Annotated in this window: 108 protein-coding genes, 1 tRNA gene and 2 pseudogenes; 73 read left to right on the forward strand and 38 right to left on the reverse strand. The window is 67.9% G+C overall.

Features of this window, described 5'->3' with window-relative positions; translation table 11 throughout:
- Window positions 1-67: 67 nt before the first annotated feature.
- The 9 genes from CWS39_RS17100 (at window position 68) to CWS39_RS17140 (ending at window position 7,422) form a co-directional block, all read left to right on the forward strand.
- On the forward strand, window positions 68-1,045 hold the full coding sequence (locus CWS39_RS17100; RefSeq protein ID WP_199178162.1) for a Ppx/GppA family phosphatase: 978 nt from the start codon (window positions 68-70) through the stop codon (window positions 1,043-1,045).
- Between the two features lie 22 nt (window positions 1,046-1,067).
- Window positions 1,068-2,024: a hypothetical protein gene (locus CWS39_RS17105; RefSeq protein WP_102144127.1), complete on the forward strand. Its 957-nt coding sequence runs from the start codon at window positions 1,068-1,070 to the stop codon at window positions 2,022-2,024.
- Window positions 2,025-2,034: 10 nt separating this feature from the next.
- Window positions 2,035-2,880 (forward strand): sugar phosphate isomerase/epimerase family protein, encoded by an 846-nt coding sequence (locus CWS39_RS17110; RefSeq protein WP_102144128.1) that lies wholly within the window; start codon window positions 2,035-2,037, stop codon window positions 2,878-2,880.
- Between the two features lie 17 nt (window positions 2,881-2,897).
- Entirely contained in the window at window positions 2,898-3,704 is an 807-nt protein-coding gene (locus tag CWS39_RS17115; protein WP_102144129.1) for a thioesterase family protein, read from the forward strand.
- An 18-nt stretch (window positions 3,705-3,722) separates the two neighbouring features.
- On the forward strand, window positions 3,723-4,595 hold the full coding sequence (gene proC, locus CWS39_RS17120) for a pyrroline-5-carboxylate reductase (protein WP_102144130.1): 873 nt from the start codon (window positions 3,723-3,725) through the stop codon (window positions 4,593-4,595).
- A 139-nt stretch (window positions 4,596-4,734) separates the two neighbouring features.
- On the forward strand, window positions 4,735-4,992 hold the full coding sequence (locus tag CWS39_RS17125; RefSeq protein WP_102144131.1) for a helix-turn-helix domain-containing protein: 258 nt from the start codon (window positions 4,735-4,737) through the stop codon (window positions 4,990-4,992).
- A 93-nt stretch (window positions 4,993-5,085) separates the two neighbouring features.
- A complete protein-coding gene (locus CWS39_RS17130) occupies window positions 5,086-5,187 on the forward strand; it encodes a 30S ribosomal protein bS22 (RefSeq protein WP_003402602.1) in 102 nt (33 codons plus the stop codon).
- A 51-nt stretch (window positions 5,188-5,238) separates the two neighbouring features.
- On the forward strand, window positions 5,239-6,324 hold the full coding sequence (locus CWS39_RS17135; protein WP_102144132.1) for an SDR family oxidoreductase: 1,086 nt from the start codon (window positions 5,239-5,241) through the stop codon (window positions 6,322-6,324).
- Between the two features lie 36 nt (window positions 6,325-6,360).
- Window positions 6,361-7,422, forward strand: a complete 1,062-nt coding sequence (locus CWS39_RS17140; protein ID WP_102144133.1) for a lysophospholipid acyltransferase family protein — start codon at window positions 6,361-6,363, stop codon at window positions 7,420-7,422.
- 23 nt (window positions 7,423-7,445) lie between these two features.
- On the opposite strand, the gene CWS39_RS17145 is transcribed toward CWS39_RS17140, so the two are convergent.
- A complete protein-coding gene (locus CWS39_RS17145; protein ID WP_102144134.1) occupies window positions 7,446-7,985 on the reverse strand; it encodes an FAS1-like dehydratase domain-containing protein in 540 nt (179 codons plus the stop codon).
- Window positions 7,986-8,051: 66 nt separating this feature from the next.
- Window positions 8,052-8,930 (reverse strand): HAD family hydrolase, encoded by an 879-nt coding sequence (locus tag CWS39_RS17150; protein WP_102144135.1) that lies wholly within the window; start codon window positions 8,928-8,930, stop codon window positions 8,052-8,054.
- Window positions 8,931-8,968: 38 nt separating this feature from the next.
- Here CWS39_RS17150 and CWS39_RS17155 point away from each other — a divergent pair, with 38 nt between their 5' ends.
- The 13 genes from CWS39_RS17155 (at window position 8,969) to CWS39_RS17215 (ending at window position 18,361) form a co-directional block, all read left to right on the forward strand.
- Window positions 8,969-9,226, forward strand: coding sequence for a glutaredoxin family protein (locus CWS39_RS17155; protein ID WP_102144136.1), 258 nt, complete (start codon window positions 8,969-8,971; stop codon window positions 9,224-9,226).
- A 52-nt stretch (window positions 9,227-9,278) separates the two neighbouring features.
- Window positions 9,279-10,616: a glutamyl-tRNA reductase gene (locus CWS39_RS17160; RefSeq protein ID WP_102144137.1), complete on the forward strand. Its 1,338-nt coding sequence runs from the start codon at window positions 9,279-9,281 to the stop codon at window positions 10,614-10,616.
- 24 nt (window positions 10,617-10,640) lie between these two features.
- Complete coding sequence (gene hemC / locus CWS39_RS17165; protein WP_199178172.1) at window positions 10,641-11,570, forward strand: hydroxymethylbilane synthase; 930 nt, start codon at window positions 10,641-10,643, stop codon at window positions 11,568-11,570.
- Window positions 11,571-11,586: 16 nt separating this feature from the next.
- Window positions 11,587-13,272 (forward strand): bifunctional uroporphyrinogen-III C-methyltransferase/uroporphyrinogen-III synthase, encoded by a 1,686-nt coding sequence (locus tag CWS39_RS17170; protein ID WP_102144139.1) that lies wholly within the window; start codon window positions 11,587-11,589, stop codon window positions 13,270-13,272.
- A gap of 2 nt (window positions 13,273-13,274) precedes the next feature.
- Complete coding sequence (gene hemB / locus CWS39_RS17175) at window positions 13,275-14,255, forward strand: porphobilinogen synthase (RefSeq protein ID WP_102144140.1); 981 nt, start codon at window positions 13,275-13,277, stop codon at window positions 14,253-14,255.
- Window positions 14,252-14,662, forward strand: a complete 411-nt coding sequence (locus tag CWS39_RS17180) for a hypothetical protein (protein ID WP_102144141.1) — start codon at window positions 14,252-14,254, stop codon at window positions 14,660-14,662. Before hemB ends, CWS39_RS17180 begins: the two co-directional genes overlap by 4 nt.
- Window positions 14,663-14,681: 19 nt before the next feature.
- A complete protein-coding gene (locus CWS39_RS17185; protein ID WP_102144142.1) occupies window positions 14,682-15,062 on the forward strand; it encodes a hypothetical protein in 381 nt (126 codons plus the stop codon).
- On the forward strand, window positions 15,059-15,535 hold the full coding sequence (locus tag CWS39_RS17190) for a DUF3093 domain-containing protein (RefSeq protein WP_102144143.1): 477 nt from the start codon (window positions 15,059-15,061) through the stop codon (window positions 15,533-15,535). Before CWS39_RS17185 ends, CWS39_RS17190 begins: the two co-directional genes overlap by 4 nt.
- Window positions 15,532-15,765: a hypothetical protein gene (locus CWS39_RS17195; RefSeq protein WP_102144144.1), complete on the forward strand. Its 234-nt coding sequence runs from the start codon at window positions 15,532-15,534 to the stop codon at window positions 15,763-15,765. Before CWS39_RS17190 ends, CWS39_RS17195 begins: the two co-directional genes overlap by 4 nt.
- Window positions 15,766-16,159: 394 nt before the next feature.
- Window positions 16,160-17,017 (forward strand): oxygenase MpaB family protein, encoded by an 858-nt coding sequence (locus CWS39_RS17200; protein ID WP_102144145.1) that lies wholly within the window; start codon window positions 16,160-16,162, stop codon window positions 17,015-17,017.
- The gene (locus tag CWS39_RS17205; protein ID WP_102144146.1) at window positions 17,004-17,597 is read left to right on the forward strand and encodes a TetR/AcrR family transcriptional regulator; all 594 of its coding nucleotides are present in this window, start codon (window positions 17,004-17,006) and stop codon (window positions 17,595-17,597) included. The genes CWS39_RS17200 and CWS39_RS17205 overlap by 14 nt, the downstream gene beginning before the upstream one ends.
- Before the next feature lie 35 nt (window positions 17,598-17,632).
- The gene (locus CWS39_RS17210) at window positions 17,633-17,842 is read left to right on the forward strand and encodes a hypothetical protein (RefSeq protein WP_102144147.1); all 210 of its coding nucleotides are present in this window, start codon (window positions 17,633-17,635) and stop codon (window positions 17,840-17,842) included.
- 36 nt (window positions 17,843-17,878) lie between these two features.
- The gene (locus CWS39_RS17215) at window positions 17,879-18,361 is read left to right on the forward strand and encodes a pyridoxamine 5'-phosphate oxidase family protein (RefSeq protein ID WP_102144148.1); all 483 of its coding nucleotides are present in this window, start codon (window positions 17,879-17,881) and stop codon (window positions 18,359-18,361) included.
- Window positions 18,362-18,365: 4 nt separating this feature from the next.
- Here the strand turns inward: CWS39_RS17215 and CWS39_RS17220 are convergent, their stop codons facing one another.
- The 4 genes from CWS39_RS17220 to CWS39_RS17235 are packed head-to-tail and all read right to left on the reverse strand — an operon-like array spanning window position 18,366 to window position 22,014.
- Complete coding sequence (locus tag CWS39_RS17220) at window positions 18,366-20,966, reverse strand: LuxR C-terminal-related transcriptional regulator (protein ID WP_102144149.1); 2,601 nt, start codon at window positions 20,964-20,966, stop codon at window positions 18,366-18,368.
- 40 nt (window positions 20,967-21,006) lie between these two features.
- Window positions 21,007-21,390 (reverse strand): nitroreductase family deazaflavin-dependent oxidoreductase, encoded by a 384-nt coding sequence (locus CWS39_RS17225; protein WP_102144150.1) that lies wholly within the window; start codon window positions 21,388-21,390, stop codon window positions 21,007-21,009.
- 2 nt (window positions 21,391-21,392) lie between these two features.
- Entirely contained in the window at window positions 21,393-21,776 is a 384-nt protein-coding gene (locus CWS39_RS17230; RefSeq protein WP_102144151.1) for a nitroreductase family deazaflavin-dependent oxidoreductase, read from the reverse strand.
- Window positions 21,777-21,807: 31 nt separating this feature from the next.
- On the reverse strand, window positions 21,808-22,014 hold the full coding sequence (locus CWS39_RS17235; protein WP_102144152.1) for a helix-turn-helix domain-containing protein: 207 nt from the start codon (window positions 22,012-22,014) through the stop codon (window positions 21,808-21,810).
- 212 nt (window positions 22,015-22,226) lie between these two features.
- Between CWS39_RS17235 and CWS39_RS17240 the strand changes: the two genes are divergently transcribed.
- The 8 genes from CWS39_RS17240 to CWS39_RS17275 all read left to right on the forward strand — a co-directional run bounded on the left by CWS39_RS17240 (window position 22,227) and on the right by CWS39_RS17275 (window position 30,078).
- Window positions 22,227-22,979, forward strand: coding sequence for a hypothetical protein (locus CWS39_RS17240; RefSeq protein WP_142386863.1), 753 nt, complete (start codon window positions 22,227-22,229; stop codon window positions 22,977-22,979).
- 161 nt (window positions 22,980-23,140) lie between these two features.
- Window positions 23,141-24,451 carry a glutamate-1-semialdehyde 2,1-aminomutase gene (gene hemL, locus CWS39_RS17245; protein WP_102144154.1) on the forward strand — a complete coding sequence of 437 codons (1,311 nt, stop codon included), beginning with the start codon at window positions 23,141-23,143 and terminating at the stop codon, window positions 24,449-24,451.
- Window positions 24,448-25,056, forward strand: a complete 609-nt coding sequence (locus CWS39_RS17250; RefSeq protein ID WP_102144155.1) for a histidine phosphatase family protein — start codon at window positions 24,448-24,450, stop codon at window positions 25,054-25,056. Before hemL ends, CWS39_RS17250 begins: the two co-directional genes overlap by 4 nt.
- 32 nt (window positions 25,057-25,088) lie before the next feature.
- On the forward strand, window positions 25,089-25,652 hold the full coding sequence (locus CWS39_RS17255) for a TlpA disulfide reductase family protein (protein ID WP_199178173.1): 564 nt from the start codon (window positions 25,089-25,091) through the stop codon (window positions 25,650-25,652).
- Complete coding sequence (locus tag CWS39_RS17260; RefSeq protein WP_102144157.1) at window positions 25,649-26,419, forward strand: cytochrome c biogenesis CcdA family protein; 771 nt, start codon at window positions 25,649-25,651, stop codon at window positions 26,417-26,419. The genes CWS39_RS17255 and CWS39_RS17260 overlap by 4 nt, the downstream gene beginning before the upstream one ends.
- Before the next feature lie 101 nt (window positions 26,420-26,520).
- Window positions 26,521-28,041 (forward strand): cytochrome c biogenesis protein ResB, encoded by a 1,521-nt coding sequence (locus CWS39_RS17265; protein WP_233213547.1) that lies wholly within the window; start codon window positions 26,521-26,523, stop codon window positions 28,039-28,041.
- A complete protein-coding gene (gene ccsB / locus CWS39_RS17270) occupies window positions 28,038-28,985 on the forward strand; it encodes a c-type cytochrome biogenesis protein CcsB (RefSeq protein WP_102144159.1) in 948 nt (315 codons plus the stop codon). The genes CWS39_RS17265 and ccsB overlap by 4 nt, the downstream gene beginning before the upstream one ends.
- A complete protein-coding gene (locus CWS39_RS17275; protein WP_102144160.1) occupies window positions 28,963-30,078 on the forward strand; it encodes a MinD/ParA family ATP-binding protein in 1,116 nt (371 codons plus the stop codon). Before ccsB ends, CWS39_RS17275 begins: the two co-directional genes overlap by 23 nt.
- Here CWS39_RS17275 and CWS39_RS29210 read toward each other — a convergent pair.
- Complete coding sequence (locus CWS39_RS29210; RefSeq protein ID WP_199178164.1) at window positions 30,075-30,236, reverse strand: hypothetical protein; 162 nt, start codon at window positions 30,234-30,236, stop codon at window positions 30,075-30,077. The genes CWS39_RS17275 and CWS39_RS29210 overlap by 4 nt on opposite strands.
- A gap of 48 nt (window positions 30,237-30,284) precedes the next feature.
- Between CWS39_RS29210 and CWS39_RS17280 the strand changes: the two genes are divergently transcribed.
- Together CWS39_RS17280 and CWS39_RS17285 are read left to right on the forward strand one after the other, a co-directional pair.
- The gene (locus tag CWS39_RS17280) at window positions 30,285-30,578 is read left to right on the forward strand and encodes a DUF4229 domain-containing protein (protein ID WP_102144161.1); all 294 of its coding nucleotides are present in this window, start codon (window positions 30,285-30,287) and stop codon (window positions 30,576-30,578) included.
- Window positions 30,575-31,609 (forward strand): aminotransferase class V-fold PLP-dependent enzyme, encoded by a 1,035-nt coding sequence (locus CWS39_RS17285; protein ID WP_102144162.1) that lies wholly within the window; start codon window positions 30,575-30,577, stop codon window positions 31,607-31,609. Before CWS39_RS17280 ends, CWS39_RS17285 begins: the two co-directional genes overlap by 4 nt.
- Window positions 31,610-31,683: 74 nt before the next feature.
- Here CWS39_RS17285 and CWS39_RS17290 read toward each other — a convergent pair whose 3' ends face one another.
- The 6 genes from CWS39_RS17290 to CWS39_RS17315 are packed head-to-tail and all read right to left on the reverse strand — an operon-like array spanning window position 31,684 to window position 36,605.
- Complete coding sequence (locus CWS39_RS17290) at window positions 31,684-32,382, reverse strand: hypothetical protein (RefSeq protein ID WP_102144163.1); 699 nt, start codon at window positions 32,380-32,382, stop codon at window positions 31,684-31,686.
- Entirely contained in the window at window positions 32,379-33,302 is a 924-nt protein-coding gene (locus CWS39_RS17295) for a vWA domain-containing protein (protein ID WP_102144164.1), read from the reverse strand. The genes CWS39_RS17290 and CWS39_RS17295 overlap by 4 nt, the downstream gene beginning before the upstream one ends.
- On the reverse strand, window positions 33,299-34,288 hold the full coding sequence (locus CWS39_RS17300) for a hypothetical protein (protein ID WP_102144165.1): 990 nt from the start codon (window positions 34,286-34,288) through the stop codon (window positions 33,299-33,301). Before CWS39_RS17300 ends, CWS39_RS17295 begins: the two co-directional genes overlap by 4 nt.
- Complete coding sequence (locus CWS39_RS17305; RefSeq protein WP_102144166.1) at window positions 34,279-34,752, reverse strand: hypothetical protein; 474 nt, start codon at window positions 34,750-34,752, stop codon at window positions 34,279-34,281. Before CWS39_RS17305 ends, CWS39_RS17300 begins: the two co-directional genes overlap by 10 nt.
- Window positions 34,742-35,602, reverse strand: a complete 861-nt coding sequence (locus tag CWS39_RS17310; protein WP_102144167.1) for a DUF58 domain-containing protein — start codon at window positions 35,600-35,602, stop codon at window positions 34,742-34,744. Before CWS39_RS17310 ends, CWS39_RS17305 begins: the two co-directional genes overlap by 11 nt.
- Before the next feature lies 1 nt (window position 35,603).
- On the reverse strand, window positions 35,604-36,605 hold the full coding sequence (locus tag CWS39_RS17315; RefSeq protein ID WP_102144168.1) for an AAA family ATPase: 1,002 nt from the start codon (window positions 36,603-36,605) through the stop codon (window positions 35,604-35,606).
- Window positions 36,606-36,704: 99 nt separating this feature from the next.
- Between CWS39_RS17315 and CWS39_RS17320 the strand changes: the two genes are divergently transcribed.
- Together CWS39_RS17320 and CWS39_RS17325 are read left to right on the forward strand one after the other, a co-directional pair.
- A complete protein-coding gene (locus CWS39_RS17320) occupies window positions 36,705-36,896 on the forward strand; it encodes a helix-turn-helix domain-containing protein (protein ID WP_431306145.1) in 192 nt (63 codons plus the stop codon).
- 2 nt (window positions 36,897-36,898) lie between these two features.
- Complete coding sequence (locus tag CWS39_RS17325) at window positions 36,899-37,462, forward strand: Clp protease N-terminal domain-containing protein (protein ID WP_102144216.1); 564 nt, start codon at window positions 36,899-36,901, stop codon at window positions 37,460-37,462.
- An 81-nt stretch (window positions 37,463-37,543) separates the two neighbouring features.
- Here CWS39_RS17325 and CWS39_RS17330 read toward each other — a convergent pair whose 3' ends face one another.
- A complete protein-coding gene (locus tag CWS39_RS17330; protein WP_233213552.1) occupies window positions 37,544-38,704 on the reverse strand; it encodes an MCE family protein in 1,161 nt (386 codons plus the stop codon).
- A gap of 246 nt (window positions 38,705-38,950) precedes the next feature.
- Window positions 38,951-39,820, reverse strand: a complete 870-nt coding sequence (locus CWS39_RS17335; protein WP_102144217.1) for a 1,4-dihydroxy-2-naphthoate polyprenyltransferase — start codon at window positions 39,818-39,820, stop codon at window positions 38,951-38,953.
- Window positions 39,821-39,857: 37 nt separating this feature from the next.
- Here CWS39_RS17335 and CWS39_RS17340 point away from each other — a divergent pair, with 37 nt between their 5' ends.
- From CWS39_RS17340 to merB, 10 genes are all read left to right on the forward strand, one after another.
- A complete protein-coding gene (locus CWS39_RS17340; RefSeq protein ID WP_102144171.1) occupies window positions 39,858-40,082 on the forward strand; it encodes a hypothetical protein in 225 nt (74 codons plus the stop codon).
- Window positions 40,079-40,510: a GNAT family N-acetyltransferase gene (locus tag CWS39_RS17345; RefSeq protein ID WP_102144172.1), complete on the forward strand. Its 432-nt coding sequence runs from the start codon at window positions 40,079-40,081 to the stop codon at window positions 40,508-40,510. Before CWS39_RS17340 ends, CWS39_RS17345 begins: the two co-directional genes overlap by 4 nt.
- 13 nt (window positions 40,511-40,523) lie before the next feature.
- Window positions 40,524-41,303, forward strand: a complete 780-nt coding sequence (locus tag CWS39_RS17350) for an S-methyl-5'-thioadenosine phosphorylase (protein ID WP_199178175.1) — start codon at window positions 40,524-40,526, stop codon at window positions 41,301-41,303.
- Window positions 41,300-42,331, forward strand: coding sequence for an NAD-dependent epimerase/dehydratase family protein (locus tag CWS39_RS17355; RefSeq protein ID WP_102144174.1), 1,032 nt, complete (start codon window positions 41,300-41,302; stop codon window positions 42,329-42,331). Before CWS39_RS17350 ends, CWS39_RS17355 begins: the two co-directional genes overlap by 4 nt.
- Before the next feature lies 1 nt (window position 42,332).
- Window positions 42,333-43,151 (forward strand): alpha/beta hydrolase, encoded by an 819-nt coding sequence (locus CWS39_RS17360; protein WP_102144175.1) that lies wholly within the window; start codon window positions 42,333-42,335, stop codon window positions 43,149-43,151.
- Window positions 43,152-43,245: 94 nt separating this feature from the next.
- Entirely contained in the window at window positions 43,246-43,638 is a 393-nt protein-coding gene (locus CWS39_RS17365; protein ID WP_158240352.1) for a hypothetical protein, read from the forward strand.
- Window positions 43,639-43,790: 152 nt separating this feature from the next.
- Window positions 43,791-43,973: a hypothetical protein gene (locus CWS39_RS17370; protein ID WP_142386864.1), complete on the forward strand. Its 183-nt coding sequence runs from the start codon at window positions 43,791-43,793 to the stop codon at window positions 43,971-43,973.
- A 124-nt stretch (window positions 43,974-44,097) separates the two neighbouring features.
- Window positions 44,098-45,216: an NAD(P)H-dependent flavin oxidoreductase gene (locus tag CWS39_RS17375; protein WP_102144178.1), complete on the forward strand. Its 1,119-nt coding sequence runs from the start codon at window positions 44,098-44,100 to the stop codon at window positions 45,214-45,216.
- Between the two features lie 41 nt (window positions 45,217-45,257).
- Window positions 45,258-45,677, forward strand: a complete 420-nt coding sequence (locus CWS39_RS17380) for a MerR family transcriptional regulator (RefSeq protein ID WP_102144179.1) — start codon at window positions 45,258-45,260, stop codon at window positions 45,675-45,677.
- 6 nt (window positions 45,678-45,683) lie between these two features.
- A complete protein-coding gene (merB, locus tag CWS39_RS17385) occupies window positions 45,684-46,493 on the forward strand; it encodes an organomercurial lyase MerB (RefSeq protein WP_199178165.1) in 810 nt (269 codons plus the stop codon).
- A 3-nt stretch (window positions 46,494-46,496) separates the two neighbouring features.
- On the opposite strand, the pseudogene CWS39_RS17390 reads toward merB, so the two are convergent.
- Window positions 46,497-46,910 (reverse strand): annotated as a pseudogene (locus CWS39_RS17390) (DUF5990 family protein).
- A gap of 109 nt (window positions 46,911-47,019) precedes the next feature.
- On the opposite strand from CWS39_RS17390, the gene CWS39_RS17395 reads away from it, so the two are divergent.
- Together CWS39_RS17395 and CWS39_RS17400 are read left to right on the forward strand one after the other, a co-directional pair.
- Window positions 47,020-47,667 carry a glycosyltransferase family 2 protein gene (locus tag CWS39_RS17395; protein ID WP_102144180.1) on the forward strand — a complete coding sequence of 216 codons (648 nt, stop codon included), beginning with the start codon at window positions 47,020-47,022 and terminating at the stop codon, window positions 47,665-47,667.
- Window positions 47,664-48,320, forward strand: coding sequence for a TIGR04282 family arsenosugar biosynthesis glycosyltransferase (locus tag CWS39_RS17400; protein ID WP_102144181.1), 657 nt, complete (start codon window positions 47,664-47,666; stop codon window positions 48,318-48,320). The genes CWS39_RS17395 and CWS39_RS17400 overlap by 4 nt, the downstream gene beginning before the upstream one ends.
- On the opposite strand, the gene CWS39_RS17405 is transcribed toward CWS39_RS17400, so the two are convergent.
- On the reverse strand, window positions 48,301-49,656 hold the full coding sequence (locus CWS39_RS17405) for a hypothetical protein (RefSeq protein ID WP_102144182.1): 1,356 nt from the start codon (window positions 49,654-49,656) through the stop codon (window positions 48,301-48,303). The two genes, CWS39_RS17400 and CWS39_RS17405, sit on opposite strands and share 20 nt — an antisense overlap.
- A gap of 149 nt (window positions 49,657-49,805) precedes the next feature.
- On the opposite strand from CWS39_RS17405, the gene CWS39_RS17410 reads away from it, so the two are divergent.
- From CWS39_RS17410 to CWS39_RS17425, 4 genes are read left to right on the forward strand one after another with little or no spacing between them, the layout of a single operon-like run.
- Window positions 49,806-50,771, forward strand: coding sequence for a phosphate/phosphite/phosphonate ABC transporter substrate-binding protein (locus tag CWS39_RS17410; RefSeq protein WP_102144219.1), 966 nt, complete (start codon window positions 49,806-49,808; stop codon window positions 50,769-50,771).
- Window position 50,772: 1 nt separating this feature from the next.
- Window positions 50,773-51,573 (forward strand): phosphonate ABC transporter ATP-binding protein, encoded by an 801-nt coding sequence (gene phnC, locus CWS39_RS17415; protein ID WP_102144183.1) that lies wholly within the window; start codon window positions 50,773-50,775, stop codon window positions 51,571-51,573.
- On the forward strand, window positions 51,573-53,165 hold the full coding sequence (gene phnE, locus CWS39_RS17420; RefSeq protein WP_102144184.1) for a phosphonate ABC transporter, permease protein PhnE: 1,593 nt from the start codon (window positions 51,573-51,575) through the stop codon (window positions 53,163-53,165). The genes phnC and phnE overlap by 1 nt, the downstream gene beginning before the upstream one ends.
- Window positions 53,141-54,142 carry a zinc-binding dehydrogenase gene (locus CWS39_RS17425; RefSeq protein WP_102144185.1) on the forward strand — a complete coding sequence of 334 codons (1,002 nt, stop codon included), beginning with the start codon at window positions 53,141-53,143 and terminating at the stop codon, window positions 54,140-54,142. Before phnE ends, CWS39_RS17425 begins: the two co-directional genes overlap by 25 nt.
- Before the next feature lie 2 nt (window positions 54,143-54,144).
- Here CWS39_RS17425 and CWS39_RS17430 read toward each other — a convergent pair whose 3' ends face one another.
- Window positions 54,145-54,759 carry a pyridoxamine 5'-phosphate oxidase family protein gene (locus tag CWS39_RS17430; protein WP_102144186.1) on the reverse strand — a complete coding sequence of 205 codons (615 nt, stop codon included), beginning with the start codon at window positions 54,757-54,759 and terminating at the stop codon, window positions 54,145-54,147.
- A 77-nt stretch (window positions 54,760-54,836) separates the two neighbouring features.
- On the opposite strand from CWS39_RS17430, the gene CWS39_RS17435 reads away from it, so the two are divergent.
- Window positions 54,837-55,025, forward strand: coding sequence for a hypothetical protein (locus CWS39_RS17435; protein WP_102144220.1), 189 nt, complete (start codon window positions 54,837-54,839; stop codon window positions 55,023-55,025).
- Here the strand turns inward: CWS39_RS17435 and menE are convergent.
- The 4 genes and pseudogenes from menE to CWS39_RS17450 all read right to left on the reverse strand — a co-directional run bounded on the left by menE (window position 55,022) and on the right by CWS39_RS17450 (window position 57,636).
- Window positions 55,022-56,140 carry an o-succinylbenzoate--CoA ligase gene (gene menE, locus CWS39_RS17440; RefSeq protein ID WP_102144187.1) on the reverse strand — a complete coding sequence of 373 codons (1,119 nt, stop codon included), beginning with the start codon at window positions 56,138-56,140 and terminating at the stop codon, window positions 55,022-55,024. The two genes, CWS39_RS17435 and menE, sit on opposite strands and share 4 nt — an antisense overlap.
- A gap of 20 nt (window positions 56,141-56,160) precedes the next feature.
- Window positions 56,161-56,253 (reverse strand): annotated as a pseudogene (locus tag CWS39_RS30325) (DUF3349 domain-containing protein); the annotation flags it as partial.
- A 58-nt stretch (window positions 56,254-56,311) separates the two neighbouring features.
- The gene (locus CWS39_RS17445; RefSeq protein WP_102144188.1) at window positions 56,312-56,698 is read right to left on the reverse strand and encodes a VOC family protein; all 387 of its coding nucleotides are present in this window, start codon (window positions 56,696-56,698) and stop codon (window positions 56,312-56,314) included.
- Window positions 56,699-56,751: 53 nt separating this feature from the next.
- Entirely contained in the window at window positions 56,752-57,636 is an 885-nt protein-coding gene (locus tag CWS39_RS17450) for an SDR family oxidoreductase (RefSeq protein ID WP_102144189.1), read from the reverse strand.
- Between the two features lie 80 nt (window positions 57,637-57,716).
- Between CWS39_RS17450 and CWS39_RS17455 the strand changes: the two genes are divergently transcribed.
- On the forward strand, window positions 57,717-58,211 hold the full coding sequence (locus tag CWS39_RS17455) for a pyridoxamine 5'-phosphate oxidase family protein (RefSeq protein WP_102144221.1): 495 nt from the start codon (window positions 57,717-57,719) through the stop codon (window positions 58,209-58,211).
- A 57-nt stretch (window positions 58,212-58,268) separates the two neighbouring features.
- Here the strand turns inward: CWS39_RS17455 and CWS39_RS17460 are convergent, their stop codons facing one another.
- The gene (locus tag CWS39_RS17460; protein ID WP_102144190.1) at window positions 58,269-59,192 is read right to left on the reverse strand and encodes a 1,4-dihydroxy-2-naphthoyl-CoA synthase; all 924 of its coding nucleotides are present in this window, start codon (window positions 59,190-59,192) and stop codon (window positions 58,269-58,271) included.
- A 55-nt stretch (window positions 59,193-59,247) separates the two neighbouring features.
- Between CWS39_RS17460 and CWS39_RS17465 the strand changes: the two genes are divergently transcribed.
- On the forward strand, window positions 59,248-59,523 hold the full coding sequence (locus tag CWS39_RS17465; RefSeq protein WP_102144222.1) for a hypothetical protein: 276 nt from the start codon (window positions 59,248-59,250) through the stop codon (window positions 59,521-59,523).
- Here the strand turns inward: CWS39_RS17465 and CWS39_RS17470 are convergent.
- Complete coding sequence (locus CWS39_RS17470) at window positions 59,520-59,969, reverse strand: nitroreductase family deazaflavin-dependent oxidoreductase (protein WP_199178167.1); 450 nt, start codon at window positions 59,967-59,969, stop codon at window positions 59,520-59,522. The genes CWS39_RS17465 and CWS39_RS17470 overlap by 4 nt on opposite strands.
- A complete protein-coding gene (locus CWS39_RS17475; protein WP_102144192.1) occupies window positions 59,969-60,655 on the reverse strand; it encodes an HAD family hydrolase in 687 nt (228 codons plus the stop codon). The genes CWS39_RS17470 and CWS39_RS17475 overlap by 1 nt, the downstream gene beginning before the upstream one ends.
- 22 nt (window positions 60,656-60,677) lie before the next feature.
- Here CWS39_RS17475 and CWS39_RS17480 point away from each other — a divergent pair, with 22 nt between their 5' ends.
- Window positions 60,678-61,211, forward strand: coding sequence for a class I SAM-dependent methyltransferase (locus tag CWS39_RS17480; protein WP_233213549.1), 534 nt, complete (start codon window positions 60,678-60,680; stop codon window positions 61,209-61,211).
- Here CWS39_RS17480 and CWS39_RS17485 read toward each other — a convergent pair.
- A complete protein-coding gene (locus tag CWS39_RS17485; protein ID WP_102144223.1) occupies window positions 61,208-62,413 on the reverse strand; it encodes an RNA polymerase sigma factor in 1,206 nt (401 codons plus the stop codon). The two genes, CWS39_RS17480 and CWS39_RS17485, sit on opposite strands and share 4 nt — an antisense overlap.
- 108 nt (window positions 62,414-62,521) lie before the next feature.
- Between CWS39_RS17485 and CWS39_RS17490 the strand changes: the two genes are divergently transcribed.
- Together CWS39_RS17490 and CWS39_RS17495 are read left to right on the forward strand one after the other, a co-directional pair.
- Window positions 62,522-62,731, forward strand: coding sequence for a hypothetical protein (locus CWS39_RS17490; RefSeq protein WP_233213550.1), 210 nt, complete (start codon window positions 62,522-62,524; stop codon window positions 62,729-62,731).
- Complete coding sequence (locus tag CWS39_RS17495; protein ID WP_102144194.1) at window positions 62,715-63,317, forward strand: nucleoside/nucleotide kinase family protein; 603 nt, start codon at window positions 62,715-62,717, stop codon at window positions 63,315-63,317. The genes CWS39_RS17490 and CWS39_RS17495 overlap by 17 nt, the downstream gene beginning before the upstream one ends.
- Window positions 63,318-63,431: 114 nt before the next feature.
- On the opposite strand, the gene fadD8 is transcribed toward CWS39_RS17495, so the two are convergent.
- Both fadD8 and CWS39_RS17505 read right to left on the reverse strand, forming a co-directional pair.
- Window positions 63,432-65,066 (reverse strand): fatty-acid--CoA ligase FadD8, encoded by a 1,635-nt coding sequence (gene fadD8, locus CWS39_RS17500; protein WP_102144195.1) that lies wholly within the window; start codon window positions 65,064-65,066, stop codon window positions 63,432-63,434.
- Window positions 65,067-65,197: 131 nt separating this feature from the next.
- The gene (locus CWS39_RS17505; RefSeq protein WP_102144196.1) at window positions 65,198-65,656 is read right to left on the reverse strand and encodes a YciI family protein; all 459 of its coding nucleotides are present in this window, start codon (window positions 65,654-65,656) and stop codon (window positions 65,198-65,200) included.
- A gap of 160 nt (window positions 65,657-65,816) precedes the next feature.
- On the opposite strand from CWS39_RS17505, the gene CWS39_RS29645 reads away from it, so the two are divergent.
- A complete protein-coding gene (locus tag CWS39_RS29645; protein WP_233213551.1) occupies window positions 65,817-66,278 on the forward strand; it encodes a PA2928 family protein in 462 nt (153 codons plus the stop codon).
- A 728-nt stretch (window positions 66,279-67,006) separates the two neighbouring features.
- Complete coding sequence (locus CWS39_RS17515; RefSeq protein ID WP_102144225.1) at window positions 67,007-68,575, forward strand: long-chain-fatty-acid--CoA ligase; 1,569 nt, start codon at window positions 67,007-67,009, stop codon at window positions 68,573-68,575.
- Here the strand turns inward: CWS39_RS17515 and CWS39_RS17520 are convergent.
- On the reverse strand, window positions 68,572-69,012 hold the full coding sequence (locus tag CWS39_RS17520; protein ID WP_102144197.1) for a hypothetical protein: 441 nt from the start codon (window positions 69,010-69,012) through the stop codon (window positions 68,572-68,574). The genes CWS39_RS17515 and CWS39_RS17520 overlap by 4 nt on opposite strands.
- Window positions 69,009-70,220: a WXG100 family type VII secretion target gene (locus CWS39_RS17525; RefSeq protein WP_102144198.1), complete on the reverse strand. Its 1,212-nt coding sequence runs from the start codon at window positions 70,218-70,220 to the stop codon at window positions 69,009-69,011. Before CWS39_RS17525 ends, CWS39_RS17520 begins: the two co-directional genes overlap by 4 nt.
- Before the next feature lie 64 nt (window positions 70,221-70,284).
- On the opposite strand from CWS39_RS17525, the gene CWS39_RS17530 reads away from it, so the two are divergent.
- Genes CWS39_RS17530 through CWS39_RS17555 form a run of 6 tightly spaced genes read left to right on the forward strand, consistent with a single transcriptional unit; the run spans window position 70,285 to window position 76,070 of the window.
- Window positions 70,285-71,250 carry an o-succinylbenzoate synthase gene (locus CWS39_RS17530; RefSeq protein WP_102144226.1) on the forward strand — a complete coding sequence of 322 codons (966 nt, stop codon included), beginning with the start codon at window positions 70,285-70,287 and terminating at the stop codon, window positions 71,248-71,250.
- Between the two features lie 53 nt (window positions 71,251-71,303).
- Complete coding sequence (locus CWS39_RS17535) at window positions 71,304-72,272, forward strand: GlxA family transcriptional regulator (protein WP_199178168.1); 969 nt, start codon at window positions 71,304-71,306, stop codon at window positions 72,270-72,272.
- 12 nt (window positions 72,273-72,284) lie between these two features.
- Complete coding sequence (locus CWS39_RS17540; protein WP_102144199.1) at window positions 72,285-73,031, forward strand: DJ-1/PfpI family protein; 747 nt, start codon at window positions 72,285-72,287, stop codon at window positions 73,029-73,031.
- Window positions 73,032-73,084: 53 nt separating this feature from the next.
- On the forward strand, window positions 73,085-73,873 hold the full coding sequence (locus CWS39_RS17545) for an alpha/beta fold hydrolase (RefSeq protein WP_142386865.1): 789 nt from the start codon (window positions 73,085-73,087) through the stop codon (window positions 73,871-73,873).
- Between the two features lie 53 nt (window positions 73,874-73,926).
- A complete protein-coding gene (gene menD, locus CWS39_RS17550; RefSeq protein WP_102144228.1) occupies window positions 73,927-75,549 on the forward strand; it encodes a 2-succinyl-5-enolpyruvyl-6-hydroxy-3-cyclohexene-1-carboxylic-acid synthase in 1,623 nt (540 codons plus the stop codon).
- A complete protein-coding gene (locus tag CWS39_RS17555) occupies window positions 75,546-76,070 on the forward strand; it encodes a DUF3592 domain-containing protein (protein ID WP_102144201.1) in 525 nt (174 codons plus the stop codon). Before menD ends, CWS39_RS17555 begins: the two co-directional genes overlap by 4 nt.
- Here CWS39_RS17555 and CWS39_RS17560 read toward each other — a convergent pair.
- Both CWS39_RS17560 and CWS39_RS17565 read right to left on the reverse strand, forming a co-directional pair.
- Window positions 76,031-76,684, reverse strand: a complete 654-nt coding sequence (locus tag CWS39_RS17560) for a thioredoxin domain-containing protein (protein ID WP_102144202.1) — start codon at window positions 76,682-76,684, stop codon at window positions 76,031-76,033. The genes CWS39_RS17555 and CWS39_RS17560 overlap by 40 nt on opposite strands.
- An 18-nt stretch (window positions 76,685-76,702) precedes the next feature.
- Window positions 76,703-78,091 carry an FAD-dependent oxidoreductase gene (locus CWS39_RS17565; RefSeq protein ID WP_102144203.1) on the reverse strand — a complete coding sequence of 463 codons (1,389 nt, stop codon included), beginning with the start codon at window positions 78,089-78,091 and terminating at the stop codon, window positions 76,703-76,705.
- A gap of 118 nt (window positions 78,092-78,209) precedes the next feature.
- On the opposite strand from CWS39_RS17565, the gene CWS39_RS17570 reads away from it, so the two are divergent.
- From CWS39_RS17570 to CWS39_RS17580, 3 genes are all read left to right on the forward strand, one after another.
- A complete protein-coding gene (locus CWS39_RS17570; RefSeq protein ID WP_102144204.1) occupies window positions 78,210-79,337 on the forward strand; it encodes a glycosyltransferase family 4 protein in 1,128 nt (375 codons plus the stop codon).
- Between the two features lie 21 nt (window positions 79,338-79,358).
- Entirely contained in the window at window positions 79,359-80,048 is a 690-nt protein-coding gene (locus tag CWS39_RS17575) for a demethylmenaquinone methyltransferase (protein ID WP_102144205.1), read from the forward strand.
- A gap of 155 nt (window positions 80,049-80,203) precedes the next feature.
- Window positions 80,204-81,991: a hydroxysqualene dehydroxylase gene (locus tag CWS39_RS17580; protein ID WP_102144206.1), complete on the forward strand. Its 1,788-nt coding sequence runs from the start codon at window positions 80,204-80,206 to the stop codon at window positions 81,989-81,991.
- Between the two features lie 113 nt (window positions 81,992-82,104).
- On the opposite strand, the gene CWS39_RS17585 is transcribed toward CWS39_RS17580, so the two are convergent.
- Window positions 82,105-82,317: a hypothetical protein gene (locus CWS39_RS17585; protein WP_102144207.1), complete on the reverse strand. Its 213-nt coding sequence runs from the start codon at window positions 82,315-82,317 to the stop codon at window positions 82,105-82,107.
- Between the two features lie 120 nt (window positions 82,318-82,437).
- Window positions 82,438-83,658, reverse strand: a complete 1,221-nt coding sequence (gene menJ, locus CWS39_RS17590; RefSeq protein ID WP_102144208.1) for a menaquinone reductase MenJ — start codon at window positions 83,656-83,658, stop codon at window positions 82,438-82,440.
- A gap of 21 nt (window positions 83,659-83,679) precedes the next feature.
- Here menJ and grcC1 point away from each other — a divergent pair, with 21 nt between their 5' ends.
- From grcC1 to CWS39_RS17605, 3 genes are all read left to right on the forward strand, one after another.
- Complete coding sequence (gene grcC1 / locus CWS39_RS17595) at window positions 83,680-84,687, forward strand: nonaprenyl/(2E,6E)-farnesyl/geranylgeranyl diphosphat synthase (RefSeq protein WP_199178169.1); 1,008 nt, start codon at window positions 83,680-83,682, stop codon at window positions 84,685-84,687.
- Window positions 84,688-84,753: 66 nt separating this feature from the next.
- Window positions 84,754-85,635 (forward strand): zinc metalloprotease HtpX, encoded by an 882-nt coding sequence (htpX, locus tag CWS39_RS17600; protein ID WP_102144209.1) that lies wholly within the window; start codon window positions 84,754-84,756, stop codon window positions 85,633-85,635.
- 116 nt (window positions 85,636-85,751) lie between these two features.
- Window positions 85,752-86,816, forward strand: coding sequence for a helix-turn-helix transcriptional regulator (locus CWS39_RS17605; RefSeq protein WP_102144210.1), 1,065 nt, complete (start codon window positions 85,752-85,754; stop codon window positions 86,814-86,816).
- Here the strand turns inward: CWS39_RS17605 and CWS39_RS17610 are convergent.
- The gene (locus CWS39_RS17610; RefSeq protein ID WP_102144211.1) at window positions 86,784-87,956 is read right to left on the reverse strand and encodes a flavin-containing monooxygenase; all 1,173 of its coding nucleotides are present in this window, start codon (window positions 87,954-87,956) and stop codon (window positions 86,784-86,786) included. The genes CWS39_RS17605 and CWS39_RS17610 overlap by 33 nt on opposite strands.
- 176 nt (window positions 87,957-88,132) lie before the next feature.
- Between CWS39_RS17610 and CWS39_RS17615 the strand changes: the two genes are divergently transcribed.
- Window positions 88,133-88,645: a hypothetical protein gene (locus tag CWS39_RS17615; protein WP_199178170.1), complete on the forward strand. Its 513-nt coding sequence runs from the start codon at window positions 88,133-88,135 to the stop codon at window positions 88,643-88,645.
- On the opposite strand, the gene CWS39_RS17620 is transcribed toward CWS39_RS17615, so the two are convergent.
- Both CWS39_RS17620 and CWS39_RS30055 read right to left on the reverse strand, forming a co-directional pair.
- Window positions 88,642-89,667, reverse strand: a complete 1,026-nt coding sequence (locus CWS39_RS17620; RefSeq protein WP_102144213.1) for an NAD(P)H-dependent glycerol-3-phosphate dehydrogenase — start codon at window positions 89,665-89,667, stop codon at window positions 88,642-88,644. The genes CWS39_RS17615 and CWS39_RS17620 overlap by 4 nt on opposite strands.
- A 51-nt stretch (window positions 89,668-89,718) precedes the next feature.
- Window positions 89,719-89,853 carry a hypothetical protein gene (locus CWS39_RS30055; RefSeq protein ID WP_255413025.1) on the reverse strand — a complete coding sequence of 45 codons (135 nt, stop codon included), beginning with the start codon at window positions 89,851-89,853 and terminating at the stop codon, window positions 89,719-89,721.
- Window positions 89,854-89,958: 105 nt separating this feature from the next.
- On the opposite strand from CWS39_RS30055, the gene CWS39_RS17625 reads away from it, so the two are divergent.
- Window positions 89,959-90,762: a transglutaminase-like domain-containing protein gene (locus CWS39_RS17625; RefSeq protein WP_199178171.1), complete on the forward strand. Its 804-nt coding sequence runs from the start codon at window positions 89,959-89,961 to the stop codon at window positions 90,760-90,762.
- Here the strand turns inward: CWS39_RS17625 and CWS39_RS17630 are convergent.
- On the reverse strand, window positions 90,759-91,250 hold the full coding sequence (locus CWS39_RS17630) for a YajQ family cyclic di-GMP-binding protein (protein ID WP_102144215.1): 492 nt from the start codon (window positions 91,248-91,250) through the stop codon (window positions 90,759-90,761). The genes CWS39_RS17625 and CWS39_RS17630 overlap by 4 nt on opposite strands.
- A gap of 105 nt (window positions 91,251-91,355) precedes the next feature.
- Between CWS39_RS17630 and CWS39_RS17635 the strand changes: the two genes are divergently transcribed.
- Window positions 91,356-91,441 (forward strand) — tRNA-Tyr (locus CWS39_RS17635).
- Window positions 91,442-91,738: the final 297 nt, after the last annotated feature.

Consider the following 91,738-nt stretch of genomic DNA (forward strand, 5'->3'; position numbering starts at 1 on the left):
AAAACGAGGTGTGCACCAAACCCGGGATGCTTCAGAATCCGCCGGTAGACCGGATAGGTTGTGATACGTGCGATTGGGCGTGCTCGACGTGGGCAGCAATACCGTTCACCTCCTCGTGGTGGACGCGCGCCGCGGTGGCCATCCGACGCCGATGAGCTCCACCAAGGCGTCGCTGCGGCTCGCCGAGGCCATCGACAGCTCCGGCAAGCTGACCCGCAAGGGTGCCGACAAGTTGATCGACACCATTGACGAGTTCGCCAAGATCGCCGCCAGCTCCGGCTGCGCCGAGCTGATGGCGTTTGCCACCTCCGCCGTCCGCGATGCCAAGAACTCCGAGGACGTGCTCGCCCGGGTGCTCGCCGAGACGGGCGTGTCGCTGCAGGTGCTCAGTGGCGTCGACGAGTCGCGGCTGACGTTCCTGGCGGTGCGCCGGTGGTACGGCTGGAGCGCCGGCCGGATCATCAACATCGACATCGGTGGGGGTTCGCTGGAACTGTCCAACGGCGTCGACGAGGAGCCCGAGGTGGCGTTGTCGCTGCCGTTCGGCGCCGGCCGGCTGACCAGGGAATGGCTGCCCGACGACCCACCGGGCCGCCGGCGGGTCGACATGCTGCGCGACTGGCTGGCCACCGAGCTGGCCGACGCCGCCGCCACCATGCTCAAGGCGGGCAGCCCCGACCTCGCGGTGGCAACGTCGAAGACCTTCCGGTCGCTGGCCCGCCTCACCGGCGCCGCCCCGTCGGCGGCCGGGCCGCGGGTAAAGCGGACACTCACCGCCACCGGTCTTAGGCAGGTCATAGCTTTCATATCTAGGATGACGGCGGCTGACCGCGCCGAATTGGAAGGGGTGAGTGCCGAGCGAGCGCCACAGATCGTGGCAGGCGCGTTGGTAGCCGAGGCGAGTATGCGAGCGCTGTCGATCGAATCCGTCGACATCTGCCCCTGGGCGTTGCGGGAGGGGCTGATTCTGCGGAAACTCGACAGCGAAGCTGACGGAACCGCCCTGGTGGAGACGTCCGTGCGGGATGCTGGACGTGAGAATTAGCTCGGCCTAAAGGCAACAGACAATGACAGGACCAGAAGACAGCCACAGCGGCACCCGGCCGATCTCGGTCGCCGAGTTGCTGGCAAAGAATGGGACCATCGGCGCCCCGCCAGTCGGCGGCCGGCGCCGGCGGCGTCGTGGCAACTCCGACGCCGTGACCGTCGCGGAGCTCACTGGCGAGATCCCGATCGTTGCTGAGGACGAGGACGAAGCCGACACCGAGAGTCATCGCGTCTCCGAACACACCGACGTCATCGGCCCCCTGCCGAAGAACGGCGCAGCCGCACCCGAAGCCGAAGCGGAAGCCGATTACGAGGCGCATCTCGAGGCCCGCGACGTCGAACCCGAGCCGGTGGAATTCGAGCCACGGCCGCATCGCCCGCATTACGCCCATGCGCTGCGACGCCATCGGCCCAGCGGCAGCGGCGCCGAACAGATGAGCCCCGATCCCGTCATCGACGACGACGATGACCTGCTCGACTCCACGGTGGACCTGGCCGAGCCGCCCGAGATCGACTACGAGGACGACGACGCCGTCGACGTCGAGGAGTCCGGGACCGAGCAGAAGCGGTCCTACCTGAAGTCCACGCTCGGCCCGTTGTTCGGCGGCCAGACCGTCGCCGACGACATCGCGCGCCGTGGTCCGTCGTCAAGCATCGACGACACCGACCTCGAAGACTTCGAGGACGAGGCCGAGGTGGCTCCGCCGTCGACGAAATCGGCGCTGGTCCAGGGCGCTGTGATCGTCGGGCAGTGCATTCTCGCGGTGGCCTTCGGCGCCGGGCTGTTCATCGCGTTCGACCAACTGTGGAAGTGGAACAACATCGTCGCGCTCGTGCTGTCCGTATTGGTCATCCTCGGCCTGGTGGTCGGCGTGCGGGTGGTCCGCAAGACCGAGGACATCGGCAGCACTTTGATCGCGGTGGCGGTCGGGGCCCTGGTGACATTGGGGCCGCTGGCGCTGCTGCAATCGGGGTAGCCCCAACAACGTGCGCCCTGCCATCAAGGTCGGTCTGTCGACGGCCTCGGTCTATCCACTGAGGACCGAGGCCGCCTTCGAGTACGCGGCACGGCTGGGGTATGACGGCGTCGAGCTGATGGTGTGGGCCGAATCGGTCAGCCAGGACATCAAAGCCGTCGCCAAGCTCTCCGACAAGTACGACGTGCCGGTGCTGTCGGTGCATGCGCCGTGCCTGCTGATCTCGCAGCGGGTGTGGGGCGCCAACCCGATCCCGAAGTTGGAGCGCAGCGTGCGCGCCGCCGAACAGCTGGGCGCGCAGACTGTCGTGGTGCATCCGCCGTTTCGTTGGCAGCGCCGCTACGCCGAGGGGTTCTCCGAGCAGGTGGCCGAGCTCGAGGCGTCCAGCGACGTGATGATTGCCGTGGAGAACATGTTTCCGTTTCGGGCGGACCGCTTCTTCGGCGCCGGGCAGACGTCGATCGAGCGGATGCGCAAGCGCGGCGGCAGGCCCGGACCGGGCATCTCGGCGTTCGCGCCGTCATACGACCCGCTGGACGGCAATCACGCCCACTACACGCTGGATCTGTCGCACACCGCGACGGCCGGGACCGATGCGATCGACATGGCCCAGCGGATGGGTGACGGGCTGGTGCATCTGCACCTGTGCGACGGCAGCGGCGCATCGACCGACGAGCATCTGGTGCCCGGCCGCGGCACCCAGCCGACCGTCGAGGTCTGCGAAATGCTGGCCGCCAGTAACTTCGCCGGCCACGTGATCCTCGAGATCACCACCTCGGCGGCGCGCACCGCCGCCGAACGCGAAGCGCTGCTGACCGAATCGCTGCAGTTTGCCCGTGCGCACCTGCTGCGCTGAGAACCCGAAGGACATCCATGGGATCAACCTTGTTCACCGACGCGATGGAACTCACCCCGGCGGGCGACGGCGTGTATGACGGTGAGCTGAACGAGCATTGGACCATCGGGCCGAAGGTGCATGGCGGGGCGATGCTGGCGCTGTGCGCCAACGCCGCCAGGACCGAACACGGCGACGGAGCCCAGCCGATCGCCGTGTCCGCCAACTACTTATGGGCTCCTGACCCCGGGCCGATGCAACTCGTCACGACGCTGCGCAAGCGCGGCCGCCGCGTCAGCCTCGTCGACGTCGAACTCAACCAGGGTGAGCGCACCGCCGTGCGGGCCTCGGTGACGTTGGGCGAGCCCGAACACCATGTGCCGCCGCTGTTGTCGCACAACCCCGTCGTGCCGTTGATGACGCCCGAGCCGCCGGCGGGTCTCGAACCGATCGGCCCCGGCCATCCGATGGCCGACATCGTGCACCTGGCCCACGGATGCGACATCCGCCCCGCCCTGGACACCCACGGGCCGCGCTCCGACGGCGGGCCGCCGGTCATCGAAATGTGGGTGCGGCCCAAAGACGCCTCGCCCGACGTGCTGTTCGCGCTGCTGTGCGGCGACGTGCCGGCGCCGGTGACGTTCGCGGTCAACCGCCGCGGCTGGGCCCCGACGGTGCAGCTCACCGCCTATCTGCGGGGCCTGCCCGCCGACGGCTGGCTGCGCGTCATCTGCACCACGGTGCAGATCGGGCAGGACTGGTTCGACGAGGACCACATCGTCGTCGACTGCGAAGGACGCATCATCGTGCAGACGCGGCAGCTGGCGATGGTGCCCACGCAATAGCGTGCGATGCTTTCCCGCATGGCCAGAATCGCGATCATCGGCGGCGGAAGTATGGGCGAGGCACTGCTGTCCGGGCTCTTGCGGGCCGGGCGGCAGGTCAAGGATCTGGTGGTGGCCGAGAAGTCCCCAGATCGCGCGAAGTACCTCTCCGAAACCTATTCGGTGCTGGTGACTTCGGTGCCCGACGCTGTCGACACCGCCACCTACGTCGTGGTCGCGGTGAAACCCGCCGACGTGGAAAGCGTGGTATCCGAGATCGCCGAGGCCGCCGCGCACGCCGAAACCGGTATGGCAGAACAGGTTTTCGTCACCATCGCCGCCGGGGTGAGTACCGCCTATTACGAAGCCAAGCTGCCGGCGGGCGCACCCGTCATCCGGGCGATGCCCAACGCACCCGTCGTCGTCGGTGGCGGTGTCAGCGCACTGGCCCCGGGCCGATTCGCCACCGCCGAGCAACTCAAAGAGGTGTCGGCGATCTTCGACGCGGTCGGCGGGGTGCTGACGGTGCCCGAATCGCAGCTCGACGCCGTCACCGCCGTGTCGGGGTCGGGCCCCGCGTACTTTTTCTTGATGGTCGAGGCGTTGGTGGATGCCGGCGTCTCGGCGGGTCTGTCCCGCGCGGTGGCCACCGATCTCGTCGTGCAAACCATGGCCGGCTCGGCGGCGATGCTGCTCGAGCGTCTCGACCAGGCGCAGGCCGAGGGCGACGCCGCGATGGGCACCGCGCTGGACACCACCCCTGCGCAATTGCGCGCCACAGTTACCTCGCCCGGCGGTACCACCGCTGCTGGTCTGCGTGAACTCGAACGGGGCGGTTTGCGGGCAGCGGTCGCCAGTGCCGTGGAAGCCGCAAAAACCCGCTCTGAGCAGTTAGGAATTACATCAGAGTAGTTCAACAATTTCTTACGGATTAGCCCACACCCGTCGCAGTAACCCCACCTGCCACGCTATTCTCCCTGTTGTATGCGCGGGTTGGCGCCAGCGGTGGGGAAGCCGCTGGAACTGCCCGTGCCTGATTGATTGGGTTGCGATGACGTCTATGAACGGGCCATCGGCGCGGGATTCGGCTGGCGGTAAGCATGCGCGTGACACCGGGCCGGCCGAGCCGCCACGAGCTCAATTTCTTACCGTCGCCGAAGTGGCCAGCTTGATGCGGGTCAGCAAGATGACGGTGTACCGGTTGGTGCACAACGGCGAGCTGCCCGCGGTGCGGGTCGGCCGCTCATTCCGGGTGCACGCCAAGGCGGTCCACGATCTGCTGGAGACTTCGTACTTCGATGCCGGCTGATGCCGTAGGCGTTTTCCGGTTACGCAGGCCGCCCAGGTAAGGTGTGCGGGTTCAGTCATACGGTCTGTTAGGTAAGCGGAGACACCGGGGTTTATGGGTTCAGTCATCAAGAAGCGGCGTAAGCGCATGTCGAAGAAGAAGCACCGCAAGCTGCTTCGACGTACCCGGGTGCAGCGCAGAAAACTTGGCAAGTAGCTCCCAGCAGCTCGGCAGGTAGTTGTGCGCCACGGCCGTTAGGCTTGCCCAATGGATTCTGGGGGCCACAATGGAGCAGACACCACCGACACCGTGCATTACCCGAAGGTGGTGCTGGTCACCGGTGCGTGCCGTTTTCTCGGCGGTTATCTGACCGCACGGCTGGCGCAGAACCCGTTGATCAACCACGTGATCGCCGTCGACGCGATCGCGCCCAGCAAGGATCTGCTGCGCCGGATGGGCCGCGCCGAGTTCGTGCGCGCCGACATCCGTAACCCGTTCATCGCCAAGGTGATCCGCAACGGCGACGTCGACACCGTGGTGCACGCCGCCGCGGCGTCCTATCAACCACGCTCCGGTGGGCGCGCAACGCTCAAGGAGCTCAACGTGATGGGCGCCATCCAGCTGTTCGCGGCCTGCCAGAAAGCCCCGTCGGTCAAGCGCGTCATTCTCAAGTCCACCTCCGAGGTGTATGGCTCCAGCTCGCACGACCCGGTGGTCTTCACGGAGGACACCAGCGCGCTTCGACCGCCGGGGGAGGGCTTCGCCCGCGACAGCATCGACATCGAGGGCTACGCGCGCGGTCTGGGCCGGCGTCGGCCCGACATCGCGGTCACTATCCTGCGGCTGGCCAACATGATCGGCCCCGCCATGGACACCGCGCTGTCGCGGTACCTGGCCGGCCCCGTGGTGCCGACGGTCGTCGGCCGGGATCCCCGCCTGCAGCTCCTGCACGAACAAGACGCCCTGGGGGCGCTCGAGCGCGCGACGATGGCCGGCAAGGCGGGCACGTTCAACATCGGTGCGTCGGGCATCATCATGATGTCGCAAGCCATTCGGCGATCCGGTCGCATCCCGCTGCCGGTGCCGCGATCCGCGCTGTGGGCGGTGGATTCGCTGAGGCGCGCAACCCGCTACACTGAACTGGATCGTGAGCAGCTCGACTACTTGAGCTACGGCCGGGTCATGGACACCACGCGAATGCGCAACGACCTAGGTTATAGCCCCAAGTGGACGACCGTGGAGGCATTCGACGATTACGTCCGCGGCCGTGGATTGACTCCGATCGTCGACCCGCGATGGGTACGCTCAATGGAGAGTCGCGCCGTGGCGGTGGCGCAACGTTGGGGGCGTTGATCATGACTCTATTCCGGGGCGGGAGAAGGTAACGACGTGGCGGGCGAATCTAAGGCGAAAGTGATTCCGCTACACGGCAATTCGGGCCGAACATCGGCTCAGCGGCGGGCTGCCCAGCGCGCCGACGGGCGCCGGCATCCGTCGTTGCTGTCCGACCCGGGCAGCCGCGCGACGGCCGAGCAGATCGCGGCGGTGGTACACGAGATCGACCAGCGCCGTAGCGCTGCGGGCGCACCGCCGGAGCAAGAGGCACCCAACGAACTCGCCAAGAAGATCGCCGCTGTCGGTGAGTTCATCCGCAAACGGATGACCGGCGATTACACCGTCGACGAGTTCGGGTTCGACCCGCACCTCAACAACGCAATCTTCTTGCCTTTGCTGCGGACGTTGTTCAACAACTGGTTCCGCGTCGATGTCAGCGGTATCGAGAACCTGCCCGAGACCGGCGCGGCACTGGTCGTCGCAAACCATGCCGGCGTCCTGCCGTTCGACGGGCTGATGGCGTCGGTGGCCGTGCACGACAACCACCCGACGCACCGGGATCTGCGGCTGCTGGCCGCCGACATGGTCTTCGACCTGCCGATGTTCGGGCAGGCCGCGCGCAAGGCCGGCCACACCATGGCCTGCACCGTCGACGCGCACCGGCTGCTGGCCGCCGGCGAGCTCACCGCCGTCTTCCCGGAGGGCTACAAGGGCCTCGGCAAGCACTTCAAGGACCGCTACAAGCTGCAGCGCTTCGGTCGCGGCGGATTCGTCTCCGCGGCGCTGCGGGCCAAGGCGCCCATCGTGCCGTGCTCGATCGTCGGCTCCGAGGAGATCTATCCGATGATCGCCGACGTCAAGCTGCTGGCCCGGCTGCTGGGGCTGCCGTACTTCCCGATCACGCCGCTGTTCCCGCTGGCGGGCCCGCTGGGTGTGGTGCCGCTGCCGTCGAAATGGCACATCTCGTTCGGCGAGCCGATCTCGACGGCCGATTACGACGAGTCGGCCGCCGACGACCCGATGGTCACCTTCGAGCTGACCGACCAGGTCCGCGAGACCATTCAGCAGACGCTGTATCAGCTGCTGGCCAACCGCCGGAACATGTTCTTCGGCTGACGCCCCTACCGCTCGCCGGGAAACTAGTCGGCCTTGGCGCTTTGCTTGGCAATCATGGCCGCGATGGCTTCATCGCGACGGGCCTTGATCTGCGCCGCCACCTCGTCGGCCTCGCCGGAGTCCTTGGCCTCGCCGAGCACCGTGACGATGCTCGTCAGCACCGGCTTGCCGTCGGCGTCGGTGACCTCACCGCGCAACTCGCAGACCACGGTGCCGTGCGACTCGATCACCGAATCCAGATAGGAATCGAAGAACAGCTTGTCCCCGGCCAGAATTGGCCGATAGAACTTCAGCTTCTGATCGCGGTGCAGCACCCGCTCCATGTTGATCGGCACATCGAAGTGATTGAAGATCTCCAACTGCACGCGCCGCCCGGCCACCGCGACGAACGTCAGCGAGGCGATCAGCTCGTCGTAGCCGCACTCCTTGGCGGCGTCCTCGCTGTAGTGAGCTGGGTGCTCGTCCTTGACCGCCTTGGCAAACTCGCGGATCTTCTCCCGGCCGACCTCGAAATAGTCCGGGTACCGGTAGTGAGTTCCGATGATGTCCTTGGCGATGCTCATGCCTGGGTTGGCTCCCCGCTCGTGATCTCCCTGCTGGTCTGGCTGCGCGAGCCTATCAACGGCCGCTCAACTGCCATCTCCGCGGCGCGACACCACTGCAGCCAGCGCACCGCCCAGCGCGCCCAGCGCCACCGCCGACGGCACCCCGATGCGGGCGGCCTTGCGGGCGGTGCGGAAGTCGCGGATCTCCCAGCCGCGCTCACGGGCGACGCTGCGCAGCGCGGCGTCGGGGTTGATCGCCACGGCGGTGCCGACCAGCGACAACATCGGCACGTCGTTGAAGCTGTCCGAATAGGCGGTGCAGCGCTTGAGGTTCAGGCCCTCGCGGATCGCCAGCGACCGCACGGCATGCGCCTTGCCGGTGCCGTGCAGGATGTCGCCGACCAGGCGGCCGGTGAACACGCCGTCCACCGATTCGGCGACGGTGCCCAGCGCGCCGGTGAGCCCGAGCCGCTTGGCGATGATGTTGGCCAGCTCGAACGGCGTCGCGGTGACCAGCCACACCTGCTGGCCGGCGTCGAGGTGCATCTGCGCCAGCGCGCGGGTGCCGGGCCAGATCTTGTCGGCGATGATCTCGTCGTAAATCTCCTCGCCGAGTGCCTCCAGTTCGGCCGTCGAGCGACCCTCGATGAACGCCAACGCCTTTCGCTTACCCGCCGCGACGTCGTCGCTGTTCTCGCGGCCGATGAGCTGAAACTTGGCTTGTGCGTAGATGAATCGGCCCAGATCGCCGTAGGTGAAGTACTTGCGCGCGGCCAGCCCACGGGCGAAATGCACCAGCGACGAGCCGTGCACCAATGTGTTGTCGACGTCAAAGAACGCCGCGGCGGTCAGATCCGGCGGCGGGGGCGGCGGAGTGGTCGGCGCCTCGGCCGCAAGATCGGTCACGGCGGCCTGCGCGCTGGCTTCGCCGGCGAGCTGCTGATCACGACCGTTTTCGGACACGAAACAACCCTAGGTCACCCGGCGCGGATACTTGCGGTGTGGATCGCCAGGTGACGTTGTTGACGCGCGACGGGTGCAGCATGTGCGACCGCGCGGCCCGCCGGCTCGCCGAACTCGCCGACGAGCTGGGCTTCGAGCTGACGATGACGGACGTCGACGCCGCCGCGGCCGCCGGCGATTCGGCGTTGCGCGCCGAGTTCGGCGACCGGCTGCCCGTGGTGCTGCTCGACGGGGTCGAGCACAGCTACTGGGAGGTCGACGAACCACGGCTGCGCGCCGAAATGCAGCGCAGCTAAATTTGGTGGCCAGAGGGTTAACGATTACCGTGGTTGACGTGGTGATGAAGCCATGAGCGTGTTGCTGTTCGGGGTTTCGCACCGCAGCGCGCCGGTGTCCGTGCTGGAGCAGTTGAGCACCGATGAGTCCGATCAGGCCAAGATCGTCGATGCGGTGCTGCAATCCTCCTTGGTGACTGAGGCGATGGTGCTGTCCACCTGCAACCGTGTCGAGGTCTACGCCGTCGTCGAGGCCTTCCACGGCGGCCTGTCGGTGATTGGTCAGGTGCTCTCCGAGCACTCGGGCATGAGCCTGGGCGACCTCACCAAATACGCCTATGTGCGCTACGCCGAAGCCGCCGTCGAGCATCTGTTCGCGGTGGCCAGCGGGCTGGATTCCGCGGTCATCGGCGAACGCCAGGTGCTGGGACAGGTGCGCCGCGCCTACGCCGCCGCCGAGGCCAACCACACCGTCGGACGCACCCTGCACGAACTGGCCCAGCGCGCGCTGAGCGTCGGCAAGCGCGTACACACCGAAACCGCCATCGACGCCGCCGGCGCCTCGGTGGTCTCCGTCGCGCTGGGCACGGCCGACGAACGGCTCGGCGGGCTGGCGGGCCGCACCGCGGTCGTCGTCGGTGCCGGTTCGATGGGCGCGCTGTCGGCCAAGCATCTGGTGCGCGCCGGCGTGGAGCGCGTGCACGTGGTAAACCGGTCACTGCCCCGCGCCCGCAGGCTGGCCCATACCCTGCGTGAACTTGGCGTCGTCGCAGACGCATTCCCGCTCGACCACCTTCAACCGGTGCTCACCGATGCCGACGTCGTCGTGTGCTGTACCGGCGCGGTGCGTCCGGTGGTCTCGCTGGCCGACGTCCATCATGCGCTGGCCCGCCGCGAGCACCAGCTGGTGATCTGCGACCTCGGCATGCCACGCGACGTCGACCCCGCGGTGGCCGGGCTGCCCGGCGTGTTCGTCATCGACATGGACCGGATTCAGCGCGAGCCGTCGGCCCGGGCCGCGGCGTCGGATGCTGAGGCCGCCCGCAAGATCGTCGCCGCCGAAGTTGCCAACTACCTGGCCGGACAGCGGATGGCCGAGGTCACCCCGACCGTCACCGCACTGCGGCAGCGCGCCGCCGACGTGGTCGAAGCGGAGTTGCTGCGGCTGGACAACCGGCTGCCCGGGCTGGACTCCGCGCACCGCGACGAAGTCGCCCGCACCGTGCGTCGCGTCGTCGACAAGCTGCTGCACGCCCCGACGGTGCGGGTCAAACAGCTGGCCAGCGCTCCTGGCGGCGACAGCTACGCCGAGGCGCTGCGCGAACTGTTCGAACTCGACCCGCAGGCCGTCGATGCCGTGGCGGGGCCCGAATTGCCAATCATCACAACCGATCCCGACAAACACGAGTAACGCTTGACGCATAGCGACGCCACTATCCGGATCGGCACCCGGGGCAGCCTGCTGGCGACCACCCAAGCTGGCGCCATCCGCGACGCCCTCGTCGCCAAGGGGCACGCCGCCGAGCTCGTCATCATCACCACCGAAGGCGACCGGAACACCGGACCGATCGCCAACATCGGCGTGGGTGTCTTCACCGCGGCGCTGCGCGAGGCCATCGACGACGGCCGGGTGGACATGGCCGTGCACTCCTACAAGGATTTGCCGACGGCCCCGGATCCGCGCTTCGTCATCGCTGCGGTACCCCCGCGTGAAGACCCCCGCGACGCGTTGGTGGCCCGCGACGGGCTGGTGCTCGGCGAGTTGCCGGTCGGCTCGACGATCGGCACATCGAGCCCGCGGCGGGCCGCGCAGCTTAGAGCATTGGGTCTCGGTTTGGAAATCCGCCCCCTAAGAGGCAACCTTGATACCAGGTTGAACAGGGTTACGAGTGGTGATCTCGACGGCATCGTGGTCGCGAGGGCGGGATTGGCCCGCATCGGACGACTGGCCGATGTCACCGAGACTCTCGAGCCGGTGCAGATGTTGCCAGCGCCGGCTCAAGGCGCCCTCGCGGTCGAGTGCCGCGCGGACGACACCGAGCTCGCCGCGCTGCTGGCGGAGTTGGACGACGCCGACACCCGCGCCGCGGTCACCGCTGAACGGGTCCTGCTCGCCGAACTGGAGGCGGGCTGTTCCGCGCCGGTGGGAGCGATCGCTGAAGTGGTCGAGTCCATCGACGAGGACGGCCGCGTCTTCGAAGAGCTGTCGCTGCGCGGCTGCGTGGCGACGCTGGACGGATCCGACGTGATCCGTGCGTCCGGCATCGGAACTCCGGACCGGGCACGAGAACTGGGTGCCTCGGTGGCCGCGGAGCTGTTCGAACTGGGTGCACGCGAACTCATGGCGGATCGCACTGAGCAGTAGAGCGGAGTGACGAGAGATGACGACCCGAGGGCGTAAGGCGAAGCCCGGCCGCATCACGTTCGTGGGCTCGGGACCGGGTGATCCGGGCCTGCTGACGACGCGGGCGTGCACCGTGCTCGCCAACGCCGCGCTGGTGTTCACCGATCCCGACGTGCCCGAAGCGGTGCTGGCGCTCGTCGGCTCCGAGCTGCCCCCGCCGTCGGGACCCGAACAGGCCGAGGGCGCCAGGGCCGACAAGGCCGACAAGGCCGACGACCAAGCCGACGCGCCGCAGGCGGACGACACCGCCGAGGCGGCTCCGGCGCTTCCAGGTGGCCCCGATATCCGTCCCGCACTGGGCGATCCGGCCGAGGTGGCCAAGACGCTGGCCGCCGAGGCCCGCGCCGGCGCCGATGTCGTTCGACTGGTGGCCGGCGACCCCCTGTCGGTGGACGCGGTCATCACCGAGGTGACGGCGCTGGCGAAGACCCACCTGAATTTCGAGATCGTGCCGGGCCTGCCCGACACCACCGCGGTGCCGACGTATGCGGGCCTGCCGCTGGGCTCCTCGCACACCGTGGCCGACGTCCGCGGCGACGTGGACTGGGCGGCCCTGGCCGCCGCGCCCGGCCCGCTGATCCTGCATGCCACCGCTTCGCATCTGCCCGACGCGGCGCGCACGCTGATCGAATACGGTCTGGCCGACACCACACCCGCGGTGGTGACCGCGAATGGGACGACGTGCCAACAGCGTTCGGTCGAGACAACACTCGCGGGCCTGCTCGACAAGAACACGCTCGCCGGCACCGAGCCCGCCGGGCCATTGGCCGGCCCGCTGGTCGTCACGATCGGCAAGACCGTGGCCAACCGGGCGAAGCTGAACTGGTGGGAGAGCCGCGCCCTGTACGGCTGGACCGTGCTGGTACCGCGCACCAAGGATCAGGCCGGCGAGATGAGCGAAAGGCTGGTCAGCCACGGCGCGTTGCCGATCGAGGTGCCGACCATCGCCGTCGAACCGCCGCGCAGCCCCGCGCAGATGGAACGCGCGGTCAAGGGTTTGGTCGACGGCCGGTTCCAGTGGGTGGTGTTCACCTCCACCAACGCGGTGCGTGCGGTGTGGGAGAAGTTCAACGAGTTCGGCCTCGACGCGCGGGCGTTCTCCGGCGTGAAGATCGCCTGCGTCGGGCAGGCCACCGCGGACAAGGTGCGGGCCTTCGGCATCAACCCCGAGCTGGTGCCGTCGGGCGAGCAGTCGTCGCTGGGCCTGCTCGACGAATTCCCGCCCTACGACGAGGTTTTCGACCCGGTCAACCGAGTGCTGCTGCCGCGCGCCGACATCGCCACCGAGACGCTGGCCGAGGGTCTGCGCGAACGCGGTTGGGAGATCGAGGATGTCACTGCCTACCGGACGGTGCGCGCCGCACCTCCACCCGCGCACACCCGCGAGATGATCAAGACGGGCGGCTTCGACGCCGTGTGCTTCACGTCCAGCTCGACGGTGCGCAATCTGGTGGGCATCGCCGGAAAGCCGCACGCGCGCACCATCGTTGCCTGCATCGGGCCCAAAACCGCTGAGACCGCAGCGGAATTCGGGCTGCGGGTCGATGTGCAGCCGGAGGTCGCAGCCGTCGGTCCGCTGGTCGACGCGCTGGCCGAGCACGCTGCGCGGTTACGCGCCGAGGGTGCGTTGCCGCCTCCGCGCAAGAAGAGCCGCCGGCGGTAGTCATGAGTTTTCCGCGTCACCGACCCCGGAGGCTGCGGTCTACTCCTGCGATGCGCCGTCTCGTCGCGCAAACCGCCTTGGAGCCACGGCATCTGGTGTTGCCGATGTTCGTCGCCGACGGGATCGCGGAGCCGCGTCAGATTGCTTCGATGCCCGGCGTCGTGCAGCACACCCGGGACTCGCTGCGCCGGGCCGCCGCCGACGCGGTGGCCGCCGGGGTGGGCGGGCTGATGCTGTTCGGCGTGCCGCGCGACGAGGACAAGGACGCCACCGGATCGGGTGGCGTCGCGGAGGACGGCATCCTCAACGTCGCATTGCGGGATCTGGCCAAGGATCTCGGCGACGACACCGTGCTGATGGCCGATACCTGCCTCGACGAGTTCACCGATCACGGCCACTGCGGGGTACTCGACAACCGCGGCCGCGTAGACAACGACGCTACTAATGCGCGCTACGTGGAACTGGCTGTGGCGCAGGCGGAATCGGGCGCGCACGTCGTCGGGCCCAGCGGCATGATGGATGGCCAGGTGGCCGCCATCCGCGACGGGCTGGATGCGGCCGGGCATACTGACGTCGCGATCCTGGCGTATGCGGCGAAGTTCGCGTCGGGCTTCTACGGGCCGTTCCGCGAGGCAGTGGCCTCCAGCCTGCGCGGAGACCGCCGCACCTATCAGCAGGATCCCGGCAATGCCCGCGAAGCCCTGCACGAGGTGGCGCTCGACATCGACGAGGGCGCCGACATCGTGATGATCAAGCCGGCGATGGGCTACCTCGACGTGGTGCGCGCCGCCGCGGACATCTCTCCGGTGCCGGTGGCCGCCTATCAGGTCTCCGGTGAGTACGCGATGATCAGTGCCGCCGCCGCCAACGGCTGGATCGACCTGCAGACGGTCGCGCTCGAGACGCTGACGGGCATCCGGCGGGCCGGTGCCGACATCGTCTTGACCTACTGGGCGGCCGATGTGGCCGATTGGCTGGCGTGACGGACGAGGAAAACACCCGGCCGCTGGATGTCGATACCGGGTTTTGGCTGTGGGTCGCTGCGCTGCCGCTGATGGTGATCGGTTATGTCGTCAACGTGGTAGCGGGCCCGGTGCGGCAGCCGTCGGCGATCGTGCTGGCGATCTCCGGGATCTTCGTGGTCGTGTTAGCGGCCGTCGTGGTGACCTTCTTGATCCTCATGCGGCACGGATACCGTTGGGCCCGAACATTGTTGACCGGCGGCGGGCTCGCGTCGGTGGTGTATACGGCCAGCAGCTTGTTCAGCGTCGATCGCGCGCCGGTGCCCGCCGTCATCTACGCGGTGAGCGCGATCGTCGGATCGGTGCTCATCGCCGGAGGGATGTACCTGCTGCACCGCAAGGACGCCCACGGCTACTTCACCCGCTGACCAGTTAGGCTTCGCAGTCATGTCAGCACCACAGCCGCGGCCGCGTGTCGTCACCGCTGCGTTCTGGTGCTGGCAAATTGCGGCGGTGCTGCTGATCGTCGGCGGCCTGCTCGTCGTCTTCGCCCACCTACCCGCAGTTCAGCGGGGTAGTGGGGGCATCACGGTGCTCGCGGGCGCCGGGATGGCGTTTCTGGCCGGCCGCAGCCGAACCGGCGACAGCCGGTTTCGCCGGGCAGCGATCGCGCTTTCACTGGCGACTGTCGTGTTGCTGCCCCTGCTGGTGATGTTCGGTGTCGTTCACGTATTGACATTGCTGGCGGTGCTGGTGCTCATCGCGGGAACCGTCCTGATCACCCGGCCCGCCGCAGCCGCATGGTCCGAACCGGGGAGTCCACAATGACCGAGCGCACCGCGCCACCCGAAGTCCTGTTCTACGAACAAGGCGCCAGCTGGTGGTGGCTGCTGGCCGGGCCCGCATCGGCCATCGCGATGGGACTCATCCAGCACTCAGCCGGATACGGCGTGCAGTTGTTCATCCCCGGGATGTTCCTGGTGCTGGTGGGCGGGTTCCTGGGCATCCAGGTCAAGGCGGCGCGGATCCACACCTCGGTGGAGCTGACGCCGGAAACGCTGCGCCAGGGCACCGAGACGATCCGGATTTCCGACATCGTGAAGGTCTACCCGCCGGCGACGGGCGCCGAAGAGCAGAAGTGGCAGTCGGCCCGTGCACTGGGCGAGCTGACCGGCGTTCCCCGCGGCCGCACGGGCATCGGGCTCAAACTCACCAACGACCGCACCGCCCAGGCGTGGGCCCGCCGCCACGCCGAATTGCGGGCACTGCTGACCCGGTTGGTCGACGAGAACACGCCTTGAGGTCCCGGCGTCGCGCGGTCATCGAGCTGCTGTTGGCCTACGCCGCGGCGGCCGGCTGCGTGTTGAGCTGGCTGGCCGCCCGGTCGACGGTAATCGTCGCGCCCGTGCTAGAAGGCGAGCCGCAGACGGCGTCCACGGTGTACTCGGCGCCGCTGCTGGTGTTGTCGTTACTGCTGGCGACGGTGGCCGGGGTGCTCGGCGTTGTTGGTGTAGCGGGGCTGCGGCGCTGAGCGGGCTTGCGCCGTCCTTCCCCCAATACGACTGTTCTCGCGCGCGTCAACCGATGCTGACGCGATTTCCGGGGACATGCCCGCCGGGACGCGCGTCAGCCATTGTTGGCGCGCTTCGGCGAGAGATCGCTTTTTCTCGCGTCAGCGTAGGTTGACGCGATTCAGAGACGTGTATCCAGAGTTCGCGCCGCCGAGGCGCGTCCTGGCTCACTAGGTGGAGGATCGAAGCCACCAGGTGACTCGGATCCTCCACTTAGGGTTCGTCTGACCCACGGATCAGTCAGAAGAGCCGCAATTGTTGACGCGGATTTCCGGTACATGCGCACTGGCGCGTCACCAGTGAGCCTGCTCACAACGTTTGGTACAAAGTGCGAAATCTGTAACACTGTTCCGCATGACCGAATTGGCCGAGCGCTCCGAACACCTCGACGACGCGTTGCCGCTGGGTCCGCAGTCGCTGGTCTGGCGGTATTTCGGCGACAACCGGATGTTTCTGATCGGCCCGCGGCCCGCAGTGCTGCAGAACATGCTGGCCGAGCTCGGCCAGGGCGTGCTGGACCACTCGGTGTTCTTCTCCGATACCGCCGCGCGAGTCAAGCGCTCGCTACCGCCGATCTTCATGACCGTGTACGGCTCCGACGACGACAACCCCGGTCAGCAGGTCCGCGACTTCCACACCGGCATCAAGGGCACCATGCCGGACGGCGCCCGCTACCACGCGCTGGATCCCGAGACATACTTCTGGGCCCACGCCACGTTCGTCGAGCAGGTGCTGTACTTCGCCGACACCTTCGTCAAGCGGCTGAGCCGCGAGGAGAAGGAGCAGATCTACGCCGAGTCGAAGACGTGGTATCGCCGTTACGGCGTCAGCGACCGCCCGATGCCCGCCGATTACGCGGAATTCGAGAAGTACTGGGACCGCATGCTCGACGAGATCGTCGTCGCGCACAAGACCGCGCTGTACGGCGTCGGCTATGTGACCAAGGGCTTCCCGTGCCCCAAGGGGGTGTCGCCGGCGGTGTGGCGGTTGATTTCGCCGGTGTTCAATCCGATCGCGGCATTTCTGACCACCGGCGGGTTGCCGCCGCGGGCGCGCACGCTGCTCGGGCTGCCGTGGAGCGAGCGTCAGGAACGGCGCTATCAGCGCTTCGCCGCCCTGTGGCGGTCGCGGCCGGTGAATTGGCTGTGGGATCATCTGCCGATGCGGCTGCGCTACAACCGATACGCCCAAAAAGGCTATGCCGGGGCCTGATCCCGCCACGCGGGCCATCCTGGACGCCGCCGTCGCCGAGTTCGAACGGCACGGCTTTCGACGGGTGGCGCTCGAGGACGTGGCGCGTCGCGCCGGCGTCAGCCGCACCACCATCTACCGCCGGTTCGCCAACCGCGACGAGCTGGTCGCCGCGGTCATCGAACGCGAGAACGCGGCGTTGTTCGCCGACATCGCCGCCGAGCTGAAACAGGCTGGGCCGCAGGCGAATTACTATGTCGAGGCGTTCACGCTGTCGATCGTGAAGTTCCGTCGGCACCGGGTGCTGGACCGGATGATCAGCGATGACCCCGGCTTCGTCATGCAGTTGGCCCACCAGCACTGGCCTGCGGCGATCGAGCGGATGGCCGACGCGCTGCGGGTGATCTTCCCGCCGAGGTTCGCCGAGCGGATCGGCGAGCAGGCGGTCAACGAGCTGGCCGACACCATCCTGCGCTACGCCGCGATGGCGCTGCTGCTGCCGAGCGCGCAGCCGCTGGAGACCGCCGACGACATCCGGGCCTTCGCCGCCCAGCACTTTCTGCCGAGTTTGCCCGCGGCGCTGCGTACCGTGCCCGCCTAAGTTTCGTAGTTCGGCGATGCGGGCAGCCCTGTGTCATGGGTACTGAACAACCGCATCAGACGACCGAAAAGCCAGAGGTCACCGAGGAACACAAGCAGCAGGCCAAGGACATGGCCAAGGCGTACGAGGAAGACCGCCCCACGACGACGCTGCCCGGCACCGGCGGGGCGGTGTCCGGTACGGCCGTCAACGACTGGGTGGACGACGAGGGCAAGCCGAAGTTCGGCAAAGAGGGCGACGGGTAATCGCCTTTCGGTGGAAGCGTCCTACAGTGGGGACTCGTGACGCCGTTGGAGCAGATTGCGCCCGCCTTCATCGAGATGGCCCATTCGATCGTGTGGGCCTCGGCGGCCACCGTCGACGCCGACAGCCGGCCCCGCACCCGCATCCTGCATCCAATCTGGGAGTGGGACGGCACCGACATGTTCGGCTGGATCGCGACGGTGCCCAGCCCAATCAAGAAGGCGCATCTGGCCGTTCATCCGGACATGTCGCTGAGTTACTGGACGACGAGCCACGACACCTGCAGCGCCGACTGCCTGGTGGAGTGGTACTCCGACGACGAAACCCGCAGGGCGGTGTGGGACAAGTTCGCCAACGGGCCCGAGCCGGTGGGCTATGACCCGTCCATCATCCCGATGTGGAGCGACGGGCCGACGTCCGACCAGTTCGCCGTGTTGCGGCTCTCGCCCTACCGGCTACGGGTCATGCCCGGCACTGTGATGACCAAAGGCGAGGGCGACGTGCTCAGCTGGCACGCCTGAGCCGTCAGGTGCCCTGCAGGATCGCGATCAGCTGTTCGCGGCTGTTGGCGCCGACGCGTTGCGACGCGCGGAACAGGTGCCCTTCGACGGAGCGGATCGACATGGTCAGTCGGTCGGCGATCTCCTTATTCGAGAGTCCTTGCGCGGCAAGCGAAATGATTTCGCGCTGACGGACGGTGAACGGCTGCGGCGTTGACGCCGCCAGCAACGCGGGCGTGCGGGCGCCCTGGCATTCAGCCGCGAGACGCTGCGCGGTGGCCGACGCGCTCAGTGCCGCGCCGCGCAGGCCGGCTTGTTGGAATGTGACGACGGCGTGCGCGGCGGCGTCGGCGGCGGCGAGGCGATCGCCGAAGCTCTCGTATCGGTGTGAGGCGTCGAGCAGTGCGTCGCCGTCACCCGCCGCGAGCGCCGCAGCGTGAGCAGCGGCAGCGGGCGCACGTGGTCCTTGCACCACGCCCGCGAGGTCGGCCAGCCTGGCCGCGGTGCTGTGGTCGCCGAACTGCGTCGCCGTCTGCAGAAGCACGACCTCCCACGCGGGGCGGTCAAGGTCGCACTCCTTGGCCGCCGCATCGCGCATAATCGAAACCGCCTGCGACACAGCACCTTCGGCGGCACACACCCACGCCTGCGCGAGAGATCGATACGGGTCGAACATGCACGCCTCGGGGTCGAGGGCCCACCAGTTGATGGCGTCGAACTCCCGGCGTGCATCCGTCGCCTGCCCGGCCATCGCGATCACCGTCGCCAGCCACGACTGCCCGAACGATTTGAGCATCCGCCCGCTGTCGCCAGGCCCGAGATTCGCAAGGGCGTCTCGCAATGAACGCCGCGCGTCGTCCAGCGCGCCGTGGCTCATCGCGCATAGGCCGGCCATCGCGCTGTGCCACGACTCTTCGAATGGAACGTCTTGGGTATCGCGCCGGATCCGGGCAACGACGGCATCCGATTCCGTGAGCGCACCCCCGAGTCGGTAGCCGTGAGTCTCCTGAAACGCCAACCGGTTCCGCAGATGCGACGCCTGCGGCGAACGTTCAGCGCCGGCGTAGCCGGCATTTGCCTCGGACTCGATCTCGTCGATGCGCCCGAGATCGCCCAGCCCGGTGACCAACGCCCAGGCCAATAGGATTCGCGCGATGTCGCCAGGTGGGGAACTGGCCGCGGCGGTGTACGCCATATCGACTGCGGCTCTGGAGCGACCGCGAACCAGCGCGATCAATGCCCGCAGTGCAGTGGCAATCGGCTGCAGGGCTTCATCATCTGCGGGCAGCAGCTCGAGTTCGCGTTCGGCGCTGGCCACTTGACCGAGCACCACCGCGAAGTTGCGCGCGCGGATGACCGCGATCTGGCTGCGCAGCGGGCCGTCGGTCTGCTCGGCGAGGTCGGCCAGAATCGACTCCGCCTCTTTGCCGCGCTCCTGCCAGGTGATCGCCATCGCGTGCAGCAGCTTGGCGCCTGGGCCACCGCCGGCGGCGACCGCGCGCTCGGCAAGGGTTTCTGCGAGCCGATGGTCCAGCAGTTGCATGGCGGCCGACGCGGCGGCCAGCAACAGCTCCGAGTCGGGCGTGAGATCCGATTCCATGGTGAGCACCGCGCGTCGCACCAGAGCCCGCGGATCCGTGTCGCCTCGTCGGGCCAGTTCGTCGGCGATGCGCCCACGCAGCCGGCGCATCTGCAGGGATCCGGTGCGACGTACCTCGCCGAGCAGGGGATGCGCGAGCCGCGCGGACGCCGGTCGCACGCTGGTGTCGATGCTCACCAGCCCAAGGGATTCGGCGTCGGCGAGTGCGTCCGCGTCCGTCACCGCCGCCAGCAGATCGGTGTCCAACGGCTCGGCCACGGCGAGGGCGTCGAGAATCTCGAGTACGGATTTCGGCACGTGGGCCATCCGGGCCTCGACGAGCTCCATCAGCGACGGGGAGAGCCGGGGTTGCCCGTCCCACCGCCACACCCCCGAGCGCTGGGTCATGCGCCCGGCGTGCACCTCGTTGTCGAGGAGGTGACGCAGGTACAGCGCGTTGCCCTGGGTGTACTGCCAAAGTCGTTGCGCGCTGAAGGAATCCACCGGACCGTTGAGGACATGCTCCACCAGTCCGGCGATCTCCGGGGGTGAGAGCGGCTGCAGCTCAAGGCGTTCCAGATGTTGGTCTTTCCAGATCGAAGTGATGGCATCGGGTGCGGATTCTCCGGAGCGGATGGTCAGAATGACGGTGGCCAGGCGGCGGGTGACGAGCTGGTGAACGGTGAACGCCGACAGATCGTCGAGCAGATGCGCGTCGTCCACACCGACGATCACCTCACGAGCATCGCCGATGAGCCCGTCGATCACCTCGCGCACGCGGCGCAGAGGATCGGGGCCGAAGTCGCTGGCGATGTCGGCGAAGACCGCCAGCGGCACGCTGCGCGCCGAGGAGGTGCCCACGATCCAGTGCCGGCGCGCGCTGCGTGAAGCACACTGCGCGACGGCTTCGCGCGCAAGCCGCGTCTTGCCGATACCGGCAGAGCCGGACAATACGATCCCGCGGGCGCGGTCGGCGACGGCTCGCGTGGCGTCGGCGATGACGCCAAGCTCCTCCGAGCGACCGACCAGGGGCCACTGGCGGATCACCGGCAGATTCTAAACCCGCGCGGCGGTATAGATCTTGAATTCAGGCGCGGCGCAGCAGCAGCGTGTACTCGACGCCGGTGCGCTTCAGCAGCTGTCGCCAGGGCGATTTCAGCAACGCCAGCGCGTCGCGGGTCGGAACGATCCTCGGATCGGCGACGTCGAACGTCCGCCCGGCGATTTTCATCCGTCCGCCGCCGGCGGCCTGCAGGTTCTTCAACCAATCGCGATCGGGCTGATACGGCAACAGGATCGCGATGCCGTCGTCGACCGTGCGGAACGCCGACACCGGTGTGCGGTAGGTTCTGCCGCTTCGGCGCCCGACGTGTTCGACGACCGACCATGCCGGCAGCCAGCCGGACAACGGCAGCACCACGCGATTGGTCACCCGCCGGTTGAACCTGGCGTGTTCGCGGGAGAACAGCACAGCTAGCGGACCTGTCGCAGCAGCACGGCCTGTTCGAACGGCAGCCGCGCGAAGATCGGCCCCCAGCGGCCCTTCACCGACTGCGCCGCTTCGGCTTTCGACACCACCCGCGGGTCGGTGAGCTCAATCGTCTTGCCGTACCGCCGCATGCGGCCGCCGCCCGCGGCCTTGAGATTCTTCAGCCAGTCGCGGTCGGGGCCGTAGGTGAGCATGATGGCAACGCCGTCGTTGGTGCTGAACACGCTCAGCGGCGTGCGGTAGACCTTCCCGGATTTGCGGCCGACGTGCTCGAGGATGCCGAACGTCGGCGCCCACCCCGCCCACATCCGCTGAATCGGATTCGTCACATACCGGTTGAACCGGGCCAACCACTGAGGCAGCTGCATACGACCATCCAACTGGTGCGGGTCGCTTAACTCAAGCCTGCGGATCCGAGGATCCGCGCAAGAGCGAGATCAATTGTTCGCGGCTGTTGGCGCCGACGCGTTGGCTGGCGCGGAAGACGTGTCCTTCGACTGAACGGACTGACATGGAGAGCCGGTCCGCGATCTCCCTGTTCGACAGCCCTTGTGCAGCAAGGGAGATGATTTCGCGCTGACGGGCGGTGAACGGTTGCGGCAGCATTGCAACCCGGAGTGCCGGAGTGTCGGCCCATGGCATTCTGCGGCCAGGCCCTGGATGGACGCGGACGCGGTGCTGGTGACGCGCGGGGCCGCTAGCTCGGCCGCCCTACCGCTGTGACCGCACGGAACTGGGGTAGTCGCTTACCCCATCGGGTTCGCCACAGCCTGCCTAGATTCCTGACGTCGGGAGTTCGCAACCTGGAAGGAACGTCAATGGGTGAGCACAGGGCAATGTCTGGGCGCAGGGGGCGGCTGACCGGCGGGCTCCTGCTCGGCGCGGTGGCCTCGGGCACGTTGGCTGTCGCCTCATTGAGTTCGGCCGGGACGGCCAGCGCCACCTGCGCGTCGATCAGCGGATTCAACAACGGAAACGGCTGCGAGAGCACGCCGACGAGCTTCGCGATCGGGCTGGGTCCCAACGCTCAGGCGAGTGCGCAAGGCGTCTCCAACACCGCGATTGCGATCGGCGCAGACTCCAAGGCCTTCGCAACGGGCGCCGGCAACTTCGCCAGGGCAAGCGGCACCGGCGCCGGTGCGCTCGCCGAGGGCTTCGCCAACTCGGCCGTGTCGAACGGGTCCGGAGCGACGGCGTTCGCGGTGGGATTCAACAACGTCGCCGTGGCGAACGGCACCGACGCCGTGGCCCAGGCGGGCAGCTCCCGCGGGTCCGACCTCGGCAACGTGGCGATCGCGACGGGAAGCCCTGGTCCGAACAGGGGCAGTATCTTCGGGCCGGACTCGGATCATCCGACGATCGCCGTTGCGACCGGCTACTTCAGCAGGGCCAACGCGATCGGCGACGGCAGCGTCGCCATTGCCGCCGGTGGCGTCAACAACCGGGCGCTGACGGTCGGCAACGGCAGCAATTCGCTGGCGGGCGCCTTCCCGACGGGGTCGCTCAGCAATAAGTTCGCCGCCGCGATCGGCGACAACAAGAACGCCACCAACACGGTCGTCGGCCCGTAGCCAGGTGACCGCGAGACTGTTGTTATCGAGACAAAGAGCGAGTAGAGGCCTCGATAACGACAGCCTCGCGAGGAGGGGTGGGCGCACATTGACGGGCGCGCAGCGAGGGCGAACTACACCCTGTAGTTGACGGCTTTGGTCCAGCTGGGACACTGGGGGCCATGCGTGTCGACCAAACGCAGATCGAGCGATCGGCCCAGCTCTTCGCCGATGCATGCGCCGTCATCCCCGGCGGGGTGAACTCGCCGGTGCGCGCCTTCAGCGCGGTCGGCGGCACCCCGCGGTTCATCACGAGCGCGAACGGCTACTGGCTGACCGACGCCGACGGCAACCGCTACGTCGACCTGGTCTGCTCGTGGGGACCGATGATCCTCGGCCACGCCCACCCCGCCGTCGTGGAGGCGGTGCAGCGCGTCGCCGTCGACGGCCTGTCTTTCGGCGCGCCGACGCCGTCGGAGACCGAGCTGGCCGCCGAGATCATCGACCGCGTCGCCCCCGTCGAGCGGGTGCGCATGGTCAACTCCGGCACCGAGGCCACCATGAGCGCCATCCGGCTGGCCCGCGGCTACACCGGGCGCGCGAAGATCATCAAGTTCTCCGGCTGCTACCACGGCCACAGCGATGCGCTGCTGGCCGACGCCGGCTCCGGCGTCGCGACATTGGGTCTGCCCTCCTCGCCGGGTGTCACCGGCGCCGCTGCCGCCGACACAATTGTGCTGCCCTACAACAACATTGCCGCCCTGGAGGAGGTGTTCGGCCGCTTCGGCGACGAAATCGCCTGCGTCATCACCGAAGCCAGCCCGGGCAACATGGGCGTCGTGCCACCGCTGCCCGGGTACAACGCCGCGCTGCGCCGTATCACCGCCGAGCACGGCGCATTGCTGATTCTCGACGAGGTGATGACCGGCTTCCGGGTGAGCCGATCCGGTTGGTACGGCGTCGATCCCGTCGACGCCGACCTGTTCACCTTCGGCAAGGTGATGAGCGGCGGCCTGCCGGCCGCGGCGTTCGGCGGCCGCGCCGAGGTGATGGAGCGGCTGGCCCCGCTGGGGCCGGTGTATCAGGCCGGCACGCTGTCGGGCAATCCGGTCGCGATGGCCGCCGGGCTCGCCACGCTGCGCGCCGCCGATGACGCCGCCTACGCGAAGCTGGACGCCAACGCCGACCGACTGGCCGGGCTTCTGGGTGACGCGTTGACGGATGCCGGTGTGGCCCACCAGATTCCGCGGGCCGCCAACATGCTGTCAGTGTTCTTCTCAGCAACGCCGGTGACGGACTTCGCGGCCGCCCGGGCCAGCGAAACCTGGCGTTTCCCCCCGTTCTTCCATGCACTGCTCGACGCCGGCGTGTACCCGCCGCCCAGCGCGTTCGAGGCGTGGTTCGTCTCCACCGCGCTGGACGAGGACGCCTTCGAGCGCATCGCCGCCGCCCTGCCCGCCGCCGCGCGTGCCGCCGCCGAGGCCACCGAATGACCGAGAAGACGATCGTGCACGTGATGCGTCACGGGGAGGTGCACAACCCGAAGGGCATCCTCTACGGGCGGTTACCCGACTACCACTTGTCGGAGCGCGGGCGCGCACAGGCCGAGGCCGTGGCCGAATGGTTGGCCGACCGCGACATCGTCTATGTCGTCGCCTCGCCGTTGGAACGCGCCCAGGAGACCGCCGCGCCGATCGCGGCACGGCACAACCTTTCGGTTGACACCGACGACGAACTGATCGAATCGCTGAACGTCTTTCAGGGCGAACGGGTTTCACCCGGCGACGGTGCACTGCGAAACCCGCGCAACTGGTGGCATCTGCGCGACCCTCGCACGCCGTCATGGGGTGAGCCGTACAAGGAGATCGCCGCGCGGATGACGTCGGCGTTGCACCGGGCCCGAAGCAAGGCGGCGGGCCATGAGGCGGTGTGCGTGAGCCATCAGCTGCCCGTCGAGACGCTGCGCCGGGCGATCACCCATAAGCCGCTGCACCACTTCCCGACTCGGCGGTTGTGCAATCTGGCCTCGCTGACATCCTTCTATTTCCATGACGACGAGTGCGTCGGCTGGGGATATGCGGAGCTGGCCGGGAAGTGAAGCGATGGGCGGCCTTACTGGCGGGCGCGGCGATGATCGCGCTCGGCGGCTGCTCCACCGGTGACGACGCCGTCGCCCAAGGCGGCACGTTCGAGTTCGTCGCGCCCGGCGGCAATACCGACATCTTCTACGACCCGCCCGAAAGCCGCGGCCGCCCAGGCCCGCTGGCCGGTCCTGACCTGATGGATCCAGCGAAAACGATTTCGCTCGACGACTTCACCGGCAAGGTCGTGGTGATCAACGTGTGGGGCCAGTGGTGCGGGCCGTGCCGCACGGAAATCACCCAGCTGCAAAAGGTTTACGACGCCACCCGCGGCCAAGGTGTCGCTTTCCTCGGCATCGACGTGCGGGACAACAACCGCGACGCTGCACGCGATTTCATCATCGACCGCAAGGTCACGTTCCCGTCCATCTACGACCCGGCGATGCGCACCATGATCGCGTTCGGCGGCAAGTACCCGACCACGGTCATCCCGTCCACGGTGGTGCTCGATCGCCAGCACCGCGTCGCGGCGGTGTTCTTGCGTGAGCTGCTGGCCGAAGATCTGCAGCCCGTGGTGCAGAGGCTGGCCGCCGAGCCGGGGCCCCGGGCATGACCGGGTTCGCCGAAATCGCCGCTGCGGGACCAGTGTTGCTGGCGCTGGGCGTCAGCGTGCTGGCCGGATTCGTCTCCTTCGCGTCGCCCTGTGTGGTGCCGCTGGTGCCGGGCTATCTGTCGTATCTGGCCGCGGTGGTGGGCGTCGAGGAGCAGCCCGCGGCGGTGGCAGTGCGCACGGCGCGGCTGCGGGTTGCGGGGGCCGCGGCGCTGTTCGTCGCCGGCTTCACCGTGGTGTTCGTGCTCGGCACGGTGGCGGTGCTGGGCATGACGACGACGTTGATCACCAATCAGCTTCTGCTGCAACGCATCGGCGGTGTCATCACCATCGTGATGGGGCTGGTGTTCGTCGGCTTCATCCCCGTGATGCAGCGCGAGGCCCGGTTCCACCCGCGGCTGTTGTCCACCCTGGGCGGCGCGCCACTACTCGGTGCGGTGTTCGCGCTGGGCTGGACTCCGTGCCTGGGCCCGACGCTGACCGGCGTGATCGCCGTCGCATCGGCCACCGACGGCGCCAACGTCATGCGCGGCGTCGTGCTGGTCGTCGCCTACTGCCTGGGCTTGGGAATTCCGTTCGTGCTGTTGGCTTTCGGGTCCGCCTGGGCCACCGAGGGGTTGGGCTGGCTGCGGCGGCACACCCGCGCCATCCAGGTCTTCGGTGGCGTGCTGTTGATCCTCGTCGGCGCCGCACTGGTGACCGGTGTGTGGAACGAGTTCGTGTCCTGGGTGCGCGACGCGTTCGTCAGCGACGTGAGGCTGCCGATATGACGGTTGCGCGAGCAGACGCAAAACTGCCCAAAAACCATCCAAAAAGGGCAGTTTTGCGTCTGCTCGCGCTAGGACGCAACACCTGGCGCACCCTCACCTCGATGGGCACGGCACTGGTGCTGTTGTTCCTGCTGGCGACCGCGGCGATCCCCGGCGCCCTGTTGCCACAACGCAGCCTCAACGAGAGCAAGGTCGCCGAGTACATCGCGGCGCATCCGACCATCGGCCCGTGGCTGGACCGGTTGCAGGCCTTCGATGTGTTCTCCAGCTTCTGGTTCACCGCGATCTACGTGCTGCTGTTCATCTCGCTGGTGGGTTGTCTGACACCGCGGATGATCGAGCACGTCCGCAGCCTGCGCGCCACGCCCGTCGACGCCCCACGCAACCTCGGCAGGCTGCCCAAACACCACACCGCCGAGGCCGCAGGCGAACCAGACGCAGTGGCGCACAGCATGTCCGAGCGGCTGCGCGGCTGGCGTCGGATCACCCGTCTGAAAGGCGACGCCACCGAGATTTCAGCTGAGAAGGGCTATTTGCGCGAGTTCGGCAACATCGTCTTCCACTTCTCACTGCTCGGCCTGCTCGTCGCGATCGCCGCCGGCAAGATGTTCGGCTACGAGGGCCAGGTCATCGTCGTCGCCGACGGCGGCCCCGGCTTCTGCTCGGCCTCACCGGCGGCGTTCGACTCGTTCCGCGCCGGCAACACCGTCGACGGCACCTCGCTGCACCCAATCTGCTTGAAAGTCAACGACTTCGACGCGGAATACCTGCCCACAGGTCAAGCCACCTCGTTCGCCGCCGACATCGAATACCAGGCCGGCTCGGACCTAAACACCAATACGTGGCGGCCCTATCGACTCAAGGTCAACGACCCGCTGCGCGTCGGCGGCGACCGGGTGTACCTGCAAGGTCACGGCTACGCGCCGACGTTCACGGTGACGTTCCCCGACGGGCAGACCCGCACCCAGACCCTGCAGTGGCGGCCCGACGACCCGCTCACCCTGCTCTCGTCGGGCGTGATGCGGTTCGACCCTCCCGGCGGCAGCTACCCCGACGCCGACGAACGCCGCAAGCACCAGATCGCGATCCAGGGCTTGTTCGCGCCGACGGAGCTGCTGCACGGCACGCTGCTGTCGTCGGGCTTCCCCGCGCTCAACGCCCCCGCCGTGGCCGTCGACATCTACCGGGGCGACACCGGCCTGGACACCGGAAGGCCGCAGAATCTGTTCTCGCTGGATCCGCGGCTCATCGAGCAGGGCCGGTTGACCAAGGCGGCACGGGTCAACCTGCGCGCCGGCGAAGAAACCCGCCTCGAGGATGGCACCGTCGTCCGGTTCGACGGCGCGGTGCCGTTCATCAACGTGCAGGTCTCGCATGACCCGGCGCAGGTGTGGGTGCTGGTGTTCGCGATGACGATGATGGCCGGCCTGCTGGTGTCGCTGGTGGTGCGTCGGCGTCGGGTCTGGGTTCGGATCACGCCCGCCGGGCCGGGTACGGTAAGCGTCGAGCTGGGCGGTCTGGCCCGCACCGACAACTCCGGGTGGGGCGACGAGTTCGAGCGGTTGACGCATCGACTCCTGGATGGGCTGGCGGCCACGCGATCAACGGAGAAGGTCACATGAACAGCGCAGACATCGACATCGGGCTGGCCCGCTATTCCGACTGGGCCTTCACCTCGTCGGTGGTGGTGTTGCTCGCGGCGCTGCTACTGCTCGCCGTCGAGCTGGCCTACAGCCGCAGCCGCAAAGTCGAAACCAGGGAACTGGTCGGAGTCGGCGCCGACAGCGCCACCCCCGGCGTCGTCGCCGAAGCCCCGCAGCGCCCGATCGACGAACGCGTCGGCCGGGCCGGGCTGGCCCTGGTCTACGTCGGCATCGGGTTGCTGTTCGCGTGCATCGTGCTGCGCGGGCTGGCCACGTCGCGGGTGCCGTGGGGCAACATGTACGAGTTCATCAACCTGACCTGCTTTTCGGGTCTGGTGGCGGCCGCAGTGGTCTTACGACGTCCGCAGTACCGCACGCTGTGGGTGTTCGTCCTCGTTCCGGTGCTGATCCTGTTGACGGTCTCGGGCCGCTGGCTCTACACCAGCGCCGCACCCGTCATGCCCGCGTTGCAGTCCTACTGGCTGCCGATTCACGTGTCGGTGGTGAGCCTCGGCTCGGGTGTCTTCCTGGTCGCCGGGGTCGCCAGCATCCTGTTCCTGCTGAAGATGTCGAAGTTCGGCGACACGCGTCTGGTCCAGCGGCTCCCCGACGCGCAGACTTTGGACCGGATCGCCTATCGCACAACGATATTCGCGTTCCCGGTGTTCGGCTTCGGCGTCATCTTCGGCGCCATCTGGGCAGAGGAGGCCTGGGGCCGGTATTGGGGCTGGGATCCCAAGGAGACGGTGTCGTTCATCGCGTGGGTGATCTACGCCGCCTACCTGCACGCCCGCTCCACCGCAGGCTGGCGTGACCGCAAGGCCGCGTGGATCAACGTCGCCGGCTTCGTGGCGATGGTGTTCAACTTGTTCTTCATCAACCTGGTGACCGTCGGATTGCATTCGTACGCTGGGGTCGGTTAAAGGAGGGGAGTCGCCGTTGTCTGACCATCCGACTGGCTTTCGCGCTCAACAACGATTCGTCGACCCATCGGTCGGGTCCAGCGCGCCGCCGCCGGAGTGGACGGCTCCCACGCCCCCGAACGGGCTGCCGGTCGAGACGGCGCCACCGCCAATGCCCCCTGTGCCGACGCCTCACCTCGACCTGTCGACGGTGGCGCTGCTGGGCCAACCGAAGAAGGCGCCGTCGGCGGGCTGGCGCAAGTGGGTCTACGTCGCGTCGTTCAAGACGATCAATGTCGGTGAGAGCCCGAAGGTCATCCACCGCGAAAACCTGGTCAACCAGGTGCGGCGGCCGCTGCACGGCTGCTACCGGATCGCGCTGCTGTCGCTGAAAGGCGGCGTGGGCAAGACGACGATCACCGCGACGCTGGGCGCGACGATCGCGTCCATCCGCGGCGATCGGGTCGTCGCGGTCGACGCCAACCCCGACCGCGGCACACTGAGCCAGAAGGTTCCGCTCGAGACGCCCGCGACGGTGCGTCACCTGCTGCGCGACGCGGAGGGCATCCAGAGCTACAGCGATGTCCGTCGCTACACGTCGCAGGGCCCGAGCCGGCTGGAGGTGCTGGCGTCGGAGAGCGATCCGGCGGTGTCGGAGGCGTTCAGCTCCGAGGACTACACCCGCACGCTGGATGTGCTGGAGCGGTTCTACAGCCTGGTGCTGACCGACTGCGGTACCGGGCTGATGCACTCGGCGATGTCAGCGGTGCTCGCCAAGGCCGATGCGCTGGTGGTGATCAGTTCGGGCTCGGTCGACGGGGCGCGCAGCGCCTCGGCCACGCTGGACTGGCTCGACGCGCACGGGCATCAGGACATGGTGCGCAATTCGATCGCGGTGATCAACGCGGTGCGGCCGCGCTCCGGCAAGGTCGACATGCAAAAGGTGGTGGACCACTTTTCCCGTCGGTGCCGGGCGGTGCGGCTGGTGCCGTTCGACCCGCACCTGGAAGAGGGCGCCGAGATCAGCCTCGACCGGTTGCGGCCGCAGACGCGCGAAGCGCTGCTCGAGCTCGCGGCAGTGGTGGCCAGTGGATTTCCGGGCGCACCGCGTTAAGGACGCGGGTTGTCCTCGTGGCCGAGCCGCCGCAGGAAGTCCGGGTCGTCGTCCGGGCCGATGACGCGGGTCCGCGGCCGATTGGCGCTGACGCGGGTCAGCCGCCAACCGACGTAGGCCAGGGCTGCCAACAGCAGGGTCAGGAGTAGATACGCCACAAAAAACCTCCTTGGTCTGAATATACGCGCCGTCGGTAGGCTCGGTTCGTGTCCGGATCTCGCCTGGTGGTTGACGTGCTGGCCTATGCCGTGGCGCGGCTGCTGTTGGTTGCTGCGCTGACGGCAGTGATCTTCGGCGCCGGTCATCTGATCGGCATTCGCGACTTTCCACTTGTCGTCGCCCTGCTGTTCGCGATCGTGATCGCGCTGCCCTTGGGAATCTGGGTGTTCGCGCCGCTGCGGCGCCGCGCCACCGCGAGCATCGCGGCGTTCGACGAGCGGCGGCGCAAGGATCGCGAGCAGCTGCAGGCCCGCCTTCGTGGCGAAGATCCGCCAGAATGACGGCGCGGGAGGCGTTCGGGGCCGAATTCCTCGGCGCCGACGGGTTTCTCAACACGCCGACCTACGGATTGCCGCCGCAGTTCCTGGTCGACGCGCTGCAGGACTGCATTGCCGCGTGGCAGGCCGGGACGATGGAGCCCGCCTCGTTCGACGAGCCGGCGCGGGTTGGCCGGGCGGCCTACGCGGCGTTGACCGGTGTGCCCGTCGAGTCGGTGGCGATGGGCGGCAACGTGTCGGCCGTACTCGGACTGGTCGCCGCGGCGATTCCCGACGGCAGCCGAGTGGCCACGCTCGCGGGCGAATTCACCAGCACCACTTTCCCGTTCGCCGCGCAGACGGGTCGCGGGGTGACCGTCACGGAGCTTCGTGCAGACGAGTTGGTGGCCCGCGCCACGGAGTTCGACGTGATCACGGCCAGCTTGGTGCAATCGGCGAACGGCGCGGTGCTCGACATGGATGCACTGCGGGCGGGCCTGGCCGGTGCCGACACGCTGACCGTCATCGACGTCACTCAGGCCGTCGGCTGGAAGCAACTCGACCTCGGCTGGGTCGACGTGACCGCCGCGGCGATCTACAAGTGGCTGCTGGCGCCGCGCGGCACCGCGTGGATGTCGTTGAGCGACAGGATGAGTCGCATTATGACGCCGCACGCAGCTAACTGGTATGCCGGTGAGGACCCGTGGCAGACGATCTACGGATTGCCGTTGCGACTCGCCGAGGACGCGCGGCGCTTCGACGCCTCGCCGTCGTGGTTCAGCGTGCTGGGCGCCAGCCTGACGCTGCCGTGGCTGGCGTCGCTGGACCAAGCCGCCGTCGAGAAGCACACCGTCGGTTTGGCCAATCGGCTGCGCGCCGAACTGCAACTGCCTCAGCACGATTCGGCGATCGTGTCGATACCCGTCGCCGATGGCGTGGAGCAGCTTCGGCGCGCCGGCATCCGGGCCTCCGTGCGGGCCGGCGCCGTGCGGGTTGGGTTTCACCTGTACAACACCGACGACGACCTGGACCGGTTGGTCTCTGCGCTGCGCTAGCCGGCGCCGCGGCCGAGTGTGCGATTTCGTACGCAACGCGCCGGTGCCGGCGTATCAGATCGCACAATCGCGGGCTAGCCGGCGGCGTCGCGTAGCACCTGCCGCAGCCGTTCGATCGGATCGCCCGTACCGGGCTCCAATCGCAGCGGAGCCTGCGGGCCCTCGGGTTGTGGCACCGCTGGTGCGATCGGTGGGGGAGGTGATGGCGGCGGAAGCGCAGCCGGCGGTGGCGGCGCGGCGCGCAACCCGGCGATCTTGGCCTCCAACCGCGCGGCGGTGTCCTCGCGGACGGCCCGCCGCTGCTCGTCGGGGTCGGTGTTGCCCTGGAAGCACGCCGCCGGGGCAGCCTCTACGACCGTCAATGCGCTGGTGTAGCGCTCGCGTGCCTCATCCGGCCGGCGCTCCCAGGCATCGGCATCGCCCTGACGTTCCCGAACCAGTTCGAGGTTGACCCGTACCGGGCACGACTCGTCCGCCGTCGTGCGGGCGAGCGCCTCGGAGAACCGCGCATCGGCGTCCTCGAGCCGGCCGTCCAAAACCGCCAGCGTGCCCGCGGCGAACGGCGCCTTCGCGGACTCGATCACGTTGAGCACGCTCATGGCTGCCACATCGTCACGTAGCCCGGCCGTCTCACCATCGGCGAAGTGCGCGACAGCCGAATTCCCGGCGACCACAACGGAAATCAGTTTGGCAGCCGCGATCAGCGCCACGAGCACCACGGGCGACGAGAACAGCAGCAGGCGGCGGCGTAGCCGTAGTCGAGAGGGTTTCACAGCGCCACATCCCGTCGGGCCAGGCGGGTGCGGCGGAATTCGCGCATGGTTAGGTACAGCTCGAACAGCAGCAGCATCGCAGCGAGCAGCGTGAACACCCAATACAATTCGGTGCGCTCGGCCACGCCTGACGACCCGCTGGGCAGCTCCGACGGCTGGACGGTATCGGGTGCGAAGGGCCGGCCGGCTTCGCGATGGATGTACCCCACACCGAGCTGATCGGCGACCCGCCGCAGGCCCGGTCCGTTCGCGGTGGTGCCGTAGCCGAGCACGGCGCCGCCGCTCACCGAGCCCTGCGGCGGGTCGAACTCGCCCTGCGGCAGCCGGGAACCGGGAGCACCCGAACCGAAGTAGTACACCAGATTCTGTGCGTCGGGGTACTGCTGCGATGCGGCGATCAACTGATAGCGCAACACATTTGCCGCAGCCGCCGCATTCACTTGGGTGTCGTCGTCGGCGGGATACGGCGCCAGCCGGGCGATCGTGGGTTCGAGGCTCCACACGTCAGCGGAGAGCGGCCAGTCCAACGAGGGCCGGGCAGCGAAGGAGAGCACCGCGAAACGGGACTGCGGGTATTGGTCGATCACCGCCTCGATGTCCGCGCGGATACCGGCCATGCGTGTGCTGTCACCGAAATCGTTGACGCCGGAATCCGCCGAGCGGTCGACGACGAGGAACACATTCGTGTTGCTGCCCAACTGTTTTACCGTGGCCCGCTCTTGCTCGGCGTCGAAGCCGGGACGGGCGGCGGCGATCAGCACCAGCAGCACCGCGAGCGTCAACCCACACCAGCGCCAGACGGTCGACCAGCCGGCGCCGGCCGTGGTGTACAGCTGGCGCATGGTGATCAGCCGAAGCGCGATGACTGCGACGGCGATGACAGCGAGCACCACGGGCGGCAGTACGGGCTGAAACGTCATCGGCGCAGCACCACCAGGGATACACACAGCAGCGCGGTAGCCACCACGGCCACGACAAGCGGGATGGTCGGCGAGTCCCCGAACCAGTCCGACCGAGTGGCGGTGGCCGGTAGCGCGCTCTGCGGCGGGTTGTCCCGGATGGCATCCAGGTATGAAGCCAGGCCGGCGTCGCCGCCGTCGAGCCGGACGTATTGCCCGCCAGTCGATTCGGTGATCGACTGTAGCGCACCGGTGGCCGGCGCCGACGACGCCACCACGTTGACCTGGACGCCGGCCTTGCCGGCCATGTCGATCAGCTGCTGATCGGTGAACAGCGACGGTCGCGTCTCACCCGGAGCGCGAAGTTCGCTCGGACCCAGATAGATCAGCGCGCGACGGCGGCTGTCCTTCACCTCGAAGGAGGGAAATCCGGTGATGCACAACGCCAGGACGTCCGCCACGCTGCGCGCATAGTCGACATACGTCACCGGCGGCGAGAAGGCGGCCGCCCGGGTTGCACCTGCCCCGGATGCTTCGGCGAAGTCGCCGAATGTCCCTGCGGCATACTGATAGTCCCGGGTCAGCGGGACCACACGGCGATTCGGCGAGGTGAGCCCGATGCGCTGGGTGCCGTAAGTCGTCGCCTGCTCGGCGAAGTAGGTGAGGAACTCGCCGGTGGCCGGACTCGTCACCGGCTCACCCACGCAGAGCATGATGTCCTCCGGCGCTTCGGGAGCGCCGAGCGCCGACCACCACCCCGCAGGCCGGGCGCTCGCCAAAAGCGCGGCAAGAAACAGCCCCACCAGCAGCACGATGGCGACGATCGTCGACAGCATCCTGGCGCGGGCCACCCGCGCGTATTCCGGCAGTCGCGTCAGCCGCGAGGTGTTGGCCAGCGGGCGCAGCTGCCGGCGAACCTGCTCCATCGGTGTCAACAGCGCCAACGCGATAGCCACCGCCAGACACGCCAACCCGACGACCGCGACCGGGCACCATCTCAGGTCCATGTGCGGATCAATTCCTTTGCCGCAGAACCCGCCTCGCTGACGTTTACCCGAGATGCGGCGTTGAACTGTGCATCAATGAGCGCCGAGAGGACGGGCGCCGCATCTGCGATATCGCTTGCAGTAATGGCGTCGAGGTGCATGTACTGTGCGCGTACTCCGGTGGCCTGGTGCAGGAAGCTGCGCAGCGCACGGCTCATCTCGGCGCTCGCCTGTGCCGCCGTGAGGTCACCGGTGCGGTGGCGCTCGTCGATCGACCGGATGGTGCGGATGAAGCGGCGGCGCAACAACGCGGCATGCCAGGTCCGGATCACCGGCATTCGCCGTAACTGATGCGATGGCAGTGTCCACACGAAAACCAGTGCATACCAGGCGAGTACGACGGCAAGCAGAAGCAAACCCAGCCACAGCCACCACCATGAGTACGGCATCGGCCCCGATACATAGCGCAGCAGGTCATCCCGCACGAGCGAACACCTCGGTGAGCGCGGCGATTCGCGGGCGGATCTCGTCACTGCCACGAATTGTGGTGTGCGGAATGGCGTGCGCCGTCATGAACTCCGCCAACTCGCGAGTGCGCGTCATCTCGGCACGCCGATATGCGTCGATCACCCGCGGGCCCAGGGTCTGCGCGTTGAGCACGAAACGTCCGCTCGCCACGTCGTACCCGTCGACAGTCCCGACCGCGGGCGCGTCGGCGACCATCGCCCACATCACGTCGTGGCGCGCGGCGAGCGTAGTGACGATGTCGGCAAGGTGCTCGTCGACCTCGGGTTCGTCGGACACCACGGCGATCAGCATCGGATGGCGATAATGCGTTGCCGCATAATCCAGTTGGCAGGCGATGTCGCTGGGCCCGGGCTGGGTCTGGGTGTGGTGGTAGAAGCGGTGCAGCATGCTCTCGATGTGCGTTTCGCCGCGTCGCTGAGGGACGTTGACACAGCCGCGGTGATCGCCGTAGACCATGCCGATCTGGTCCGAGCGCCGCAGCGTGATCAGGCCGATGGCGCCCAGGATATGCGCTGCCACATCGCGTTTGACCTCACCGCTGGGTGTCAGCGCGGACATATTGCGCCCCGCGTCGGCGATGAGCAGGATCTTGTGGTGCTTTTCGGAGACGAAGCGCTTGATCAGCACGTGGCCCGACCGTGCGGATGCCTTCCAGTCGATGTCGCGAACGTCGTCGCCCGGAACGTATGGCCGCAGATCGTCGAATTCCAAAGAGCGAGTGTGCAACAACGCATACCGGCCGCCTTCGAGCATGCCGCGGGTGTCGGTGCCGAAATGCGCCTTTGCCTTGTTGAGGTGCTTGCCCACGTCAGGGCACCCGGACCGCTTGCAGCACGCCGTCGATGATGACCTCGGGCGTGACGTTCGCGCTCGCCGCCTCGAAGCCGAGGATCAGCCGGTGGCGCAGCACACGGTGGGCGAGCTTGGCGATGTCCTCGGGAACCACGTGACCGCGGCCCGAGAGCACCGCGAGGGCGCGGGCGGCCTGACAGAACGCGATGGTGGCCCGCGGACTCGCCCCGTACTCGACGAGCCGGGCCAGCTGGCGGGGCAGGAACTCGTCGGGCGTGCGCGTCGCGCTGACCAGTTGGCTGGCGTAGTGCATGAGCGCGCGGTCCATGTGCACGTTGCGGACAACGTCCTGCAGCCGCCGCACGTCATCCAGACCGACCACCGGCCGGCTGCGATGGTTCGGGTCGTAGACACCCGTGTCCAGCCGGAACATCACCTCCACCTCCTCCTCGGCGGAGGGGTAGCGCAGGATCTCCTTGAGCATGAAGCGGTCGGTCTGCGACTCGGACAGCGGGTACGTGCCCTCCTGGTCCACCGGGTTCTGGGTGGCGATGACCAGGAACGGCTCCGGGATCGGATACACCTTGCCTGCGATGGTGGTCTGGCGTTCCTGCATCGCCTCGAGCATCGCGCTCTGCGTCTTGGCGCTGGACCGGTTGATCTCGTCGAGCAGCACGATGTTGGCGTGCACGGGGCCGAGCTGCGTGATGAACGAATTGGTCGACGCCTCGTAGACCTGCGTGCCGATGATGTCGCTGGGCAGCAGATCCGGTGTGCACTGAATGCGTTGGAAGCGGCCGTGAATCGACTCGGCGATGACGCGAGCGGCGGTGGTCTTGGCCAGTCCGGGAACGCTCTCGATGAGGATGTGCCCGCCGGTGAGGAGACCGATCAGCAGCGATTCCCGCAGGTTCTCCTGCCCGACCACCTTCGCCGCGAACGCGTCGGCGACGGCGCCGACGATGCGCTGTGCCTCGGCGATGTCACGGCGATCGGGTTGTACTCGTGCTGCGGTCATAGATGCCTTTCGTTGCGGTCAAAGCCGCGACAGGGATACCCGGGCCAGGATATTCACACACCATTGTCAATGATTCCTGCGTCAACTAAAGTTGACACCATGAACGATCTGGACAGCGCCGACCCGGCCGAGGGCCTTCGCGCCGTGCGGGCATTGCGGAACCTCGCCGAACAGCTGGAGGTGTTCCACGTGGCCAATGCCCGGAAACAGGGCTGGAGTTGGCAGTCGATCGCCGAGTCGCTCGGGGTCAGTCGCCAGGCCGTACACCAGAAGTACAACCGGAGGAGATGAGCATGTTCGAACGGTTCAGCCGCAATGCACGGGTGGCGGTTGTGCTGGCCCAGGAGGAGGCCCGCGAACTCAACGCCGACGAGATTCGGCCCGAGCACATTCTGGTGGGGGTGCTGCAGAGCGCGGGGCGCGAGCTGTCGAGCGTTCTGGAGGGTTACGGCTTGACCGCGAACGCGGTGCGCGACCGGCTGGCCGCAGACGAGTCCGCGGGCGGCTCCTTCGACGACGACGCCGAGGCACTGCGATCGATTGGCATCGACCTGCGGGCAGTCCGCGACAACATCGATCGCACGTTCGGTGAAGGCACCTTCGACAATGAGGTGCGTAAGCCCGGGCGGCGCCGACGCCGTCGCAGCCACCTGCCCTTCACCAAACCGGCCAAGATGGTGCTCGAGCTGGCACTGCGGGAAGCGTTGGCACACAAGGACAACGGCATTGCTTGCGAACATATCCTGCTGGGCATTCTGCGCGGCGGCGACGCGTTCACCCTGCAGGTGATCGGAGAAAAGGTGGATGCCGCGCAGCTGCGCGCCGCGATCGTCGACCTGCTCGACAAGGCGGCCTGAGCACCGCGAGACTGTCGTTACCGAGGTCGCTACTCGCACTTTGTCTCGATAACTGCAGTCTCGCGGTCAGGGCACGAAGGCCTACGGGTTGATCGTGTACTCCCCGATCTGACGGCCCCAGACATACTCGACGACGATGGGCTGGCCCAGTTCGAAGTGGTTGTACGGCGCGATGGAGGCGCCGGTGTCAGCCACCAGATACGGAATCGGCCACAGATCCCGCGTCACCTGCTGCCAACAGCCCGGCTTGCCCTCCGGCCCGCCGCGAGCGTTCACCCTCGGCAAGTTGTCCGGATACACATACGGATTGGCCGCGCCCAGGATGGTGCCGAACCCCGACGCCGAATACCCGTTGCCGCCGAGCATGAACTCCAGTTTGGGCGCGGCGTTGTAGACGCCCTTCACAGTGCACAGGATGACGACGCTGTATTCGTCGAGCAGCTTCGAGGTGATCAACAGGTCCTGCGCGCCGCGCACCAGGTACGGCCCGCCGCGTTCGAAGATGTCCGTGCCGGTGTTGCCGAACCCGATCGAGGACATCAGCGCCTGATCGAGGTTGCCGCGCTGCTGATTCAGCGTCACCGCGGTGGTGACGGCGTTCTCCAGCCCGTCGAACAGATCGGGGGCGGCGTTGGCGTACACCTCGCCCAGATCGGCCAACCGCGCGATGTCGTAACGGATCTGGGGCATCTGCGGGTTCAGGTCATCCAGGATGGCGTTGCCGTGGATGATCGACTCACCGAACCGGTCACCGAGGCCTTCCAGCGCTTGCGCGGCAGCGGTCAACGTCTGGTTCAGCGTGACCGGGTCGACCTTCTCCGAAATCGACATGATGGTCTCGAACAACGTATTGAACTCGGTGGTGACATGCGTGGCGTCGATCACGTTGTCAGGCGAAATACGTTGCGCCAATGGATCTTCGGGTGAGCTCAGCGCCACATACTTGTTGCCGAACGCCGTGGTGGCCTTGATCTCGGCGTTCACGTTCGCCGGGATCAGATGGATGTACTTCGGGTTGACATTCAGGGTGAACTTCGCCGCCGGCTCACCATCGCGCTGCGTGGACTCGATGGCGGCGACGCGGCCGATGTGCACGCCGTTGAACGTCACCGGTGTGCCGGGGTCCATCACCAACCCGGCCCGGCCGGCCAGCATCGTCAACTGTGTCTTCGGCACGAAGTAGCCGCGAAACTGCAGAAAGACGAGCGCCGTGATCAGACCGACGACCGCCAAGAGGGCCAGGCCCGCCGTCTTGAACGGCNTGTCTTCGGCACGAAGTAGCCGCGAAACTGCAGAAAGACGAGCGCCGTGATCAGACCGACGACCGCCAAGAGGGCCAGGCCCGCCGTCTTGAACGGCGCCGGGCCACGCTGATCGATCAGTGGCATGACGATAAGCCCCCAGCAGACCCCAAGACCAAGCCCCCAACGTGGGAGTAACCATAGGACTTCGCTGACCCGTTGGCGGGCAAACCGACAACATCGAATGTCAGAAATACGCCAGAGCCGCAGCCATGACCACCGCCCACACCAGCATGGTGAGCCCGGTGTCGCGCAGCACCGGGATCAGGGCCCGGCCGGTAAGGCCCCTGCGCACCGGCCGCGCCGCCCGCACCGCCAGTGGCACGGCCACCAATCCGGTTGCACACCACGGCGTCGCGAAAAACAGCGCCGGCGTCACCACAAAGGCCACCGCCAGCAACAGCTGATACAGCAGACGGGTACGGGCATCGCCCAGCCGCACCGCCAGCGTGATCTTGCCGGACTCCGCGTCGGTCGGGATGTCACGCAAGTTGTTGGCCACCAACACCGCTGACGACAGCGAGCCCATCGCCACCGCCAGCGCCAGCCCGACCCAGTCCACCCGCAGCGCCTGGGTGTACTGCGTGCCCAGCACGGCGACGAGGCCGAAGAACACGAACACCGCGGCTTCGCCCAGCCCGAGGTAGCCATAGGGCTTGGAACCACCGGTGTACAGCCACGCCCCCGCGATGCACAGCGCCCCCACCGCGATCAGCCACGGCGCGCTCACCAGAGCCAGCGCGAGCCCGGCCACCGCCGCGACGCCGAAGCTCACCACCGCGGCGGCCAGCACCGCGCGCGGCGACGCCAGCCGTGAACCCACCAGCCGCAGCGGACCGGCCCGCACATCGTCGGTGCCGCGAATGCCATCGGAATAGTCGTTGGCGAAGTTGACGCCGATGATCATCGCCACCGCAACGATCAAGGCCAGCAACGCTTTCCACCACACCGCGCCGTCCAGCCACGCGGCCGCACCGGTTCCGGCGATCACCGGCGCGACGGCGTTGGGCAGCGTGCGGGGGCGGGCACCCTCGACCCACTGCGCGAAACTGGCCACGAGCGCCATCGTCGCACGCCGCCTTACACTGATCGTCATGAAGGACCGACTCAGCAAGGCGGAGATCCGCAAGGACGTCCTGCAGGAAAGCGTCGAGGCGGTGGCCTCGACCGTCGGGGAGGTCGCCACCATCGTCACGACCGCGGTGAAGGACGTGGTGAGCGCCATCGGTGGGCTGGCTACGGAGGCGTTCGAGATTCGCGACAGCGCGCGCCGCGCCCGCGAGCAGCTCGATCTCGAGGACGAGCAGCCTCTGCAATGACGCAGGTGCGGGAGATTCCCGCCGGCGAAACCTGGCGAGCCGCCGAGGCGCTGCGCGAGCTGCGCCCCCGCTGGGGTGACACCCTGGCCGACGTCGTCGACAACGACCTGCGCCCCGCCGGCTACCGCTTGGTGGGGGCGTTCGAGGACGGAGCCGGATCCGCGGTGTCTGCGTGCGGGTTTCGCGAGGCGGTCATGCTGGCCTGGGGCCACCACATCTACGTCGACGACCTCTCGACGGTGCCCGCCGCGCGGGGCCGCGGGCACGCCGATCTGTTGATGACGTGGGTGGTCGAGGAGGCGCGTCGGCTCGGCTGCGAGGCCGTGCACCTCGACTCGGGCGTGGGGTCGGACCGCGCCGCCGCGCACCGGCTGTACATGCGCCACCGCTTCCGCATCTCGTCGCATCACTTCCAGCTCGACCTGTAAGCGCCACAATGGTCTGATGCTGGGAGTCATCGGCGGCAGCGGCTTCTACACGTTCTTCGGCCCCGACGCGCGCACCATCAACCTGGACACGCCCTACGGCGCGCCGAGCGCACCGATCACGGTCGGCACCGTCGGCGCGCACGAGGTCGCGTTCCTGCCGCGGCACGGGATCAAGCACGAGTACTCGCCGCACACCGTGCCCTACCGCGCCAACATGTGGGCGCTGCGGGCGTTGGGTGTCCGGCGCATCTTCGGGCCGTGCGCGGTCGGCAGCCTCACCTCGGAGCTCGGCCCGGGTTCGATGGTGGTGCCCGATCAGCTCGTCGACCGCACGTCCGGGCGCGAGGCCACCTACTTCGATTCGGGCGGCATCCACGTCGCGTTCGCCGACCCGTACTGTCCGACGCTGCGCGCCGCGGTGACCGAGCTGCCCGATGTGGTCGACGGCGGCACCATGGTGGTGGTGCAGGGCCCGCGGTTCTCCACGCGCGCCGAGAGCCAGTGGTACGCGCGTCAGGGCTTCACCCTGGTCAACATGACCGGTTACCCGGAGGCGGTGCTGGCCCGCGAACTCGAAATGTGTTATGCCGCAATTGCTTTGGTGACCGATCTGGACGCCGGCATCGATGCGGGGTCGGCGGTGCGGGCGGTCGACGTGTTCGCCGAGTTCGAACGCAACCTGGTGCCGTTCAAGAAGCTGGTGCACGAGGCTGTGGAAAACGTTGAGTCGGAGCGCACCTGTACCCACTGCCTGGCCCACGAAGGCGTCGAGCTGCCCTTCGAGTTGCCGTGAGAGTTCTGCTGACCGGCGCGGCGGGCTTCATCGGAGCCCGGGTTTCCGAGGCGCTATGCGACGCCGGCCACGACGTCGTCGCCGTCGACGCGATGCTGGCGACCGCGCACGGTCCCGGCGCCGAACCGCCGCCCGAGTGCCGCGTCGTCGACATCCGCGACGCCGCCGCGCTCGCCCCGTTGCTCAAGGGCATCGACGTGGTGTGCCACCAGGCCGCGGTGGTGGGCGCCGGCGTCAACGCCGCCGACGCGCCGTCGTATGCCGGCCACAACGACTACGCCACCGCGGTATTGCTCGCCGAGATGTTCGCCGCCGGATGCCAGCGGCTGGTGCTGGCGTCGTCGATGGTGGTGTACGGGCAGGGCCGCTACGACTGCGCCGAGCACGGGCTGGTGGACCCGCTGCCGCGCACCCGCGCCGACTTGGACGCCGGGATATTCGAGCACCGCTGTCCGATCTGCGGGGCGGCGGTGAGCTGGCGCCTGGTGCCCGAGGACGCCCCGCTGCGGCCCCGCAGCCTGTACGCGGCCAGCAAGACCGCGCAGGAGCACTACGCTTGCGCCTGGAGTGATGCGGTCGGAGGCGCCGTGATGGCGCTGCGCTATCACAACGTCTACGGGCCCTACATGCCGCGCGACACGCCGTATTCGGGGGTGGCGGCGATCTTCCGCTCGGAACTGGAATCGGGCGACGTGCCAAGGGTTTTCGAAGACGGTCGGCAAATGCGTGACTTCGTCCACGTCGACGACGTCGCCGCCGCCAACGTCGCGGCGCTGGAGGCATCGGTGGAGGGCTTCGCGGCGTTCAACGTCTGCTCCGGACGGCCGATCTCGATCCTCGAAGTGGCCACCGAACTGTGCGAAGCTCGCGGTGACGCGCCGCCCGTCGTCACCGGCCAGTACCGCAGCGGCGACGTCCGCCACATCGTCGCCGACCCCGCGCGGGCTGCCGAGGTGCTGGGCTTTCGGGCGGCGGTCGACCCGCGTGACGGGTTGCGCGAGTTCGCCTTCGCACCGCTTCGGGCCTGAAGTGCGCCGTCCTGTGCGACTGGCCGTTATCGTCACGCTGGTGGCGTCCGGATTGTTCGCGGGGCTGTGGTCACAGCAGCGACGGCTGATCTACTTCCCGTCGCCGGGTCCGGTGCCGTCGGCGGCGGCGGTGCTGCCGGGCGGGCGTGACGTCGTGCTCGAGACGGCCGACGGAATCCGGTTGGGCGCCTGGTATTTTCCCGGCTCACGCGGTCCAGCGGTGCTGGTGTGCAACGGCAATGCGGGGGATCGGTCGATGCGGGCCGAGCTGGCCGTCGCGCTGAATCGTGCGGGCCTGCCCGTGATGTTGTTCGATTATCGCGGCTACGGCGGCAACCCGGGCCGCCCGACCGAAGAGGGCCTGGCCGCCGACGCGCGGGCCGCGCGGGCGTGGCTGGCCGCGCAGCCGGGCGTCGAGCGCGTCGCCTATTTCGGTGAGTCGCTGGGCGCGGCGGTCGCGGTGGGCCTGGCCGTCGAGCACCCGCCGGCCGCGCTGGTGTTGCGCTCACCGTTCACGTCGCTGGCCGACGTCGCCGCCGTGCACTACCCGTTTCTGCCGGCGCGGCGGCTGCTGCTGGACCGCTACCCGTCGATCGACCGGATCGGGTCGGTGCACGCACCGGTGCTGGTGATCGCCGGCGACCGCGACGACATCGTGCCGCCGCGGCTGAGCAGGCGGCTCTACGAAGCGGCCGCCGAGCCCAAGCGGTGGCTGCTGATTCCGGGTGCCGGTCACAACGATCCGGAGCTTCTTGACGGCCGGCACTTGGTCGACGCGGTGCTGCGCTTTGTCGGGGAGGCAGGCGCGCCCGGTCAGTGAAACGCTCGCCGGAGTATCACGGGTGACGCTGTTTCGCCGGTTCTCGAATAGTGATGCGCTGTTGAGTGCGGTGATCTTGCGGGACGCTCAGCGAGTGATCGCGCAGTTCGATACGGCGCTGCCGCAGTCGGGACCTCTGGAGGACAGGTTTGTCGAAGGAGTCGTCACGGCGGCACGAATGTTGAGCTCTGACACGCTCATCGCCCGACTAATCGAAACCGACCCCGAAGACGTGCTGCCGCTGCTGACGACACAGGCGGAGGACTTTCTGGCGCTGAGCCGGACATATGTGGCCGCGGTACTGACTGATTCGCGGGAGCAGGGCATGGCGATCGACGGAGACCTGGAATCGCTTGCCGAGGTGCTCGTACGGCTAGCGCATTCGTTGATGCTCAGCCGATCGGAGCTGCTTCTCGACGAGCGGCGACTGTCTGCTTTCGCGCGGTCCAACCTGTTGCCAATGCTGGCCGGTTCTGCCGGTGGCTAGCGCGGAACATCCCCGCCGACAACGTATTTCATGGAAGGTTCTGTTATGCGCGTCAAGATTCCAGCACGGCCAGGACTGCGGCAAGACGAGGGCTTCTTCGGGTCAGACTCGGTCGCCTGGCAGATTGTTGGACCGAGTGCGCCATGTATGGCATGCCTCGTTCGGTGCCACGAATTGCGCTGACACGCGCGGCCGGACGTCTACGCGCAAGGATCGCTGCGCTGGCTCCGTTCCGGGACGGCATCGAGACCTACTACGGCCAGCGGATCCATGAGTTGATGAACGAGGCGCGAGACATCGCGAAGAACCGCACCCGAGCCGTTGCGGCCGCATGAACCTCGAATTGGGTCAGTCTTCGTCACCGTCAACCCGTAGGCGCCGAACGTGCAGCCAGTGCGAAGAAGCGTCGAAAGTTTCGCGGCTACTCCACGCTCGGCCAGCTCGGACCATACTGGTGGCGTGAAACCAGCGATCTGTCAGCAGTTCGGTATCGATTTCCCGCTGTTCGCGTTCAGCCACTGCCGCGACGTCGTCGCCGCGGTGACCAACGCCGGGGGATTCGGCGTGTTGGGGGCGACGGCGTTCACCCCCGAGCAGCTGGACAAGGAGCTGTCCTGGATCGACGAGCAGGTCGGCGGCAAGCCGTACGGCGCCGACATCATCGTGCCGGCGAAATTCGAGGGCAAGGGCGAGAAGTTGTCCCGCGGCGAGCTGGCCGACCGCATCCCGTCGAGCTATCGCGAGTTCGTCGCGCAGCTGCTCGCCGAACACGACATCGAACCTGAAGAGAAGCCGCGCACCGGGCCGTCGTTCCTGTCCGGCGACACCGGAGCGGATCTGCTCGAGGTGGCGATGAGCCACCCGATCAAGTTGATCGCCAACGCATTAGGGGTGCCACCGGACTACATGATCGAGGCCGGACGCAAACACGGCGTGCCGGTCGCCGCGCTGGTCGGCGCCAAGGAGCACGCCGTCAAACAGGTGCAGGCCGGGGTGGACCTGATCGTCGCGCAGGGCACCGAGGCCGGTGGGCACTGCGGCGAGGTGACCACGATGGTGCTCATCCCCGAAGTGATCGAAGCCATCGAGGGGGCAGTGCCGGTGCTGGCCGCCGGCGGCATCGTCACCGGCCGGCAGATGGCCGCGGCCGTCGCGATGGGCGCCGACGGGGCATGGACCGGATCGGTGTGGCTCACGACCGAGGAGGCCGAGACCGCACCGCACACGGTGCAGAAGATGCTGGCGGCGACGTCGCGCGACACCGTGCGCTCGGCGGGCCGTACCGGCAAGCCGGCGCGGCAACTCCGATCGGAGTGGACGGACGCGTGGCAGCCCAACGAGGGCGGACAGCGGCCGCTGCCGCTGCCGTTGCAGTCGATGCTCTCCGAGCCGGTGATCCGCCGCGTCGACGTGCTCGCCGCGCAGGGGCATCCCGGCGCGCAGGCGCTCGCGACGTATTTCGTCGGCCAAGGCGTCGGCCTGATGAACAAGGTCAAGCCCGCCCGCGAGGTGGTGCGCGAGTTCATCGAGGACTACTTGGCCGCGACGGAGCGGCTGAGCAACTCGCTGCCGGACTGACTCTTGACTCGGTACCTGGGTACCGGGTTCATGCTGGTGACATGAGAACCAGCGAGGTCGCCGCTGCGGCGCAGGTCAATACCCAGACCTTGCGCTATTACGAGCGCCGTGGCTTATTGCCCCAACCCGACCGGACCCCGTCGGGCTATCGCGAATACACCGCCGATGCGGTGCGCCTGGTGCGCTTCGTCAAACGCGCCCAACAACTCGGATTCACCCTCGACGATATCGAGGAACTGTTGCATCTCGCCGGCGGTGGCCCGGCCTCGTGCGAGACGGCCAAGACGATGGCGCGTACCCGGATCGCAGACCTCGACCGACGCATCGAGGAACTCGTTGGAATGCGCGACGCACTCGTCCGGCTGGTCGAGACATGTGATCGACCGTGGGCCGAGCGAGACTGCCCGATCCTACGGGACATCGAAACGGTCTCTGTCACAACAACTCTCGCCGGGAGGTGATCCATCGTGCGGATCGAGTTACTCGCATCGCCTGGCTGCCCCCATGCGGCGGCCGCAAAGGAGATCGTCGCCGACTGCCTGGCCACGTTGGGGATTGACGAGCCGATCGTCGAGCGCGTCGGTCGCTATCCCTCGCCGACGGTGCTTGTCGACGGCGTCGATGTTATGCGTCTGGGGCGTGCAACACCGACCGGCGACGCGTGTCGGCTGGATCTGCCCACGCGCGAACGAGTTCTGAACGCCTTGCGTGTCGCGCGGGGACGGAGCTTGATGCATACCACAGTACGACTGCTCGCCCACGGTAGACCGGTGACGCTGACCGAACTCGCCGACGCGGTAGGCGCTGATGCGGTGGATCTGGCCAATGCACCCGCAGGTTACGACATCGAGTACGACGACGAGCACCGCATCGTCGGTTGGGGTCTCACCCTGATTCCGACGCCGCACAACTTCATCGTCGACGGCCGTCGTCTCTACACCTGGTGCGCAGCGGACACCCTGCTGTTCCCGCCGATCATCGGCAAGCCCGCACGGATCGAATCACGCTGTCCCGCAACCGATACCGTTATAAGCTTGACGGTCGACCCACAGGCCGGCGTCACCGACCTATCGCCGGCCACCGCGATGATCTCGATTCCCGACTCCCGGGATTTGGACGCGACACGGGTGCGCACAACCTGTTGCAACTCAGGCCGCTTCTTCGCGAACGCCGAAGTTACCGCAGATTGGCTCGCCAGTTATCCGACCGGAACGGTGTTGCCCGTTGCCGACGCGTATCCGCGATTGCGGCCACTCGGCGATTGGCTGGTCGGCTAAGCCTTACTCCGCGGTCCAGCGGATTTGCGGTGGCTTCACGCGGGCGCATACAGGATGACCCTTGGCGTCGGTGCGGCCGAGGCTGCCGACGAGCAGGCCGGACGCCACCGCGGACTCGAGCACATCGCCTGGCACGTCGGCGAGCATCAGCTTCGCCCGGCGAAACATGGTGAAGTGGCCGGCATCGTCGACGGCGCCCCAGCTCAGGTAGATGAATCGCCCACCCGGCGGCCCCTGAATTTAAGGGCCGCGCACGTCCGCGCCATCGACCGGGGCGTCGCCGGCATGCAGATCGAGAAGTTCGTCCGGACGGTTCTTGCGCTGCACCCCGACGTGGATGTTGGAATACCCCGCAAAGTCGCCGCCTGCGCCGCAGTAGCGGCCGGGCAGCTGCGTCCCGACGATCCGGATTTGCATCTAGGCATCCTTGCAGCCCCGCCGGCTCCCCTCCGCGAGCGCACGGTTGTTGTACACAAACGTCGAGTAGACCCGCAACCAACCGTACTTTCGGCGATAGCGTCGAGGTATGCCCGACGTCACGGTGGTGCTGCCCTGCCTCAACGAGGCCGCCTCGCTGCCCGGCGTGTTGGCCGCGATACCGCACGGGTATACGCCGCTGGTGGTCGACAACAACAGCACCGATGACACCGCGGCCGTCGCGCGCCGCCACGGCGCCGAGGTGGTGGTCGAGCCGCGGCCGGGTTACGGCTCCGCGGTGCATGCCGGTGTATTGGCGGCGACGACGCCGATCGTGGCGGTCATCGACGCCGACGGCTCGCTGGATCCGCGTGAGCTGCCCGCCCTGGTCGATGAGCTCGACCACGCCGACCTGGTAATCGGGCGGCGACGGCCCGTCAAGGGTCTGCGCTGGCCGTGGCATGCTCGGCTGGGCACCGCGGCGGTGTGCTGGCGGCTGCGCACCCGCTACGGCCTTCTCGTGCATGACATCGCCCCGATGCGCGTCGCCCGCCGGCAGGCGTTGCTCGATCTGGGCGTCACCGACCGCCGATCGGGCTATCCGTTGGAGCTGTTGGTGCGCGCGGCGCAAGCGGGTTGGCGGGTGGTGGAGCGCGACGTCACCTACGGCCCGCGCACCGGTGGCAGGTCGAAAGTCAGTGGCTCGCTGCGGGGGAGTGTCCATGCGGCGCTGGACTTTTGGCGGGTGATCCGGTGATACCGGTGACGGTGCTGGTGGTGGCGAAGGCGCCGGTGCCCGGACACGCGAAGACGCGACTGGCGGCCCGCATCGGCGAGCAGGCCGCCGCCGACATCGCCGCCGCCGCGCTGCTGGACACGCTCGACGCGGTCGCCGCCGCGCCGGTTCAGTCGCGCGTGGTGGCGTTGTCGGGTCAGCTCGACGACGCCGTCGGCCGTGCCGAAATCGAAGAGCGCCTAACGGATTTCACCGTCATCCCACAGCGCGGGCACAGCTTCGCCGAGCGGCTGGCCAACGCGCACGTCGACGCCGCCGGCGACGGGGTTCCGGTCCTGCAGATCGGGATGGACACCCCACAGGTGACCGCCGGCCTGCTCGCCGAGTGCGCGGCAGCGCTGCGCAACAACGACGCTGTGCTGGGCATGGCGTACGACGGCGGCTGGTGGGTGCTCGGCGTCACGGATCCGGCGATGGCCGAATGCCTGCGCGCGATCCCCATGTCGCAGTCCGACACCGGCGCAAGAACGCTCAAAGCCTTACAGCACAACGGTGTACAGGTTCAGTTGGTGGAAGAGCTGGCCGATGTCGACACCGCCGACGACATCGACACCGTCAGACGTGCCTGCCCGCCGCACAGCCGCTTCGCCCGGCTCACCAGTTCGTCAGGATGAAGTGGTTCAGCAGCAGCGCGCCGACGACGTTGACACCTAGCCAGAAGCGGTGCGATCGCAGCGGCAACAGGGCCGCGGCCGCGGGCAACCAGATGGTGAACGGCAGCCAGATGCGTTCGGTCTCCGCCTTGCTGAGCATCGACAAGTCCGCGCAGACGATCGCCAGCAGCGCGCCGATCACCAGCAGGTAAAGACCGGGCTCCCGACGGATCGCGGCGACATCGAAGATCCGGCCGATGCCGGCCACGCTGCCCAGTCCGATCGCGCACACCACCGACGCCAGGTTCGCCCACGCCCAGTACTGGAATGGCCGGTCGTTGGCGATGCCCTGCCAATAGCGTTCCTGCACAAGGGTGTAGCCGTCGAACCACCAGAAACCCGCCGACGCGAACAGCGCGACAATCGCCAGCGCCACCGCGGCGGCCGGCAGCAACGCCCGCATCGCCGTCCGCCAGTCCGCGGCAGTGATGAGGACGGCCAGCGCCAGCCATGCCATCAACACCAACCCGTAGTTGAGGAAGATGCCCCACCCCAGCAGCAGACCCGCACCCGCGGCGGCCAGCCAGGGCGCCCGCACTGTTCGTCGAGTCGCCAACGCCAACAACGCGATACCCCACGCCGCCACACCGGCGAAGTAGCCGTCCGCCGAGACCGCAATCCAGATCGCCGTCGGCGCCACCGCGACGAACGGCGCCGCCAGTCGCGCGGTGTGCTCGTCGGCGACCGCCCGCACCGCCACGATGATCGCGGCCGCCGCGCTGGAACCCACCAGCAGACAAAGCAATCCGGCCCAGGCGCCGCCGCCCAAGCCGATGCGGTCCAGCCAGACGAAGGTCAGCAGCGCGCCGGGCGGATGCCCGGACACGTGAGTGATCCACGAATCCGGCTGGTAATCAAGGATTCTACTAGCGAACGTGCGCACCGCTTCGGGGATGTCGGTGACCGTCGGCACCTGGCGGAGGTACTCGTGGCGGGCCGTCAGCCGGCCGGCGAAACCGCGCTGCCAGCCGTCGATCATCGCCAGCGAGAAGGCCCACGCGCACGCCGTCGCCCAGGTCGCCAGCGTCAACGCCCGCCACGGCAGCCGCTGGGCCAATGACGGCCCCCACAGCACCGCCGCGGCGCCGATGACGATCGCCGGGACGGTGCCCCAGCCGACGTGGGCGTTCCACCAGCCGAAGATCGGGGCGGTGTCGGCGAAGCTGTAGAGCCGGCCGGGGCTGGCATTGATCAGCGGTGTGACGATGCCGAGGTCCAGGTACGGCACCACGAACGCGGCTACCACCAGCACGACACCGACGGCGACCGCCACCGTCTCCCGGCGACCCACACCCATGATCGACACCTTATTGGAGGGACGGGCACCGGCCGCCCAGTTGGTCTAGACCAACTGGCAAGAAGTTGTTCACGTTGGGTTTCACTCGTCGGTACCTCGCGGTCTGCACCGGGCATCAAGGTGTGCGTGTGCCGAACCCGAACTCGCCCATCAAAACCCGTGTCCTGAGTCTGGCCGCCGCGCTCACCGGATTGGCCCTGGTGCTATCCGCCTGCTCCGGCTCCGACTCCGATTCGCAGGCCACGAATGATCAGGGCTTTCCCGAAACCATCACGCTTGCCGCCATCCCCGCCGAGAACTCGACGGATCTCAAGGCCAGCTACGACCCACTGATCAAGTTGCTGGAGAAGGAAACTGGGGCGACGGTCGAGTTCGTCCAGGCCTCCGACTACGCCGGCGTGGTCGAGGGGATGATCGCCAACAACGTCGACCTGGCGTTCTTCGGACCGTTCGCCTATGTCGTCGCCGGCCTCAACGGTGCCAAGCTGACCCCGCTGGGCGCCGTCATCGGCGAAAAGGGGGAGCGGCCCGGCTACCAGTCCTATGGGCTGGCCCGCTCGGACAACGCCGCGGTCAACAGCCTGCGTGACTTCGCCGGCAAGAAGGTGTGTTTCGTCGACCCGGGCTCGACGTCGGGCTTTTTGTACCCCACCGCGGGCCTCATCGAGGCCGGGGTGATCAAGTCGGGCTCCGAGGCCGACATCTCCGCGGCGATGACACCCATCTACGCGGGCGGCCACGACGCCTCCGCGCTGGCCATCGCCAACGGTGACTGTGACGCCGGCTTCGCGTTCGACACCATGGTGGACAAGACCATGATCGAGAAGGGCGACCTCAAACCCGGCCAGCTCAAGACCGTGTGGAAGTCGGAGACGATCGCGGGTTCGGTGTTCGCCGCGAACAATTCGCTGGGCCCCGAAGCCATCGACACGCTCAAGACGATCCTTACCACCAAGGCCAACGCCGAGGAACTCGAGCGCGCCGGCTTCTGCGAGGGCGACGGCTGCTTGATCACCGATGAGCGCGCCTGGGGTGTGGTCGAGGTTTCGGACTCCGACTACGACGGCGTGCGGCACGTGTGTGACGTCACCGGCTCCGAGAAGTGCAAGGCCTGATGTGAGCGCCGTCGCGGGAGACGACCTCGTCGTCCTGGCCAGCAACGTCACCAAGCGATTCGGCAACACCCTCGCTCTCGACGACGTCTCCCTCGAGGTCTACCGCAGCGAGATGGTTGTGCTGCTGGGACTTTCGGGGTCGGGCAAATCCACGCTGCTGCGCTGCCTGAACGGATTGCACCCGGTGAGTTCGGGCACGGTAGAGGTCGGCGGCACCCGGGTGGATCAGGCGTCCAGTACCGAACTTCGGGCGCTGCGCCGCAACGTGGGTTTCGTGTTCCAGCACTTCAACCTGGTCGGCCGGCTGAGCTGTCTGGAGAACGTCCTGATCGGCGGACTGGGCCGGTTGAAGCTGCCGCGCTACGGGGCGCTGACGTACCCCAAAAGGATGCGCGCAGAAGCGATCAAACACCTCGACCGGGTCGGTCTGGCCGACTTCGCCGAGCGGCGCGCCGACACGCTCTCAGGCGGCCAACAGCAGCGGGTGGCCATCGCCCGCACGCTCATGCAACAGCCGGGTCTGCTGCTCGCCGACGAGCCTGTCGCCTCGCTGGATCCCGAAAACGCAGGCGTGGTCATGGATCTGCTGTTTCGGGTGTGCATCGAAGAGAAGCTCACCGTGGTCTGCACGCTGCACCAGGTGGATCTGGCGCTGGGCTGGGCGCACCGGCTGATCGGCCTGCGCAACGGCCAGAAAGTGCTGGATCGGCCAGCCGTCGGGCTGACGCGCGACGACGTGATGGGCATCTATCAACGCGTCGACCCCGCCGCCGCGGAATCGGCGAGCCGGACGACGTTGTAATGAACACCAGCCTGGCCGAACGTCCTTCGGGCACCCCACCGGTCCAGCGCAAACCCCCGCGGCCCGACCTGCTGCATCTGGTGATGGTGGGCGCCGTGATCGCCACGCTGGTGTCGGCGTGGGCGATCGACTTCGCGCCGACGACCCTGCTCAACGGGCTCGACGAGGTGGCCGCGCTGCTGGAACGCATGGTGCCGCCCCGCCTGGACGATCCCGGCCGCATCGGGGTGCTGGCGATCGAAACGCTGTTGATGGCCGTGCTGGGCACCGTACTGGCCGCGATCGCGTCGGTGCCGTTGGCGTTCATGGCCGCCCGCAACACCACGCCGCATCCGGCCGTGTATGCCGTTGCGCGCGCCGTCATCACGTTCTGCCGGGCGATGCCCGACCTGCTGTTCGCGGTGCTGTTCGTGCGGGCGCTGGGAATCGGTGTGCTGCCGGGCATCCTGGCGTTGGCGTTGCACTCCATCGGCATGCTCGGCAAGCTGTTCGCCGACGCCATCGAGCAGACCGATCCGGGCCCGCGAGAGGCCGTGCGCAGCACGGGCGTCGGCTACTTCCGTGAGATGCTCAATGCCGTCGTGCCCCAGGTGATTCCCTCGTGGATCGGCACCTTTGTCTACCGCATCGACATCAACCTGCGGATGTCGGTGGTACTCGGGTTCGTCGGGGCCGGCGGCATCGGTTTCGCCCTGCAGGACGCGCTGCGCGGGCTGATCTATCCCCGTGCCCTCGGCATCGTCCTGGTGATCCTGGTCATCATCGCCGCGATGGAACTGGTCGCGATCGGAGTGCGTCGAATGCTGCTCAGCCCGACGCAATCCGACCCCCGCCGCGACCGGATAGCACGAATCATGTTCTCCGGCAGCATCATTGCCCTGACCATCGCCGCGTTCATCGCGCTGAGGATCAACCCATGGTCGCTGGTGACGTGGGTGGGCCCGTCCGTCGAGGTGTTCGCGCGGATGATCCCGCCGAACTTCGGCGCGCTCGGCGGTGCGTTGTTCGATGCCGCCGCGCAGACCGTGGCCATTGGCGTGGTATCGACCGCTATCGGCGTCGTGCTCTCGATCCCCGTCGGAATCCTGGCTGCCCGCAACATCACTCCGCATGTGTGGGTCTACTGGCTGGCACGGGGATGGATTCTGCTGGTGCGGGCGGTGCCCGAACTGATCCTCGCGGTCGTATTCGTCGCCGCCCTGGGCCTGGGGCCGATCGCGGGCACCTGCGCACTGGCGATCGGTTCGGTGGGTTTTCTGGCCAAGCTTGTCGCCGACGCCGTCGAGGAGATCGATCCCGGGCCGCTGGAGGCGGTGCACGCCGTGGGCGGCGGATGGTGGAAAACGTTGTTCTCCGCGGTGATTCCGCAGGCGATGCCCGCGATGGTGGGCTCGAGCCTGTACCTGTTCGACGTCAACGTGCGCACGTCGACGATCCTGGGCATCGTCGGCGCCGGCGGCATCGGGTATCTGTTGTTCGAGTCGATCCGCACGCTCAACTTTGACGTCGCCGGTGCGATCGTGATCGTCATCTTCGTCATCGTGTACGCCATCGAAAGGCTGTCGGGGTGGATTCGGTCGCGCCTCGTGTGACCCGCGCGGCGGTCTGGACCGGTGACGGCGTCGACGTTCGCAAGGTCGACATCCCGGAACTCGGGGAGGGGGACACCCTCGCACGGGTGCGGTTGGCGACGGTGTGCGGTAGTGATCTGCACACCGTCGCGGGCAAGCGCCCGTCCCCGTGCCCGTCGATCCTGGGGCACGAGGCGGTCGGCGAAATCGTCGCCGGGGCAGGCGAAGTCGGTCAGCGCATCGTCTGGTCGGTCACGGTGACGTGCGGGCGATGTCTGCGCTGTCGGTCAGGTTTGACGGCCAAGTGCACGTCGGTGCGCAAGGTCGGTCATGAACCGTTCGACGGGTCCTGGGCGCTGTCCGGCTCGTACGCGCAACACATCGTGCTGCCGCGCGGTACGGCGATCGTCGGGGTGCCGAACCAGATGTCTGACGCGGTGGCCGCGCCCGCGGCGTGTGCGACCGCGACGGTGATGGCGGCGCTCGAGGCGGCGGGTCCGGTCGCGCGCCGGCGGGTGTTGATCGTGGGTGCCGGAATGCTGGGTGTGACGGCCGCGGCGGCCTGCGCGCGCGCCGGCGCAAAGGTTCAGATCAGCGACCTCGACCCGCATCGGCTGGCACTGGCCCAGCGCTTCGGCGGCGTGCCCGACACCGGTGGCACTGTGGACACGGCGATCGACTTCTCCGGGGCGTCCGCGGCGATCAGCGCGGCGCTGCAGCGGCTCGACGTCGGCGGCGTGCTGGTGCTGGCCGGATCGGTGCTCCCCGCGCCGCCTGTACCTGTGGACCCGGAAAGCATTGTGCGCAAGTGGATCACGATCACCGGCGTGCACAACTACGAGCCACGGCATCTGGAGGCCGCGGTCGACTTTCTCAGCGAGACACTGACCGCCTACCCGTGGTCGGCACTGGTGTCCGAGCCCGTCGCGCTCGAGGATATCGCCGACGTACTCGCACCGCCCGCACCGGGCAGGCTTCGCGCGTCCGTGACCCCGTAGCGCTAGTAGAGCATCGAGCGCATGCTGTCTTCGGTGTAATAGGCGTCTAGCTCGGCCTGGCTCAGATCGGGTTTGAACGACTTCGCGAGCTGCGCCACGCTGGGCACCGCGGTCGGATTCCACGTCTCGGGCTTCCAGGCGTCCGACCGCAGAAAAGCCTTGGCGCAGTGGAAGAATACCTCTTCGACGTCGATCTCCAGCGCGAGCAGCGGCCGCTTGCCCTTGACCGCCATCGAGTCGAAATAGTCGGCTTCGGCCAGGATCCGGGCCGAACCGTTGACGCGCAGGGTGTCGCCGCGGCCGGGAATGACGAACAGCGTGCCGACGCGCGGTCGCTGCAGCACGTTCAGATAGCCGTCGACGCGCTTGTTGCCCGGCCGTTCCGGGATGGCGATCGTGGTGTCGTCGATGACGCGCACGAATCCCGGCGGGTCGCCCTTCGGGGACACGTCGAGGTGGCCGTCCGCGTCGGTGGTGGCCACGAAACACAGCGGCGAGTTCGCCAGCCAGTCCTGGTGGATCGCGGACAGCCGCTTGCTCACCTTGTTGGCGACGTAGGAATTCGGGTGGCCGACGATGTCGCGGAGCTCATCGACCGACGTGACTTCACGGCGCATGGCTTCATCATGCCTGCCCGCCGCGCAGAATTCGGGGCCACGTGTGCATCATCACGAACACCGCTACTGTCGAGGCCATGCGTATCGCCATCGTCGTGGTGGGCGTGATCGTGGCGCTGGCCGGTCTTCTGTTCACCCTGCAGGGCATCGGCGCCGTCTCGGGCAGCCCGATGAGCAACACCACCACGTGGACGGTGCTCGGCCCGATCATCGCGGCTGTCGGCCTCGCCGTCGCGTACATCGGGTGGCGCGCCGGCAAGTCCTAGGGGCTGAACCGCCGGATCAGCGCGGCGCGGTCCACTTTGCCGATGCCGCGGCGCGGCAGGTCGTCGACGACGAAAACCTCGCGCGGCGCGGCGGTGACGTCCAACGACTGCGCCACATGCGCACGCAGCTCGGCCAACGAGGGCACCTCGCAATCGCGCGTCGGCACCACGGCGGCCACCACCCGCTGACCGAGTCTTTCGTCGGGCACGCCGAACACCGCGCATTCCGATACCGCGGCGTGCGTCGCCAAGGCACCCTCGACCAGTTGCGGCAGCACCGTCAACCCGCCGGTGCTGATCGCGTCGTCGACACGGCCCAGCACCCTCAGGACGCCCGAATCATCAAGCACCCCAAGGTCGTCGGTGCGGAACCAGCCCGGCTCGGCGAACGGATCGGGCTGCACCGGGTTGCGGTAGCCCTTCGCCAGAGTGACGCCGCCCAGCAGGATCCGCGAGTCGTCGATGCGCACCCGAACCCCGTCCAGCGGCACCCCGTCGTAGACGCAGCCTCCGGCCGTCTCGCTCATGCCGTACGTGCGGACCACCGAAATGCCCGCTGCAGCAGCTTTTTCGGCAAGCCCTGCGGGCATGGGCCCGCCACCGATCAGCACCGCATCCAAACCGGCCAGCGCCGCCGTCGCCGCCTCGTCGACCAACACTTTCGCCAACTGCGCGGCCACCAGCGACGCGTAGCGACGCCCCGACCCCATCGACGACACCGCGGACACCAACGCTGCGGCATCGAAACCCGCTGGCATAGCGACGGGCACTGTGCCGCCAATAACACTGCGTACCAACACCTGTAGCCCGGCCACGTGATAGGCCGGCAACGCGAGCATCCACTGTCCGGGCCCGCCGAGCCGCGCGTGCGTCGCCTCCGCGCTGGCCGTCAACGCCGACGCGGTCAGCATCGCCCCCTTGGGCACACCCGTCGTGCCAGATGTCGACACCACCACGGCCACGTCGTCGTCAATCGCCGATTCGGCTCGCAATGACGTTGTCAACAAAGAACTTTGGCGCTCGTCATCAAACGGCACCGGTAGCAAGGACGCGCGACCGGCCAGCGCGTCCTCCAGCGCGGGCAGCACCGAGGGCACCGACGCCCCGGACGGCACGGGAAGGGCGCGCAGGACGGCTATTTGGACTCCTTCCAGTCATGCGGCTCGTCGAGCGGCCAGCCTCTGGCGGCCAAGCGGGCGCGCACCCGTTCGACGTCCTCGGGTAGCGGCGTCAGCAAATGTCGACCGGAGCGTCGCCGCATGTCCTGGTGAGCGCGAGCACGCCAGCTAATGTTCGTCATCCGTTAACCTCGGATCCCGCCGCAGTGGATGGTTCCTGGGAACTTGTACGAAGATCAAGGTGACGCCGTCGGGGTCGGTGACATGCATCTCGTGCAGCCCCCACGGCTCCTGGCGCGCCTCGCGGGCAATCTCGACGCCGCGGCCCCGCAATTCGGCCTGGGTTTCGTAGACGTCGCGCACCTGCAGCCACAATGTGCCCCCGGCGCTGGGCGGGCCGTGGCCGGCCACCTCGATCAGCGACTGGCCCGCGTAAAACACCGTGCCCGCACCGTATTCCCGGGCGATGGCCAACCCGATGGCGTCGCGGTAGAAGCTCAACGATCGCGGGTAATCAGCCGGCCTCAGCAACACCCGGCTGGCCAGGATCTCCACGTGTCGTGTCTATCACTTGCGGGCCCGAATTTCCGGCTCCTGCTCGGGCGCGTCTAACTGCTTGGCTGGATACGCTGCCGGCGCATGATCGCGCTGACCCAGCCCGGCGCGACGGTGTCGAGCGCCTTGGCCGTGACCGCCATCCGCGGGGCGATGCGCACCGGCCGGGTCCGCGCCGCGATGACCATCCAGTCGGCGGCCTCCTTGGCGGTCAGGGCGGGCAGGCCGTCGTAGGCCTTCGTCGGCTCGATCATCGGGGTGGCCACCAGCGGGTAGTACAGCGTCGACGAGTGCACACCGTCACGGGCCCACTCGGTTTCGATGACCCGGCTGACCGCGGACAGCGCCGCCTTCGATGCGTTGTACACCGAGAACAGCGGCGAGGCCTCGCTGAGCACACCCCAGGTCGAGACGTTGATGATGTGGCCGTCTTTGCGCTCACGCATGCCCGGGCCCAGGCCGCGAATCAGCCGCAGCGGGGAGTAGTAGTTGAGCGTCATCGTGCGCTCGACGTCATGCCAGCGGTCGAGGGACTCAGCCAGCGGCCGGCGAATGGACTTGCCGGCGTTGTTGATGAGGATGTCCACGCCGCCGAGATCCTGTTCGACCTTGGCGACGAGTTCGTCGACGGCGTCGAGGTCGGACAGGTCGCAGGCGTGGGCCTGCGCGTGGCCGCCCTGCGCGGTGATCTTCTCGACGACGGCGTCCAGGAGCTCGTGACGACGGGCGACGACCACCACGCGCGCACCTCGGTGGGCAAACTTGTAGGCAGCGGCCTCGCCGATGCCCGACGACGCGCCGGTCAGCAGGATGCGCTTGCCCTTCAGGTCGACGACGTCCTTGTCGGGCCGGTACTGCAACAGCTGCGGGGTGATCGGCGGTCGCATGCCGGTCAGCGCGACGTGCTCCGTCAACCGGCGAAGCGGGCTCTTACTCATGCCGCGAGTCTATGAAGGCCGCGAAAGTGCATTTTGCTGCCCCGCGATGAGTTGGACGCCGCGCCATGGTCAACTCCGATATGACGATCATCGGGAAACTCGACAAGCGGTTCAGTGAAGCCGAGGCGCCGACGGACTGGCAGTCCGTCGGCGACGCCCTCGCCCTCGCACAGTTGTATTGGCTGACGACGGTGCGGGCCGACGGACGCCCGCACGTCACCCCGCTGGTCGGGGTGTGGGTCGACGACAGCTTCGTCTTCTGCACCGGCCCTGGCGAGCAGAAGGCCCGCAACCTCGACCACAGCAGGGCCGTCGCCGTCACCACGGGTACCAACACCTGGAACGAGGGGCTCGACGTCGTCGTCGAGGGCGAGGCGTCGCGGGTCACCGGCCGGCAGCGGCTGACGGCGCTGGCGGACGCGTACCGCGAAAAGTACGGCGGCGACTGGAATTTCGACTGCGATGACGAGGTGTTCGACCCGAATGGCGAGCGGGCGATGGTATTCGAGGTGGCACCGGCCAAGGTGATCGCGTTCGCGAAGTCACCCCACGGGCAGACGACGTTCAGCTGGTGATTTGGGCGTGAAAACCTGCGCCGAGCGCAGGTTTTCACGCCCAAATCGCGCGCCCGTTTAGAAGTAGCGCGGGAACTGGCTCCAGGCCGGGTCGCGTTTCTCCAGAAACGCGTCCCGGCCTTCCACCGCCTCGTCGGTCATATATGCCAATCGCGTTGCCTCACCCGCGAATACCTGCTGACCGACCAGCCCGTCGTCAATCAGATTGAACGCGAACTTCAGCATCCGGATCGCCTGCGGAGACTTGCCGTTGATCTCGGCCGCCCACTGCAGCGCGACGGCCTCCAGCGACGCGTGGTCGACGACCGCGTTGACCGCGCCCATCGCAAACATCTCCTCGGCGGTATACGCGCGGCCCAGGAAGAAGATCTCGCGGGCGAACTTCTGCCCCACCTGGCGGGCGAGATACGCGCTGCCGAAGCCGCCGTCGAAACTGCCGACGTCGGCGTCGGTCTGCTTGAATCGGGCATGCTCGCGGCTGGCCAGCGTCAGGTCGCATGTCACGTGCAGGCTGTGCCCGCCACCGGCGGCCCAGCCGTTGACCAGGCAGATCACCACCTTGGGCATGAAGCGGATCAGCCGCTGCACCTCGAGGATGTGCAGCCGCCCGGCGCGGGCGGGATCGACCGTCTCGGCGGTCTCACCCGCCGCGTACTGGTAGCCGGTGCGCCCGCGGATGCGCTGGTCGCCACCGGAGCAGAACGCCCAGCCGCCGTCTTTGGGCGACGGCCCGTTGCCGGTCAGCAGCACGACCCCGACGTCGGGGGACATGCGGGCGTGGTCGAGCACCCGGTACAGCTCGTCGACGGTGTGCGGCCGGAACGCGTTGCGCACCTCCGGCCGGTCGAAGGCCACGCGGACCGTCGGCTGCGCGACGCCGTCGACAACGTGGCGGTGATACGTGATGTCGGTCAGTTCGAAGCCGTCGACGGGTTGCCAGGCCGCCGGATCGAACGGGCTCGAAGTGCTGGGGGTACTCACCCGCTTGACTGTAGAGCGGTGTTTCACGATCACCGTCTACGGGTACAGGGCCACGATGAAGCGGACTACAGGTGTGTTGATATCGGGTCTGGCGGCCGGCGTGATACTCGTCGGCTGTTCCCCGTCGGTGCAGGGCGGTGACACCTCATGCGAGGACTTCATCTCCTCCGACGAGAAGACGCAGAACGACGCCGTCGCCAAGATGCTCAAGGATGAGAAGGGCACCGATCCGGCGCAGCTGGAAATCACCGGGACGCGGGTTTCGGTGATGACGTTCTGTCAGACGGCCGGCAAGCAGGAAAGCAAGATCAAGGAGGCCCCGCACCTCTAGGCGGGGTCCAATCGGAAGACCGGGCAGCGGCCGGCCAGCGCCTCGAACTCGTCGGGGTTGGGTCCGCTCACCAGCCCGGCGTTCTTCATGAAGCCGACGCCCGTCGGCACCTCGATGGGGAAGGCGCGCAACAGCGGTCGGGCTTGTTCGGCCGGTATCTCCACCATGCGCACCCGTTCGCTGCGCCGCCCGGTCTGGATCGTCGCCTCGCCCGCGGCGCGCGCATTCGCGGCCCAGTCTCCGCCGGGCAGGCCGCCGACGACGTACCGCTTCCCGTCGACGGTCATCGGCGTGACCGGCGTCGACCGCGGCTTACCCGATTTGCGGCCCACGACCGTCAGCACCACCGGGCCCTTGCCGCCGAAACCGATTCCGAGCCGGTGCAGGCCGATCATCGCTTTGTTGACGTATTTCAGCCACCATGGCGGCCGGATGCGTTCGGTCATCACACCTCTAATCCGTAGTCGTTGAGCGCATTACGCAGCCCGTCGGGGCGCTGTGCGGTGGGCAGCGGGTCGACGAGGGTGAACCCGCAGCCCAGCGCGCGGGCGCCACCGTCGGCTTCTTCGCTGTCGCCGACCATCACCGCGTTCTCGGCGGCGACGCCGAGCCGCGACAGCGCGGCCTCGAATATCGCCGGATTCGGTTTGATGGCACCGACTTCGAAGGACAGCACAAACTCGTCGACGTGCGAGCGCGCGCCGATCGCGTCGAACGCCGGACGCACGTCGAACGAAATATTCGATACCACAGCGGTTTTGATGCCGTGGTCGTACAGGCTCTTGAGCACCTCGGCGGTGTCGGGATACGCCGTCCAGCTCGACGGTTCGATCACCCGCTGATACAGCGATTCGGCGTGATGGTCGGCCAGCCCCGATTCCCGCAGCACGTGTAGATACGCCTCGCGGTGCAGGTGTGGCGCGAGATCGCGGTTCACCCAGGCGTGGTAGGCGTCCGGGGGCATGTTCACGGACCGGCCGGTGGGGGCGGTGAGCCTGCGCATCAGTTCAGCCTGCACATGCCCGTCGACCTCGCGTTCGTCGACCCACATGCCGTCAAACCAGCTGTCGTCTTCCTCGAGGCGAAACAGCGTGCCGGAATAGTCGAAAAGCACCGCCCGCACTGGTTCCATGGAGTCCATGGTGCCATCGCCTATGACGGCCCAGCGGGCTCCGGACGTACACAGCTGGTTCACGCGGCGCAAGTATGCGATCGAATTGGCGATGCTGCCGTATCGCCGCTACCGGCATGCGTTCGAGCCGGGCTGTTCGGCCGGCCTGCTGACCGAACTGCTGACCGAGCGCTGCGATCGGGTGACGGCGACGGACGTCGACGTGGCGGCGTTGAACGCGACCGATCGGCGGCTGCAGCACGCGGGCCGGCGCGGGCAGGTGGTGCTGTTGCACGGATCGCTCGATCAGCCTTGGCCGCCAGGCGGTTTCGATCTGGTAGTGCTCTCCGATGTGGCGTACTATCTGCCGGCCGACGTGCTGCGGACGGTATTGGATCGCGAATGCCCACGGTTGGCGGCCAATGCCACGGTGGTGGCCGCGCACTGGCGCCATCCGATCCCGGGGCTGCCGATGACCGGCGATCATGCCACCGACGTCATCGGCGCGACGCCGAACCTGCACGTGCGGGCGAGCTACCGCGATCCGGACCTGACCATCGAGGTGTTCGGCACCTAGGCTTTGCGAGCACGAAAGGCCTTGTCCGCGAGCACGTCTCGTTCGCGCTCGTTGTCTGTCATCGACGCGGCGCGGTCGAATTCGGCTGCGGCCTCGTCGAGACGCCCCAACCGGGCAAGCAGTTCGCCGCGGACGCTGGGCAGCAGGTAGGACTCGTCGAGACCGTTGAGCCCGTCGACGATCTGCAGCGCCTCGGCCGGTCCGCGCGACATCGCGACGGCCACTGCGCGATTCAGCTCGACGACGGGCGACGGAGCCACCTGCAACAGCCCGTCGTACAGCGTCACAATGCGATCCCAGTCGGTGTCCGCGGCCGTCGGTGCGGTGGCATGGCATTCGGCCAACGCGGCCTGCAGTGCGTACGGTCCCCAACCGGATCCCTTGCGTTGCACGGCTTTTGCAGCGCGCTCCAAGGCGGCGACGCCACGCTGAATTTGCGCACGGTCCCATTTGGCGCGGTTCTGGTCTTCGAGCAGGATCGGTCGACCGTCGGCGTCGGTGCGCGCGGCGAAGCGCGACGACTGGAATTCCATCAACGCCACCAGCCCGTGCACTTCGGGTTCGTCGGGCACCAGCGCCGCCAGCACTCGGCCCAGCCGCAGCGCCTCCGTACACAGCTCGTCGCGGATCCAGCGCTGCCCGAACGAGGCGGAGTAGCCCTCGTTGTAGATCAGGTAGATCACCGCCAGCACGGCGGAGAGCCGCTGTGGGTATTCGTCGCGCGAGGGCACCTCGAACGGCACGTTGGCCGCGGCCAGGGCCTTCTTGGCCCGGGTGATCCGCGCCGCGATCGTGGCCTTGGACGTCAGGAATGCGCGCGCGATCTCCTCGGTGGTCAGGCCGCCGACCACGCGCAGCGTCAGCGCAATCCGGCCATCCCGCGGCAGCACGGGGTGCGCGGAGATGAAGATCAGCCGCAGCACGTCGTCGTCGATGCGGTCGGGGTCCCACGCCTCGTCCACCTGGGTCTCGAGGTCGCGGGCCAGCGCGGCGTACTTCGCGTCGAGGTTGTCCTGACGGCGCCACTGGTCGATGGCCTTGCGTTTGGCGACCGTCGTCAACCAGGCCCCGGCATTGCGCGGCACGCCCGTCGTCGGCCACTGCGTCAGCGCGTCCACGAGCGCCTCTTGGGCGAGGTCTTCGGCCAGGCCGACGTCGCCGACCACGCGCGTCAGTGTCGCGACGATCTTGGCGGCCTCCATCCGCCAGACCGCATCGACGGTCTGTTGCAGGTCGGCCACGCGCCCATTCTCACCGACACGCCGACGGCAATGCGATTGGGCGACGCATCGCGGTTGGACAGTATTGGTGTGGCACACCGGCTCGTCGTCGCGTACTACGCGGGCCGTCGCGCCTATCCGCACACGCGCAAGAATCCGTACGCCGGCACCGGCGACCGCACCGCCGCGCGGCTGTGGCGGTTGGGGTGGCATCGCGCCCGCGACGAATATCGGGCCATCCCGAGCGAAGCCGACCGCGTCGCTCGCCTGGCCGCCGAGATCGATGCCCTCTTGGACTGAACGCGTCTCAGCATTGCTGAGCCGCAAGCGCCGGGTGATTCTCGGCATCACCGCGCCACCGGGGGCGGGCAAGACGCGGTTGGCCGTCTCGGTGGCGTCTGCATTCGATGACGCCGTTCATCTGCCGATGGACGGCTTTCACCTCGCCGATGCCGAGCTGGCGCGGCTGGGCATACTTGATCGCAAAGGGGCGATCGACACATTCGACGGATACGGTTATGTCGCTGTGCTGCAACGGATTCAGGGCCTGCCGTCGCACACTGTGTATGCGCCGGCGTTCGACCGCGACATCGAGCAGCCGATCGCGGGGAGCATCCCCGTCGCGCCGTCGACCCGCCTAGTCGTCACCGAGGGCAACTATCTGCTCGACGGCCAGGCACCGTGGCCTCTAGTGCGAGGTCTACTGACGGAGACCTGGTTCATCGACGTCCCGCGCGACGAACGTCGTCGCCGCCTCATCGCGCGTCACATCGAGTTCGGTAAGTCACCGCAGCAGGCCGAGGCGTGGGTGCGCGAGGTCGACGACGTCAATGCCGAGCGCATCGAAAAGGCCCGCGACAAAGCCGATCTGGTGATCCCGCTCTAGACCATATGAGTGTGCGGCTACCGCGTTGAGTGTGAAGCCACTGTGCAGATCCGCGAAAAGTCCCGCAGCTAGCGCACACTCGGCGCAGCCAGTGCACACTCCGCGATGCCCCCCTCAGCCGACTGCGCGCGAAGCGCCCTCCCAGAACTGCGCGCGCACGGCCTTCTTGTCCGGCTTGCCCAGCGCCGTCACGGGCACCGAGTCGACGACGAACACGTCCTTCGGCGCCTGCACCGAACCCTTGCGCTCCTTGACCGCGGCCTGGATTTCGGCCGTCACCTTGGCGATGGACTCCTCATCGGAAGGAACGTCTGGCCGCAGCACCACCACCGCCGTCACCGCCTCGCCCCACTTCTCGTCGGGTGTGCCGATCACGCACACCTGTGCGACCGAAGGATGTTCGGCCACAACGTCTTCCACTTCCCGCGGGAACACGTTGAACCCGCCGGTGACGATCATGTCCTTGGTGCGGTCGACGATGTACCAGAAGCCGTCCTCGTCCTCGCGGGCCAGATCGCCGGTGCGCAGCCACCCGTCGCGGAACGTTTCCGCCGTCGCCTCCGGTAGGTTCCAGTATCCGCCCGCCAAAAGCGGTCCGCTGACACAGATTTCGCCGACCTCGCCCTGCGGCACCGGGTTGCCGTCGGAATCCAACAACGCGGTGCGACAGAACAGCGTCGGCCGTCCGCACGACGTCAGCCGCTTCTCGTCGTGATCGCCCTTCGCCAGGTACGTGATCACCATCGGCGCCTCGGACTGCCCGTAGTACTGGGCGAAGATCGGCCCGAACCGGTCAATCGCCTCGCGCAGCCGCACCGGGTTCATCGCCGAGGCGCCGTAGTACACCGTCTCCAGCGACGACAGGTCGCGGGTCTTCGAATCCGGATGGTCCATCAGCGCGTAGATCATCGACGGCACAAGCATTGTCGCGGTGATGCGCCGCTCCTCGATCACCCGCAGCACCTCGGCGGGATCGAATTTGGGCAGCACGATCATCTCGCCGCCCTTGACGATCGTCGGCACGAAGAACGCCGCGCCGGCATGCGACAGCGGCGTGCACATCAAGAACCGCGGCCGCTGCGGCCATTCCCATTCGGCCAGCTGGATCGTCGTCATCGTGGTGATCGACTGCACGGTGCCGATGACGCCCTTCGGTTTGCCCGTCGTGCCGCCGGTGTAGGTCAGCCCGCCGATGTGATCGGGCGGCAGGTCCGCGGCCACCAGCGGCCGCGGCGGATACTTGGCGGCCTCGGCGTTCAGGTCCACCGCGACACCCTCCAGCGCCGCGGGCACCGGGCCGATCGTCAGGATCTGCTTCAGCGAGGGCACCTTCTCCAGCAGCCCCAGCGCGCGCTCCACGAAGTTCGGCACCGGGTCGATGATCAGCGCGGTCACGCCCGCGTCGGCCAGCACGTACGCGTGGTCGTCCAGTGAGCCGAGAGGGTGTAGTGCGGTGCGGCGGTAGCCCTGCGTCTGCCCGGCGCCGATGATCATCAGCACCTCGGGCCGGTTCAGCGACAGCAGCCCGACGGCAGCGCCGGTGCCCGCCCCCAGCGCCTCGAACGCCTGAATGTACTGGCTGATGCGGTCGGCCAGCTGGCCGCCGGTCAACGTGGTGTCGCCGAGAAACAGCACCGGCTTGTCTTTGTTGCGCTTGAGAGCGCCGACGGTCAGGTGCCCCGAGTGGATGGGATGGCGCAGCAGCTCGCCTGACGAGCGCTCGCGCGAGGAAGCATCAGCCTGAGTCATAGCCCCTAAGACTAGAACGTGTTACAGAACGAGGCGCCGCGCCCCCGGAAACGCCGAAATTGCATTCCGGCAGGTCGTCTCTCGACGTTTTCCTGCCGGAACGCAATTTCGCGGCGTCTCAGCCCAGAGACCTACCGCCCCGCGGCCTTGCGGGCCTGCTCGGCGATCTTCTCGGCCAGGTCGGCTCGCCACTGGATCTCCTTCTGGATCCACGGGTTGCTCGTGTCGAACTCCTCGGTGTCGGACACCCGACGCACCTCGAGCTTGACGCCGGGGCCCAGCGGGCACTTCTGCGCCCACTGCTTGGCCTCCTCCTTCGACGACACATCGAGGATCCAGAACCCATTGAACAGCTCTTTGGCCTCGGTGTACGGGCCGTCGGTGACCACCGGCGGGTCGGAGTTGAAGTCGACGACGAAGCCTTCCTCGGGTCCGGTCAGGCCCTCGCCGGCCAGCATCACACCGGCCTTGATGAGCTCCTCGTTGTAGCGGCCCATCGACTCGATGATCTCGTTGAAATCGATGTCGGCATCCGCCATGGCCGCCTCGGCCTCGGGGGTGGACCGCATGATCAGCATGTAACGCGCCATTGTCGTGTCTCCTTCTGGTTGTGGAAGGGGCTCTCTATCGTGCCCTCGCAACTACGTCGAACGGCAGCCCCCCGAAATCGACACGGCCCCCGAAAATTCTTGAAACAAATCCTCATCCGCTGGCCAGAGGTGGTTTAGAGGCCGCCGCCGACAATTGATCATGAAAACTCTACGGGCTGCGGCGACGGCCGCGGCGGTGCTCGGCGCCGTGGCCGCGATGTTCCTCGTGCCGCAACTGCTGGGCCGCCCGATGACGTCCGTCGGCCCCGTCGTCGGATACGCGACGGTGCGCGGCCACGACGCCGTGATCGTCGCCTACGAGCGCACCGGCCGGGGAATGCCCTTGCCGTTCGGCATCCACGACGTCTGGCAGGAACGCGTCGCAGCGGTGTCGCTCGACACCGGCGAGCTGCTCTGGGACACCAAACTGCACGGCAGGACGTCGTGGACGCGCGGCGTGCTCGCGGTGGCCGACGGGCTGGCATACGTCGCGACCGATCTCGGGCTGACGATCGTGGCCACCGAGGACGGCGGCATCGTCGCCCGGCCGCGCGACATACTCGGCGACGAGTACGTCGAGGCGTACCACGCCTACAACGTCGAACGCGGCTCAACGCCGTGATCGCCCTCACCACAGCCGGCGACGTCGTGCAGATCCCCCTGGGCACGACGGACGTCGGTCCGGTCCCCGACGCGATCGCCGATGAATGGCGCAGCACGCTGATCCCCGATTCGTCCCCGACCCGCGACACCGCGTTCACGACCACAGATGTCGACCCGGCGGTGATGCCGAACAGCATGACGTTGCCCGGCGGCGGCGCGCTCACGCTGTCGCGGAACACGGGAAATCTGCTGCGGGGTTCCGACGTGCTCGCCCACGTCGACCTGACCTACCCCGAGCTGGTCTACGAAATCGTCCGCACCCCAGCGGCGTTGGCCACCCGTGACCAGCTCGAGGAAGGCACCGACATGTTCACCAACCACCACTCGTCGGCCGTACCGCTTGGCGTCGACAATGGCGTGGTGCTGGTGAGCGGCGAGGACCCGAACCATCTCGGCACCGACGAACTGCGGCTGTATGACGTCACCTCCGGTGACACGCTTGCTGTGGTCGGCGGCATCGATGAGATCGTGCGCGCGACGGCAACGCCGGGCGGCGACATTCTGGTTGTTGCCGCCGCGGAAGGCTCCGGCTTGGATCACGACCGGTTGATCGTGCTGCGCCGCGACGGCCGGGTGACGACGACGCACGTCGGCGACACCGATTTCTGGGGACGCCCCCCGTCACCGTCCACGCGTCTTAGGTCCGAACCCGTCTCGGCGGGACGTGATCCGTGGCACGCTCGGGGGATGTCTGAGCCGCCTGAACCACGCTTCCTCGACGACCGGCTGGCGTACTGGGCCGAAACCAAACCCGACGCCGAGGCGATGACCTACCTCGACCGGACCTGGACGTGGGCGCAGTGGAACGACCGGGTGCGCCGGCTGGCCGGGGCGCTGACGGGCTTCGGCATCAAGCGCGGCGACGTCGTTTCGTTCCTCGACAAGAACCACCCGGCGTGTGTCGAGCTGACGTTCGCGGCCGCCTCGCTCGGCGCGGCCAACGCCATCATCAACTTCCGGCTGGCCGGCGACGAACTCGACTACGTCATCAACGACTGCGGCGCCAAGGTGTTGATCGTCGGCGCCGAACTCAAACCCACGATCGACAAGATCCGTGACAAGCTCACCAACGTCGAGTACATCATCGAGGTCACCCCGGAGGGCGGTGACGACGACGAATACGAGGCGCTGTTGGCCAAGGCGACGCCGAGGGGCCGGGCCGCCGACGTCCAACCCGACGACGTCGCCATCATCATGTACTCGTCGGGAACCACCGGCCGCCCCAAAGGCGTGGAACTCACGCAGGCCAACATGATTGCGCACACCCTCAACGCCCACGAGGGCATCGAATTCGACGAGGGCGACAAGAACATGGTGTCGATGCCGCTGTTCCACGTCGGCGGCTCGTCCTACGTCCAGTTCGGCATCCACGACGGGGTGCCCAGCGTGATGACGCGCGACGTGGACGGCGCCGCGCTCGCGGGCGCAATCCTCAAGGGCGCCAACAGAACCTTCCTGGTTCCGGCGGTGCTGGCCAAGGTGCTGGAATCCGGCGAGGACGCGATCAAGCTGTTCAGCGCGCTGAAGACCTACAGCTACGGCGCCTCCCCGATGCCGCTGCCGCTGCTGCGCGAGGCGCTGAAGGCGTGGCCCAACACCAATTTCATCCAGGTCTACGGGCTCACCGAGGTGTGCGGGGTGATCAGCCATCTGATGCCCGAAGACCACCGCCAAACCGATCATCCGGAGCGGCTGACGAGCGCCGGCAGGGTCATCCCCAACGCCGAGGTGCGCGTCGTCGACCCGGACACCTTGGAAGAGATGCCGGTCGGGGAGCAGGGCGAATTGTGGTTCCGCACACCGCAATTGATGCGCGGCTACCACAACAAACCCGAGGCGACGGCCGAGGCGATCACCGAGGACGGCTGGTTCCGCACCGGCGACATCGGCCACGTCGACTCCGACGGCTACATCTTCGTCGAGGACCGGCTCAAGGACATGATCATCTCCGGCGGGGAGAACATCTACTCGATCGAGGTCGAGCGGGTGCTGGCCGAGCACCCGGCCGTCGCGGAGGTGGCGGTCATCGGGGTGCCCGACGACAAATGGGGCGAGGTGGTCAAAGCCGTTGTCGCACTGGAGGGCGAGGCCACTCCCGAGGAGTTGATCGCGTGGTGCCGCGAGCGGCTGGCCGGATATAAGTGCCCGAAGTCCGTGGACATCACCGAGGCGCTGCCCCGCAATCCCACCGGCAAGATCCTGAAAAAGGATCTGCGCAAACCGTTCTGGGAAGGCCGCGACCGGGCCACCGTCTAGGAGACGGTCGACAGCGTCAGGTGCACGTAGACCGTCGGTGACTCCCGGCTGTCGACGGTGACTGCGCGGGAGATCGCCTCGCCGGCGGAGTTGGTATGACGCTGCCGCCAGCTGCGGACCTGCGGCGACGGCTGCAGCGCCGGTCCGGCCAACGGGCCGACGGTGTAGATCATTCCGGGCAAAGCGTCGGAATCTGGTTGCGGCTCAAGACTGGACGCCTCGACGATCTGATCCGCCCCGTCCGGTGTGGTCTTGATTGCCATGTGATACATCACGTCGGGCCCGCGGTCATGGCGCGCCTGCAACACCTCGGCGTCGGCGGGCAGGGTGATGTCGCCGAATTCCTTTGCCTGCTCCACGATTTCGGCTTGGTCTGCGGTGTCGGGGCTGCAGCCGAGCATCAGCAACGCGGCGCCGACAACCAGCAGCCGTTTCATCGCGGCACTCGTTCACCCGGAACGGCCGGCGGCAGCGCGACCGGCGCGGTGGCCGTCGGCGCCACCCCCGTGTAGGTGTAGGTGGTCGAGCTCCCGCGCACGTTGTACTCCTGGGCCAGGCCGGCGGTGTGCAGTTCGCCCATCTGCTGGTCGGTAATCGTCACGCCCCCGATCTCCACGGATTTGCCGTTGTCCCAGTTATACCGATCGAAGATGTGCGTCTTGTATTCGACGGTCACGGTCGGTTTGCCGCCCGGGGTCGTCGGCGGATGCACGGTGACCACGCCCGACACCGATTGCTCGAACGAGCCCATGGCGTAGAACCAGTCCGGGTGCGTGGCCTGGTCGACGGTGTAGTCGTGCCATCCGGTCTGGAACGGGATGGGCTGCCCGTAATTGCCGGTCGCGGCCGCCTCCTCGACGATGCGGGCGACCTCGGCGTTGACCAGTGCGTCGGTTTGTCGTTGTGCGCCGGGAAGGTCGTGCAGCACGTCGTCGACGTCGACGTTCAGGTCGGCGCCGCTGTTGTCGAGGTAGTGCTGCAGGTGCCGGGCGGCGTTATCCCATCCGCGCAGATCGGCGGCCGTGGCCGCGGCCTCGGCGACCTCCTTGAAGGCGTAGTCGTCCGCGCGGCTGTACCACGGTTGCGAGCCGTGTTCGGCCTGGCCTTCGTCGACGGGCGGGTCGGCCGGCGGGTCCGGAATGTCCGGCTTGGTCGGGGACTGCTTGAATCCGCCCGCGGCGCTGATCGCATTCGCGGTGGCCAGATCGACCGCGCTGAACTGCGCCAGCAGCTTCTGGATGATCGACGTGAACGCCGGCGCCATCGCCCGGATCGGCAGGGGAAAGAACGGCGGGGCGGTGGCCACCCCGTCGTCGCTGACCTGCCAGCCGCTGCGGCGCAGATCATCGACGACCTGCATCACCGCGCCGCGGACCGAGGCGAGCTGTGCGCCGCCGTCGGGCAGCGCATCCGACAACGCCTGCAGGCGATCGCGGAACTGTTCCTGGCGGGCGAGGTCATGTTCGCCGCGGGCGGTCGCGGCGTCGGCGGCCGTGCCCTGCCACGACTGGCGCAGTTCGGCCAGCTGTTGACGCTGCTGCGCGATGATGCCGCTGAGCCGCCCGCTGTCGTCGGCGATGCGGTCGGCCGCAATGGACAGCCCTTCGGGGCGGGACGCTTCGACGTCGGAAACCAAAACCGTCACCGCCCTATTGTCCCGGCGTCAGAAGGAGGTGCCCGACACCAATTTTCGGGCGCCGTCGGGCACGATGGAGGACGTGCCCGCGCTGGACGACATCCTGGACCGACTGCATGTCGTCGCGTTGCCGATGCGAGTCCGCTTCCGCGGCATCACCATTCGCGAGGTCGCGCTGATCGACGGGCCCGCCGGCTGGGGCGAGTTCGGCGCGTTTGTCGAGTACGGGTCCGCGGAGGCCGCGACGTGGCTGGCCTCGGCGCTGGAAGCGGCGTACGAGCCGGCGCCTGCGGTCCGCCGCGAGCGCATCCCGATCAACGCCACCGTGCCCGCCGTCGACGCCGCGGCAGTGCCGTCGGTGTTGGCGCGGTTTCCCGGGGCGCGCACCGCGAAGGTGAAGGTCGCCGAGCCGGGTCAGACGCTGGCCGACGACGTGTCCCGCGTCAACGCCGTCCGGGCGGTGGTGCCGACGGTGCGCGTCGACGCCAACGGCGGCTGGAGCGTCTCCGACGCGGTGGCGGCGGCGCAGGCGTTGACGGCCGACGGGCCATTGGAATACCTCGAGCAGCCCTGCGCGTCGGTGGCGGAGCTGGCGGAGCTGCGGCGACGGGTCGACGTGCCGATCGCCGCCGACGAGTCGATCCGCAAGGCCGAGGACCCGTTGCACGTGGTGTGCGCAGGCGCCGCCGACATCGCGGTGCTCAAGGTCGCGCCGCTGGGCGGGGTGCGGGCGCTGCTGGACATCGCCGCGCAGATCGACATCCCGATCGTGGTGTCCAGTGCGCTGGATTCGGCCGTGGGGATCGGTCGCGGGCTGCTGGCGGCAGGAGCGCTGCCATCGCTGCCTTTCGCCTGCGGGCTCGCGACCGGGAGCCTGTTCCTCGAGGATGTCGTGGACGCGATTACGCCCGTCGATGGGTATTTGCCCGTCGCGTCCGTCGTCCCGGACCCCGCGCGGCTGGCTGCCCTGGCCGCGCCGCCGGAGCGTCGGCAGTGGTGGATCGAGCGGGTCAAGGCCTGCTACCCGCTGCTGTCCTAATTTGTGGGATACATGGCATAGACGCCACGGCCTGCATCGCGAACACTGAGTTTGTGAAGCGATCCGTGGTCGTCGTCGGCTTTCCCGGCGTGCAGGCGCTGGACGTCGTGGGGCCGTTCGACGTGTTCACGTCCGCGACGCTGTTTCTGGCCAGTCGGGATCGCTTTGACGACGGCTACGCGGTCACCCTCGCGTCGATTGACGGCGAGCCCGTCACCACCGGCACGGGCCTGGCGCTGATGGCACAGCGTCTGCCCGACCCGCACGAGTCCGTCGACACCGTCGTCATCCCCGGCGGCTGGGGGGTGGATGAGGTGCGGCAGAACGGCGACGTCATCGCGTGGATCAAGGCCGCTTCCGAGCACGCCCGGCGCGTCGTCAGCGTGTGCACCGGCGCGTTTCTGGCTGCCGAGGCCGGCCTGCTCGATGGGTGCACGGCCACCACGCACTGGGCGTCCGCCAACCGCATGGCAGATGAATTCCCTGACGTCACAGTCGATCCCGAGCCGATCTTCGTGCGCAGCTCGCCGAAGACGTGGACGGCCGCGGGCGTCACCGCCGGCATCGACCTGGCCTTGTCGCTGGTCGAAGATGACTACGGCACCGACGTCGCGCAGACCGTGGCCCGCTGGCTGGTGCTGTACCTGCGCCGGCCCGGCGGCCAAACACAATTCGCCGCCCCGGTGTGGATGCCGCGCGCCACGCGGGCACCGATCCGTGAAGTGCAGGAGGCCATCGAGGCCGAACCCGGTGGCGCACACAGCATTTCCGAATTAGCCCGCCGCGCCGCGATGAGCCCGCGGCATTTCACCCGCGTGTTCACCGAGGAGGTCGGCGAGGCGCCGGGCACCTACGTCGAACGCATCCGCACCGAAGCCGCCCGTCGTCAACTGGAGGAGACCGACGACACCGTCACCGTCATCGCCGCCCGGTGCGGCTTCGGCACCGCAGAAACCATGCGGCGCAATTTCGTTCGACGGCTGGGCATCTCGCCCGACCAATACCGGAAAACCTTCGCCTAGAGGAGAATACGCATGCAGATCGCAATAGTGGTGTACCCCGGGTTCACCGCCCTGGACTTCATCGGCCCGTATGAGGTGCTGCGATGGCTCCCCGACGCCGAGGTGAGTTTCGTCTGGCACGAACCCGGCCCGATCACCGCGGACTCCGGCGTACTCGTCGTCGGAGCGACGCATTCGTTCGACGAAACACCATCTCCCGGCGTGATTCTGGTGCCCGGCGGCATGACGACGATGGAGCACGCCCGCGACGAGAAGGTGCTCGACTGGCTGCGCCGGGCCCACGAGACAGCGACGTGGACGGCGTCGGTGTGCTCGGGCTCGGTGATCCTCGCCGCGGCCGGACTGCTCGAGGGCAAGCGCGCCACATCGCATTGGGCGGCGTTGTCGGCGTTGAAGGCGCTGGGTGTCAAGCCCGTTGGCGACGAGCGCATCGTCCACGAGGGTGACGTCGTGACGTGCGCAGGCGTTTCGGCGGGCATTGATCTGGGGTTATGGCTGGCCGGACAGATAGCCGGCGAGGGCCGCGCCAAGGCCATCCAGTTGTCGATGGAGTACGACCCGCAGCCGCCTTTCGACTCGGGCCATATGTCGAAGGCGTCTGCGAGCACCAAGGCGACGGCTACCGCGCTGATGTCGAAGGATCTCGTAAAGCCCAGGCAGCTGAAGGCCGCCACAGGACTGCTATGGGACGCGGCGATCCGGCGCGCGCGGTCAAAGGGACGCCGCAATCGGCGATTTGTGGAGCCGCAGCCGCGCTGACCGCGCTGACCGCGGCTAGAACTCCACAAATCGCACGAAGTACCGTCGGGCGGGTGAATCTGGCTTACGACGATCGCGGGTTCGGCGATCCAGTGCTGTTCATCGCCGGTCGCGGGGGCGCCGGGCGCACCTGGCATCTGCACCAGGTGCCCGAGTTCGTGCGGGCCGGCTATCGCACGATCACCTTCGACAACCGCGGCATCGGCGCCACCGAGAACGCCGAGGGCTTCACCACCGAGCAGGTGGTCGCCGACACCGCGGCGCTGATCGAGAAGCTCGACGCCGCGCCGGTGCGGATCGTGGGCGCGTCGATGGGCTCGTTCATCGCCCAGGAGTTGATGCTCGCGCGCCCGGAGCTGGTCCATTCGGCGGTGCTGATGGCCACCCGCGGCCGCCACGACCGTGCCCGTGAGTTCTTCCGTGAGGCCGAACGCGAACTGGCCGACTCGGGCATCACGCTCCCGGCAGCGTATGACGCGAAAATGCGTCTGCTGGAGAGCTTTTCGCCGAAGACGCTCAACGACGACGCCAAGGTCCGCGATTGGATCGACATGTTCACCATGTGGCCGACGAAGCCGACGCCCGGCCTGCGCGCGCAGGCCGACATCGGGCCGACGGGCAATCGGCTGCCGGCCTACCGGGCGATCGCGCAGCCGGTGCTGGTGATCGGCTTCGCCGACGACGTGGTGCTGCCCGCGCATCTGGGCCGTGAGGTCGCCGACGCGATTCCGCGCGGCAGCTATATCGAGATTCCCGACGCGGGCCACCTGGGCTTCATTGAGCAGCCGCAGGCCGTCAACGCCGCGATCCTCGACTTCTTCCAGCGATTTGGGCGTGATTAGCTGCGCTCTGCGCAGGAAATCACGCCCAAATCGCGCGTCGATAGGCTGTAGTGGTGAACCCCTCGACGGCACAGGCCCGCATCGTCGTCGACGAACTGATCCGCGGCGGCGTCCGCGACGTCGTGCTGTGCCCGGGTTCGCGCAACGCCCCGCTGGCCTTCGCCCTGCAAGACGCCGACCGGCAGGGCCGCATCCGGCTGCACGTGCGCATCGACGAACGCACCGCCGGCTACCTCGCGATCGGCCTGGCCGTCGCCGAACAGGCCCCGGTGTGCGTCGCGATGACGTCGGGCACCGCGGTGGCCAATCTCGGGCCCGCGGTGGTGGAGGCCAACTATGCGCGGGTGCCGCTGATCGTGCTGAGCGCCAACCGGCCCTACGAATTGCTGGGCACCGGCGCCAATCAGACCTTCGAGCAGCTCGGCTATTTCGGCACGCAGGTCCGCGCCAACATCAGCCTCGGCCTTGCCGAAGATGCGCCGGAACGCCTCGACGCCCTCAACGCCACGTGGCGGTCGGCGACGTGCCGAGTCTTGGTGGCCGCCACCGGATCTCGCACCGCCAACGCCGGGCCGGTGCAGTTCGACATCCCGCTGCGCGAACCGCTGGTGCCCAATCTCGACGACGACGGGGCCTTCCCGCCTGGCAGGCCCGACGGCAAGCCGTGGACCTACACGCCGCCGGTCAGCTTCGACCAGCCGCTGGACATCGACCTCACCCCGGACACCGTCGTCATCGCGGGCCACGGCGCCGGCGTGCACCCCAACCTGGCGGCGCTGCCCACGGTCGCCGAGCCCACGGCGCCGCCCGCCGACAACCCGTTGCACCCGTTCGCGTTGCGGCTGGTGCACCCGAAGCAGGTCATCATGCTGGGCCGCCCCACGCTGCACCGGCCGGTGTCGTCGCTGCTGGCCGATCCCTCGGTGCCGGTGTACGCGTTGACCACCGGCCCGCGCTGGCCGGATGTCTCGGGAAACTCGCAGGCTACGGGCACCCGCGCCGTCACCACCGGCGCGCCCAACCCGGCGTGGCTGCGCCGCTGCGCCGACGTCCACCAGCACGCGATGGCCGCGGTGCACAGCCAGCTCAAGGCCCACCAGCTGACCACCGGGCTGCATGTGGCCGCCGCGGTGGCCGAGTCGCTGCGGCCCGGCGATCAGCTGGTGCTGGGCGCGTCGAACCCGGTCCGCGATGCCGCCTTGGTCGGCCTGGACGCGCACGGCATCAAGGTGCGGTCCAACCGCGGGGTCGCGGGCATCGACGGGACGGTGTCGACGGCGATCGGCGCGGCGCTGGCGCATGACGGCCGCACGGTGGCGTTGATCGGCGACCTGACGTTCGTGCACGACAGCTCCGGCCTGCTGATCGGGCCGACCGAGCCGACGCCGCGCCAGCTCACCATCGTGGTGTCCAACGACAACGGCGGCGGCATCTTCGAGCTGCTCGAACAGGGCGACCCGCGGTTCTCCGACGTCTCGTCGCGGATCTTCGGCACGCCGCACGACGTCGACGTCGGCGCGCTGTGCCGCGCCTACCACGTCGACAGTGCGCAGATCGAGGTCAATCAGCTGGTCGATGCGCTCAATGAACCGTTCGACGGGATGCGGGTGCTGGAGGTGAAGGCCGACCGGTCGTCGCTGCGGGCGCTGCACGCGTCCATCAAGGCGGCCCTGTGAGCGCCGTGAAACGGTGGCTGCGGTTTCTGGTGCCACGGCTGGAGGCCGACCCGAACGAGACGGCCTCCGAACGGATTTTCCGCCGCATCCGCATCGGCATTCTCATCGCGGCGTGTTTGGTGACGTTGCAGTCGGTGCTGCTGGTGTTGGGGGCGTGGCGCAACGACCGGCAGATCGAGCGTCACATGGGCGTGGCCGCCGCGGAGGTGCTCAGCGCGGGCCCGCGGCGCTCGACGATCGAGTTCGTCACCCCCGATCGCGTCACCTATCGACCGGAACTCGGTGTGCTGTACCCGTCCGAATTGGACACGGGCATGCGGATTTACGTCGAATACGACCGCAACAACCCTGACCTGGTGCGGGTGCAGGACCGCAACGCCGCGCTGGCGATCATCCCGGCCGGGTCGATCGCGGTGGTGGGCTGGCTGGTGGCCGGCGCGGCGTTGGTGGGTGTGAGCCTGGTTCAGCGGCGCCGAAAAGCTCAGGACGACATCAGCTTGGCCAGCCAGTTGTCGTCGTAGATGTCCAGCACCTCGTCGCGAATGGGGGCGTAAACCGTTGGCGTGCCTGGGTTTAACGGGTTCACCTCGAACAGATAGCCGAGGTTGACGTCGGTCATGTCGAAGGTGTCGATCACCTTGTCGCCGGCGGCGATGCGATCGGCCACGTCGGCTGGCACACCCGCGTCGCGGGCCATCGAAGCGAGTTCGTCGTCGCCCATCGCCGACGCCTCCTGATGAGCCCACAATTGCTGCACGAGCTCCTGAAACGCCGTCGCCGACGTCGTCGAATCAGCGGCGGCGAACATCGCGTTGCTCACCCGCGCCGAATGGTCTCCGCCCTCGGCGTCCAGGAATGTCAACGGCCGATAGGTGACCTTGAGCTGCCCGGTATTCAGGTAGCCGGCGATCTCGTCGCCGAAGTCGGCCTGCAGGTCCGCGCAGTGGGTGCATTGCGGCTCGGTGAAGATCTCGACGTGCACCGGCGCGTCGGCGAACCCGGCCACGACGCCGTATCCGTCCTCGCTGACCTGCACCGGAGGATAGCGCGGATCGGGCTGGGCGACGCCGCTGACCTGGCGGGTGCACCCGCCGGCGACCACAAGCGCGACCATGAGCAGCCAGAGCAGTCGCATAACGGCAGCGTAGCTACCTCACAGCCACGTCTGCGACACCGCCACCGAATCCTCGGGCTGCTCGGCGACCGCCCGCCGCCCGGCCTTCAAGACCCGCAACACGAACCCGGGTCGCAGCAGCGCGGACGGCTCGTCGAGCATCCCGACCACCCGCAGGAACTGCTGCGCCACCGCGGCGTCGGTTTCGCTGGCCGTCAGCACCCGTTCGGTCCAGGCGTTGGTGATCCGCATCGACAGCGGGCGAGGACCGGCCACCTGAGGCAGCGTTAGATCGGAGCCGACGGCCGTCTGCCATGCCACGCGAATCTTCTTGGCCGACGCCGAGAAGAACCGCCGCGGCAGATCGCGCTCGCCGCTACGCAGGCAGTCGCGCAGCACGCCGGCTTCGATGGCGGCGACGGTCATGCCCTGGCCGTAGATCGGGTTGAAGCTGCAGATCGCGTCCCCGACGACGAGCAGCCCGTCCGGCGTCGCGGCCATCTTGTCGTAGCGCCGCCACCGGTTCGACGGCAGCCGATGCTGGTTGACGCCGCCGATCGTCTCGGCATCCCGAACTGCGGCCAGCACGTGGGCAGGCGCGAAACCAGCTGCGTAGTCCAGCAATTCGGGCCAGGTGGCCGGTGGCTCGATTCCCGCCATGGTGCCGACGGCCACCAACCAGGTGTCGTTCTCGCAGGCGAACGCCGCGAAGATCGACGGCCGGTCCGGCTCGGGGCAGACGGCGACGAGGTTCTCTTGGAGCGTGTCGTGTGGCAACCGCAGCGGCTGGCTGGCATAGGCGACACGCACCACCAGCTCGTCTTCGCGGGGCCGGCCGTAGCCGAGCTGCTCGAGGAACACCGGTGTGCGCGAGCCGCGTCCGGTGGCGTCGACGACGAGGTCGGCCGTCAGCGTCGTCTCGTTGCCGTCGTCGTGGCCCACCACCCGCACGCCCGTGACGCGACGACGATCCGCGGTCGCGGTGAGCCCGGCGACGTCGTGCCCGTCGAGAACCGACACGTTCGCCAGCCCGCGCAGCCGCCGCCGCACATGCCCCTCCAGGAACGGGCGGCTCCCGTAGTAGTTCACGACCGACGCCGGATCCGGGAGCCTGTCCCGCACAAGCCGATGCCCGGCGAACGACACCCAGAATTTCGACAGGTCGCCGTCGTCCCACACCAGGCCGCCGTCGGCGACCAACTCGTCGAGAAACCCCGGAAAGAGTTCCTCGAGGATCTGCGCGGCGCGGGCCAGCAGCAGATGCGGCTGGCGGCCCTGCGGTACACCGCGCCGCGGTTCGGGCCCATCCGGCAGCACATCACGCTCGACGACCGTGACGGTGTCATAGCTGTCGGCCAGTACCCGGGCGGCCAGCAGCCCGCCCATACTCGCGCCGAGAACAATCGCGTGACCAGCTTGTTTCGACATGGCAGCAGTGTCGGGCGCGCCATGGCAGGGGGCCTAGCGTAGTCCGCTACTTCACCTTTTCGCGTGCCGTATCCCTGTCGGCAACCTTGTCGACGCCTGTCGATGAGACCCTCTTGGCGTGCGCGTTGCGATCGTCGCTGAGTCCTTCCTCCCGAATGTCAACGGCGTCACCAACTCGGTGCTTCGGGTGATCGAGCATCTCCGCCGCACCGGCCACGAAGCCCTGCTCATCGCGCCGGACACGCCGCGGGGTCAGCCGCCGGCCGACCGGATTCACGACGGCATCCGGGTGCATCGGGTGCCGTCGCGGATGTTCCCGAAGGTCACCTCGCTGCCGCTGGGTGTGCCGCGGCCGCGGATGGTCGGCGTGCTGCGCGGCTTCGACCCGGACGTGGTGCATTTGGCGTCGCCGGCGCTGCTCGGCTACGGCGGCCTGCATGCGGCCCGTCATCTCAAGGTGCCGACGGTGGCGGTATTCCAAACCGACATCGCGGGATTCGCGGAAAGCTACGGCATCGGCATCGCATCGCGCGCCGCGTGGGCGTGGACCCGTCACCTGCACAGCCGCGCCGACCGGACCCTGGCGCCGTCCACCGCAGCGATGGAAGCCCTTGCTGCGCATGGTATTCCGCGGGTGCACAAGTGGGCGCGTGGCGTGGACATCACCGGCTTCGCCCCGTCGGCGCGCGATGACGCGTTGCGCCAGAAATGGTCGCCGCACCGCAAGCCGATCGTCGGCTTCGTCGGCCGGCTGGCGCCGGAGAAGCACGTCGAACGGCTGGCGGTGCTGGCGCGCCGCGACGACATCCAGGTGGTGATCGTCGGCGACGGCGTGGACCGGGCCAAGCTCGAATCAGCCTTGCCGTCAGCGGTTTTCACCGGCGCGCTGTACGGCGAGGAGCTCGCGACCGCGTACGCCAGCATGGACGTCTTCGTCCATCCCGGCGAGCACGAGACGTTCTGTCAGGCGGTGCAGGAGGCGATGGCCTCGGGTCTGCCGGTGATCGCGCCCGATGCGGGCGGTCCACGAGATCTGGTGGCGCCGTGCCGAACCGGGCTGCTGTTGCCCGTCGCGGAGTTCGAGGATCGGCTGACCGAGTCCGTCGACCACCTGATCGCCGAGCGTGCCCGCTACTCGGTCGCGGCCCGGCGCAGCGTGTTGGACCGCACCTGGCCGGCCATCTGCGACGAGCTGCTCGGGCACTACGAGGCCGTGCAGGGAATGCGCCGGCTACGGGCCGCCTAGCAGCCATGTAGCGTCGATGACGTGAGCCGCGCGACGCTGGACAAGGATCCCCATGAAGTGGCGTCGATGTTCGACGCCGTCGCGCGCCGCTACGACCTGACCAACACGGTGATGTCGCTGGGGCAGGACCGGTTCTGGCGACGGGCCACCCGCGCGGCGCTGAAGATCGGACCCGGCGACAAGGTGCTCGACTTGGCGGCGGGCACCGCAGTGTCGACGGTGGAGCTCGCGGCGTCGGGGGCGTGGTGTGTGGCTGCGGACTTCTCGGTCGGGATGCTGGCCGCGGGCGCGGGCCGGCACGTGCCCAAGGTGGCCGGCGACGCGACGCGGCTGCCGTTCGGCGACGACGTCTTCGACGCGGTCACCATCAGCTTCGGGCTGCGCAACGTCGCCGACCACGGCGCGGCGCTGCGCGAAATGGCCCGTGTGACAAGGCCGGGCGGACGGCTGGTGGTGTGCGAATTCTCCACGCCGACGAACACGCTGTTCGCCACGGTCTACAAGGAGTACTTGATGCAGGCGCTGCCGCGGATCGCCCGGGCCGTGTCCTCCAACCCCGACGCCTATGTTTATCTCGCCGAATCGATTCGGGCGTGGCCGGATCAGGCCGAGCTGGCGCGTCGTATCGGTGACGCCGGTTGGGGGCAGGTGCGTTGGCGCAACCTGTCCGGCGGCATCGTGGCGCTGCACGCGGCGACCAAACCGAAGTAGCCCTTTACCTAGGTTGATAACCCGCGCGTCCGCATTAACTTCTGGGCCCACCTGTTGCGGTCAGGCAAGCGCCGTATCGGCGTGTCGCAACGGCTGTGAGCAGAATCACCGTTAACTTATCGTCCTGACGGGTTCCGCAACGTAGGCGGTGTCAGATGTCGGGTCGGGTTCAGCAGCGGGGTATTTCGCGCCGGTCGTTTCTGGCGGGCACCGCGACGGCGGGAGTCGCGGCGGCGCTCGGCCCGCCGCGGCCTGCCCGTGCCGCGCCAGGCAAGACCGTCGCGGTGTTCGGTGCGGGTATCGCCGGGCTGACCGCCGCGCACGAGCTCGTCGACCGCGGCTACACCGTGACCGTCTACGAGCGAAAGGCGCTGGGCGGCAAGGCCCGTTCCATCCCGGTGCCGAACTCGGGCGCGACGCCGCTGCCGGCCGAGCACGGGTTCCGGTTCTTTCCGGGCTTCTACCGCAACGTGACCGACACCATGCGCCGAATCCCGTTTCCGGGCAATGCGTTCGGTACCTGGGAGAACCTCACCCGGGCCACGTCGTATCTGCACTCCGGCCTCGGTCGTGCTGATCTGACTGTGCCGCTGCCGTTCCCAATCCCGACGTTGCCCAATCCGATCACGCCCAAGGCGTTCATCGAATCGGTGACGACGGTGTTCCAGACGCTGTTCCGATTGCCGTTGTGGGAAGCTGCTTATGCCGCACAGAAACTCGCGGTTTACGTCACCAGCTCCAACGAACGCAAGCTCGGCCAGTGGGAGCACATGACGTGGGAGAAGTACATCGGCGCCGACAAGCGATCCGCCGAGTACAACCGCTACCTCGCCGACGGCATCATCCGCAACCTGACCGCGTCGAAATCCAAAGACGCCAGCGCACATTCCATCGGGCTGGTGGGCGAGGCGTCGGTGTGGTCGATCCTGCTGCTGGGCAACGACTTCGACAACAAGGGCTTCGACCGCGTGCTCAACGGGCCGACCAGTTCACAGTGGCTCGACCCGTGGGTGGAGCACCTGCGCAACAAAGGGGTGACATTCCATGTGGGACAGGCGCTGTCGCGACTGACGCCCAACGGCAAGCACATCGCGTCGGCCACCGTCGTCGACGGCAGAGGGGTAACACGACCCGTCGTCGCCGATTGGTACGTCTCAGCGATCCCGTGCGAGAAGCTGGCCGCGGTGCTCACCCCGGACGTCATCGCCGCCGACCCGCGCCTGGCCAATGTCGCGCGGCTGCGTACCGAATGGATGAACGGGCTGATGTTCTTCCTCAAGGAGCGCGTCGACGTCACCAAGGGCCACGTCAACTACGTCGACTCCGGATGGGCGATCACGTCGATCAGCGAGGAGCAGTTCTGGAAACGGAGCCTGACGACGTACGGCGACGGCACCGTCAAGGACTGCATGTCGGCGATCATCTCGGACTGGACCACGCCGGGAAACTTCAACGGCCGCAGCGCCCGCGACTGCACGCCGCCCGAAATCGCCAACGAAGCATGGGCGCAGATCAAGGCGCACCTCAACGACACCGACACCGTCGTCACCGACGCGATGCTGCACTCGTGGTTTCTGGATCCGGCGATCATCGACCCGGGCACACCGAACGTCCGCAACGACGAACCGCTGTTCATCCAGGACCCCGGCTCGTGGGAGCGCCGCCCCGATGCGGTGACGGCGATCGACAACCTGTTCCTCGCGGGGGAGTGGGTGCGCACCGATCAGAACGTCACGACGATGGAGGGCGCCAACGAGGGCGGGCGCTACGCCGCCAACGGCGTACTGCAGGCGTCGGGCTATGGCGGGCCGATGGTGAAAATCGTGGAACTGTTCCAGGCGCCGTGGTGGATCCCGTTCAAACAAGCCGACCGCGCGCGCTACCGGGCAGGGCTACCCCACGCGCTGGACATCGTCGACACCCGCTGGCCCGGCCGGTCCTAGTGCTTACGTGCCCGCATACAAGCGACAATGTCGCTAACTGCTTAGCCCACCAATGTTTTCAGCGACACTGTCGCTCATATGCGGGCACGCGGACCGGTGATGCCCCGGAGCCGCTAATTGATCGTGCCGATGCTGCCGTCCGGCGCGACCGGCACGTCGGCGTGGTTCTGCTGCACCCGCGGCGTCGGCGTCTCACCGACCGGAACGCACTGTCCCACATAGGGCACGTCTTCGCAGGGCCCGACCGGAGCCGCGCCGGCAACCGGCGCCAGCGCCAAGCCGGCGGCGCACGCCAATATGACGATCGCCGATTTCAGACCGGGCATCGTGGATCCTTCCGTCGATCCTCATCAACCCGTATGAGACGAATTCTAATCCCGAAACGCGGCAAAAAGCACTGTTCAGACGCCGAAAGTGCTTAGTAGAGCTTGGTATTCACGTGACGTTCAGCTGAACGGCTTGCGCTGATCCAGCCGTCGCGACGCCAATCCGCCCGCCCGCCACACCCGCGCGATCCAATCGGAGTCCTCGTCGGTGACGAGATTTCCCATGACCCGCACCGCAATTCGCATCAGCGCCGTCGACCGCATCGCCAACGGACCCGTCGCGGGCAGGAACCGCGGCAGCGTCAACAACAACGCCAGCCGCCGCGCCACCGAGAAGCCCCGCGCGTAATGCTCCTGCAAGACGGCCGGCCACGCCGACGACACATCACCGGCATCCAGCAGCTCGGCGGCCAGCCGCCCGGTTTCCAGGCCGTAGTCGATGCCCTCACCGTTCAGCGGGTTGACGCAGGCCGCCGCGTCGCCGATCAGCATCCAATTCGGCCCCGCGACGCCCGACACCGCCCCACCCATCGGCAACAGCGCCGACAATGGCGCCCGAGGCTCGCCAGAGAAGCCCCATTCGTCGCGGCGCAGCCCGGTGTAGTACGACATCAGCGGCCGCAACGCCGCGTCGGCGGGCCGTTTAGCCGTCGCCAGCGCGCCCACGCCGATGTTCACCTCGCCATTGCCCAGCGGGAAGATCCAGCCGTAGCCCGGCAACACCTTGCCCTCCGGCGAGCGCAGTTCCAGATGCGACGTGATCCACGGTTCGTCGGCCCGCGGCGTCGCGATATACCCCCGCACCGCAACGCCGTACACCGTCTGCTGATGCCACTGCCGGCCCAGCATCCGGCCCAATGTCGAGCGGGCGCCGTCGGCCACAATCAACTGCGAAAGCCCGACGACGCCACCGGAGTCCAACTTCACGGCGCTCACCCGGCCCGACGAATCATGCTGCACGCCAACGGCTTTGACACCCATCAGCATCTTGGCGCCCTCGTCGGCGGCCACCATACGGATGCGGTCGTCCAGTTCGGTGCGGGGGATCGCGCTGCTGGTCGACGGGAACGACGGCCCCGGCCACTCGACTTCGACGTCGCCTCCGAAACCCGACATCCGCAACCCACGGTGGCGGATTCGGCTGTCCAGCCACGGCCCGAGGCCCAGCCGTTGCAGCTCCAACACCGCCCGGGGCGTCAACCCGTCGCCGCACGCCTTGTCGCGCGGGAACTGCGCGGAATCGATGACGAGCACGTCGCGCCCGGCGCGACACGCCCACGCAGCCGCGGCCGAACCCGCAGGCCCGGCCCCGACGACGACCACGTCGGCGTTCACTGTCACGCCCCCCAGTATGTTGGAGCAATGAGGACACCGGCGACTGTGGTGGCGGGAGTGGACTTCGGGGACGCCGCGTTCGCCGCCGAGGTCCGCGACGGCGTGGCCCGCATCGAAGAGCTGATGGCCGCTGAGCTGGGCAAAGCCGATGAATTGATGTCCGAGGCGGTCCAGCATCTGTTCCAGGCGGGTGGCAAACGTTTCCGGCCGCTGTTCACGGTGCTGTCCGCCGAGCTGGGGCCCGATCCGGACAACTGGCAGGTCACCGTCGCCGGCGCCGTCATCGAGCTGGTGCACCTGGCGACGCTGTATCACGACGACGTGATGGACGAGGCGCAGGTGCGCCGCGGCGCGCCCAGCGCCAATGTGCGGTGGGGCAACAACATCGCGATCCTGGCCGGCGACTACCTGTTCGCGACGGCCTCGCGTCTGGTGTCGCGGCTGGGCCCGGACGCCGTGCGGGTGATCGCCGACACATTCGCCCAACTCGTCACCGGGCAGATGCGTGAAACCCGCGGCGCCGCAGAGGGTGTCGACGAGATCGAGCACTACCTGAAGGTGGTGTACGAGAAGACGGCCTGCCTGATCGCGGCGTCGGGCCGGTTCGGCGCGACGTTCTCCGGCGCCGACGATGAGCAGATCGAACGGCTCAGCCGGCTCGGCGGCATCGTCGGCACCGCGTTTCAGATCTCCGACGACATCATCGACATCGACAGCGACCCCGACGAGTCGGGCAAGGTGCCCGGCACCGACCTGCGCGAAGGCGTGCACACGCTGCCGGCGCTCTACGCGCTGCGCGAAGAGGGCCCCGACGCGCAGCGGCTGCGCGAACTGCTGGCCGGACCGGTGCAGAAAGACGAGGACGTGGCCGAGGCGCTGCGGCTGCTGCGCCGCTCACCGGGCATGGCGCGGGCCAAGGAGACCGTCGCGCAGTACGCGGCGCAGGCCCGCGACGAGCTGGCGAAGCTGCCCGACGTACCGGCCCGTCAGGCGTTGGCCAACTTGGTGGACTACACCGTTCACCGTCACGGTTGACCGAATCCGGAACCTGGGACGGCCCGCCGAGCGTTTAATCAGCAATGAGTTCCTAGGAGGACGCTGATGACGTGGCATCCGCATGCCAACAGGTTCAAGACGTTCCTGCTGCTGGTAGGTATGTCGGCCCTGATCGTGTTCATCGGGGCGCTGTTCCAGAACCGCTCGATTCTGTTCCTGGCGGCGCTATTCGCCGTCGGCATGAACGTCTACGTCTACTTCAACAGCGACAAGCTGGCGCTGCGGGCCATGCACGCGCAGCCGGTCACCGAGATGCAGGCGCCGGCGATGCACCGCATCGTGCGCGAATTGGCGACGGCCGCGCGCCAGCCGATGCCGCGGCTCTACATCAGCGACACCGCCAACCCGAACGCGTTTGCGACGGGCCGCAATCCGCGTAACGCCGCGGTGTGCTGTACGACCGGGATTCTGCAGATCCTCGACGAGCGCGAGCTGCGTGCGGTGCTAGGGCATGAGCTTTCGCATGTGTACAACCGCGACATCCTGATTTCGTGTGTGGCCGGCGCGCTGGCGTCGGTGATCACCGCGTTGGCCAACTTCGCGATGTTCGCGGGGATGTTCGGCGGTAACCGCGAGGGCGGTGCGAATCCCATTGCCCTGCTGCTGGTTTCGCTGCTGGGCCCGATCGCGGCGACGGTGGTGCGGATGGCGGTGTCGCGGTCGCGGGAGTATCAGGCCGACCAGTCCGGCGCGGAGCTGACCGGTGACCCGCTGGCGCTGGCCTCGGCGCTGCGCAAGATCTCCGGTGGAGTGGAGGCGGCGCCGCTGCCGCCGAACCCGCAGCTGGCCGATCAGGCGCACTTGATGATCGCCAGCCCGTTCCGGGCGGGCGAGCGCATCGGCAAGCTGTTCTCGACGCACCCGCCGATCGCCGACCGGATCGCCCGGTTGGAGGCGATGGCCGGCCGCGGCCCGGGCTACTACTGAGAGTGATTTCGGTGTCGAAACCGTCGCTCATCGACTGTTGCGACACCCAATCGCACGATAGGAGTAGAACAGAAGAACGGATCGCATCGCACGCACGGAAGGGTGGTGGGCCGGCGATGCCTGGGGGCCGGCTGGGCCGGCTGGAAGAACGAGTCACCCGCATCTGTGCGCGTGCGCAGGACCCGATCGACCTGCTCGCGGCGGTTGCCGCGGAGGTGCGAAACGCCATCGCTTATGTGGCAGCGGGGTGGCTGCTCACCGACCCCGACACGCTGCTGCTCACCGGTGTGCACGCCGAAAATGTCTCGCGCGCACAGCATCTCGCGTTGATCGAATGTGAGCTAACGACTGACGACGTCAACAAGTTCGTCGACCTGGCCCGCCGCGAGGTTCCGGCGGCGTCTCTGAGCGCGGCCACCGGCGGAGATCTCAGCCGCAGCGCACGCTGGTCGAAGGTGTACCGGCCCAACGGATACGGCGACGAAATGCGGGGCGTGTTCAGCTCCGGTGCGGCGACGTGGGGGCATTTCTGCCTGACCCGCGGCGCCACCGATCCGTTCTTCACCGACGACGAGGTCGCGGTGATGGCCAAGCTCTGCCCGCACGTGGGCAACGCGATTCGCGCCTGCTTACAGCTGACGGGCCAACCCGGCCCCACCGTCCCCGGCCCGGCTGCACTGCTGATACTCGCCGATGACGGCACCGTCGAGTCGACGACTCCTCAGGTCACCGAATGGCTCGGCCCCGTCGACGACGAACGGCTGGAGACCGCGATCGTGCTGCACGAGGTGGCACACCAAGCGCGCGTTCTCGCCGAGCACGGTGCCGGCGAGCCCGCGTTGGCGCGCACCAGGAGCCGTAGCGGCGACTGGCTGGTGGTGCGGGGAATCCGTCTCGATGCCGACGGTTCCGGAACAGGGCGTACTGCAGTGGTTTTGGAGCAGGCTCGTCGCTCCGACATCGCGCCGCTTCTCGTCCACCTGCACCAACTGACCCGTCGCGAAAAGGAGATCACCCAACTGCTGTTGACCGGCATGTCCACCAGGGACATCGCCGCTGCGCTGTGGATCACCTCCGAGACATTGCGGGGTCACATCAAGGCGATCTTCGCCAAGCTCGGCGTGAACAGCCGCCCGGAGCTCGCCGCGCTACTGTCGCAGGACCTCGTCGTCCGTCGTTAGCGGCTTGGAAGCTGACACCTGCCGCGCGATGTCGTCGGCCACCCTTCGGGCCAGCCCGCCGACGAACTTCGTCAGACCCGGCCGGTACACGTAGCCGACGAAGCGCAGTCCCGGCAAGACCTCCGCGCCGTACCCGTCGCGCGGCATGCCGCGCTGGTCGAGGACGTCGAGATGGCCGACCATGGCCTCCAGCCCCGTCCGGTATCCGGTGGCCGCGATGACGCTGTCCACCTGCACCTTGGTGCCGTCGACGAGCACCACCGCGCGGTGTTCCAGCCGCTCGACGGCCGGCACCACACGCAGCGAGCGGTCCCGGATCGCGTCGATCACTTCGCGGTCGACGATCGCCGTGCCGGCGCCGCGTCGCTTGAGCCCGGCGATCGGCCCCTCCCGAGGCGCGGCGAGCCCGAAGCCGCTCAGATCGCCGATCACCCGGCGCTGCATGGCCTGCAGCATCTTGTCGACGAGCCCGGTGGGCAGCCGCAGAAACAGTGGCAGCGGCAGGTCGGCGGGCAAGCCACCGACCTCGCGCAGGAGGATGTTCGGCGGGGTGCGGACGGCCAGCGACACCTCCGGACAACCCGAGCGGCTCAGCTCGTAGGCGATCTCGAGCCCGGTGGAGCCCGCGCCGGCGACCAGCACACGTTGGCCCGCGAACGCGTTGGCGTTGCGATACTGCGCGGCGTGCACCACACGGCCGGTGAAGTCGTGGCCCTCGGCCCAGTCAGGAAGTGCGGGCCGGTTGAAGATGCCGGTCGCCACCACGACCTGGCGGACCCGCTGGACGCCTCGGTTGGTGACGACATCCCAACCGCCGTCGGGAGCCGGGTCGAGCCGGTTCACCTCGACGCCCAACCGGACGGGAACCTCCCTGCACGCGGCATACGTCTGCAGGTAGCCGACGTACTGGTCGCGGGTCGGAAACTGCCCGAAATTATGCGGGAAAGGCGCGCCGGGCAGGGCCGAGTTGCGGCGACAGGTGTTGAACCGCAGGGCGTCGTAACGGTGTGCCCAGGCGGCGCCGATCTGCGTGCCGCGTTCAACGACGGTTGCGTCCACCCCGCGCGCAAGCAGTTCGGCGGCGCACGACAACCCGGCCGGACCGCTGCCCACCACCAGCACGGTGCCCTCGGTTCCCATTACCCCTCCTGCGTGTAGCCTCGCCAGGAATCCAGCGTCGGTCGAAGTCGCGGTTGCCGCCACCCCGCAGATGGGGGGTTTTGCTCGTATCCGACCGAGGCGGGTAACGATGCGGTGTTCGGCGCCGATGTGATGCGTATGCTGCGAGTTCCGGCCGCACCCCTTAGGGTGTGGGCGTGCTGAGCAGAATCCTGATCGGCGCGGTGGGGGTCCTCGGGGCTGTGGCAGCCCCGGCGATCGCCGCGGCCGACCCCGCCCCGCCGCCGCCGAACATCAACGCCTACGCGCCGGTGAAGCCGTCGGAATACGCCGTGATGGACAACAACTGGTACGCGTTCAGCACGCCCGACGGGCTGACGTGCGTGCTGCAGCGCTCGGGCGGCTACGGGTGCAGCGGCCCGATCCCGGCGGCGCCGCAGGGCGCGAACCTGGTCAGTGGCGCGATCGGCGGGGTGCCGGGCTTCTCGCACACGGACGCGAACGTGTTCGCCGTGGCGGGCCCCGTCAAACCGCTGCCGCCGAACTCGCGGATCAGCTTTCAGACGGTGAGCTGTGGCACCGACGGCGTGGTGACATCGTGCGTGGACAGCCGTAACCAGTCGGGGTTCGTGATCAGCCCGGCGGGCAGTTTCATTCTGGGACAGACGAATCCGCTGCTGGACCGGCCGGAGGGCACGCGCCCGTTCTAGAAACCCGTGCCGTGGACCTCGTGGCCGGGCTTTTCGGCGGCGAGGCCGCGATAGGCCTGCTCGACGGTGGAGCCGTGATTGATGACGCCGTCGACCTCCCGGGCGATCGGCATGTTGAGCCCGTACTTCTCGGCGAATTCCATGACGACGCTGCAGGCCTTGACGCCCTCGGCGACCTGGTTCATCGAGGCGATGATCTCGTCGATGGTCTTGCCCGCGCCGAGTTGTTCGCCGACGTAACGGTTGCGGCTGCGCTGTGAGGTGCAGGTGACGATGAGGTCGCCCATGCCGGCCAGGCCGGCGAAGGTGTCGCGGTGCCCGCCCATCGCCTCGCCGAGTTTGGACATCTCACGCAGCGAGCGGGCGATCACCATGGCGCGGGTGTTCTCGCCGATGCCCAGCGAGTAGCCCATGCCGACGGCGATGGCGTAGACGTTCTTCAGCGCACCGGCCATCTCGACGCCGACCACGTCATCGGTGGTGTAGGTGCGAAATCGCCTGGTGCGGAACAGGTTTGCCAGCTGGGCGGCGAGGTGTTGGTCGGGCATCGCGAGCACTGCGGCGGCGGCGTAGCCTTCGGCGACTTCGCGGGCGATGTTGGGCCCGGCGAGGATTCCGGCGGGATGGCCGGGCAATATCTCGTCGACGATTTGGCTCATCCGGTAGTTGGTGCCCTGCTCGAGGCCCTTGACCAGGGACACCACCGGCACCCAGGGCCGCAGTTCCTTGGCGAGCTCGTTGAGCACGCCGCGGAAGCCGTGCGAGGGGACGCCCATGACGACGACGTCGGCGCAGTTGGCGGCCTCGGAGAAGTCGGTGGTGGCCTGCAGGGTCAGGCTCAGCTCCACCTCGTTGCCGAGGTATTTCGAATTGCGGTGGTTCTCGTTGATGTCCTTGGCGGTTTCCTCCGAGCGCACCCACTGCAGCGTCGGCCCGCGCCGGGCGCAGATGGACGCGACCGTCGTCCCCCACGAGCCACCACCGAGGACCACGACTTTGGGTTCACGCTTCGCGGGTGCCATGGCGATCAGGGTAGGACCGTTGGCGCGTGTTGGAGGGAGATTCGCCGGTGGCTACCGCTTCTTGGGGTGCAGCAGCTCCTCGGTCGACGAGGTGCGCGCCGCCTTGGCGCGCTTGTCGGCGCGTTTCTCCTTCAGAGACTTTCCGGACTTCTTGGTCATGCTCTGCCGAGGGGACTTGTCAGACATCGCTGGCCCTTCTCATGGGGGCCTGGTTGGTCCCGATGCCTCGACCCTACGCCAGTGGTCTGCGTTGGGCTTGCCCTTTGGCCGCGGGCTGGGATCATCGTCGCCATGAAGAGAGATGTGGGTGCAGCGCTCGAGGTCGAGATCACCGCGCCGACGACGTTGGAGTTCCAGATCGCGGTCGCGCCGCATCCGAATGCCGAGGTGTCCGAACGGTTGTCGTTTGTGTTGGACGGAAAACCGGTGCAGCCCTTGGAGATCAGCGGTATGCACGGCAATCGGATCCACAAGTTCGACGCGCCGGTGGGCACGTTGACGGTCGACTACGCCGCGACGATCGTCGGCCGGACGGATCCTGCGCCCGTAACGGAGTATGACCTGTCGATGTATCTGCGGCCGAGCCGCTACGCGGAGGCCGACAAGTTCTTCGGCTTCGCCGCAACGGAATTCGGGAGTTACGCCGATTCGGCGACGCTGCTGGAGAGGGTGTCGTCGTGGGTGGGCACAAGGCTGAACTATGTGCCGGGCTCCAGCGACCCGATCGACGGGGCGGCGGACACCTTGCTGGCCGGCGAGGGGGTGTGCCGCGACTTCGCGCACCTGGTGGTGGCGTTGCTGCGGGCGGTGAACGTGCCGGCCCGGATGGTGTCGGTGTATGCGCCGGGCCTGTCGCCGATGGACTTCCACGCGGTGGCCGAGGCGTTCGTCGACGGGCAGTGGCGCGTCGTCGACGGGACGCTGTTGGCACCGCGGCAGACGCTGGTGCGGATCGCCACCGGCCGCGACGCCGCGGACACCGCGTTCCTGGACAACCACAAGGGCGCGATCACGCTGAACAGCATGGAGGTGACGGCCGTCGTCGACGGCGACTTGCCCAGGGACTCGGTCGACGAGCTGGTCTCGATCGGTTAGCGGTAGTTGACGAACTGCAGCGCGACGTCGAGGTCGGCCTTCTTGAGCATGGCGATGACGGCCTGCAGGTCGTCGCGCTTCTTGGAGCTGACGCGGATCTCGTCGCCCTGGATCTGGGTCTTGACGCCCTTGGGGCCCTCGTCGCGGATGAGCTTGGTGATCTTCTTGGCGTTCTCGCTGTCGATGCCCTGCTTGAGGGTGCCGGTGACCTTGTAGGTCTTGCCGGAGGCCTGCGGCTCGCCGGCGTCGAAGGCCTTCATGGAGATGTCGCGGCGGACGAGCTTTTCCTTGAAGACGTCGATTGCGGCCTTGACGCGTTCCTCGGTGGACGAGGTGATCTCGATGGCCTCGTCGCCCTTCCAGGCGATGGACGTATCGGTGCCGCGGAAGTCGAAGCGGGTGGCCAGCTCCTTGGCGGCCTGGTTGAGCGCGTTGTCGACCTCCTGGCGGTCGACCTTGCTGACGATGTCGAAGCTGGAATCCGCCATTGGACTCGCTCCCTCCTTGGAACCTCTGGGCGTTTTCGTGCTGAAGCTATCCTCGTTGTACCCTGCTAGTCGCACCAAATCCGGGAGGAGCGGTGCGAGCACCCAGGCAGGTTGCCCGAGCGGCCAATGGGAGCGGACTGTAAATCCGTCGGCTTACGCCTACGCAGGTTCGAATCCTGCACCTGCCACCATGTGATGTCTCAGGACATCGTTGACACCTTGGTGCGGTTTCGGGGCCGTTTCCGCTCTCGTCGCCGCGGGGTCGGCAGCCGGGTAGCGAATCACTCACCCTCGCGGTCCAGCGTCTGTCTCTCGATGTCGGTCAGCAAATCCACAGCGAGCGTCCATCCAGTCTTGCGCGGGTTCGAAAGTCGAGTACCTGTGGTACTCAAGCGGCCAAATCACCCGGCATCGACAATCAGTTCCGTGACCCCACAAAACCGTGCGCAGAACGCAGGACGCATGCCAACCGAGGTTGTCCCGGTCTT

The organism is Mycobacterium hubeiense (assembly GCF_002838065.1).
In the GTDB taxonomy this organism is placed as follows: domain Bacteria; phylum Actinomycetota; class Actinomycetes; order Mycobacteriales; family Mycobacteriaceae; genus Mycobacterium; species Mycobacterium hubeiense.

Excerpts from the sequence above, each read along its gene's own strand:
- htpX (WP_102144209.1), top strand. The coding sequence starts at position 84,754 with ATGACGTGGCATCCGCATGCCAACAGGTTCAAGACGTTCCTGCTGCTG.
- CWS39_RS17240 (WP_142386863.1), top strand. The coding sequence starts at position 22,227 with ATGGGTGAGCACAGGGCAATGTCTGGGCGCAGGGGGCGGCTGACCGGC.
- CWS39_RS17160 (WP_102144137.1), top strand. The coding sequence starts at position 9,279 with ATGAGCGTGTTGCTGTTCGGGGTTTCGCACCGCAGCGCGCCGGTGTCC.
- CWS39_RS17430 (WP_102144186.1), bottom strand. The coding sequence starts at position 54,759 with ATGCGCCGTGAAGTCACGTCGGTCGATGAGCTCCGCGACATCGTCGGC.
- CWS39_RS17565 (WP_102144203.1), bottom strand. The coding sequence starts at position 78,091 with ATGTCGAAACAAGCTGGTCACGCGATTGTTCTCGGCGCGAGTATGGGC.
- CWS39_RS17505 (WP_102144196.1), bottom strand. The coding sequence starts at position 65,656 with ATGGCGCGTTACATGCTGATCATGCGGTCCACCCCCGAGGCCGAGGCG.
- ccsB (WP_102144159.1), top strand. The coding sequence starts at position 28,038 with ATGAACAGCGCAGACATCGACATCGGGCTGGCCCGCTATTCCGACTGG.
- CWS39_RS17315 (WP_102144168.1), bottom strand. The coding sequence starts at position 36,605 with ATGACCGCAGCACGAGTACAACCCGATCGCCGTGACATCGCCGAGGCA.
- CWS39_RS17230 (WP_102144151.1), bottom strand. The coding sequence starts at position 21,776 with ATGCAGCTGCCTCAGTGGTTGGCCCGGTTCAACCGGTATGTGACGAAT.
- hemB (WP_102144140.1), top strand. The coding sequence starts at position 13,275 with ATGAGTTTTCCGCGTCACCGACCCCGGAGGCTGCGGTCTACTCCTGCG.
- CWS39_RS17145 (WP_102144134.1), bottom strand. The coding sequence starts at position 7,985 with ATGAGCATCGCCAAGGACATCATCGGAACTCACTACCGGTACCCGGAC.
- grcC1 (WP_199178169.1), top strand. The coding sequence starts at position 83,680 with ATGAGGACACCGGCGACTGTGGTGGCGGGAGTGGACTTCGGGGACGCC.
- CWS39_RS17115 (WP_102144129.1), top strand. The coding sequence starts at position 2,898 with ATGGGATCAACCTTGTTCACCGACGCGATGGAACTCACCCCGGCGGGC.
- CWS39_RS17540 (WP_102144199.1), top strand. The coding sequence starts at position 72,285 with ATGCAGATCGCAATAGTGGTGTACCCCGGGTTCACCGCCCTGGACTTC.
- CWS39_RS17265 (WP_233213547.1), top strand. The coding sequence starts at position 26,521 with ATGGGCACGGCACTGGTGCTGTTGTTCCTGCTGGCGACCGCGGCGATC.
- CWS39_RS17605 (WP_102144210.1), top strand. The coding sequence starts at position 85,752 with ATGCCTGGGGGCCGGCTGGGCCGGCTGGAAGAACGAGTCACCCGCATC.
- CWS39_RS17255 (WP_199178173.1), top strand. The coding sequence starts at position 25,089 with ATGATCGCGCTCGGCGGCTGCTCCACCGGTGACGACGCCGTCGCCCAA.
- proC (WP_102144130.1), top strand. The coding sequence starts at position 3,723 with ATGGCCAGAATCGCGATCATCGGCGGCGGAAGTATGGGCGAGGCACTG.
- CWS39_RS17450 (WP_102144189.1), bottom strand. The coding sequence starts at position 57,636 with ATGAGTAAGAGCCCGCTTCGCCGGTTGACGGAGCACGTCGCGCTGACC.
- CWS39_RS17515 (WP_102144225.1), top strand. The coding sequence starts at position 67,007 with ATGTCTGAGCCGCCTGAACCACGCTTCCTCGACGACCGGCTGGCGTAC.
- CWS39_RS17135 (WP_102144132.1), top strand. The coding sequence starts at position 5,239 with ATGGATTCTGGGGGCCACAATGGAGCAGACACCACCGACACCGTGCAT.
- CWS39_RS17190 (WP_102144143.1), top strand. The coding sequence starts at position 15,059 with ATGACCGAGCGCACCGCGCCACCCGAAGTCCTGTTCTACGAACAAGGC.
- CWS39_RS17580 (WP_102144206.1), top strand. The coding sequence starts at position 80,204 with ATGTCGGGTCGGGTTCAGCAGCGGGGTATTTCGCGCCGGTCGTTTCTG.
- CWS39_RS17320 (WP_431306145.1), top strand. The coding sequence starts at position 36,705 with ATGAACGATCTGGACAGCGCCGACCCGGCCGAGGGCCTTCGCGCCGTG.
- CWS39_RS17170 (WP_102144139.1), top strand. The coding sequence starts at position 11,587 with ATGACGACCCGAGGGCGTAAGGCGAAGCCCGGCCGCATCACGTTCGTG.
- CWS39_RS17250 (WP_102144155.1), top strand. The coding sequence starts at position 24,448 with ATGACCGAGAAGACGATCGTGCACGTGATGCGTCACGGGGAGGTGCAC.
- CWS39_RS17475 (WP_102144192.1), bottom strand. The coding sequence starts at position 60,655 with ATGGAACCAGTGCGGGCGGTGCTTTTCGACTATTCCGGCACGCTGTTT.
- CWS39_RS17520 (WP_102144197.1), bottom strand. The coding sequence starts at position 69,012 with ATGAAACGGCTGCTGGTTGTCGGCGCCGCGTTGCTGATGCTCGGCTGC.
- CWS39_RS17625 (WP_199178171.1), top strand. The coding sequence starts at position 89,959 with ATGAAGAGAGATGTGGGTGCAGCGCTCGAGGTCGAGATCACCGCGCCG.
- CWS39_RS29645 (WP_233213551.1), top strand. The coding sequence starts at position 65,817 with ATGAAAACTCTACGGGCTGCGGCGACGGCCGCGGCGGTGCTCGGCGCC.
- CWS39_RS17200 (WP_102144145.1), top strand. The coding sequence starts at position 16,160 with ATGACCGAATTGGCCGAGCGCTCCGAACACCTCGACGACGCGTTGCCG.
- CWS39_RS17285 (WP_102144162.1), top strand. The coding sequence starts at position 30,575 with ATGACGGCGCGGGAGGCGTTCGGGGCCGAATTCCTCGGCGCCGACGGG.
- CWS39_RS17610 (WP_102144211.1), bottom strand. The coding sequence starts at position 87,956 with ATGGGAACCGAGGGCACCGTGCTGGTGGTGGGCAGCGGTCCGGCCGGG.
- CWS39_RS17235 (WP_102144152.1), bottom strand. The coding sequence starts at position 22,014 with ATGCTGCCGCAACCGTTCACCGCCCGTCAGCGCGAAATCATCTCCCTT.
- CWS39_RS17395 (WP_102144180.1), top strand. The coding sequence starts at position 47,020 with ATGCCCGACGTCACGGTGGTGCTGCCCTGCCTCAACGAGGCCGCCTCG.
- CWS39_RS17130 (WP_003402602.1), top strand. The coding sequence starts at position 5,086 with ATGGGTTCAGTCATCAAGAAGCGGCGTAAGCGCATGTCGAAGAAGAAG.
- CWS39_RS17205 (WP_102144146.1), top strand. The coding sequence starts at position 17,004 with ATGCCGGGGCCTGATCCCGCCACGCGGGCCATCCTGGACGCCGCCGTC.
- CWS39_RS17185 (WP_102144142.1), top strand. The coding sequence starts at position 14,682 with ATGTCAGCACCACAGCCGCGGCCGCGTGTCGTCACCGCTGCGTTCTGG.
- hemL (WP_102144154.1), top strand. The coding sequence starts at position 23,141 with ATGCGTGTCGACCAAACGCAGATCGAGCGATCGGCCCAGCTCTTCGCC.
- CWS39_RS17125 (WP_102144131.1), top strand. The coding sequence starts at position 4,735 with ATGACGTCTATGAACGGGCCATCGGCGCGGGATTCGGCTGGCGGTAAG.
- CWS39_RS17435 (WP_102144220.1), top strand. The coding sequence starts at position 54,837 with ATGCGTATCGCCATCGTCGTGGTGGGCGTGATCGTGGCGCTGGCCGGT.
- CWS39_RS17620 (WP_102144213.1), bottom strand. The coding sequence starts at position 89,667 with ATGGCACCCGCGAAGCGTGAACCCAAAGTCGTGGTCCTCGGTGGTGGC.
- CWS39_RS17340 (WP_102144171.1), top strand. The coding sequence starts at position 39,858 with ATGAAGGACCGACTCAGCAAGGCGGAGATCCGCAAGGACGTCCTGCAG.
- CWS39_RS17260 (WP_102144157.1), top strand. The coding sequence starts at position 25,649 with ATGACCGGGTTCGCCGAAATCGCCGCTGCGGGACCAGTGTTGCTGGCG.
- CWS39_RS17630 (WP_102144215.1), bottom strand. The coding sequence starts at position 91,250 with ATGGCGGATTCCAGCTTCGACATCGTCAGCAAGGTCGACCGCCAGGAG.
- CWS39_RS17465 (WP_102144222.1), top strand. The coding sequence starts at position 59,248 with ATGAAGCGGACTACAGGTGTGTTGATATCGGGTCTGGCGGCCGGCGTG.
- CWS39_RS17560 (WP_102144202.1), bottom strand. The coding sequence starts at position 76,684 with ATGCGACTGCTCTGGCTGCTCATGGTCGCGCTTGTGGTCGCCGGCGGG.
- CWS39_RS17455 (WP_102144221.1), top strand. The coding sequence starts at position 57,717 with ATGACGATCATCGGGAAACTCGACAAGCGGTTCAGTGAAGCCGAGGCG.
- CWS39_RS17530 (WP_102144226.1), top strand. The coding sequence starts at position 70,285 with ATGGAGGACGTGCCCGCGCTGGACGACATCCTGGACCGACTGCATGTC.
- CWS39_RS17480 (WP_233213549.1), top strand. The coding sequence starts at position 60,678 with ATGACGGCCCAGCGGGCTCCGGACGTACACAGCTGGTTCACGCGGCGC.
- CWS39_RS17370 (WP_142386864.1), top strand. The coding sequence starts at position 43,791 with ATGCCTCGTTCGGTGCCACGAATTGCGCTGACACGCGCGGCCGGACGT.
- CWS39_RS17380 (WP_102144179.1), top strand. The coding sequence starts at position 45,258 with ATGAGAACCAGCGAGGTCGCCGCTGCGGCGCAGGTCAATACCCAGACC.
- CWS39_RS17470 (WP_199178167.1), bottom strand. The coding sequence starts at position 59,969 with ATGACCGAACGCATCCGGCCGCCATGGTGGCTGAAATACGTCAACAAA.
- phnE (WP_102144184.1), top strand. The coding sequence starts at position 51,573 with ATGAACACCAGCCTGGCCGAACGTCCTTCGGGCACCCCACCGGTCCAG.
- CWS39_RS17345 (WP_102144172.1), top strand. The coding sequence starts at position 40,079 with ATGACGCAGGTGCGGGAGATTCCCGCCGGCGAAACCTGGCGAGCCGCC.
- CWS39_RS17485 (WP_102144223.1), bottom strand. The coding sequence starts at position 62,413 with ATGGAGGCCGCCAAGATCGTCGCGACACTGACGCGCGTGGTCGGCGAC.
- CWS39_RS17300 (WP_102144165.1), bottom strand. The coding sequence starts at position 34,288 with ATGGACCTGAGATGGTGCCCGGTCGCGGTCGTCGGGTTGGCGTGTCTG.
- CWS39_RS17495 (WP_102144194.1), top strand. The coding sequence starts at position 62,715 with ATGCCCTCTTGGACTGAACGCGTCTCAGCATTGCTGAGCCGCAAGCGC.
- CWS39_RS17585 (WP_102144207.1), bottom strand. The coding sequence starts at position 82,317 with ATGCCCGGTCTGAAATCGGCGATCGTCATATTGGCGTGCGCCGCCGGC.
- CWS39_RS17325 (WP_102144216.1), top strand. The coding sequence starts at position 36,899 with ATGTTCGAACGGTTCAGCCGCAATGCACGGGTGGCGGTTGTGCTGGCC.
- CWS39_RS17210 (WP_102144147.1), top strand. The coding sequence starts at position 17,633 with ATGGGTACTGAACAACCGCATCAGACGACCGAAAAGCCAGAGGTCACC.
- CWS39_RS17405 (WP_102144182.1), bottom strand. The coding sequence starts at position 49,656 with ATGGGTGTGGGTCGCCGGGAGACGGTGGCGGTCGCCGTCGGTGTCGTG.
- CWS39_RS30055 (WP_255413025.1), bottom strand. The coding sequence starts at position 89,853 with ATGTCTGACAAGTCCCCTCGGCAGAGCATGACCAAGAAGTCCGGAAAG.
- fadD8 (WP_102144195.1), bottom strand. The coding sequence starts at position 65,066 with ATGACTCAGGCTGATGCTTCCTCGCGCGAGCGCTCGTCAGGCGAGCTG.
- CWS39_RS17295 (WP_102144164.1), bottom strand. The coding sequence starts at position 33,302 with ATGACGTTTCAGCCCGTACTGCCGCCCGTGGTGCTCGCTGTCATCGCC.
- CWS39_RS17105 (WP_102144127.1), top strand. The coding sequence starts at position 1,068 with ATGACAGGACCAGAAGACAGCCACAGCGGCACCCGGCCGATCTCGGTC.